We start from the raw sequence: 115,343 nt of genomic DNA on the forward strand, positions 1-115,343 counted from the left end.
AACTGGCGGTGATGCTAAAGCCACTGATTGATGCCAATAAAGGGCGTTGCTTCTTTTTGTGTACCTCACACCAGATGATGCGTGGTTTAGCCGAAGAGTTCCGCGCCAGCATGACGCTACCTGTTTTGGTGCAAGGCGAAACCAGCAAGGGGCAGTTGCTGGCACAGTTTGTAGCAGCAGGCAATGCACTGCTGGTGGCGACCAGCAGTTTCTGGGAAGGGGTGGATGTGCGGGGCGACGCGTTATCTTGTGTCATCATCGACAAATTGCCGTTTACCTCACCGGATGACCCTTTGTTGAAAGCCCGCATCGAAGATTGCCGTCTACGTGGTGGTGACCCGTTCAATGATGTGCAATTGCCTGATGCCGTTATTACCTTGAAACAAGGTGTGGGGCGTTTGATTCGTGACATCGACGATCGCGGCGTGCTGGTTATCTGTGATAATCGCCTGGTGATGCGCCCTTATGGCGCGATGTTCCTTAATAGTCTCCCGCCAGCACCCCGCACCCGTGATTTGGCGAAAGCCATCGCTTTTCTCAAGCAACGCGATTAAGGGAAAAGCGAGGAGGGGTGTGCTATCATGCGCGCCCTGTATTGAATTCATACTCTTTTCCTGCCGAGGTTGGCATGTCCACGCGAATTTTAGCGATCGATACCGCAACAGAAGCATGTTCTGTTGCATTGTGGAATAACGGCGAAGTTCAGGCGTTGTTTGAGCTTTGTCCACGGGAACACACCCAACGAATATTACCGATGGTGCAGCAAGTACTGGCTGAATCAGGTTTATCACTGACGCAACTCGATGCATTGGCCTTTGGCCGTGGCCCTGGTAGCTTTACCGGTGTCCGTATTGGTATCGGTATTGGTCAGGGATTGGCTCTGGGCGCAGACTTACCAATGATAGGTATTTCCACCTTACAGACCATGGCTCAGGGGGCATTCCGTCTGACAGGCGCGTCTCGCGTATTGGCTGCGATTGATGCCCGCATGGGGGAAGTCTATTGGGGTGAGTTTGAGCGTGACGCACAAGGCGATTGGCTTGGTGAACAGACTGAGGCAGTAATGACGCCGGCACAAGTCTTGGCACACGCGCCATCACTGAGCGGCCATTGGGCCACAGTAGGCACTGGCTGGCAGACGTATCCTGATCTGGTTAGCAGCGATAACGTGGTGCTGGCTGACGGGCAGATGCTACTGCCGCAGGCAGAGGATATGTTGCCACTGGCATTATCATCATGGGCGAACGGGCGGATGGTGAGTGTGGAAAATGCCGAGCCAGTGTATCTGAGAAATGAAGTGACCTGGAAAAAACTGCCAGGCCGTTAGAACTGCACTGCGCCACGGAAATGTGAAAAATTAACGATATAGCAACTTGTCATCCTGTTTAGAGTCTAAAATATTCAGATAGCTATAGATATGATAAGGAGCAGCACACTATGGCGATAAATACGTCAACAACTCAATCTATAAAGAATAGAAGCCGTAAATGGACGTGTGGCTGGCTAGGATTGGGCGTTTTGCTTCTGTCCGGCTGTGTTACTGTCCCGCCTGCTATTCAGGGTACCACTGCGACGCCGCAGCAAAATCTTAATTTGGTTCGAACCGATCCGAAGGTCTTTATAGGCCAGGAGGCGCGTTTTGGTGGGACCGTCATCAATGTGGCCAACGAAGCGCATCGCACCCGGCTTGAAATTGCCAGCGTACCCTTAGACTCGGGTGCCAGACCTATTTTGGGGGAGCCGTCACAAGGGCGAGTGATAGCCTATGTTAATGGTTTCCTTGAGCCAGTTGATTTTCGTGGTCACCTGGTGACCGTGGTTGGGCCGATTACCGGTGTTGAAGCCGGTAAAATTGGGATGACGCCGTATGACTTTGTGGTGATAAATGCCACAGGTTACAAACGTTGGAATCTTGCACAACAAGTGATGATGCCACCGGCAATGGGCCCGTGGGGTTACCACAACCCTGGGATGTGGGGGCCGGGATGGGGTGGTTGGTACAACCCGGGACCAGCACAGATTCAAACTATTGTTACGGAGTAGGTAGTCTGACCGGTTTCAATTGCTGCCAGATGTTAGGGGGTAATGGCATGAAGGGCGCTGAATTCAGCGCCTTTTTTACGTCGATAAAATATAAAAGATTATATAATCAAAGAGTTATGGTTTTAAATGCTAAAAATCGCCTGTAATATTTTGATTTTATTGAATTTTAATGGGCGGCATTGGCTGCCTTAGTTATTTTTGAGATCTCGGTGCCAGAAAATAGTGACGTATATCCCAACCTCAAAATTGTTTGAAAGCAAACTGGTAAGCTGAGTTAAAATATTGTTAAAGTTCTGGTGTGAATTTGCGTCTTACTCTGACGATCAATAATAATTTCAGGAGTGCTACCTTGGAAAAAGTATGGCTAAAGCGTTATCCGGCAGATGTCCCCGCAGAGATTGACCCGGATCGCTATTCTTCTTTGGTGGAAATGTTTGAGAACGCCGCACTGCGTTATGCGGACCAACCTGCGTTCATCAATATGGGGGAGGTGATGACCTTCCGTAAGTTGGAAGAACGTAGCCGTGCTTTCGCCGCCTATCTACAGCAAGGTTTAGGGTTACAAAAAGGTGACCGTGTCGCCTTGATGATGCCCAACCTGCTGCAATATCCCATAGCTTTGTTTGGTATTTTGCGTGCGGGTATGGTGGTGGTGAATGTTAACCCGCTGTATACCCCGCGCGAGTTAGAGCATCAACTGAATGACAGCGGAGCTGTGGCAATCGTTATTGTCTCCAACTTCGCTCACACGCTGGAAAAGATCGTTTTTAAAACCCAAGTCAAACATGTCATCTTAACTCGCATGGGTGATCAGTTGTCGACGGCCAAAGGGACGCTGGTTAATTTCGTGGTGAAATACATCAAGCGACTGGTACCGAAATATTATCTACCCGATGCTATTTCGTTTCGCACTGCGCTGCAAAAAGGTCGCCGTCTGCAATATGTTAAACCGGATATTATCAATACTGACCTGGCATTTTTGCAATATACCGGAGGTACGACGGGGGTGGCGAAAGGCGCAATGCTGACACACCGCAATATGCAGTCGAACCTGGAGCAGGCGAAAGCGGCTTATGCACCTTTGCTGCAACCCGGCCACGAGCTGGTGGTCACGGCACTCCCCCTCTATCACATATTTGCTTTAACCATGAACTGCCTGCTGTTTATTGAGTTAGGTGGGCGCAGTTTATTGATAACCAATCCGCGTGATATTTCGGGAATGGTAAAAGAGCTAAGTCGCTATCCATTCACCGCCATGACGGGTGTAAATACGTTATTTAATGCTTTGTTGAATAATGAAGAGTTCACCAAGTTAGATTTCTCCACACTGCGCCTTTCTGTGGGTGGCGGCATGCCAGTGCAGAAAGCGGTTGCTGAACGATGGGAAAAACTGACTGGGAAACATCTGCTGGAAGGTTATGGTTTGACCGAGTGCTCGCCGTTAGTGACGGGTAATCCTTATGATTTGAAACACTACAGTGGCAGTATTGGTCTGCCTGTCCCTTCTACCGATGTTCGGCTGGTGGATGATGAGGGTAACGAAGTTGGATTGGGCGAACCGGGTGAACTATGGGTGCGTGGTCCGCAAGTTATGTTAGGCTATTGGCAGCGGCCAGAAGCGACGGATGAAGTGCTGAAAGACGGTTGGCTGGCAACTGGCGATATCGCAACCCTTGATGAACAAGGTTTTTTACGTATCGTTGATCGTAAAAAAGATATGATTCTGGTCTCTGGTTTCAACGTCTACCCCAATGAGATTGAAGATGTGGTAGCGTTACATCCGAAAGTGCTGGAATCTGCTGCGGTTGGCGTGCCTAATGAGGTCTCTGGCGAGACGGTAAAACTGTTTGTCGTGAAAAAAGATGCCTCACTGACACCTGAAGAGCTGCTAACCCATTGCCGCCGCTACCTTACAGGGTATAAAGTACCGAAAATAGTAGAGTTCCGCGACGAGTTGCCGAAATCGAATGTCGGCAAAATTTTACGTAGGGAACTGCGTGACGAACAAGTTAAGGCTAAAGGTAGCAACCAAGACGCAGCCTAACTTAACAGCGTCACTCAATCATCATCAACAACGCCGGTCATCGCCGGCGTTGTTGTGTTTGTCATAGACTAACGACCAAGAGAATCACGTTTTGAATTATCAGTTGATCACGACCAATAGTGCGTTGCAGCAGGTCTGCGAACAAGCCCGGACACATGCTCATGTCGCGCTGGATACGGAATTTGTCAGAACGCGCACCTACTATCCTCAGTTGGGCCTGATTCAACTGTATGACGGTGAACAACTTTCACTCATAGACCCCTTGCCCATCACTGAATGGCAACCTTTCAGTGAGCTACTGCAAGATTTGAATGTGGTGAAATATCTGCATGCTGGTAGCGAAGATCTCGAGGTGTTCTTAAATGCCTTTAGCCGGATGCCAACGCCGATGATTGATACTCAGGTATTGGCGGCATTTTCTGGCCGAACCCTGTCTTGCGGTTTTGCCATGCTGGTAAATGAGTTTGAAGGTGTTGAGCTAGATAAAAGTGAATCACGTACCGACTGGATTGCCCGTCCACTCAGTGAAAAACAGTGTGATTATGCCGCCGCTGATGTTTTCTATCTGTTACCTTTGGCAGCTAAATTAGTGGAAGCCACCGAAGCTGCTGGGCGAATGGATGCAGCGATAGATGAATGCCAACTACTGTGTCGCCGTCGCAGTGAAACACTTGACCCTGAGCTGGCCTACCGTGAGATAACCAATGCCTGGCAGTTACGTGGCCATCAGTTGGCATGTTTGCAGAAGCTGGCGGCATGGCGCTTGCGTCAGGCGCGTGAGCGTGATCTGGCGGTTAACTTTGTCGTGCGTGAAGAGAATCTGTGGCAAGTCGCCCGTTATCAGCCAACCTCGCTGGGTGAGTTAGATTCCCTTGGCCTGAGTGGGCAGGAGATTCGCTATCATGGGCGTACCTTGTTGGCGCTGGTGGCTGAGGGGAATGCTGTAACGGAAGAGCAGCTGCCGCAACCGGTAGCTAACCTGATCGACCAACCCGGCTACAAGAAAGTCTTTAAAGATATTAAAGCGTTGATCCAGTCAGTCAGTGAACGTAGTGGACTGAGTAGTGAGTTACTGGCGTCACGTCGTCAAATAAACCAATTACTCAGTTGGCATTGGAAACTAAAATCAACTGACACTCAGCCTGAATTATTAAGTGGCTGGCGGGGCGATTTGTTGTCTACGGAATTGGCTGAGATTTTGAAACAGTATTAATCGATATTCAGAGTGGGGTGGGCTTCACTCTGGGTGTTTCAATTTTAATTCATAAGTACTTTATGACTAATTGAAATAGAGATTAAGATTTTTCTTGTTTCAGTGACAGATATATTGAATAGCACAATGGGCTGGATATATATACAGTTAACTAAATGAAAGTACCCCCTGTAAATAAATACAGGGGGTAGTTATTGCGAAGAAATCATTTAGGCGTTTCTTCCGTTTCCGGTAATGTCACGTTAAGTTCAAGTACCGAAATATCATCCCCTTTCTGCTCGAATTGCACATGCAGCATCTCAGGATCGATCTGTATATATTTACAAATAACCGCCAAAATATCGCGTTTCAAGTCAGGCAAATAATGGGGCTCACTGTCCCCACGACGACGCTCAGCGACGATAATTTGCAGCCGTTCCTTGGCTATATTGGCTGTCGGTTTTTTGCGGGACAGAAAAAAGTCTAACAAAGCCATGGTTTATCCCCCAAAAAGGCGTTTCAGGAAGCCCTTCTTCTCTTCTTCGATGAAGCGGAAGGGGCGCTCTTCTCCTAGCAAACGGTCAACGGTATCGTCATAAGCTTTACCGGCATCTGACTCTTTGTCCAGAATCACTGGCTCGCCTTGGTTCGAGGCGCGCAATACAGATTGATCTTCTGGAATAACGCCAACCAGTGGGATCCTCAGAATATCGAGGACATCTTCCATGCTAAGCATATCGCCGCGATTAACACGCCCAGGATTGTAGCGGGTCAACAGCAGATGTTCTTTAATTGGATCCTGGCCATTCTCTGCGCGGCGCGACTTGGAGGACAGTATCCCGAGGATGCGGTCAGAGTCACGAACCGAGGAGACTTCAGGGTTAGTGGTAATAACGGCTTCGTCAGCAAAATAGAGCGCCATCAAAGCGCCGCTTTCGATACCCGCAGGGGAGTCGCATACCACAAACTCGAAATTCATATCGCCAAGATCGTTTAAAATCTTTTCAACACCCTCTTTGGTCAGGGCGTCTTTATCGCGCGTCTGAGAAGCCGGTAAAATGTACAGATTATCTGTACGCTTATCTTTTATTAATGCTTGGTTCAAAGTGGCATCACCTTGAATCACATTAACAAAATCATAAACTACCCGGCGTTCACATCCCATGATCAAGTCTAGATTCCGTAGGCCGATATCGAAATCGATAACGACGGTTTTTTTACCTTTTTGGGCCAAGCCGGTTGCGATAGCCGCGCTTGATGTGGTCTTGCCAACGCCCCCTTTACCCGATGTAACAACAATAATGCGTGCCATGAAATGGATTCCTTGTCAAAAGGGCTTAATTTAAAGGTTGTATAGTTAATGCGTTATCCAGCAGATGCAGACGTGCGGCCTGACCAAAATACTCACGCGGGATCTGGTCACTTAACCAGTACTGCCCCGCGATAGAGACGAGCTCAGCGCCTAAATGTGTGCAAAAAATCTGGCATTGGGCATCCCCGGATGCACCTGCTAGCGCACGGCCTCGCATCATTCCATAGATATGAATATTGCCATCGGCAATTAATTCAGCACCGGCACTGACACTGCTGATAACAATCAAATCGCAATTACGGGCATAAATCTGTTGGCCGGAACGGACAGGTGTGTTGATGATACGTGTCTTGGTCGGCGCGTTTTCCGGCGGGCTGATAACGGGCTCGGGTGCCATTTTCTGGCCTTTACCCTCACTCAATAACGGCAAACCTGCACGTGCTATCGCCCGTTTTTGACGCTCATCCTGACAACCACTGATGCCAACAATACGCAGACCTGCTGAAGTGACAGCCTGTTGGAGATCTTTCCAGTTAGCACCGTTTGGTAACGTTGCAACGTTAATCACAACAGGGGCGTTTTTCAGGAAAGCGGGGGCTTGATCCACCTTTTCCTGCAATGCCTGACGGATTACCTCCGGTCGTGAATCGTGTAAATGAACGACCGATAGGGTAAAACTACTGCCTTTTAACTCAATTGGCGATTGTGACATCTATCCTGACTCAGTTTCAGCTACGTTTAATCCCCAAAATACCACTCGGGGTACAATATTCTGATGTTCCCAAGCATGTTATAGGTAATATAAAGATAAATCTATCCGTATCAATATATTGAAATCTTAAGGTCATAATGACTTCAATCTGACAAGAAATTACAGCATAACTTCCGCTTATTCGCTAGCCCTGACCTGCCTATATTTGGCGGTTATCACTCCCACCGTTAAATTGTGTATTTTTTCAACAAGCAAACATGCTGATGGCGGGTTTGACGTCGCCCATAAAAGTGACCATTTTTAATCAGAGATGGGTCATTTTTTTATCAGATGAAGTTGTTTTTTATAAAATAGAGTAATGACTCACCATTATTATCACTTTCAAGATGATGAAATAGAGATATTGAGTGTGGTTATTATCGACTTAGTGAAATACCTCACACTATTATTTCAGAGAAATCTCACCCAGTAATCTGTGTATCACCACATTGCCGCTGGCATGGGTAATTAAAGCTGAGTGATAAATGGCACTGATCAGTGCTATTTTTAATGATTCTATATTGAGAATGATAATCATTTTGTGATATTTTGCGGTTTCTGCATCAATCTATCTGAGGAACATCAACGATGAAAAGGAATTTCATCCCACTATCATTTATCTGTGTTATGGCTTTACCTGTTGCATTTACTGCATGGGCTGACTTTGGCTACCACGCCGAAATCCCAAAAGACAGTAAGGTTCCCACCGATTATCTTGAAAAACGTAAGGCGCTTGGATCGGTGGCGCCAAGTGCTGAGTCATGGCAAAAGCAATTGGATGAGGAGAAAGCGCGGATAGATGCCGAAGCGGCAAAACGGGAAAACGAAAAGCAGGCTAAATGCCAACAGCAAGAACATTACCCAGCTCGGCGCGCCGAAAATGATAAACGTCAATATGCTGTATCTGATCCCTGTGCTAGCAGTATAGGCATCAATATCTATTGATATCCCAAGCATCTGAGCCAGGCTAGCGTGTTATAATACTATGCTAACTATACCCGTAATACTTCAAGCTGCATGTGCGTTGGCCGCCTTCTTGTAACTCGAATGATTTAGGGTATATACAGTCTCATTATTGAATTCATCAAATAGAGTCCAAACATGCTGTGTGCTATCTATAGAAGCCCGAAACGGGATCAAACCTACCTATATATTGAAAAGAAAGATGATTTTTCCAGGGTGCCGGCTGAATTACTTACCAGTTTTGGCAAGCCGCAATTTGCGATGCTGCTTTCATTAAATGAACGCAAAACGTTGGCGACAGCGGATGTCGAGAAGGTAAAAAGTGCACTCATTGAGCAGGGTTTTTATCTGCAAGTCCCACCGCCACTCGAAAGTTTGTTGAAAATGCACTTGGGCGATACTACCGTATAACGTTGATTTTCATCAAAATTACCTACCGTGATGGCATCCATCACAACCCTAAGGTGGATGTCCATGTATCAGCCCCGGTTGATTTTATATTTCCAGCTTCCTCTCTGGTTGTTGTTTTACACAGGAATGCGTCGATGAAATTGTCAATGATTGCAGTTGCTCTGGTGACGCTCATCTCAGTGGGATGTGCCAATAAAAATGCTGCGGCCCCGATTGCGGCACCAACACCAGCAACCGCGCCACCAACCATGCTGGATTCACCACCGGCTGCGGCCAAGAACAGTACTAAAATGACATTATCCCAGCAAGGGCGCGATCCGGCGCAGTTTCCTGCTTATGTCGAACAATTAAAGGCCCAAGCTCGTGCAAAGGGGATCAGCGAGGCTACGCTTGATAAAGCGTTTGCCAATATTCATTTTGTTGACCGAGTCATTCAGTCAGACCGCAATCAGTTAGAAAAGAAAGTCACACTGGATGATTACCTGACCAGAGTTCTGACAGAGGCGAAAGTCGCGCAAGGTAAAGAGATTTATCAGCGCTATCAGCCTCAGTTATCACAAGTTACTGCGCGCTATGGTGTGCCTGAGCGTTACATCGTGGCGCTGTGGGGCATGGAAAGTGGGTTTGGCAAGTTTCAAGGTAAAGAGGATGTCATCTCTGCCTTATCCACCATGGCATTTGAAGGGCGGCGTGAGGCATTCTTCACTAAAGAGCTGATAGCTGCATTGCAAATCATTCAGCAAGGCAAAGTTGATGACCCCGAGTTGAAAGGATCATGGGCTGGTGCGATGGGGCAGAGTCAATTTATGCCTAGCTCTTTCCTGACCTATGGCGCTGACGGGGATGGCGATGGGAAAATTGATATTTGGAATAATATCGATGATGTCTTTGCTTCGACAGCTAACTATCTGTCTACTGAAGGTTGGAAACCGGGTGTTGATTGGGGCCAGGAAGCGACGCTGCCCGAAGGATTTGATATTAAGCTGGCGGGCTTAAAAGACAGCCAAGCCAAAAGCGTCGCCCAATGGCAGCAACTCGGGGTAATGGCGATACCCGGCGGTAACTTTGCCAACTCAGATCTCCGGGCTTGGGTCATCGTACCTGATGATGTGCAAGGGCGGGCGTTTCTGGTTTATGATAATTTTCGTACCATTATGCACTGGAACCGTTCTTACTATTTCGCTATCAGTATTGGTATGATGGCAGATAGCGTAAGTCAATAATGTCTGCGAACACCTAATCGTGGTATGACTTGGTTGTGTCGCTGCGGCAAGAGCCAATCAAGATGTAAATTCAGACAGGATGTTAATTCAGGAGAGGCAGTATGTATCAACATAGAGACTGGCAAGGGGCTTTGCTGGATTTTCCAGTGAGTAAAGTGGTTTGCGTTGGCAGTAACTATGCCGAACATATTAAAGAGATGGGGAGTACTGTGTCAGTTGAACCGGTGCTGTTTATTAAACCTGAAACAGCGCTATGTGATATTCGCCAGCCGGTATCGATCCCGAAAGAGTTCGGTGAGGTTCATCATGAAGTAGAATTAGCCGTTTTGATCGGTACTCCGTTAAAACAAGCCAGTGAAGACCGAGTGGCACGCGCAATCGCCGGTTACGGTGTCGCATTGGATTTGACACTGCGTGAGCTGCAATCTGGCTTGAAAAAGGCTGGTCAGCCGTGGGAGAAATCGAAAGCATTTGACGGTTCTTGTCCGATTTCCGGTTTTATACCGGTGGCGGAGTTTGGTGATGCGCAACAGGCTGACTTATCGCTTATCATTAACGATGAGGTCCGTCAGCAAGGCAACACGCGTGATATGATCACCCCCATCATTCCGCTAATCAGTTACATCAGCCGTTTCTTTACTTTGCGTGCTGGCGATATCATTCTGACGGGCACTCCACAGGGCGTCGGGCCGATGAAATCAGGCGATATGCTGAAAGTTATGCTAAATGGTAAAACGTTGAGTACCCGCATAATCTAAGAGCATCGCTGCCGCTTATGCCATCAGGCTGGGCGGCAACACTTGCATCTGACCGCCAAAGCGTCTATAACGACCCGCTCATTTATTCACACCGGATACCGATATGTCACAACTTCCTTTTTGGCAACAAAAAACACTCGCTGAAATGTCAGATAGTGAATGGGAATCACTGTGCGACGGATGCGGCCAATGTTGCTTGAATAAACTGATTGATGAGGACACGGATGAAATCTATTTCACCAATGTGGCCTGTGATCAGCTCAATCTCAAAACCTGCCAGTGCCGTAATTATGAGCGCCGCTTTGAATTAGAAGAAGACTGCATCAAGTTAACCCGAGAGAATTTGGTAACGTTTGAGTGGTTGCCACCCACCTGTGCTTATCGGATGGTGGGCGAGGGGCGTGGCCTGGCGAGTTGGCATCCACTGTTAGCCGGTTCAAAATCTGCGATGCACGGTGAGCGGATCTCGGTACGCCATATTGCCGTACGTGAGAGCGAGGTTATCGACTGGCAAGACCACATTTTGAATAAACCGCAGTGGGCCAGATAACCATTGATATATATGTAATTTATATTGAAGCCTCTCAGACAACAGATGCCTATTCAGACGCCAGATATGGCATACTAACGCCGAAATTTAACCAAGAAACTTAATAAAATGAAATATTCAACGTTGGCCGCTGTTATCATCGGCATATCTGCTACTTTAGGTAGCATTTCGCACCAGGTTCAGGCCGCTGGGGCCTCATTGATAAATCTTGATTGTAAATTGAAAGAGGGAGGCAGCCTGACCGCAGTGTTAGACGGCCCGAATCAGCAATTGACCATAGATAAATCAGTGTTCCAGTTTGTAAAAGTTAATCCAGAAGGTCAGGGCGAGGCGTTAATATTCCAAAATGCCAACAGCCAGGAGCAAGTTATTGCTTCTCTCAATATTTCCGCGCTGCCAATCCGTTTGGCGGTGGTTGATGGTGAGCAGGCTAATCAGTACATTTGTACCCATACCACAGCTTAACTAGTTTATAATCGAATTAAAATGAGGCTGCCTTATGGTGGCCTTTTTTCGTTGTATGACCATTTATGGCTGTAAATTTGATTAAACCACTGGATGGATTAGTCCTTAGTCGACGCTGAAGTTACCCACAAAGTAGTAATGTGAGTCCTCCATCTGGAGAGTTAAATAGCTTGATTGATAACACCGCGATAGTTTCTGCTTCTGCAATTATTGAGAAGGGTGCGGTGATTGGTGCGAATGTACAGATTGGTCACTTTTGTTACATTGGTTCTCAAGTCACTATTGGTTCCGGCACGGTGCTTAAATCGCATATTGTAATTAATGGTATTACCGAGCTTGGATGTGACAATAATATTGGACAATTCTCCTCTATTGGAGAGGTTAATCAGGATCTTAAGTACCAGGGGGAGCCTACCCAGGTTATCATTGGCGACCGCAATTTGATTCAGCAAAATGTCACGATACACCGTGGCACGGTTCAAGGACACGGTATAACACGTATCGGTAATGACAATAGTCTGATGAATCATGTGCATATTGGCCATGACTGCATTATCGGTAACCACTGCTTATTGGCGTCGAATGTAGGATTAGCCGGACATGTAGAGGTCGATAATTTCGCCATTATCTGCGCGGCCAGTGCTGTGCACCAGTTTTGTGTTATTGGCACCCATGCCTTGGTCAATGAAAGCGCCTGCGTGGTGCAGGATATCCCCCCTTATGTGATTGCGGGGGGTAATCGTGCCGTGCCGGTGGGTATCCGAGCAGCAGGAATGGGGGACGACTGGTTGAACAGTGATGATTGCCAAGCGGTTCAAAACGCCTATCAGCTTATTTACCATACCGGTAAGTTGGTGGCGGATGTCAGTCAGGACATTGAGGTTTTGGCCAGAGAATGGCAAATACTTCAGTCTTATAAATCTTTTTTCTCTCGCTCAGCGCGCGGGATCATCCGTTAATGCACTGTCATCCAAAAGAAATGGCACCCTGAGGTGCCATTGTCAGATAAAGATATGTTTGAAATTATCGACTAAACAGGTCACGTCTTTTCGGTTTAACGAATTGGCTGATCAGCACCAATACGCCAATCAATAAGTATGCAGCAAAGATACCGACCAACCATTGCGGCATTTCTAATGACATAAATGCCCATTGTTTTACCGAGCAATCACCACTGGCAACAAAAATAGCGGGCAGCCATTTGTCTAGTGGCAGCCATGACGGGAAGCTGACAAAGAAATCACAGGTCGTGAACGGTGAAGGATGGAGTTGCAGCATAGTGTGTACCCAGGCTAGCTGAACACCGCGCCATGCGCTGTAGATCCAGATAAAGATTGCCAGGTAGCGCAAGGGCGATTTAGGTGCAATGGCACCCAACAACGATGCACCGAGAATACCGAATAACGCAGCACGTTCGTAAATACACATTACACAAGGCTGTAACAACATCACGTGTTGAAAATAGAGTGCGACCAATTCTAGTGCAAGTGCAGTCAGGGCCATTAAAAGCCAAGCACCGCGCCCTTTAGAGCAGCGGTTAAGGAATTGCAACATATCTTTATTTTCCATGCAGTAAGCAATTGTACTGGCAGTGTAAACCAATTCATCTTTGCTGCCAGCCACCCAAAGGTAAAATTAGGCAAAAATCAGCTCTTTCTCGCGCGTGACAAGTTATCACAAGCCTGAATTTTACTTTGGGTGAGATATTTGGTTTGTTTTGCCAGCCCATAATCCCTCGAAGCTAATAACAGCCCCCGCGGCGACCAAAAGTGTAGGGCTGGCAGATACTATAATGCAAGCGATCAATGTGTGATGCTAGCTCCGGCTGCCAGATGAGGCAAACTTATCCAGCCACTTTGCATCATCCATTCGGTTATTGGCACTAATAAGTACTCCACGCCTAACAGACCGACGAGGGTCATCACAATAGTATAGGGGAGTGCCATATACACCATGCGCCCATAAGAAAGACGAATTAAAGGGGCCAGCGCGGAGGTTAGCAGGAACAGAAAAGCGGCTTGGCCGTTCGGTGTGGCAACTGAGGGGAGGTTGGTCCCGGTATTGATGGCAACAGCCAATAACTCAAATTGCTGAAGCGAAATAATACCGTGCTCAAATGCAGTGCGCGCCTCATTGATATAAACCGTACCGACAAATACATTGTCGGATACCGAAGAGAGTAAGCCATTAAACAGATAAAACAGTGATAACTGTGCTGATGGTGAAGATTGTAAAACAAACTGAATAATCGGTGAGAAGAGGCTCTGCTCAATAATGACGGCAACCACGGCAAAAAACACCGTGAGTAGGGCAGTAAAAGGCAATGCCTCCTGAAATGCCTTACCCAGTGCATGTTCATTGGTAATTCCGCAGAGGGAGGTGGCGAGTATAATCACCGATAATCCGACCAAGCCTACCTCGGCTAAATGCAGGGCCAATGCGAGCACCAACCAAACACCGATCAAGGCCTGAATCAGAAGCTTCACTTTCTCTTGCTTGCTCCGTTTCGCACTGGCTTGTTGATCATAGTCAGTCAAAACCTGACGAACGCGCTCGGGAAGCTGTGCACCATAACCAAACAGTTTAAAACGTTCTACCAGCAGACAAACCAATAATCCGCAACACAGGACGGGTAACGTCACGGGCAGCATGCGAATAAAGAAGTCGGTAAAGTTCCAACCGGCACTCTTAGCGATAATCAGGTTCTGCGGCTCGCCAACCATGGTCATTACGCCACCCAGCGCAGTACCCACACCCGCATGCATCATCAGGCTACGCAAGAAAGCGCGGAATTGCTCCAACGTTTTACGGTTTTCCTGATTATCGATCCAACTGTCGTCGGTGATATCTTTATCGGTATGGTTTGATGCAACATGATGATAGATAGTATAAAAACCAACAGAAACACTGATAACCACGGCGATTACAGTTAAGGCATCAAGGAATGCCGAAAGGAAGGCAGAGGCGACACAGAAGGCTAATGAAAGAACGATTTTTGAGCGAATGTTCAGCAGCAGTTTGGTAAATACAAACAGTAATAACTGCTTCATGAAATAGATACCTGCCACCATAAACACCAACAACAGCAGCACTTCCAGATTATTAGCAATTTCTTCTGCCACCTGATGTGGGCTGGTCATACCGATGGCAACGGCTTGAATGGCCAATAAACCCCCCGGTTGCAGTGGGTAACATTTTAGCGCCATAGCCAGTGTAAAGATAAATTCGACCACCAACATCCAGCCAGCAATAAATGGGCTGACAAAAAAGAATACCAGTGGGTTAATAATGAGAAACCCGATAATTGCCAGCTTGTACCAATCAGGTGAATTCCCCAGAAAATTCTTGAGTACAGCTTGTCTAATGGTCATATCCATTGTGAGTTACAGTCTCCTTATTAAAATTATTATGGTGCAATTACTGCCTAAAGTTACATTTTACCTTACGTCATTGCTCTAAAAGCAATACGTATAATCTGTACATCATTCCATCTGCGCAATTTTTGCAACTTTATGACTACTTTCACCATTTGTTCGGTCCTGATGCTATGTCACGATAGCGTCGTCTGGTATGATGAGCGCACTAAATTGCTGATATGTATCGCTACGGAACGTCAAAAATATGGTTATAAAGGCGCAAAGTCCTGCCGGTTTCGCGGAAGAGTATATTATTGAAAGTATTTGGAATAATCGCTTCCCTCCAGGCACTATTTTGCCCGCGGAGCGTGAACTTTCAGAGCTGATTGGAGTGACTCGCACTACATTGCGTGAAGTGTTACAACGCTTAGCCCGCGATGGCTGGCTCACTATTCAGCATGGTAAACCGACGAAAGTAAACAATTTTTGGGAAACGTCTGGTCTTAATATTCTGGAAACACTGGCGCGGCTTGACCACGACAGCGTGCCACAATTGATAGACAACTTACTGGCAGTCAGAACAAATATCGCTACCATCTTCGTTCGCACGGCAATCCGTAATCATCCAGAGAAAGCACAGGAAATCCTGGCACAAGCTCAAACAGTTGATGATCACGCCGAGGCTTTCACCGCACTGGATTACGGTATTTTCCGTGGTTTGGCTTTTGCTTCGGGTAACCCTATTTATGGGTTGATCCTAAATGGCATGAAAGGGCTTTATACCCGGGTTGGGCGTTACTATTTCTCGAATCCTGAAGCCCGTAAGCTGGCACTGACTTTCTACAGCAAACTGTCAACGCTGTGTGATGAAAAAGCCCATGATCAGGTGTCAGAGTGCCTGAGAGCATACGGTAAAGAGAGTGGTGCTATTTGGCACAGCATGCAGGGCACGATGCCAAGTGATTTGGCCGAAGCACGCCGTTAGGCGAATATCGCGTAAAATTGCAACGCAAAAGGGGCATTAAATGCCCCTTTTTCATGGCAAGATGTAGCGCAATAGCTCGCGCGGTTATCCACCTCGTCTGCCCTGTGCTAGAGCTTATTGGCTCTTGGCGGCACGCTGTCGAGTAGCTCAATCGAGCCATCGTCATTCAGTTGTTCCATATGAATATCAAACCCCCATAGCCGGTGAATATGTTTCATCACTTGCTGACGGCTCTTATCCAGTGGTGCCCGATCATGAGGAATATAGCGCAGGGTCAGGGAGCGGTCTCCGCGCAGATCAACGTTCCATACCTGAATGTTTGGTTCGTGATTACTCAAGTTATATTGAGCAGACAATTCATTACGTATAGCCCGATAACCTTCTTCATTATGAATGGCTGAAATCTCCAGATAGTTATGCTTATCATCATCCAGCACGGTGAATAGCCGGAAGTCACGCATTACTTTCGGTGATAAGAACTGGCTGATGAAGCTTTCATCCTTAAAGTCGCGCATGGCAAAATGCAACGTATCCAACCAATCTTTACCGGCGATATCCGGGAACCAATAATAGTCCTCCTCCGTCGGTGATTGGCAAATACGCTTGATATCTTGGAACATGGCAAAGCCAAGGGCATACGGGTTAATACCGTTGTAATAAGGGCTGTTATACGGCGGTTGATACACAACGTTGGTGTGGCTGTGCAAGAACTCCATCATAAAGCGGTCAGTGACCTTACCCTCATCGTACAGATGGTTAAGAATGGTGTAATGCCAGAAGGTGGCCCAACCTTCATTCATCACTTGTGTCTGTTTTTGTGGATAAAAATATTGGCTGACTTTGCGGACTATTCGCAGCACTTCGCGTTGCCATGACTCCAACAGCGGAGCATTTTTCTCCATGAAATAGAGCAGGTTCTCCTGCGGTTCACTGGGATAGCGTTGAGCCTGGGCTTGGACTTCCCCTCGATCCTTGCGCGGTAGGGTTTTCCACAACGAGTTGACCTGACTTTGCAGATACTCCTCGCGGCTTTTCTGCCGGGCGGTTTCCTCCACTAAAGAGATCTTTTGCGGACGTTTATAGCGGTCCACCCCATAATTCATCAGGGCATGACAGGAGTCGAGTAGCCGCTCTACTTCTTCCACCCCATAACGTTCCTCGCATTCACTGATGTAATGACGAGCAAACAACAAATAATCCACTATCGAACTGGCATCGGTCCAGGCTCGAAATAAGTAATTATTCTTAAAGAAAGAGTTATGTCCATAGCAGGCGTGAGCCATGACTAAGGCTTGCATGGTAATAGTATTTTCTTCCATTAAATAAGCGATGCAAGGATTGGAGTTAATCACAATCTCGTACGCTAATCCTTGCTGACCGTGCTTATATTTTTGCTCTGTTTCGATAAATTTCTTACCAAAAGACCAATGGGTATAGTTGATAGGCATACCGATACTTGAATAGGCATCCATCATCTGTTCGGAGGTAATAACCTCTATCTGGTGGGGGTAAGTATCTAGCCGGTAATGTTTTGCCACCCGGTCTATTTGGTCCAGATAGACCTGCAACAATTCAAATGTCCAGTCTGGGCCGTCAGTCAGGCGCTTATCTTGCGCGGTTTGTTTCGGTGTTGAAGTTGTCATAGCGCATCCTCACGGTTTTATAACCCTGCAAAATACTGGTCACTTCAATAATCCTAGCTCAAGATTAACAAGTTGAGGCATGGCAAGACCTTATGTCAATGAATATCCGCCATCTTTCAAACAACAGGTAGGTTGACTGCCGGTTCGTACCAGAATCATTGCTGTCGTATCAGTCTGTACGATTAATTGTATTTTATAGATTATTATTCTGATTTATTGGTCTAATTGTGGAATATAAAACTAGTAAAAGAGTCTTGCGCAACATGCCAATTATTCATGCTGCTAATTGTGGGTATTATGGCGCTTTCTCTCCTTTTAGACGTTTAATTGGGCAAAAATAGCATCTTATCGCTATTTTCCTAACGCTATTGAACTGAAAAGTAATTGCATTGTAAATTAATTGTGAATTAAGTCACGACCTGGCATTAATATGTTGGCTAGATTTTTCTGCTGAGTTAATATTCTGTCAACAGAATATTATGCTTTAGGTGTTGTTTGGGGGGAGGAAGGTATGCGCATTGTCATTTTAGGAAGCGGTGTGGTGGGGGTAGCCAGTGCCTGGTACTTAGCCAAAGACGGGCATGATGTTACGGTGATTGACCGTCAGCAGGGGCCCGCGCAGGAAACCAGTGCCGGTAACGCAGGTCAGATATCTCCGGGATATGCGGCACCTTGGGCTGCGCCTGGGGTTCCTCTGAAAGCCATTAAATGGATGTTCCAACGCCATGCGCCGTTGGCAATTCACCTTGACGGCAGCAGCTTCCAGCTACGCTGGATGTGGCAGATGCTGAGAAACTGCGACACTTCCCACTACATGCTCAACAAAAGCCGTATGGTGCGTCTGGCAGAATACAGTCGCGACTGTTTAAAAGAGCTGCGTGAAGACACCGGTATTCAGTATGAAGGCCGTCAGGGGGGAACACTGCAACTGTTCCGTACCGAACAGCAATTTGATAACGCCGCCAAGGATATTGCGGTGTTAGATGATGCGGGGGTGCCATATTCACTGCTAACGGCTGATCAACTGGCAACAGTGGAACCGGCATTGGCGAAAGTAGCACATAAACTGACCGGTGGTTTACGTTTACCTAATGATGAAACTGGCGACTGCAAACTGTTTACTGAACGCTTAGCCCAAATGGCCGAGCGGGCTGGGGTTAAGTTTGTGTTCAATCGCTCGGTGGATAAATTGCTGGTGGACGGTGACCAAATCGCCGGTGTGCTGTGTGGCGACGATATTATTAACGCTGATGCCTATGTAGTGGCCTTCGGCGCTTACTCTACGGAGCTGTTAGCCGGGTTGGTCTCGATTCCTGTTTATCCACTAAAAGGTTATTCACTCACTATTCCTATTACAGATCCGGCCTCGGCACCTTTCTCCACCGTGCTGGATGAGACCTACAAGATTGCCATTACGCGCTTTGATGACAGGATTCGGGTTGGGGGGATGGCGGAAATCGTTGGATTTAATACTCAATTGGCACCAGCACGTCGTGAGACGCTGGAAATGGTGGTGGGTGATTTGTACCCTCATGGGGGCAATATCAGTCAGGCCACGTTCTGGACCGGGCTGCGCCCGATGACACCTGATGGTACGCCCATTGTCGGGCGAACCTCGCTTAAGAATCTCTATCTGAATACCGGCCATGGCACCTTGGGCTGGACCATGGCCTGTGGGTCGGGTCAATTATTGGCTGATATTATGTATGGGCGTCGCCCAGCGATTCTGGCGGATGATTTATCTGTCGCGCGTTATAGCGCGGGCTTTCGGCCACTGAATATCACGCCTTTACACGACATTCACCCTGTGCGCTAAAAGGCGCCGATTGATCATTACAGCCCACTGGCGGGCTGTAAATAATTGAATACCGCCCAAGAAGGAAAAAGCATGCCTCGCCCGATATCCGCTACGCTTCATTTATCTGCCTTACGCCATAACCTCAGTATTGTTCGCCGTCTTGCCGGGGCCGCTAAAATTTGGTCAGTGGTAAAAGCCAATGCCTACGGCCATGGTCTGGCCCGCATTTGGCAAGGGCTGGATGCAACCGATGGTTTTGCGTTATTGGATTTAAATGAAGCGATAATGTTGCGTGAACAGGGCTGGCAAGGGCCAATTTTGCTGCTTGAGGGGTTCTTTCGTGCGCAAGATATAGTCCTGATCGACCACTACCGGTTAACCACCGTGGTACACAGTGACTGGCAGCTTGACGCCATCAAAGCGGCGCGGCTGAGCACACCACTCGATATTTATTTAAAACTTAATAGCGGCATGAATCGCTTAGGTTTTCCCATCGGGCAGGCAGAGGCCATCTGGCAATGGGCTAACAGTATAAATAACATCGGCAAGGTGACGCTAATGAGCCACTTTGCCAATGCAGATAACCATATTGGTGCCAGCGAGCAATTCACGCAGATTCAGCAGGCCAGTGGGCATCTGGTGGCTGCGCGCAGCTTTGCCAACTCGGCGGCAATATTGCGCAATCCTGAAACCCACTTTGACTGGGTGCGGCCAGGTATTATCCTCTATGGCGCGTCACCCAGTGGCGATGTAAGCGATATCGCTGGCATTGGATTGCGCCCGGTAATGGAGCTGCACAGCGAAATTATCGCCATACAGACGCTCTCAGCAGGGCACAGTGTTGGCTATGGCAGCCGCTACAGTGCCACAGGCACACAGCGCATCGGTGTCGTCGCCTGCGGTTATGCTGATGGTTATCCACGGCTGGCTCCCAGCGGCACGCCCATCAGGGTGGATGGCATACTGACTCATACGGTGGGGTCGATTTCAATGGATATGCTAACCGTAGATTTGACACCCTGTCCGCAGGCGCAAATGGGGAGTAAAGTTGAGATCTGGGGGGATAATCTGCCTATCGATGATGTGGCGGCGGCGGCAGGCACCGTGGGGTATGAGTTGATGTGTGCACTGGCGAGTCGCGTTAGCGTCATCACCGAGCGCACTTAGGTTGTTTTTAGTTTATTTTCTGCAAGTTACCACGGACATGCTTACTGGCACGGCGTGCCTGCCAAGCCAGTAGACACCCTGCCAGCATTACGATGGCGAGTGATAATTTAGGCTCAATTGGTAAGGACATTGCCAGCAAGCCTAATCCAGCTCCCCCGGCCATTTGCACAAAACCCACCAGCGCGGAGGCGACACCGGCTTCATTGGCATAGGGCTCCAATGCATAACTGGTGGCTGGCCCCATCATAAAGGCTAAACCGGCACAGGCACTGGCAACGGGTAACATATACACCAGCCAGTGTTGCTGTATTTCTGCCGACAGTTGCGTCAGACCAAATAATAACCCCAGACACCCCAGCGCCATCAACAGGCTGCCGGTCATCAGGCAGGTAGGGCGGCCGATTTTTTGGATAATACGGTTAGCAATAAAACTGACCGCCATGATCCAAAAGCCATTGGCACCGAACACCAGTGAGAACTGTAATGGACTGAGTCCTGCGCCCACCATCAATACGTTGGGTGCCAGCGAGACATAAGTTAAGGCCATGCCCATAGCGCCCGCGTTCACCAGTGCGAAAATCAGAAAACGGTCATCACGTAAGATGCGCAGATAGTTCTTTATCGGCAAGCCCTTAACGGCTTGGGTACCCGCTGGCCGTGTTTCTGGCAGGAAGATAATTATCAGAATTAATACCAGCAAGCCATATAACGCCAGGAACCAGAATGGGGCGCGCCAGCCAAAGGCTTCCGCCAATAAACCACCGAGCAAGGGGGCCAATGCGGGTACGATATTTAACGTCCCATTAAGGAAACCAAAAGCGCGCGCGGCCTCATTACCGTTGAGGCGGTCACGCACCCCACTGAATGCCACCACCGCAGTACAGCAAACAGCGACACCTTGTAACAGGCGAGAACTGACAAACATCAGCGGGCTGACTGCCAGTGCAGCCATCGCGGCCCCCAGCATGTAGAGAATAATACCGATGATGGCTATGGGTTTACGCCCATACTTATCGACTAATGGCCCAGCAATCAGCTGACCAATACCCAGTACCAGAATAAACAAGGCAATAGTGGATTGAATCAGCGACTCGCTACTGTTTAGCCCCTTGGCTATCGCGGGAATCGTGGGTAAGTAGAGGTCGATGCCCAATGGGCCGAGCAGAATCAGGCTTAACAGCAGAAAAAGAAATTTTTGCATAACAAAAAAACAACATCCAGATTGCAAAGGCGACAAGAATAAAGAATTTATCGACGAATGAAAAGGTTAGCCATAGCCAACCAAACGATAGTGACAATGTCACCTATTGGTGTTCTAAATCGACTAATAGGGTACTACAACTAATAATTAATCTCTTGTTATTGATTAGCTACTGCTACTAGTCGTGCGATGCTCTAACCACTGTTCTAGTTTCACGGCAGGTAATGCCTCGGAAAAAAGAAAACCTTGGCCTATTTGATAACCTTGGCGGCTCAATAATGTACGTTGCGCCTCGTTTTCTACCCCTTCGACAATCACTGATAGTTGCAAACTTTCACCAATACGGATCACCGCCTCACTTAACGTTCGGCTGGTTTCGTCATGCTCAAGATCATGGACAAAACTTTTATCCAGTTTGATTTCATCAAGATCCAAATGGCGCAGATAACTCAGACTGGAATAGCCGGTACCAAAGTCATCCATTGATAAACGCACGCCCAGTCGATGAATTTTTTCTATAGTGGCAAAAATCGCCGGATTATTTGCAATTAATATGTCTTCGGTGATTTCCAGCGTGAGATCCTGCGGCGGCAAGTGGTAATGCTGCAAGATATGTAAAATCATGTCCGGCAAGCCTGGATTATGGAAATTGGTCGGCGATAAGTTCACTGAAACCGAGGGCACATCAATACTCCGTAAACGCCAGTCCGCCAACTGTTGACAAGCCGTCTCAATCGCCCACAGAGCCAGTTCGTTGATCAGCCCGCACTCTTCAGCAATAGGAATAAAACGCTGTGGAGGAATGTTCCCCAGTATGGGGTGAACCCAGCGACTAAGGGCTTCCACACCATATAGGTGCCCATCTTTTAACATCACTTGTGGTTGATAAAATAACTCAAGAGACCCGATATGAAATGCATGACGCAGAGCATCTTCCATATCCTGGCGCTGTTGATTGAGATTATTCATCTCTGCACTGAAGAAATTGAAATGACCATGTCCCATATTCTTGGCTTTATGCATGGCAATGTCGGCGTGATTCATCAGCGCATCCATTTCTAAACCATTCTCAGGATACAAACTGATCCCGACACTGGCCGAAGGAATAATATTGACGTTGGCTATCTGACAGGGCTGAGACAGCAGACTGAGCATTTTCTCAACTTTCACGGTAGCCTGCTGCATGGTGCAGGGGGCTAAAATGATAATAAACTCGTCGCCCGATAAGCGGCCGATAATGTCACTTTTTGGCATGTCGTTGCGCAACCGTTGGGCAATCAAGGCAAGTAATTCATCACCGGCGGCCAGGCCGAGTGAATCATTAACTTGTTTAAAACGGTCCAGATTAATGATTAATACTGCCAGCGTGTAATCCATTTCAGCGGCAAGGGCGATAGCTTGTTTGGCATAAACCAGAAACTGAGTGCGGTTAGGCAAACCAGTTAGGGAATCATAAAAAGCCAAATGCTGAATTTGCTGACGTGATTGCTCCCGTTCCATCGCCAATGAGCACAAATTTGCGATTAATTTGACCAACTGATGGTGGAACTCGCTGGGGCCTTGCGCTTCTTTGTAGTAAAAGGCAAATGTGCCCAGAACATCCCCCTGGCTTGACAGAATAGGCGTCGACCAACAAGCTAACAAACCATGGGGTAGAATTAGGTGCCGATAGTTCTCCCATAATGGGTCAGTGGCAATATCATGGACTTCAACCGGTTCTTTACGAAATGCGGCGGTGCCACATGAGCCAGATACCGGGCCAATAGGCACACAGGCCAGCGCCGCAGTATAAATCAGGGGTAGGTTGGGTGCTGCGAGATGGCTGAGGTAGTTGTGCCCGCTGGCTTGCAAAATACTGGCGGTCACCTCGGGGGCAATCCGCTCAACTTCGCGGCACAGCAAAGACATCACTTCTTCCAGTGGCAGCTCTTTAACCAGTGCTTCCAGCACCTTATATTGCAACACTTCATACATTTTGGTCAGCGTGATATCAGTCAACACACCAATGCTATAACTCGGTTTACCCTGCTCATCAACTAGCGAGTTGATAATGGCGGAACACCAATGCGGCTGTTTGTCTTTGCTGTAGAACAACTCTTTGGGTAGTAATTGCTGATGTGAATTTGGCGAAGTGGAATCAATTAACCCCAGTTGTTCAGGATGTGCACTCTGGAGTAAATCGACCATGCTCTGGCCCAGAGCCTGTTCGGGTGTATAACCGAATAACTTAGTAAAACCTTGATTAATATAAACTGCTTGTTGCCCGTGATCACTATTAGCGGCAATAAACATTGCGCTGTCGCTGCGATCAGTTAATTGGGTTAAAAGTTCTACCCACTCTTGAGTGGCTTTTTGTTGCTCAATTAAAAAAGTAATGTCCTTAGCAATTTTCACCATCCGGGTAACGCTACCCCCTGGGCCTGGTACCGGTTGATAGATGGCGGCCAGCCAGACCGTGGATCCGTCTTTGTGCAATCGTTCAAAACGGCCCTCAACGGACTTCCCCGCCAGTAAAGATTTCTTCAGTGTCTGATACTCGTCGCTACTGGCATATTGTGGATGGCAAAACATAAGATGATGTTGACCAATGACTTCATCACGTTGATAGCCAAAATAATCAAGGTAGTTTTGATTAACCGCAATTATGCGACTGTTGAGATCAAACTCAATGATGGCTAATGAGCGGTCCAATGCACTTAATAACGCACTACTTTCGTCGTATTCAGACTGCGTGGCATCCTGCGATGCTGCTGTTTTTTTGGGCTTCATGATGAATTCCTATGTAAAAGAAGCGCTTGGCAGTCGTATTACGTAAATGAATTACCACTGTAACCATTGGATAGCACTATTTTTAAATAAATAAAATAGGATAAATGACAAATATTCCAATACGAATTAATAGCATCAAGATTAAAAAAATACGGCCGTCTTATTTAAGCTGGTGGTATTTCAATACATCGCTCTGTGTCCACACCATGAACATCATTGTGTTAATCAGCCAGTGATAAATAGAGGAATAAGTAATATTAAGTTTAGTCGATATCCAGATAGCTAAATGTGGGATTGATTGCTGGCACGTGACAGCAATCAATCTATTTCCGACTAAGGTCTATTTTTAAACGGGGGGATGCTTTGCTGGAAGGTAACCGGCCATTACCTGACAAAAACCTCGTCAGGCAATGGCGGATAGATAAAGGGTTATGAGTGGGTATCCATTGAGCCAAAACGACCACCGTTAAAATCAGCGATGGCCTCGATTATCTGCTGCTGAGTGTTCATCACAAATGGCCCGTGACCGATAATAGGTTCATCAATCGGCTCACCACTCAGTAGCAACAGCACTGCATCATTATTGGCCTCAATAGTTACATTGCTGCCAGCCGCATCCAGTAATACCATTTCGGCATCGCGGGCAACGGCATCGCCATTGACCAATACGGTACCACGCAACACAATTAATGCCGTGTTCCAGCCAATAGGCAGTGAAAATTCCGTACTTTTACCCTGATTCAGCCGTATATCCCAGACGTTTAGTGGTGAGAATGTCTGAGCAGGGCCATTTTTACCTGCATACTCACCGGCTATCACCCGCAGGCTGCCAGCATCTTCAGCTAGCACTACCTGAGGAATAGTTTCACTGCGAATGGCCTGATAACCAGGATCTGCCATTTTGTTTTTTGCGGGCAGATTGACCCACAATTGCACCATTTCAAAGGCACCGCCACGTTGTGCGAACATATCTGAATGAAACTCTTCATGCAGAATCCCGCCACCTGCCGTCATCCACTGCACGTCACCAGGGCCAATAACGCCGCCTTTGCCGGTGGAGTCACGATGTTCAACTTCGCCGTGATAAACGATGGTGACAGTTTCAAAACCACGATGCGGGTGTTGCCCGACACCCCGGCGATGTTTGGTCGGGGTAAAATCCATCGGCCCGGCATAGTCCAGCAGCAGGAACGGGCTGAGCTGTTTACCATGGCTTTGATATGAAAACAGTGAGCGAACCGGAAAACCATCTCCCACCCAATGCTGGCGAGGTGCGCGATAAATACCTTGAACTTTTTTCATCGTAAACTCCTTACAAACATCATCAATGAGGTATTGCAGCCCGGCACAACCTCTGGCCGGGCTTCATGTTGGATAAAGTATATAATTAGGATAATTTAAGCAGTAGATAGCAAAATTAGTTATCACTGTTCTATTATCAGAACAATGATGACGTTATCTCTGGCAAGTAATACAGAGGCAGGTTATGCAAGATCTTAATGATCTCTACTATTACGCAGAAGTGGTGGAACACGGTGGATTCAGTGCTGCCGCGCGGGTATTGGGTTTGCCAAAATCAAAACTGAGCCGACGGCTGGCATTGCTGGAAGAGCGATTGGGCGTGCGTTTAATTCAGCGTTCAACCCGCCGTTTTGCGGTTACCGAGGTGGGGCGTACCTACTACGAACACTGTAAAGCGATGCTGGAAGAGGCCAACGCCGCTCAGGAATCAATTGACTTAACACGGGCAGAACCCCGTGGTGTGGTGCGCATCACCTGCCCAGTGGCGCTATTACAGGCCACAGTTAGCACCATGCTGGCGGATTTCATGGTCAGTTGTCCTTTGGTGACGATTTATCTTGAATCGACCAATCGACAAGTGGACCCGATTGCTGAAGCCATTGATATTGCCATTCGGGTTCGGCCACCGCCGTTGCAAGACAGTGATTTGGTGTTGAAGGTGTTGGGTAACCGTTGTCAGTGTCTGGTGGCCAGCCCGGATTTGGTGGCACGACAAGGTATCGTCAATGTTCCGGCAGATCTGACTAGCTGGCCAAGTCTTGGCTTGGGCCGCGCGCCCCAAGAATTTATCTGGCATTTAGCCGGGCCAGAGGGCGCGCATGCCGCGATTTATCACCAACCCAGATTGGTGACGGCCGACATGACAACGCTTCGTAGCGCAGCACTGAGTGGTGTAGGGGCAGTACAGCTCCCGGTTATGATGGTGGCAGATCAACTGATGGCCGGAACGCTGATTCGCTTATTACCGGATTGGGTATTACGCCATGAGATTATTCATGCGGTATATCCATCACGGCGGGGATTACTGCCGTCTGTTCGCAGTGTGCTTGATCATCTGGCGTTGCGGTTTAGCCAACTCGAAGACCAATAGCCAAGCCTTTGCATAGCTGAGCCGCGGGTAACGCGGCAAGTTATACCGACTCAATGCTTGTGGCGGTGATGTGAATCCGGGTAATGCGGGTGAGAGTGTGCCAGTGGCTGATGTTGATGGCGATGCTTATGCGCCACACCGACTGTCACAGGGAAATCATGTGCATGTTGATGATGTGCGTCATGGTGATGTTCATGTTCATGCAGCAATTCATCATGGATATGCTGATGGGCATGCTGTTCAGTGAGATGCAATGCGATCCCTACAGCCATCAGGAGACCCGCCACGACGAGTGGTATAGTGACAGTGTCACCCATAATAACGGCCAATACAGCCCCTAAAAATGGGGCAATAGAGAAATAAGCACCAGTACGAGCAGTGCCAAGATGGCGCAGGCCGATAACAAAGAGTGCCAAACTCACGCCATAGGCAAAAAATCCTACCAGAAGGGCACCGGCCAGATTTGTCAGTGGTGGCAATGTTGCGCCGAGGACAAAAGCCAGCCCGAGATTGACGATACCGGCAACCAGTCCTTTGACTGACGCAATCCAGGTGGCATCCGTCAATGAAACCTTACGGGTCAGATTGTTATCAATCCCCCAGGCAAAGCAAGCACCCAGAATTGCCAGTGTTGGCCACCATCCGGCAAAACGCGCTTCACCCGGCCAACTTAAAATAGCTGCACCGGCCACAATCACTATCATGCCAAGGGCGATGCGACGGTCAAAATTCTCTTTAAACGCGAACCAGGCCAGTAGGGCGGTAAATACCCCTTCGGCATTAAGCAATAATGATGCGCCAGATGCAGGCATACCCGTTAGCCCTATCATCAGCAGAACCGGGGCAACAATCCCTCCAGCCGTAATGGCACCAATAAACCACCGCCGTTCGTTGCGAGGTAGGCTCACGGCTGTTGCTTGGGTGAGCAGACGATAGAGCGCCAGACCGGCACCTGAGCCAAAATAGAGCAGGCCCGCCAGTAGCCATGGACTGACCGTATTGAGTAACTGTTTTGCCAGCGGGGTTCCAGCACCAAACAGCACCGCAGCACTTAATGCGGCTAATACACCGGGCTGTCGTAATCCATCATGCCATTTCATCGATTCAACTCTGAAAATAAGGTCGTAGTGGCAATTTTAGCCCATGAAAAAGCCGGGAAACCATTCCTGTCATGGAAAAAGTTGACCGGCTAATTTTAGTATTAATTATCAACGGTTTGTTTGTGGAACAACTCACGGAATACCGGGTAGATATCTTCAGGTTCTCGGATGTGTTGCATGGCAAAGTTGTCAAATTTTGCCTGTAAGTCTTCATATTCCCGCCACAGAGTCTGGTGTGCGCGCCGGGTTATCTCGATGTAGCTATAGTAACGCACCATTGGCAGGAGCTTTTGGGCCAGTAACTCATGACACAGTGGTGAATCATCGGCCCAGTTATCACCGTCTGAGGCTTGGGCTGCATAGATATTCCACTGCGTTGGGTCGTAACGTTCCTGAACCACTTCTTCCATCAATTTCAGGGCACTGGAGACAATTGTTCCGCCGGTTTCCTGCGAATAGAAGAATTCTTGCTCATCAACTTCTTTCGCTTGAGTATGGTGACGGATATACACGACATCAACGTTTTTATAGGTACGGCTCAGGAACAGATAAAGCAGGATGTAGAAGCGCTTTGCCATGTCCTTGGTGGCCTGATCCATCGAACCTGACACATCCATCAGGCAGAACATCACCGCCTGGCTGGATGGCTCAGGACGCCGTTCATAGTTCTTATAACGTAAATCGAAGGTATCGATAAACGGAACCCGCGCGATTTTTTGCTTTAATTCAGCAATGGCTTTACGTACACGTTCTTCTTCCAGCAATTGTGCTGGTTCCGTGTTTTCCAGTACGTTCAGCGTTTCTTCCAATTCGCGTAACTCACGGCGCTTACTGGCTGTCATGGCGGTACGACGCGCCAGTGAGTTTTGCAGTGAGCGCACCACGCTGATATTGGCGGGCACGCCATTCGAGGTATAACCCGCACGATGGGTTTTGAATTCGGTCAACTGCTTATACTGATTTTTCTTCAGATTGGGCAGCGCAAGGTCTTCAAACAGTAAGTCGAGGTATTCATCTTTGGAAATCTGAAAGACAAACTCATCCTCGCCTTCACCGTCCTGACCGGCATTACCCTGACCACTGCCGCCGCCTCCACCGCCACCTTGAGGGCGCTCCACTCGGTCATTGGTGACAAAATGGTCATTGCCAGGATGTACCCGGTGGCGTAACCCACCACGGCCCTGATGGAACATCGGCTCATTGATATCATCAATAGGTATCGAAACTGACTCGCCGCTCTCAATATCAGTAACTGATCTTTTATTGATGGCATCGGCAATCGACTGTTTAATTTGCGACTTATAGCGGCGCAAAAAGCGCTGGCGATTGACCATGCTCTTATTCTTGCCGTTAAGTCGTCTGTCAATAAAGTAGCCCATATATCCCCCAAACGACTTTGTCACTGTCCCTGCATCTTTCACGCGGTAGCTGTGTTGGCTGCCATCACTCACCCCAGTCACTTAGTAGACTAAGCTCCTGGGGCTTCGTTCAGTTGCCGCCTTGCTACAACGTGAAATCTATTGGGTCTATACCTACGATTCCGTAGTGAATCGGTAAATGGGTTATGACGATTTTCTCACCCGCAGATACCATTCACACAGCAAACGAACTTGCTTACGGGTATAGCCTTTCTCCATCATCCGATCGACAAAATCATCATGTTTTTTCTGCTCATCCGTTGAGGTCTTGGCATTAAAGGAGATAACCGGCAGTAACTCTTCGGTGTTAGAGAACATTTTCTTCTCGATAACCGTGCGCAGCTTCTCGTAACTGGTCCAGTTTGGATTACGGCCATTGTTATTGGCTCTGGCACGCAACACAAAATTGACGATTTCATTACGGAAATCTTTCGGGTTGCTGATACCCGCTGGCTTTTCAATTTTCTCCAGTTCAGCATTCAGTGATTCACGGTCAAACAGTTGCCCGGTGTCAGGATCACGGTACTCTTGATCCTGAATCCAGAAATCGGCGTAGATAACATAACGGTCAAAAATATTCTGACCATACTCAGAGTAAGACTCCAGATAGGCGGTTTGAATCTCTTTACCAATAAATTCAGCATATTTCGGGATTAAATAGCCTTTCAGGTGTTCGAGATATTTCTCCGCAACATCTTGTTGGAATTGTTCGCGTTCGATCTGCTGTTCCAGTACGTAGAATAGGTGCACCGGGTTAGCAGCCACCTCAGCGTGGTCGAAGTTAAATACTCTGGAGAGGATTTTAAAGGCAAAACGAGTAGAAAGGCCGTTCATACCTTCATCAACCCCAGCGTAGTCGCGATATTCCTGATAAGACTTGGCTTTAGGATCGGTATCTTTCAGGCTCTCACCGTCATACACCCGCATCTTAGAGTAAATACTGGAGTTTTCTGGCTCTTTCATCCTTGAGAGAATCGAGAAGCGTGCCAGCGTTTCCAGCGTGCCAGGTGCACAAGGCGCATGGGTCAACTCACTGTGATTTAACAGTTTGTCGTAAATCTTGATCTCTTCTGATACCCGCAGGCAATAAGGCACTTTGACAATATAAACACGGTCAAGGAATGCCTCATTATTCTTGTTATTACGGAATGTTACCCACTCGGATTCGTTAGAGTGCGCGAGAATTATACCGCTGAATGGCAGGGCGGATATCCCCTCGGTTCCGTTATAGTTCCCTTCTTGTGTCGCGGTCAGTAGTGGGTGCAGCACCTTAATTGGGGCTTTGAACATCTCGACGAATTCCATGATCCCCTGGTTAGCACGGCATAAAGCACCGGAATAACCATAAGCATCGGGATCGTTTTGGGCGTGATTTTCAAGTTTACGGATATCAACTTTACCGACCAGTGCCGAGATATCCTGGTTGTTTTCATCACCGGGTTCGGTTTTCGCTATCGCAATTTGTTCAAGGATAGAAGGCCAGACCTTGATAACTTTGAACTTGGTAATATCACCGCCAAAATCGTGCAGGCGTTTTGCCGCCCATGGCGACATAATCGTACCGAGATAGCGGCTTGGGATACTGTATTCTTTGGCCAGAATCGCCGCATCTTCCTGCGGATTGAACAGACATAACGGGTGGTCATTGACCGGGCTACGTTCACCGTTAGCACTTAAAATATAGATAGGCACCCGTTGCATCAGGGCTTTCAGTCGTTCAGCCAATGATGACTTACCACCACCCACGGGACCCAGCAAATACAGGATCTGTTTCTTCTCTTCCAGCCCTTGGGCGGCGTGTTTGAGATAGGAAACGATCTGCTCTATGGCTTCCTCCATGCCATAAAACTCTTCAAAAGCAGGGTAGCGAGCGATAACCCGATTAGAGAACAGTCGAGACATGCGGGACTCAAGCGCGGTATCGACCATGACTGGCTCACCAATAGCCATCAGCAGACGCTCAGCCGCATTAGCATACGCGCTGCGATCTTGCTGGCAGATTGTGAGGAACTCCTGGAGTGTGAACTCTTCGTCCTTGGCCGCCTCATAGCGCTGGCGATAGTGATCAAATATGTTCATAGCGATGCCCGTCCTGTTTGAATGGTTGGGAACATAAAATAGTAGTAGCGCTTTATTGGGTTAAAATTTTGAAACTACTACCTTATTGTTATGGCCGTGTCTCCTCCAAAGGTCAAGTTAAGCCAGACCACAGATTTGCCACCCCTCAAACAATAAATAACCATTATTTGGTAATTAAATCTATTTATTATTAGATTGGTAGTGTTTTGTATATGATTGCTTGAACTTATCTATTTGAATATCTCGATATTTTATTGTAATCAAATCTACGTAAATTTTTAGGTTGTCAGCCTCTTGGTTATCGGCGATAAGTTATACAAGCAATATCGATATCTGGCTGACATGTGTAAAGATTTCGCCACGGGCAACCAATTGATTTACACTAAGTTAACTAATTATTTTGTTACCAATGGGATTTAATCCGTGAAAAAACATTCTTTAAAAGCCAAGCAAATAAAAACACTGGCTGCTTTAGCAGTCGCTACGGCCGTTTGCATGCCGACGGCAATGGCAGGGACCTGGTCTTTGGGGGCTTCTGCGTTAGTCAGCCCAGACCCTTATCGGGGTAAGAATGACCGTGTCTATCCGGTACCTATCATTTCTTATGAAAGCGATAATTTCTACTTCCGTACCTTAGCTGCGGGTTATTACCTGTGGAAAGATGACAATAATCGCTTATCAATCGATGCTTATTACTTACCGCTGCACTTTACGCCAGGTGACAGTGATGATCAGCAGATGAAGCAGTTGGATAAACGCCGCAGTACCATGATGGCGGGGATGTCATATTCTCATATTGAGGATTGGGGGACGTTGCGCGCTATGTTCTCTGGCGATGTGCTGGATAATAGTGGTGGTTTTATCGGCGATTTGGCTTACCTTTACCGCTTTAACGTCGATAGCTGGACGCTGACGCCGGGGGTAGGTTTTAACTGGAACAGTGGTGATCAAAACAGTTATTACTATGGCGTGAGCGGTGCTGAATCTGCCCGTAGTGGCTTGGCGCAATACAACCCAAGTGATAGCTGGTCGCCATATCTTGAGTTGTCGGTGAACTACAACATCAATCCGAATTGGAATGCGTTCTTTACCGGCCGCTATGTGCGCCTGGCCAGTGAAGTGAAAAATAGCCCAATGGTTGATGCATCTTACAGCGGCGTGTTGTGGACTGGCGTGACCTATACTTTCCGCTAATTAATGACGCGGTAATGTTGAGCCATAAAAAATGGGGCATAGCGCCCCATTTTTGTGCCTAACGACATCTGGAACGTTAGCTATTTTTACGGCTACGGATGGTCATGGCAAGACGCGCCGGGGCGTCAAGTGTTGCCACCAACGGCTTATTCACTCGCGCTGTTTCCACGCAAACCATGGTTTTAAAACCCTCGTTTGGCATATCAACCATGCTACTAGACAACTCTGCACCTGGATTCCATGCCACTACATCACTTTGGTGATGATGATGTACTTCAATGGTGCGTTTGAGCGCCGCATCTTTGATCAAGCTATAGGCTTCGGGTTGTGTGTAGATACGGTCAGTCTGGCCGTTAAACACTAAATCGCCTTGTTGTGTGGCATCGGCAATTTTTAGCACTTTATCGAAGTATTTCTCACCCAGGCCACTGACTTTAATCTGGTCGATGTCGCCAATCTGGAAGTAAGTATGTAGCGCGGCTACTGCCTGATAATCACCGTGTGATTCCAGCTCCATTTCGCACTCATCACCCAGCTTGAAGCGGGCAATCAATGTGAAGGCATGCGGCCAGTATTTACGGGATTCATCACTGTCTTCCAGTGTGAAGGTCAGGATAACTCCATTCTCGTTTTCATCATGGGCACTGAGAGTCCATGGCAGTAGACGGGCAAAACCATGAGAAGGTTGTGCTGATGGACCAAACCAAGGCCAACAGATTGGCACGCCACCACGAATAGCGACGCCATCTTTAAACGGCGTGTTATTGCTCAGCCAAATGATAGGTTGCTCACCGCTAGGTTGATAGGCCAGCAAATGAGCGCCTTGTAGGCTTACTGCGGCACGCACCTTCGGATGAGAAACCACCACTACCGGCAATTCATCCAGTTGGCGTTGGCTGATGTAAGGCGAAATTTGTTCAACAACAGGTAGGGTGAATACTTTCTCGTTCATTCGTTTGGCCTTATGGGAAAGGGAGCAGGGATCCTTTGAATTTCAGATTCTCGATAATATCACAGGCTGTAAATCTTGTAGCAAATGGACGACACCGTAGTGGTGAATAATTGATATTGCGCAATTTATTATAGCTACAAATAAAAAAGCCACCCGAAGGTGGCTTTTGGCAGAAATCTACATCAATCCATTATTACTTGGAGATGTGAGAGATCAGGTCCAGAACTTTGTTTGAGTAGCCAGTTTCGTTATCGTACCAAGAAACCAGTTTCACAAAGTTGTCGTTCAGCGCGATACCGGCTTTAGCATCGAATACTGAAGTCAGTTTTTCGCCGTTGAAATCGGTAGAAACAACGTCGTCTTCGGTGTAGCCCAGAACGCCTTTCAGCTCGCCTTCTGAAGCCGCTTTGATAGCAGCACAGATTTCTTTGTAAGAAGCTGGTTTTTCCAGACGTGCAGTCAGGTCAACAACTGAAACGTTAGGAGTAGGAACGCGGAACGCCATACCTGTCAGTTTGCCGTTCAGTGCTGGGATAACTTTACCAACTGCTTTAGCGGCACCAGTAGAAGAAGGGATGATGTTCTGGGATGCGCCACGACCGCCGCGCCAGTCTTTATGAGACGGGCCATCAACAGTTTTCTGCGTTGCAGTAGTTGCATGCACAGTGGTCATCAACGCTTCAACGATACCGAACTTGTCGTTGATAACTTTAGCCAGTGGAGCCAGGCAGTTAGTGGTGCAAGAAGCGTTAGAAACGATTTCCTGACCCGCGTATTCTTTGTGGTTGACGCCCATAACAAACATAGGGGTGTCATCTTTAGAAGGACCAGTCAGAACCACTTTCTTAGCACCGGCAGCGATGTGCTTACGTGCTGTTTCGTCGGTCAGGAACAGGCCAGTTGCTTCAGCAACAACGTCAACGTTAACTTCGTTCCACTTCAGGTTAGCCGGATCTCTCTCTGCGGTAACACGGATGGTTTTACCGTTAACAACCAAGTGGCCGTCTTTTACTTCTACAGTACCGTCGAAACGACCGTGGGTAGAGTCGTATTTCAGCATGTACGCCATGTATTCAGCGTCCAACAGGTCGTTGATTGCAACGATTTCGATGTCAGAACGTTCCTGAGCAGCACGGAAAACAATGCGACCGATACGGCCAAAACCGTTGATACCTACTTTGATAGTCATATATTCCACCAGCTATTTGTTAGTGAATAAAAGGTTGGTTGTAAAATTACAAAAACCTTGCCGAGCGTCAAGCGGAATCGTGTCAATTATTGCTACAAATCAAACCAACGACGTTAGATCGAACATTAATCACGCGTTTCCAGATACGATTAGCCTCATTTTTATATTGGGGCGAATTATTCAGTTTAAAGTGAGAATCGGTAATATTTGCGATTTTTATCGCATTTATACCCAAAATGATTGGCGTTGCAGGTAGGCAGCTAGCGAACGAATCCCGATGAGCTTACATTAGTAAGTGATTCGGGTGAATGAGCGTAGCTAACAACCCTGCCGCGTCAAGTATAAAGGGTATATGCGGTTGTCACTTTGATGGCATACAGTTTAGGACAATTTTAACTGCTTTGTTGTTAATTTTTTGTTATTATTAAACGTTGTTTTCGTTGACTTTATTCCCTGCCAGAGAACCGCACAAATGGCTAAAGAACTGAACTCTACACCCGATATTGAGAAACTGTCCGATATTCAGCGTCATGTCACCCAGCAGCGCGGGACAGAAGCCCCGTTTAGTGGCAAATTGCTGCATAACAAACGCGATGGCATCTATGAGTGTCTGTGTTGTCATCAACCTTTGTTTATCTCAGAGTCGAAATTTGACTCTGGCTGTGGTTGGCCGAGTTTTTACCAACCTATCAAAGATGACTCTATCCGCTATATTGATGATAATTCACACAATATGATTCGAGTTGAAATTCGTTGTGGTAATTGTGATGCTCACTTAGGCCATGTTTTCCCCGATGGGCCGCAGCCTACGGGCGAGCGCTATTGCGTGAACTCGGCGTCATTGAATTTTGTTGATGACCAGAATGGCGAGCAGATTGCCGGTTGATACTCAACGATTATGCATGTTGAAAAATCGATTCAGCTTATTATTCGTTTTGCTAAGGATACTTTGATGGAGCTTGAAGACCTGATTTCAGTGATGACACCTGAAATTTATCAACGTTTGATGCAAGCGGTTGAGTTGGGTAAATGGCCGGATGGTGTGGCACTGACACCTGAGCAGAAAGAGAATAGTCTGCAAATGGTAATGCTATGGCAAGCCCGTCACAATGAGGATGCTCAGCATATGAGTATTGGCACTGATGGCCAAATTGTGATGAAAACCAAGCAAGAATTGAAACAGCAATTCAGCCAGCCAACATTGGTAAAACTGAAGCCAGAATAGGGCTGTTACCCACAAGATTTATCAAAATCAACGGAGCCGGGTGAGGCTCCGTTGGTGCTATTTTTATTGCCAGTTATTTGCTTGCTGAATCTATTTCAGCCAGCCACTGTGCCAGTGTTTGTAAGCTTGCCCCTGCTTTATGCATCGTATTTAGGGCGTGTTGACTGTCATGCGGTTGTAGGTTGACCCCGCGACAACCGTCACTGATGACCGTTGTTTGATAACCCAGAGCTAATGCATCCAAGACGCTATATTTCACACAATAATCAGTTGCCAGCCCCATAATGAACAAACGATCTATCCCTTGCTGCCGTAACCACTCATCCAAAGGGGTTTTTGCTCGCCGACCATTGTCAAAAAAAGCGCTGTAGCTATCAATATCAGGATCTTGGCCTTTGCGGAACGTGGCATCAATTGCGTGTTGTTTCAATTGCAGATGTAAGGCGGCCCCTGGCTCATTTTGCACACAATGCACTGGCCACCAAACTTGTGGTAACCCATCCAGCTCACCTACGGTACCCGATTCCGCATTTGAATTGACGGCAAAGCTGCGGTGCCCGGCAGGGTGCCAATCCTGGCTGGCAATAATAGGTATCTTTTTGCTAAGGCAGGCATCAATAGCTTGATTGGCAATGGCAATAACCTGATCACCCTCAGTAACAGCCAGCGCCCCTCCCGGACAAAAGTCATTTTGTAAATCAATTAAAAGCAGTGCCGCATTCATTGATATTCCACCGGATCAGTTAGTGTCAGTGAGTTCACCACGCAGGTTTTGTTGCATTAACCGGCGAATGTCTTCAGGGGTTAAAGATTGACTCAATAAATAATGTAGTTTTGTCAGTGCGGCCTCGACCGTCATATCAAAGCCACTGATAACACCGGCGTGGGCCAATGCATTACCGGTTGCATAGCCTTCCATATTGACTCTACCGGAAATACATTGTGTCAAATTGACTACCACAATACCTCGCTCGCTGGCATTTTTTAACTCATCCAGTAACTCGGCTTTTTGTGGTGCGTTTCCCACACCATAAGAACGTAAAATCAGGGCTTTAACGGGCTGCAACAGGAAGTTGCGCACCACCGCGCCGGATATCCCAGGATAAATAGTCACCACACCGATCGGTTGAGGGGTGATGTTATGGACAATCAATGGCCCATTATTGGCTGGTGACTCGACCGACACCATACGCCGAATATGAATACCAGCCTCAAGCAGTACTGACAGATTCGGGGAGGCAAAAGCATCAAAACCATCAGCATGGGCTTTAGTGGTGCGATTGCCACGGAATAATTTGTTGTTAAAGAACAGACTGACTTCATTCACTGGGTGGTTCGCGGCCAGATAGAGGGCGTTAAGCAAGTTGGTTTGCCCATCAGAGCGTAACTCTGCCAACGGGATCTGAGAGCCGGTAACAATCACTGGCTTGGCCAGATTTTCTAACATGAATGACAGGGCCGAGGCTGTAAATGCCATGGTGTCTGTGCCATGTAAAATAACAAAGCCGTCGTATAAGTCGTAGTTTTGCTCAATATCGTTGGCAATATGCTGCCAGTCCTCGGGTGTCATATCTGAGGAGTCAATTAATGGCGCATATTCATGGATAGTGAAATCAGGCATTTCGGGACGATGGAACTCAGGCATCAGCGCAAGTTGGCGTTGCAGATGGCCGGATACGGGGATGTATCCATGTTCCGAGCGCTGCATACCGATGGTACCGCCAGTATAGGCAACATAAATAGATTTCTTCTGCATAAGCATGAGGGCCTGAAAAGTAGTACTGAATAAGATGAGTGAATTATAGGGAGACTGGCGAGGAAAAAAAGCCCGGCGGGTGCCGGGCGGAGTATTTTGATTAATTTTCTAGCGGACATCACCACAGGTTAGGCATAACGCATAGCGATTCTGCGGGTCATTCAATGTACTGAGTAAACTTGGCTGCTCTTTCACGGCTTGCGCCATAGCAGATAGCGGGGCAGGTATCCAAGCCTGAATGGCGGCGGGTAACATGGCCTGTACCGATGCGCTCATTTGGCCGAAAATCAAGTCACTAAGACTCGGCTCATCAACAAACCAATTCAACTGCCAGGTTTTCAGTTGTGCCAGCTCCGCGACCTTCTTCACCGCGTCATCAAAGTCACCTAACTGATCCACCAGACCGTTACTTTTAGCATCAATCCCAAGCCACACATGGCCCTGTGCGATTTGATCCACTTGTTCAGGGGTTTTATGACGTGAAGTTGCGACCAGGTCAATAAAGGTCTTGTAGCCATTTTCGATATTAATTTGCATCATCTGCGAAAACTCAGGCGGCAAGTTTTTAGTAATCGAAATATCGGCTAATGGCGACGTGGCTACGCCGTCAGTATGAACACCAATACTTTCCAGTGAATTTTGGAAGGTATTAATCACGCCGAAAATACCAATCGAGCCGGTAAGGGTGCTCGGGCTGGCAACGATATAGTTAGCGGGTGTGGAGATCCAATACCCACCCGATGCCGCCATTCCCCCCATCGATACCACCAAGGGTTTATTGGCTGCGCGTAACGCCGCTAATTCTGAACGAATCAACTCAGAGGCGCTGACACTGCCCCCAGGGCTATTTACTCGCAGAATTACGGCTTTAATTTTTGGATCTAAACGCGCCTGGCGAATCTGTGCTGCCAGCGAGTCGCCACCCACGTTGCCCGGAGTTTGCGGACCATCAATGATGGCGCCGTTAGCAAAAATAACCGCTATCTGCTCGCCCTGCTGTGGTGTAGGTACCGGTTGATAGTCATAAATACTGACGTAATTAAAGTCGTTATTCTTTTTATCCCAACCAAAGGTTTTAACCAACTCGGTTTCTACCTCAGGGCGTGACGCTAATGTATCCACCAGTTTATTGTCCAGCGCATATTTTGCCGGAGAACCGCCAGCGGCTTGCAACCCACTGATAACACCCGCGGCACCTGGGAACAGTTGCTCTGGCGTTAACTGCCGGTTGGCAGCAACAGCAGTAAGATAATTTTGCCATAACCCACCAATCCAGCGGCTGTCTGCTTCACGTGCAGCCGGTGACATATCATCACGAATCATCGGTTCAACCGCGGACTTGTAGGTGCCAACCCGGAAGATATTAGTGGTGACTTTAAGTTTTTCCAGCAACGATTTGTAATAGAGGTTATTACTGGCGAAACCATGCAGATCGACCGCCCCTTGTGGCGATAGATAGATTTTATTAGCAAAGCTGGCTAAATAGTATTGGGTTTGATTATAGCTATCGCCAATTGCATAGATTGGCTTACCGCTGTCACGGAATTCCCGCAGCGCTTTACCTATATATTGCAATGAAGGTTGGTCGGCACCGGTAAAATCACTCAGTGACAGCACCAAACCGGTAATATTTTTATCGGTTTTTGCCAGACGAATAGTTTCGACAATATCAAACAGCGAGTTTTCCTGTAGGCGATTACTGGATGCCCCTAAGAACTCACGCCCCAATTGACGTAATTTATTGTTTACCGCGGGCTGATCAACCACCACGCCACTTAAATTTACCAGCAGCGCGCCTTTAACCGGTTCTGCTGGTTTACTTTGGAACTGAAGGTAAATACCCACACCGACTAAAATTAACAGTATTAAGAACAGATTAAGAATAAATTCCCTGACGAAATTAAGCAGACGCCAGGTCCACTTGAAAAAGCCAGCAATAATTCGCCACAAAGTGCGCATGTTATCTCCAACAAAACCGGGCAAGTACGGTTATCCTAATGACCTGACGAACAAATGTCAGCTTTAAATCACTGTTAAGCCTAGCCGAAAGGTCAACACTGGCAACAAAACGACAACTTATGCTACCGTGCTGAAAATGAAAATCGTTATCAGGAGAGAATGATGGATGCGTTAGAACTGTTACTTAACCGCCGTTCGGCGTCCCGTTTGACCACCCCAGCCCCAACGGGTGAGGCATTGGATCATATTATCCATGCGGGCATGCGGGCACCTGACCATGGCACATTGCAGCCATGGCGCTTTATTTTGATTGAAAATGAGGGGCTAGAACGTTTTAGTCAATTGTTACAACAAGCAGTGCAACATGATGGTGCTGATGACGCCGTATTGGAAAAAGCAAAACAAGCGCCGTTTCGTGCGCCGCTGATTATTACCGTTATTGCTCATGTCACTGAAAACCCCAAAGTGCCCAATTGGGAACAAGTGGTTTCCGCCGGTTGTGCGGTACAAGCGATGCAAATGGCCGCACTGGCTCAAGGCTTTAATGGTATCTGGCGTACCGGCTCCTGGACCCATCATCACGTGGTTCGTCAGGGGTTTGCCTGCCGTGAACAAGATGAAATAGTCGGCTTCCTTTATCTCGGCACACCACAACTGAAATCAGCGACGAAAGTGACCCCACTGGATTACACCACTTTTGTGAGCTATTTCTGATAGTTATATGGTCTATAATCAATAGGTTTCAAGGCGCCAGCGAAGCAGCAAATCGCTTGGGGCCGTCTTGAACATCACAGCTTATGCACTTTTATAGGAACTAAGCTGTGTTTTCGTCTGCTTTGTGACCAACCTATCTGCCCGACAGCGGCCTCTACTTACCAAGCCACGCCATAGGCGCTACCATAGGCAGTCTGGATACTAGGCCTACGAGCATAATTCCTCAATAAACTGCTTATTACTGACCATCACACGGGAGAGTGTTATGACACCGCCAGCGATACGTCTTACCCAATACAGCCACGGAGCGGGGTGCGGTTGCAAAATTTCGCCCAAAGTTTTGGATAAGATATTGCATACCGATCAGCAGAAGCTTCTTGACCCCCGGCTGTTGGTGGGGAATGAAACGCGTGATGATGCAGCAGTTTATGATATTGGCGGCGGTGTTGGCATCATCAGCACTACCGACTTTTTTATGCCGATCGTTGACGATCCCTTTGATTTTGGCCGAATTGCAGCCACCAATGCTATCAGTGATATCTATGCGATGGGGGGTAAACCCATTATGGCGATTGCCATCCTGGGCTGGCCGATAGATAAACTGGCACTTGAAGTTGCCCAACAGGTTATCGAGGGCGGGCGCTATGTTTGCCAGCAGGCCGGTATTTCTCTGGCAGGGGGGCATTCCATTGATGCGCCTGAGCCGATTTTCGGTCTGGCGGTCACCGGAATCGTCAGCACTGAGCAGGTTAAGAAAAACAGTGCCGCACAGGCTGGTTGTAAGCTATTTCTGACCAAACCGCTGGGTATTGGTATTCTGACGACGGCAGAAAAGAAAAGTAAGTTGCGACCTGAACATCAAGGGGTAGCAACAGAAACCATGTGTCAGTTGAATAAATCAGGGGCGGACTTTGCCAGTATTGCCGGTGTCACTGCCATGACCGATGTTACCGGGTTCGGCCTGTTAGGGCATTTAAGCGAGATTTGTCAAGGGTCTGGTGTTCAGGCCAAATTACATTTCTCGGCTATACCGCGATTACCTGCGGTTGAAGAGTATATTGCTGCGGGTTGTGTGCCGGGGGGAACTGGGCGTAATTTTGACAGTTATGGCCATCTGATCGGCGAGATGACCGAGTTACAGAAAACGTTATTGTGTGACCCACAGACTTCCGGTGGTTTGTTGTTAGCCGTATTGCCTGAAGCGGAGGCTCAGGTGCAGGCTATTGCGGCTCAGCACGGTATGACGCTCAGTTCTATTGGCGAGTTGAGCTCTGTGGATAACCGCCGGGCGTTGATTGAGATTACAGAATGACCTTTTCTTTGATGCATTTTTGCGGTGAATGATGCGACTTTTTATTGCTGAAAAACCCAGTTTGGCGCGGGCGATTGCCGATATTTTGCCAAAGCCGCATCGTCGAGGCGATGGATTTATTGCCTGTGGCAGTGATCAAATGGTGACTTGGTGTGTGGGTCACTTGCTGGAACAGGCCCAACCTGATGCTTATGACAGCCGCTATGCACGTTGGTCGTTAGCTGATTTACCTATTATTCCTGAAAAATGGCAACTACAGCCTCGGCCCTCGGTCAGTAAGCAATTGAATGTTATCAAACAACTTTTGCAACAGGCCGACGAAGTGGTGCATGCCGGTGACCCGGACCGCGAAGGGCAACTGTTGGTTGATGAAGTATTGGATTACCTCGATTTGGTGGCAGAGAAGCGGCAAAATGTCCGCCGTTGCCTGATTAACGATCTCAACCCGCAGGCAGTGGAGCGTGCGGTGGAGCGTTTGCGTTATAACCGCGAGTTTATCCCGTTATGTGTTTCGGCATTGGCCCGCGCCAGAGCCGATTGGCTATATGGCATCAATATGACCCGTGCCTATACTATTCTTGGGCGTAATGCAGGTTATGATGGTGTTTTGTCAGTAGGGCGGGTACAAACGCCGGTATTAGGCTTGGTTGTCCGCCGTGACGAAGAAATTGAAGATTTTATTCCCAAAGACTTTTTCGAAGTTAAAGCCCATATTGTCACGCCTGCGGATGAGCGTTTTATTGCCCTATGGCAGCCGAGTGATTCTTGCGAGTCATATCAGGATGAAGAAGGGCGCTTGTTGCATCGGCCACTGGCTGAACATGTGGTTAATCGCATCACGGGTCAGCCTGCATTTGTAACTTCCTATAATGATAAACGGGAATCAGAAACCGCACCGTTACCCTTTTCCCTTTCGACATTGCAGATTGAAGCTGCTAAACGCTTCGGTTTGAGCGCTCAGCAAGTTCTGGATATTTGTCAGCGTTTATATGAAACGCACAAATTGATTACGTATCCGCGTTCAGATTGCCGATACCTACCAGAAGAGCATTTCGCTGGGCGTCATTCGGTATTGAATGCCATCAGCATTCATCAGGCTGACTTATTGCCGTTGGAGGTAATGGACAGTGATCGGCGTAATCGCTGCTGGGATGACAAAAAAGTCGATGCCCACCACGCCATTATCCCAACAGCACGGGCCAGTAAGGTGAATCTAACCACTGATGAAGGCAAAGTTTACCGATTGGTAGCACAGCAGTATCTGATGCAATTTTGTCCAGATGCACAATTTCGTAAATGTGTCATTGAGCTCGATATTGCTGGCGGCAAGTTTGTCGCTAAGGCCCGTTTTCTGGCGGAGGCGGGGTGGCGTACCTTGCTTGGTAGCAAAGAGCGCGATGAAGAAAATGAAGGCTCGCCGTTGCCGGTGGTGGAGAAAGGTGCTGAATTATTGTGTGAGCGGGGTGAGGTTGTTGAACGGCAAACTCAGCCGCCACGACCATTTACCGATGCCAGTTTATTATCAGCGATGACCGGAATCGCGCGGTTTGTGCAGGATAAAGAGCTGAAAAAAGTGTTACGTGCAACAGATGGGTTGGGGACTGAGGCAACACGAGCTGGGATTATTGAGCTACTTTTCAAACGTACTTTTTTATTCAAAAAAGGGCGTTATATTCATGCAAGCCCTGCGGGAAGAGCATTGATTCACGCGCTGCCTGATATTGCTGCACGGCCCGATATGACGGCCCATTGGGAATCGACACTGACACAAATCAGTGAGAAAAATTGTCGTTATCAGGATTTCATGCAGCCACTGGTGGCAACATTGCAAGATTTAATCAGTCAGGCAAAACAAAATCGTTCACCTCAGGTTTTTCGCGGGTTGCCAGCAGCACCGTCTGGGGCGATAAAGAAACGTAAAAAAGCACCGTCCAAAACCAAGGATAATAAGTCATGAGAATATTGTTATTGCTAGGTTGTATTGGTTTTGCCTCGCTTATTTCTGCTGCGGCGATGGCCAATCGTAACAATGTCGATGTTGTTGTTCCTTTGCCACCTGAAATATGGAATAACTCATCAAATCGCAACACGAATAATAATCCGTGCACTCGCTGTTGTGTCTATCAAAATCAGAATTATTCTGAAGGTGCTGTATTGCGAGTTGAAGGTGAAGTGTTGCAGTGTGTGCGTGATAGCAGTGTGATCGGTACCAATCCATTGATTTGGAAGCGGTTGACCAGGTAACAGGCTAACGTTTCTGGGCAATAAACGCATCTAAAAGCGGAACATCGGCGGGTGCCAGAGGGTAACGGTAAGCCTCCTCTGGTGCCAACCAGACCACTGCGGAGTGACAATGCAATGCTAGCTTGCCGCTGAAACTCTCAACGAGCCAGGCATGCAATCTGATGGTCTGTTTATCTGAATCCCATTGGTTGGTGGCGATATATCGGGTCACTGATGCCTCAATATTTAACTCTTCGGCCAGTTCACGTATCAGAGCTTGAGGTTGGTTCTCTCCCGCCTCAACTTTCCCTCCAGGAAACTCCCACAAACCGGCCTGATCACGGTATGAGTCCCGCTGAGCCAGCAGAATCTTACCATTTTGTTCAATAATGGCGGCGACAACATCAATCATTTTTTGTTTACCCAGCTTTGGTCGCGTATTGGTAAGTGGTAGGCCCATTTTGATAGGGCCTCCACTTATGTCATCAGAGCGCGAATTCAGACCATACTGGCGCGTGGTCTGAGGGTTTTTCCATGCCGCGAATTGCATAATCAATTCCTGTCGCAACGCAGCGGGTAGCCAGTGGCTGACTTGCCAACAATAAATCTATACGCAGGCCTCTATTCTCATCAAAACCACGGGAGCGATAATCAAACCACGAAAATTGATTGTTACACTCAGGATTAGCTGCACGGAATGTATCAACCAGCCCCCAGTTTTGTAAACGTTCCAGCCAGGCACGCTCTTCAGGCAGAAATGAACACTTACCTGTGCGCAGCCAACGTTTACGGCTCTCTTCGCCAATACCAATATCCAGGTCAGTTGGACTAATATTTAAATCCCCCATAATCAGTACCTGAGCATCTGCTGAAAGTTGTTGTTCCAGATATTGTTGTAAGTCAGCATAAAAACGCTCTTTTGCTGGGAATTTTATGGGGTGATCACGGCTTTCTCCTTGGGGGAAATAGCCATTAATAACAGTGAGAGGACCATTTGGCGTTGCAATATCAGCCATTATAATACGACGTTGAGCATCTTCTTCATCAGTAGGGAAGCCACGACGAACAGCCAATGGTTCATTTTTGGTTAACAGCGCCACACCATAATGACCTTTTTGCCCATGATAAAAAACGTGGTAACCATGCTGACTGACATCCTCAAGGGGAAACATATCATCATGTACTTTCGTTTCCTGAAGGCCGATAACCTCTGGTTGATGTTGCTCGATTATCGCCGCTAGTTGATGTGGTCGAGCACGTAGGCCATTGATATTAAAAGAGACAAACTTCATGGTTAGCACCGTTTATTCGATAAAAATGATTTCAGATATTAGCAGATACTGAATAAAAATGTAACGCACAGGTAAAGAATAAAGAAATTGGATAATACCGATTGATAACGAAAGTGAAATAAAATAATACCAATGAATTTAGTTGGTAATTCTATTTGCCATTTATAGCTATTAAAATTTAAGTCGCCATTCAGATATCTATTTATGCTTTAAATTAATTATCTGGAAGTGACCACTATTAAAATAAAACGTGAACGGTGGTTTTGTATTTGTAAATATCAATTGTAAGTTCAAATTATATATTTTTTTGTGAATGTAGTGCAGGGTTATTAGCGGTGTAACCACCTTGAAAGTTAAAGGGTGAAAATATCGTTTTTTTATTCTTTGCAATGGAGTTATTCATTTTAACTACCAGAGCTATCCGATTCCAGCTACGTATGTTAACTGATTTTGTAACGGGGTGGATAAAAAATAGTTATTAAATATCATAGAACTACGAATGGTTGTCTGTTAGAAATATGTGTAATGTTGAGGTGCTAATAGACAGAGTCTTACAGTTTTTTCGTAAAAAACGACATCAAAGTATTAATTTCTACGCGGTAATAAATTTTTATAATTTACCTTTCAATTATTTTAAATGCAATTTATATAATAAACTTATTTAATGTTGAATGTTATCTACAGCTAGCCTTGTGCATGTTGACATGCCTGTCATTTTTTCTGATAAATTTTTACGCAAAGGATTAGTGAATTATGTTTCTATCTCGAAAGCTAGAGGCTTTTATGGCCGTAGTCGAAAATGGCTCGCTGAGTAAGGCCGCAAGGGTGATGAACAGGACTACACCTCCGGTAGCAAAGTCGATCAAAGACTTTGAAAATATAATAGGGAAAAAACTTTTTAAAAGAGAGAAATTTGGTATGAGTTTAACAAGGGATGGTGAGATTTTATATAATGATCTAAAAGATTTATATCAGCAAGAAAAAGAAATCACAAAAAAACACCTTACTGGGCACGTATCGAATGTCATCAATATTTACTACGATTGGGGTAAAAGTGAGAACTTGACAAAACTCTATCGGGAGGCAGAAAAGAATAACATTCAAGCTAATATAATTAAATTTTACTATGAAAATATTGATGAAATTGGAGACTATGATGGAAATTCACTTATCCTGTCATCAGAAAAAATCTCTAGCGAAAGATTTACGTTGTTAAACGAAGTGCCAGACAGTGGTTTCGGTATCTATGGACGCAAAGATATAATAAATGAAAGTCAAGATATTATAAATATTCTCCACAAGAATGTTTGGTTGTGCAACCCGACACTATATAGAAGTGACTTTGTTAGGAATCTTGAAGAATCAGTTAAAAAACAACATGATAAAGTTAGTGTTAGGCAGGTGGATAACCTGGCCTGCTGCCTAAACTTTATTTACTCTGGTCGCTATATATGTATTACAGATTCAATAATGGATGATTTTAATGGTGATTCTAAACTGGATTTTATAAATTTAGCCAGTTTTGAAAGTGAGAATAAGTTATATTTTTATAAATCACGCTCACATTCAAGTGTATTAAATAGACTTATTGAGTACATTCATACGATGGTATAAAACTATCTAGACTATTAGCCGGTTGTATCGCTACCCTCGGCGACCTTCCCTGATGGCAATATCTTTGATTTTTATTGTTTTTATTGGATTAGAATAACTCTAGGAGATGGTGGTGGGGGAAGGATTATTCGTCACTGCGTTCCTCACCCTTCGGGCCGCCGCTGCGCGTCGTTGTCTCGCTACGCTCGGCGCGAACCTTGTCGAAGGTTCTTACCTTCCCTGATGGTAATATCTTTGATTTTTATTGTTTTTATTGGGTTGGAATAACTCTAGGAGATGGTGGTGGGGGAAGGATTCGAACCTTCGAAGTCGATGACGGCAGATTTACAGTCTGCTCCCTTTGGCCGCTCGGGAACCCCACCACTGAATTTGTGGTTTTTATTACTAAGATACTTGGCCGTATCTGTGATGCTACCTTGTCGAAGGTTCTTACCTTCCCCTTAAATGCTCATCTCGATTTATTAATTTGCGGATAAGTTTAAAGTTCAAGGTAAAAATGGTGGTGGGGGAAGGATTCGAACCTTCGAAGTCGATGACGGCAGATTTACAGTCTGCTCCCTTTGGCCGCTCGGGAACCCCACCACTGGCCTAACTGCTTATCAATACTGTCTTGGTAAGCGGGGCGCATCATATCAAATGAAGCGCCCCTGTAAAGACTTGAAATGAAAAAAATAAGTTGTTCGGTGCTTTTTTGTTCTTGAAGATGTTTATCTGGGCAAAAAACATCTGTTTATTGCGCGCTTACAGGATAACGGTGCGGTTACCGTAAACAAAAACACGTTGTGCTAAAACACGATACAGAGCACGACTCAGAACGTTTTTTTCCACATCTCGCCCGGCTCGCATCATATCTTCAGCCGTGTACGAATGATCGACGTGAATAACATCTTGCATGATGATTGGGCCTTCATCCAGGCTATCGTTTACATAGTGAGCCGTGGCACCAATAATTTTCACCCCCCGCTCATAAGCCTGGTGATAAGGGCGAGCACCGATAAATGCAGGCAAGAATGAGTGGTGGATATTAATAATCTGGTAAGGGAAGCGTTGAACAAAGGCTGGTGTTAGCACCCGCATATATTTGGCCAGAACCACGTAGTCTGGTTGGTATTGTTCAATTTGCTCAATCAGACGTTGGTCATGTTGATCACGAGTCAAACCTTCGTGGCTGATGAGATGGAAAGGGATATCAAAGCGCTCCACTAAATTCTGTAGTGCATCATGATTGCCAATCACCGCCGCAATTTCAACATCCAGACCACCATAGGCACTCTTCATTAATAAGTCGCCGAGGCAATGTGCTTCTTTGGTGACCATAATGACAATACGGCGACGCCCTGCGGTATGTAATTCGCGGTTGGTGCCTTCGGGTAAAGCATCATCTAAGTCTGCCAGCAGGGTAGTATCGTTAAAAATACCTTCAAGCTCTGTACGCATGAAAAAGCGGCCAGTCAGATGATCAACAAATTCATTATTCTGCACGATATTCAACTGGTGCTTGTAACAAATATTGGTAATTTTTGCGATTAAGCCTTTAGCGTCAGGGCATATAGTGCGTAACACTTTCTTTTGTACATTCTGGTGTGGCATAAGGTGGTAAATCCTGTCTTAACAGTACTTGATGTTATGTAAATGTTTGATGCTACGGTCCGTAATGAAACGATTTTACTGTTAATGCCCGCAGCATTTCTTATATTTTTTCCCTGAACCGCAAGGACAGATATCATTTCTACCCACCGACGGCCGGACTCCGTCGATATAGTACCAGTGTTCTTTTATTCGAAGGAAGCGGGAACGTTCATGCATTGTGCTTATCTGCATATTATTTGGATCAGTAAAGCGGGCAATGAACTCAACAAAGGCTTCGTCATCATGACTGCCAGTAGTTTCTGCAATAACTGTTAATCCGTGCCATACAGTATTGGTGAAGCTTTGAATTATTCCATCTCGCCATTCTTGTGCCTTGCAGTCTGGATGCCAGGTTTTAATCAGATAGTCCGCATCCTTTTTTACATAGGCGCTATAGCGTGAGCGCATCAGTATTACAGGTTTGGCCGCAACTTGCGTGTTAAGGATATAAGGCGCACAGCATCGTTGATATTCAAAGCTGCTGCCACATGGGCACTGTTCTGACAAAATTTCTCCGAAAAACCAATAATGCCATCTTATCTGCGAATGAATGGTCAGCAACAGAAGAAGGCGGGCAATCAAATAGGGGCAAATAGGGCCTTATCTTACCTAATCACGGGATGAGGTTCAAAGTTGATAATTTTGCGCGGGATATGGGGTGAACTTAAGTTTTGTGATGTTGCTCACAAAAATAGTTGACCGGCGTTTCATTATGGAGTAACTTAATAACTGTGATGTGTATCACATAAAAATAATGATATTTACAGGAGCAACCCATGAAACTGATCAATAAAGTTATCGCTATGTTCGAAAAAATGAGTGTCTCATTTGGTACTATTAACGGTTAATTATTTCCTAAATAATCCGTAAGAATTCATAATATTCTGAGAAAGGTCGAGTTATAGTTAATAACACTATAGCCCACGAGAGCTAACGGTGAAATGACAGCATGTAACGCGATTATCTATTTATTGAATCTTATATTACTAGATAATATTAAATATTTTAATTTGTCTTAACTCCGAATATTTACTCTGAATAGCCACTACTATAGTGGCTATTTTGCTGTGTTATGTCGAGTGTCAAAGCAATAAAGTCAAAAATAGCAACGGTTACTGAATGAACTGAGTGCTACCTCTCTGTTTTATCTTTTACTTAGTGACAACTAGCCACTGTTTTTACCATATAGAAACTAAGTGGGTCGTATTGATAACAACCAAATTCAGACGTAAATTCAAAGCCTAATCGCTGGTACAGTTTTACCGCTTCAGGTTGATGAATCCCTGTCTCCAAATAAACATATTTTAAATTCAAAGAGATAGATTTTTCGAGCAGTGCTGTAACTAGCATTGACGCAATGCCATTACCTCGGCAGTCAGGGATGACAAAAACGCGCTTAATCTCAGGATATGTACTTTCGGGTTGGAAAAGAATGGCGCATCCCACAGCGCGACCTTGTCGTGTTGCAATATAAACGAATGTTTTTTTCTGAGCCATACTCTCAATCGACTCTGTATGATTACTTTCAGCCGGATAGAGTGCTTCTTGATACGCATCTAATTGAGCAATTAATGCAATAAGATCTGGATTAAATAGATCGGTTTGGCATATTTCAATATTCACAGTATATCCTTCCACTTACAGCCTATATCTTAGTAATGAAATGTAAACTATTTGTATCAATTTACCAGAAGGATAAATGTTAACTATAGTTCAATCAGTAGGGTTATAGCACTGGCGAGTAAATATGGATTTTTCCTCTGAGTGAGCGCTAAGTTGTTGCGTGCTAGCGTTAAGAGCCAAGCGGCAGTGTCGATAACAAAATCAGAGTCTGATTTATTTAGTTGAGCGGTAAAGTGCCAAATTGATCGAAAATGGACGAAATAAAAATGAGAAAAATTAAGATTGGACTGGCACTTGGCGCGGGTGCCGCGAAGGGATGGGCACATATCGGGGTCATTAACGCGCTAGGAAGAATGGGCGTCAAAGTTGATGTTGTTGCCGGTTGTTCGGTTGGTGCCTTGGTTGGTGCAGCGTATGCCAGTGATCACCTGAATGTGATGGAACGCTGGGTTCGTTCGTTTAAATATTGGGATGTTATTCGATTGATGGATTTCTCCTGGCGTCGTGGCGGATTACTGCGGGGTGAGCGGGTTTTTAATGCTGTAAACCAAATAATTGAAGTGCAGGACATTACTGAATGTAAATTGCCCTTTGGGTCTGTTGTAACCAACTTAACGACGGGCCGTGAGTTATGGCTTACTGAGGGGGATATTAAACAGGCAATTAGGGCTTCATGCAGCATGCCTGGATTGCTTTCTCCTGTCCGCTTCGGTAGCTATTGGTTGGTTGATGGTGCAGTAGTCAATCCTGTTCCTATTTCTTTGGCAAGAGCAATGGGCGCTGACATTGTGATTGCCGTTGATTTGCAACATGATGCACATCTGATTCGGCAAGATCTGTTTTCCTCACAATCATCTCCTGAAGGTAAACCCCCGGAGATGCCAGCAAGTTGGCATTTGCGCTTAAAAGCACGAATAACCAATATGTCAGGTAATCCAACGATGGCCGTTCCCAGCGCCATGGAGATAATGTCTACCTCAATACAGGTATTGGAGAACAGATTAAAACGTAACCGTATGGCAGGAGATCCTCCCGATGTGTTGATCCAGCCCTACTGCCCACAAATATCAATGCTGGATTTCCATCGGGCGGATGAAGCCATTGCCGCTGGACAATTGGCTGTGGAGAAAAATATAGAGCAGTTACGTCCTTTGGTAAGGGGCTGATGAGTAACAAATGTGTGTGAGTAAAGCAGTACGTAACAATTTCAGACAAGCACAAACAGCCATTTTGGGCCACTATTACGTTTAAGGTTAGCAAGAGAAGCAGTACATGGAAAAACCATTAGCAGGTAAAAATATTTTAGTCGTCGAGGACGAAACGGTCTTCCGTACTGTAATCACTGAGTTTCTAAGGGCACTCGGTGCGGCAGTCCAGCAGGCAGAAAATGGCCTGGAGGCGTTAGAGCAGATTAAGGTCCAATCACCTGACCTGATACTCTGCGATCTCGCTATGCCTAAGATGGGAGGGATCGAGTTTGTTGAGCGTTTACTCATGCAAGGAGTAAAGATCCCTATTTTAGTTATATCGGCTACTGATAAGATGACTGACATTGCTAAAGTCATGCGTATGGGCGTGAAAGACGTACTGTTGAAACCGATCGTGGATTTAAATCGGTTACGTGAAGCGGTGCTGGCATGCCTTTATCCCATACTGTTTACCTCTCATGCAATTGAAGAGACAGAACTTATCCAGGATTGGGATGCATTACGTAAGAATCCTCATGATGCAGCGCAGTTACTTAAGCAATTGCAACCACCGGCACAGCAAACCATTGCACACTGTCGGGTAAATTACCGGCAGTTAACGATGGTCGAGAAACCGGGATTAGTCCTTGATATCGCTGCATTATCAGATAAGGACCTGGCATTTTATTGTCTGGATGTCACCCGCGCCGGGGATAACGGAATTTTAGCCGCACTATTATTACGCGTGTTATTTAACGGGATTCTTCAAGAGCATTTGGCACATCAACAACAGCGTTTACCGCAGATGTCAACGTTACTTAAACAAGTTAACCAGTTACTAAGACGTACTCATTTGGATGGGCAGTTTCCTTTGCTCGTTGGTTATTATCATGTGGAATATAAAAATTTAATTCTGGTTTCGGCTGGTCTTCACGCGAATGTTAGTGCGGGTAAAAATCAGATTCAACTTAGTAATGGTGTGCCTTTAGGTACGTTAAAAACAGCACATTTAAATCAAATTAGTCAGCGTTGTGAAGCATGGCAATGCCAGGTATGGGGAGGAGGGAGTCGATTGAGGTTGATGCTTTCAGCCGATGAGTAGTTTATATTTTGAAAGTATTACTCAATAAATAGTTCACGTAATTTATGTATCTTGCTCACTTATTCACTGCTATGACCCTCCAAGTCTCAATGGTTCTATAACGAATCTACGAAATAAACCTCATTTGTTTCAATCAATGAGTATGCCCGAGATGTAAGAAATATCGGTTGATATACTTTCCTCCTTACTTGTGGCTGAAAATTTTCAGTTAACTTTTATTATTCGCTGGCAATAAGGTTGGCTACCTCAGGCTAAATTAAGGTTAGGTCTTGATAATGGTCGGCGGTGTGTCTCTTATCGAATTCCAACTTGAGGATTGATTGCATGAAAGTGACGGTTTTTGGTATCGGTTATGTAGGACTGGTTCAGGCAGCAGTACTTGCCGAAGTTGGTCATGATGTCCTGTGTATCGATATCGATGCAAACAAAGTTTCCGACCTACAAAAAGGCCGTGTCGCTATTTTTGAACCAGGATTAGCGCCATTGGTAAAAGAAAACTACGACGAGGGCCGGCTTCGATTTTCAACAGATGCCGAAGCCGGTGTTGCTCATAGCACGATTCAGTTTATTGCGGTTGGTACTCCTCCTGATGAGGATGGTGCGGCTGACCTTAAATATGTGTTAGACGTTGCCAGCACTATTGCGAAATATATGGATGCGCCTAAAGTTATTATCGATAAATCAACTGTGCCAGTGGGTACCGCGGATCAAGTGCAGCAAAGGATTAAAGCGATTTTACAGCAACGTGGACAAGATATAGCTTTCAATGTGGTATCGAACCCTGAATTCTTAAAAGAAGGCGCTGCTGTTGCTGACTGTAAGCGGCCTGAGCGTATCGTTATCGGAATTGATACTGATGATAATGGTGTGATTGATTTAATTAGCGAACTATACGAGCCATTCAACAGAAATCATGACCGCATGTTAATTATGGATGTCCGCAGTGCAGAACTGACCAAATATGCAGCAAACGGTATGTTGGCGACAAAAATCAGTTTCATGAATGAGATCGCTAATATCGCAGAGCGGCTCGGTGCTGATATCGAAAAAGTACGCCAAGGTATTGGCTCAGATTCTCGCATTGGCTACCATTTTATTTATTCTGGTTGTGGCTATGGCGGTTCCTGTTTTCCAAAAGATATCCAAGCATTAATTCGTACCGCAGAAAATTGTGGCTATCAGCCGCAACTGTTGCGTGCAGTGGAGAGAATCAATAACGAACAAAAGTGTAAGTTAACTGAATTTATTCAATACCATTTTGATTCGCAGCTTGCAGGGAAAACATTTGCACTCTGGGGATTAGCATTCAAACCCAATACAGATGATATGCGAGAGGCCCCCAGTCGGATTTTGATGGAGGCTTTATGGCGTGCTGGCGCTATTATTCAAGCTTATGATCCAGAGGCAATGGATGAAGCTCAGCGTATTTATGGTGCAAGGGATGACCTAAAGTTAATGGGGACAAAAGAATCAGCGCTACAAGGGGCGGATGCTCTGATTATTTGTACTGAGTGGCAGAATTTTAGAGCACCTGATTTTGATATGATCAAGCTCCGATTAAAACAGCCGGTTATCTTTGATGGGCGTAATTTGTACGATCCAGAACGGTTAAATAGCCGAGGTTTTACCTATTATGGGATTGGTCGGGGTACATCGATTAATCGAGCGTAATAAGTTCTAAAGATGATTTTATGTGTTGGGTACAAAACTTAATTAGTTTCTGTTTTGTGCTCAATCTTCATGCCGTAGGGCGGGGGTGACACAACTCTTTCACTCCAAGATTCTCATATATCACAATATTATGGGAAATTTAGTCAGTTATATCGATTATTGTATTGTTATAAATTAGCAGAGCATTCTTATAGATTTACAAGCACAGTGATAACTAAGGGGTATTTATCGAATGCGATATGTTTAGGTTAGGTGCTCCTTGGCAATTGTATGTTAATTCAACAGCCGTATTGATAAGGATTTCAACTATGATTGCAGGGCAAGAGGGAGGTAAAAAAATACCCCCCGTATAATAGGAGGGTACTTTTATCATAATAGTAAATTAACTAATACTATTACAGCAGGAAATCATCCAGTGATTTACCTTCGTCTTCAATGGCTTTCTTAATCACTGCTGGAGTACGGCCTTGGCCTGTCCAGGTTTTAGTTTCGCCATTCTCGTCTACATACTTATATTTAGCTGGGCGTGCAGCACGCTTAGCTTTAGTTGTAGCTTTAGTTGCACTCATAGTTTGCAGCAGTTCATTTGGATCAATACCGTCTGCAATAAGCATTTCACGGTATTGGCTCAATTTACGTGTGCGTTCTTCAATTTCAGCTTGTACTTGAGAATCTTCTTCGCGGCGTTCGTTAACGACCACTTCAAGCTTCTCCAGCATTTCTTCTAAAGTTTCAAGAGTGCATTCACGCGCTTGTGCACGCAGAGTACGGATGTTGTTAAGAATCTTTAACGCTTCGCTCATTGTCCTGGTCTCAAATTATAATTGGTGGGGGGGCGTCTGGATAATAATAGAGTGCTATTTTAATTTCTGCAATAGACAATTTGATTAGCATCCTCGAATTTACGTATTTTATTAGCGAAAAGTTGCTGCTTGCTACTAATAAGCGATGGCGGTTTGTTATTCTCCGTAGTGTTTTTAACGTAAAAGTTCATTTTGCTCGCTAATGACCCTACGCGAAAACATGATTTTCTCACTAAGTTATAAGTTTGCTTTATATCAATAAAGCAAAAATAGACGACTTATCGTGCTAGCGTGTGCAATAACTGATCATGCAAAAAGTGCGATATTGATATAGCTATGATGAAAGATTGAGTAAGGGAAAAAGCATGCTGTATTGGTTTTGTCAGGTTCTGACAATATTTGTTATCACTATTTTACCAATTAACCATGGTAATACATTACTTGTATCATTAATGAACCAATCGCGGTACATCCTATCCGACCCTATTGCTATCCCACTCACCTAATCTGGTTAATGTTCAAGCAGCATACGTTCGCTGTATCAATATTGTGAGATTGGTCATGTAATGTACCTAATAATAGCAAGGTGCTTCAAATGAAAGTGTCGGCAGCTACATTAACGCTACCATTACTTAATATAGAAAACAGTAATATAGAGAAGTAGTCTGCTCCTCGTTAAGTCTGAATTTATGATAAACTTGATACTCGTTGTCATTGTGACCATTTATTATACCACTGGAGTTACGGGCCCATGGCTCAACTTTATTTTTATTACTCTGCGATGAATGCAGGGAAATCCACCGCGCTGTTGCAGTCTTCTTATAACTACCAAGAGCGGGGCATGCGTACCTTGGTGTTTACAGCAGAGATAGATAATCGCTTTGGTGTCGGGACTGTCAGTTCGCGTATTGGCCTGTCCTCACAGGCGCTGCTTTATAATAGTGGAACTTCACTATTATCCATTATTGCCACTGAGCATCAGGAAAAGCCTGTTCATTGTATCTTGCTAGATGAATGCCAATTTTTGACCAAAGAGCAAGTTCAGCAATTGTGTCAGGTGGTGGATGAACTGCATATCCCGGTATTGTGTTACGGTTTGCGTACCGATTTTCTCGGCGAACTATTTCCCGGTAGCAAATATTTGTTGTCGTGGGCTGACAAATTGGTTGAACTGAAAACAATTTGTCATTGTGGCCGCAAAGCAAACATGGTGCTGCGGTTAGACGAACAAGGCAGAGCTGTGCATGACGGCGAACAAGTCGTTATTGGTGGTAACGAAAGCTACGTTTCTGTTTGTCGCCGCCATTATAAAGAGGCGATTAAAGCGGCTTCTCTCCAAAATCCTTCCTAGATACTCATTGTCCACCAAGGATGCCTCACGGGATTTCTTATTGAAGCTGTGGGGTAACCAACCTTTTGCTGAGTTTACGCCATATGAAGCCATACAGCTTTATCCCTCGTATTTATGCGGGGTGAAAAGCCTTGGTTTAACGTTATATCCTGGACTGGGTCATTATTTTGGCTTTATCGCCACATTTTCTACAATCTTACAAAATTAATAAAAGACACGGTGTTGATCCTAATGTCTCCTTAATCAATAGCCGATTCGGGGGATGACGTTATAACGCATTAGCTTGGGTATAGCAGGGGTTGGTGGCGATGTGGCAAGCCGTATTGAGATTAGCCCGGGGATTAGATGCGTGGTCCGTAGGAACGGACTATGGCGATTTGAGCGGTTATATACCAAATGTTTTTAAGTGTGCTTATAAAAAGAAACCCCCAACAGCAATGGCAATTGGGGGCTATATCTTCTGTTGTGTAACCCCCAGCTATAAATGGGGGTTACACATTAAGATTACTATTATTTCTTGGCTTTCTTTTCAGCTTTTGGTGCAGGAGCTGCTGTAACAGCAACTTCTTCACGGTCAAGTTCTTCGCTAAATTCGCGGCCGTAATAAGTATCCATCAAAATCTGTTTCAACTCAGAGATCAGCGGGTAACGTGGGTTAGCACCGGTACACTGGTCATCAAATGCATCTTCAGACAGTTTGTCTACTTTAGCTAAGAAATCAGCTTCTTGAACGCCAGCTTCACGAATTGATGCTGGGATACCCAACTCTGCTTTGATTTCATCTAACCAAGTCAGCAGTTTCTGAATTTTCTGTGCAGTACGGTCGCCCGGAGCACTCAGACCCAGATGATCTGCAACTTCAGCATAACGACGGCGCGCTTGTGGGCGGTCATATTGGCTGAAAGCAGTCTGCTTAGTTGGGTTGTCATTCGCGTTATAGCGAATAACGTTAGAAATCAACATGGCGTTGGCTAAGCCATGCGGGATATGGAACTCAGAACCCAGTTTATGGGCCATTGAGTGGCAGACACCCAAGAAGGCGTTAGCAAAAGCGATACCCGCGATGGTTGCGGCATTATGTACACGCTCACGAGCCACTGGGTTTTTAGCACCTTCATTGTAGCTGGCTGGCAGGAATTCTTTCAGCAGTTTCAGCGCTTGCAGAGCCTGGCCGTCAGAATATTCATTCGCCAATACAGAAACATAAGCTTCCAGAGCATGAGTTACTGCGTCCAGACCACCGAAGGCACATAAAGACTTAGGCATATTCATGACTAGGTTGGCATCAACGATTGCCATGTCTGGAGTCAATGCGTAGTCAGCTAATGGGTATTTCTGGCCTGTTGCATCGTCGGTAACTACCGCAAATGGTGTCACTTCTGAACCGGTACCTGATGTGGTGGTTACCGCGATCATTTTCGCTTTCACACCCATTTTCGGGAACTTGTAAATACGTTTACGGATATCCATAAAGCGTAATGCCAATTCTTCGAAGTGGGTTTCAGGGTGTTCGTACATGACCCACATGATTTTGGCTGCATCCATCGGTGAACCACCACCCAGCGCAATGATCACGTCTGGTTTGAAGGAGTTCATCTGCTCGGCACCTTTGCGCACGATGCTCAGGGTAGGGTCCGCTTCTACTTCGAAGAAGACTTCAGTCTCGATACCGTGAGATTTCAACACGCTGGTGATTTGATCGGCATAACCGTTGTTGAACAGATAGCGGTCAGTCACGATGAAGGCACGTTTTGCACCGTCAGTTGCCACTTCTTCCAACGCGATAGGCAGAGAGCCACGACGGAAGTAAATAGATTTCGGTAGTTTATGCCACAACATGTTTTCTGCTCGCTTAGCCACAGTTTTCTTGTTGATCAAGTGTTTCGGCCCAACGTTTTCAGAGATGGAGTTACCACCCCATGAACCACAACCTAGCGTCAGAGATGGCGCCACTTTGAAGTTGTACAGGTCACCGATACCACCATGAGAGGCAGGGGTGTTGATTAGAATTCGGGCGGTTTTCATTTTATCGCCGAAATACTTAACGCGTGCAGGTTGGTTATCCTGGTCGGTATACAGGCAAGATGTATGGCCGATACCCCCCATTTCTACCAGTTTTTCCGCTTTATCAACTGCGTCTTCAAAACTCTTCGCACGATACATCGCTAAAGTAGGCGACAGTTTTTCGTGAGCAAATGGTTCTGACTCGTCAACAACCTTAACTTCACCGATAAGAATTTTGGTGTTGCTAGGAACTTTAATGCCAGCCATTTCAGCAATTTTAGTTGCTGGCTGACCAACGATAGCGGCGTTTAAACCACCATTTTTCAGAATGATATCCTGAACTGCTTTCAGCTCTTTACCTTGTAACAGGTAGCCACCATGGGAAGAGAAGCGCTCGCGAACTGCGTCGTAAGCTGAATCAACCACGATGATAGATTGTTCAGAGGCACAAATCACACCATTATCAAAGGTTTTTGACATCAAGATAGATGCAACAACACGTTTAATATCAGCGGTTTCGTCAACCACAACAGGAGTGTTACCTGCACCAACACCGATAGCCGGTTTACCTGAGCTATAAGCTGCTTTAACCATGCCTGGGCCACCGGTTGCCAGAATCAGGTTAATGTCAGGGTGGTGCATCAGTTGGTTAGACAACTCAACTGTTGGCGCATCAATCCAACCAATAATATCTGCTGGCGCACCTGCGGCAATAGCGGCTTGAAGCACGATATCTGCAGCTTTATTGGTTGCGTCTTTAGCACGTGGATGTGGAGAGAATACGATACCGTTACGCGTTTTAAGGCTAATTAATGCCTTGAAGATAGCGGTAGAAGTCGGGTTAGTTGTTGGCACGATACCGCAGATTAAACCAATAGGTTCAGCGATAGTAATTGTACCGAAGGTTTTATCTTCTTCTAAAATGCCACAAGTTTTTTCATCTTTGTAGGCATTGTAGATGTATTCAGAAGCAAAGTGATTCTTGATCACTTTATCTTCAACAATACCCATACCTGATTCCTCTACCGCCAGCTTGGCCAGGGGAATACGGGCATCCGCTGCAGCCAGAGCTGCGGCACGGAAGATTTTATCAACCTGCTCTTGAGTAAAGTTGGCATACTCGCGCTGGGCTTTCTTGACGCGTGCTACTAGCTCGTTAAGTTCAGCGACATTCGTTACAGCCATAATGCTCTCCTGATAATGTTAAACTCTTTTAGTAAATGAGCTGTTGAAGCAACTAGTATAGTCAGGCTCTAGTATGCCGTAAGGTCAAATAGAGCTAGTTTTATAGCTTACTTTCCCATTTTTTACCGCTGATTTACTGAAAGAGCTTTTGTTCCACTAAGAATAAGATGAGGGGGAAAATATCATTTTCAACCTTTATACTCTGTTTCTCAGTGAACTTACTCTCTACCACTGCTCAGAGCTTAACTATTCTTAGGTATGTTTTTCGTGATTTAAATCACAAAATCGTCAAGCTGACACCATTCAGCAATTATTTGTTGAGAGTAATTATCATTAACATGAATAAATTGATAATTCATGACGTTAAAGCTTCATTAACACCACAGGACATTAACAAGAGTTATCATTTTAAACGGTAAAAATTTACCTTGTATAAATGCTGTTTTATTACATAGATTCCTATGACTAATTCCATTACATTAGCGCGCACATCTGTAGAAGAGCGCCCTAAGGGTGATTTTTAGTGAAAAGAACTGTGGTCAGAGGCTTGAATAATGCAGGTGCCATTCTGCATGGTAGCGACATTATTTTTGTCGCGAATTTTCCAGGCACGGGCCATAAGGTGTGTTGTCTTGGGGCATTAAATTATAATGGCCTGTTATCTGTGACGTTTTTATCAGCTATTGCGCGGAGTGATGTGTGAGTCAATCATTGTTGGACCTTTCAGGTTACATCAAGTTTTTTGTTGGCTTATTTGCACTGGTAAACCCGGTAGGTATATTGCCGGTATTTATCAGTATGACCAGCTATCAGGCAGCGGCTGGGCGGGATAAAACTAACCTGACAGCTAACCTGTCAGTGGCGATTATCTTGTGGATATCCTTGTTCTTGGGGGATGCCATTCTGAAAATTTTTGGTATTTCCATCGACTCATTCCGTATTGCCGGTGGGATTCTGGTCGTCAGCATTGCGATGTCGATGATCAGCGGCAAACTCGGTGAGGATAAGCAGAACAAGCAGGAAAAAACCGAAACGGCGGTCCGTGAAAGTATCGGTGTTGTGCCACTCGCATTGCCCCTGATGGCAGGGCCAGGTGCCATCAGTTCAACAATTGTTTGGAGTTCCCGCTATCACAGCTGGCAGAATTTGTTAGGCTTGACGGTGGCTGTGGCCTTGTTTGCGTTCTGTTGCTGGTTGCTATTCCGGGCGGCTCCGCTGCTGGTTCGGCTGTTAGGGCAAACCGGTATTAACGTTATAACGCGTATTATGGGGTTGTTGCTGATGGCATTAGGCATCGAGTTTATTGTCACCGGTATCAAAGCGATTTTCCCCGGATTACTTTAATCTATCCCCATATCCCACGGTATGTAGGTCACCGGTATTATTACGGGTGACCTTTGCTGTTTTTCAGCCTGGTATTTAAATATCTAAGCATTATTTTAGTGCAGAATATGTATGTAATTTAATCTATTGCACTTAAATGCTGCAATAATGCTATCTCTATAAAGATAATTTGGCTTAAGGCTTATTTACTCATCTTTAATAAATCATTCAGTGACCCTCAGAGTAAACTAAATACGCTATTTGTTGTTAAAATGCTCACATCATTCTGTAGGGCTTGTGCGGAATTTATCTAGGTGTTATTAGTGATTACTCTGTAATCAGTAGGTGTTTATTCTGGTATTAGTGCTAATGTTAACTTTATGTTTCTAGAACGGCTTTTTTGACATTTTTTTTGCTGTGAATTTAAATTTTAAATGATTTTTTTTGAGCTAAATCATATAGATGATTATTTCTTAGGCGACTAATTAAGATAGGTAATATCGTTAGTTACTCTGTAGAAAAGAGAATTGCTTAACATTTCTGTAAAATTTATTGGCGTCAGATTTCGGGTTCTGTTAGTTTTCGGACAACTTCCCGACAAGAGATTTCTTGTTTTTTAATGAAACTAAACCGAATTTTGATTTTTGGAATAGTTATTGCTAGTCGTTGTGGGCAGCAGATTGACGTAAACCTTGAGAAAAACATCACGAAATCTCGTAAAAGGGCGGTTTGAAATGCAAATAAAGTTTAAGCAACCACCACTGGCAATAATTGGCGCTATTCTGGGTTTGTCATTTTCGGCTGTATCAATGGCGGCGGCAGTTCCGGCCAGTGTGGCATTAGTGATAGATCAGAGTATTACCATTAATAATGGTTCCGAGGTTGCCTCATTAGACCCGCATAAGGTTGAAGGCATTCCTGAAACCAATATTATTCTGAATTTATTAGAAGGTCTGGTGAGCAATGATGCTAATGGGCATATAATTCCGGCAGTTGCCATACGCTGGGATAATGACGGTTATAAAGTCTGGACCTTCCATTTGCGAGATAACGCCGTGTGGAGTGATGGAACTCCGGTCACTGCTCAGGATTTTGTCTATAGTTGGCAGCGTTTGGCTAGCCCTAAAGTGGGTTCACCTTATGCCAGTTATTTGCAGTATGCCCAAATTGAGAATGTTGACGAGGTATTGAAAGGGACCAAAAAACCGGATGAATTAGGTGTTAAGGCATTAGATAGCAAAACCTTGCAAGTGACGCTAACGGAACCGGTTCCTTATTTTATCAGCATGTTATCTCACACCTCGATGAAGCCGGTTAAGCGTGAGGCTGTTGAAAAGTATGGTGATAAATGGACTCTACCACAAAATTTTATCGGTAATGGCGCTTTTCAGTTAAAAGAATGGGTGGTTAATGAGCGGATTGTGCTGGAGCGTAGCCCGACTTACTGGAATAACAACGAAACGGTCATCAATAAGGCGACTTTTTTACCGATAACGTCAGAAGTCAGTGATATTAATCGCTATCGCAGCGGCGAAATTGATATGACTAACAGTGCCATTCCCCCGAATTTATTTGCCAAAATGAAAAAGGATCTGCCATCGCAGGTTCATATCAGCCCATACCTCTGTACTTTCTATTACGAAATTAATAATAAAAAAGCACCATTCACTGACGTCAGAGTGAGAACGGCAATTAAATTAACGCTGGATCGCGACATTATTGCGACTAAAATTATGGGGCAAGGGCAGATCCCTGCCTATGGCTTTACCCCGACATTTACCGCAGGGGGTAATTTCGCATTGCCAGAATGGGCCAACTGGACTCAAGAACAACGCAATGCAGAGGCGAAAAGAGTGCTTGCCGAGGCCGGTTTCAATGCCCAAAATCCATTAAAGTTTACGTTGCTTTATAACACCTCAGATCAAAATAAGCAGCAGGCGATTGCCGCTGCCTCTATGTGGCAGAAAAACTTGGGTGCTACCGTTACCTTGCAGAATCAAGAATGGAAAACCTCTCTAGAAAGCCGCCATCAAGGGCAATTTGATGTTGCCAGAGCAACATGGTGTGGTGACTACAATGAGCCGACCGCTTTTCTGAATATGCTGCTATCGGATAGCAGCAATAATACTTTCTTCTATAAAAATCCAGCATTCGATGCGCTGTTAGCTAAAACGCTGACGACTTCGAGTGTCGAGGCGCGCGCTGCTTTATATCAACAGGCAGAGAACTTATTGGATAAAGATTCTGCAATGGTGCCGGTCTATTATCGAGTCAGTGTTCGACTTATTCGGCCAACTGTCGGCGGATTTACCGGTAAAGACCCACAAGATTTAGTGGATTTAAAAAATCTTTATATGCGTAAGTTGCAGTAAATATTAAGTTATAAAAGTTTATCGCAGCAAAACAGACTTATATGTCAATTGTTCACAAGCGAAAATCGCGGTGGCATGACAGCAAATAAGAGACAGACAAGGTAATAGGGATGTATAGCACAGTACCGATTTTAGTCTGATGCTAATACATATAGGGCATTACATGGCCGGGTTCGTTCCCCGCGCAATGTGATTTAAAGATACCTTTTAAAGGTGAGGCTTGCTCAGTCTCTGAGCGACGCAATAATAAAATCTGGAGTAGATATCAGCATGACCAACATCACAAAGAAAACTTTCCTGGCCGCAGGTATCGCTGCTGCTATGGGTATGATGGCTGTGGGAACTGCCTTTGCCGCCAATGTGCCGGCAGGTGTACAACTGGCCGAGAAACAGGTTTTAGTTCGCAATAATGGTTCCGAACCTCAGTCACTGGATCCGCATAAAATTGAAGGTGTGCCTGAATCCAATATTTCGCGCGATTTATTGGAAGGGTTGGTTATTAACGATCCAAACGGCAAGATTCTGCCTGGTGTCGCTGAAAGTTGGGATAACAAAGACTTTAAAGTTTGGACTTTCCATCTGCGTAAAGATGCTAAATGGTCAAATGGTGACCCTGTAACAGCACATGATTTCGTTTATAGCTGGCAACGTCTGGCGGACCCTAAAACAGTTTCTCCGTATGCGAGTTATGTACAATATGCCCATATCGCGAATATCGACGATATTATTACCGGCAAAAAATCACCTGATACCTTGGGTGTAAAAGCGTTAGATGACCATACTTTGGAAGTCACGTTGACCGAACCTGTTCCTTATTTAGATAAACTGTTAGCTCATCCATCCATGTCTCCAGTTAATAAAACTGTGGTTGAGAAGTTTGGTGAGAAGTGGACTCAGCCACAGAATTTTGTCGGTAATGGTGCCTATAAGTTAAAAGATTGGACCGTTAACGAACGTATTGTGTTAGAACGCAGCCCAACCTATTGGGATAATGCGAAAACAGTTATCAATCAGGTTACTTACCTGCCAATCTCTTCTGAAGTGACTGATGTTAACCGCTACCGCAGCGGCGAGATCGACATGACCTATAACAACATGCCGATTGAATTATTCCAGAAACTTAAAAAAGAGATCCCACAAGAAGTTCATGTTGACCCGTATCTGTGCACCTATTATTACGAAATCAATAACCAAAAAGCGCCATTCACCGATGCACGCGTTCGTGAAGCACTGAAACTGGGTATGGATCGCGATATCATCGTGAACAAAGTGAAAAACCAAGGTGATTTACCTGCCTATGGCTTTACGCCTCCGTACACCAGCGGTGCAGAATTGACCCCACCAGAATGGTTTGGCTGGACCCAGGAAAAACGTAATGAAGTGGCTAAGAAGTTGCTGGCTGAAGCTGGCTACACACAAGATAAACCACTGAAATTTAACCTGTTGTATAACACATCTGATCTACACAAAAAATTGGCTATTGCGGCAGCATCTATTTGGAAGAAAAATCTGGGTGTTGACGTTAAGCTGGAAAATCAGGAATGGAAAACCTTCCTTGATACCCGCCATCAAGGCACTTTCGATGTAGCGCGTGCTGGCTGGTGTGCTGACTATAACGAACCGTCGTCATTCCTGAACATGATGCTATCTGACAGCAGCAATAACACGGTGCATTATAAGAGCCCAGCCTTTGATAAGTTGATCCAAGATACGCTGAAAGTAAAATCTGAAAAAGAGCGTGCCGGTTTGTATCAACAAGCTGAGGTATTGCTGGATAAAGATTCTGCTATTGTGCCGTTGTTCTACTATGTGAATGCCCGCTTAGTGAAACCTTATGTCGGTGGATATACCGGTAAAGACCCACTGGATAATATGCACGTAAAAGATCTTTATATTATCAAGCACTAATATATTAAGGGCAGCAGCTGAATTAGCGTGCTGCCCTTATTGCGTTGATAATATAAAGTCGCAGTAAGAGGCTAAAGGTACAGGCAATGTTAAAATTTATTCTACGCCGCTGTCTGGAAGCGATTCCGACACTTTTTATTTTGATAACCATTTCATTTTTTATGATGCGTCTCGCCCCAGGAAGTCCGTTTACTGGCGAGCGTAATCTTCCTCCTGAAGTTATGGCCAATATTGAGGCAAAATATCACCTCAACGACCCGGTTTATAAACAGTATTTCAACTACTTGGGTCAACTTGCGCATGGCGATCTTGGGCCTTCGTTTAAATATAAAGATTACACTGTGAACGATCTGGTGTCTGCATCGTTTCCCGTCTCTGCGAAGCTTGGTTTTGCAGCATTTTTACTCGCAGTAGTATTAGGAGTTAGTGCTGGGGTCATTGCGGCACTGAATCAAAATACCAAATGGGATTATACGGTAATGGGCTTTGCCATGACTGGGGTGGTCATCCCGAGTTTTGTGGTCGCCCCCTTATTAGTGTTGGTTTTTGCCATTATATTGAAATGGTTACCGGGTGGTGGTTGGAATGGCGGAGCGCCGAAGTTTATCATTTTGCCGATGGTCGCGCTGTCGTTGGCTTATATCGCCAGCATTGCACGTATTACCCGTGGCTCAATGATTGAGGTTCTTCACTCTAACTTTATCCGTACGGCGCGAGCGAAGGGATTACCACTGCGGACCATCGTATTACGCCATGCATTAAAACCGGCGTTGTTGCCTGTTTTATCCTATATGGGACCTGCGTTTGTAGGGATTATCACCGGTTCGATGGTTATTGAGACCATCTTTGGTTTGCCGGGCATTGGTCAGTTGTTTGTCAACGGAGCGTTAAACCGCGATTACTCTTTGGTGCTGAGTTTGACCATTTTAGTCGGCGCTTTGACTATTTTATTCAATGCGATTGTTGACGTGCTGTATGCCGTTATCGATCCTAAAATCCGTTACTAGCACTGGAGCACGCCAATTATGTTGAGCAATAAAAATAGCGAAGCTCTGGAAGTTTTCAGTGAAAAACTGGAAGTTGAAGGGCGCAGCCTTTGGCAGGATGCCCGCCGTCGTTTTGTTCATAACCGCGCGGCGATCACCAGTTTGGTGATCCTAATGTTAATTACCCTATTTGTTATTTTGGCGCCGATGTTAGCGCAGTTTACTTATTCAGACACGGACTGGGGCATGATGTCAGCCGCCCCGAATATTGAGTCTGGGCACTACTTCGGTACTGACTCTTCTGGTCGGGATCTGTTGGTTCGTGTTGCTATTGGTGGTCGGATCTCATTGATGGTGGGGGTGGCTGCGGCGTTGGTTGCTGTGGTTGTCGGTACCTTGTATGGCTCTTTATCGGGCTATCTCGGCGGGAAAGTCGATTCACTGATGATGCGCCTGTTGGAGATTCTTAACTCATTCCCCTTCATGTTCTTCGTTATTCTGTTAGTGACCTTCTTTGGCCAGAATATTCTATTGATATTTGTGGCGATCGGTATGGTGTCCTGGCTGGATATGGCGCGTATTGTTCGTGGACAAACATTAAGTTTGAAACGGAAAGAGTTTATTGAGGCCGCATTGGTGGGCGGTGTTTCCACACGTAATATCGTATTGCGTCATATCGTTCCGAACGTGTTGGGTGTGGTGGTGGTGTACGCTTCTTTACTGGTTCCCAGTATGATTTTGTTTGAATCTTTCCTGAGTTTCCTCGGCTTAGGCACCCAAGAACCCTTGAGTAGTTGGGGCGCATTGCTAAGTGATGGCGCCAACTCCATGGAAGTGTCGCCATGGTTGCTGATGTTCCCTGCCGGTTTTCTGGTAGTGACCTTGTTCTGTTTCAACTTTATCGGCGATGGCTTGCGTGATGCCCTCGATCCGAAAGATCGCTGAGGAGTAGCACTATGACGACTATTGATAATCGGTCTGCTGTTCAGCAATCGGCATTGTTGGAACAAAATAGACAGTTGGAACAAAATATCCTGCTGGATGTAAAAGATTTAACCGTGACTTTTGGTACGCCAGATGGTGATGTAACGGCAGTTAACGCCCTTAATTTTGATCTGCGTGCGGGTGAAACATTAGGCATTGTAGGTGAGTCTGGCTCAGGGAAATCGCAAACAGCTTTTGCTTTGATGGGGTTGCTGGCCAGTAATGGCCGGATAGGGGGGTCTGCAAAGTTTAATGGCCGCGAAATCTTAAATCTGCCGGAAAAACAGTTAAACCGTTTGCGGGCTGAGGAAATCTCGATGATATTCCAAGACCCAATGACCTCGTTGAATCCTTATATGCGTGTTGGTGAGCAGCTAATGGAAGTGCTGCAACTGCATAAAAAGATGAGTAAAAGCGAAGCATTTGAAGAGTCAATTCGTATGCTTGATGCGGTAAAAATGCCAGAAGCACGTAAGCGCATGCGCATGTATCCCCATGAGTTCTCTGGTGGTATGCGTCAGCGGGTAATGATTGCAATGGCGCTGTTGTGCCGCCCTAAATTATTGATTGCCGATGAGCCAACAACGGCACTTGATGTCACCGTTCAAGCACAAATCATGACGTTGCTGAATGAGCTAAAGCATGAATTCAATACCGCGATTATCATGATCACCCATGACCTTGGCGTCGTTGCCGGAATCTGCAATAAAGTTCTGGTGATGTATGCAGGGCGAACGATGGAGTATGGTCAGGCCCGCGATGTGTTTTATCACCCAAGTCACCCTTATTCTATTGGTCTACTGAATGCGGTTCCTCGTCTTGATGCTGAAGGCGAATCTCTCATGACGATACCGGGTAATCCGCCGAATTTATTGCGCTTGCCGAAAGGTTGCCCATTCCAACCGCGTTGCCAATATGCCATGGATCGCTGTGGCGTGGCCCCGCCATTGGAGCATTTTGGTGATGGCCGTTTACGTGCCTGTTATAAGCCAGTAGGGGAACTAGTATGAATGCCATGACTGAGAAGAAAGTATTGCTAGAAGTGGCTGATCTAAAAGTCCATTTTGATATTCAGGATGGCAAACAATGGTTCTGGCAGCCATCAAAAACACTAAAAGCTGTTGATGGTGTAACATTGCGCTTGTATGAAGGCGAAACCTTAGGTGTGGTTGGCGAATCTGGCTGTGGCAAATCAACATTCGCCCGTGCCATTATTGGTTTGGTGAAAGCGACCAGTGGCAGTGTTTCATGGTTAGGTAAAGATTTGCTTAGCCTGAGTGATGCACAATGGCGCGCGACCCGTAGTGATATTCAGATGATATTCCAGGATCCACTGGCTTCACTAAACCCGCGTATGACCATCGGTGAAATCATCGCTGAGCCGCTGCGAACTTATCATCCCAAAATGTCGCGTCAAGAAATTAAAGATAAAGTTAAAGCAATGATGCTTAAGGTCGGCTTGTTGCCTAACTTGATCAACCGATATCCCCATGAATTTTCGGGGGGGCAGTGTCAACGTATTGGTATTGCTCGTGCATTGATTCTTGAACCGAAGCTGGTTATCTGTGATGAACCGGTCTCCGCGCTTGATGTGTCAATTCAGGCGCAAGTGGTGAACCTGTTACAGCAATTACAGCGCGAAATGGGCTTGTCACTAATATTCATCGCCCATGATTTAGCGGTGGTGAAGCATATTTCTGATCGGGTTCTGGTGATGTATTTAGGCCACGCAGTGGAGCTGGGGACCTACGATGAGGTTTATCATAATCCACAGCATCCCTATACCAAGGCGCTCATGTCGGCGGTACCTATCCCTGATCCTGACAAAGAAAGGGCGAAAGTGATTCAGCTACTGGAGGGGGAACTGCCTTCACCGATTAATCCGCCATCAGGCTGTGTATTTCGCACTCGTTGTCCGATTGCCGGGCCGGAGTGTGCGAAAACCCGCCCACTGTTAGAGGGTAGCTTCCGCCACGCGGTATCTTGTCTGAAAGTCGATCCGCTATAACATTCTGATAGTGATTGTCCAAAAGCAAAACCCTCGTCAGAGAAATGACGGGGGTTGTTATGATTACGGTATTAGCAGCCATGGGGGAAGGGACGTGTAACGATCACTCTTTCCACAAAATATGGCAAAGTTTATGGTCTTTTTCGCGGCACAGAAGAACTCGCGCAAATACATCATTAATCTCTTCACCATCACTATCAGCAAGGCCGATAACAACTTCGGCGAAAAAATCAGGGTTTAAATCAAAATCGACATGTTCTTGCCAATCTTCGGCTGGATCAAATAACTCCGCACCGCCACGCTCTTCAAACTGAAGGTTAAACAATAAAATATCTGCCGGATCGAGATTGTCCCCCGCCAGCTCCAGAAAGATATCGTAAGCCTGTTCCAGTGTTTCATCTTCAGTCAGGCGGTTATTGAGATCCATTAAGCTTGGCTCTTGTCTATTCTGGTCCATTTGCCGATTCCCATTTGTTATTTGCAGATTGCGCTCATTAAAACATTCTCTATGCCGCTTTTACAATTATTATGCTATCTGAAGTCAATAACTCAGAGAATCTACAATAGGCATACCACCAGCCGCCTCAGTTATTACAGTAACGGGCTGAAAAAGTAGAATAATCGTTCAGTAACGCGATGCCAGAGAGGGCGTTTATTCCACAATTCACCATCTAACAGTACCGAGCGGGCAATGTAGTCGTCCTGAACTTGCGCCAAATCTGCACCAAAACCATCATCATCAATGACCAGCGTGATTTCAAAGTTCAACCATAAGCTGCGCATATCCAGATTGACCGTACCAACCAAACTTAGTTGACCGTCGACCAGCACACTTTTGCTGTGCAATAGGCCACCTTCAAACTGATAAACTTTAACGCCCGCTTCCAACAATTCTGAGAAGAATGCCCGGCTAGCCCAACGGACCATCATCGAGTCGTTGTCTCGAGGAACAATAATGCTGACATCAACACCACGTTGTGCTGCGGTACAGATGGCATGCAGCAGGTCATCGCTAGGCACGAAATATGGCGTCGTCATGATTAACTGCTCACGGGCTGCATACACCGCCATTAATAATGCCTGATGAATCATTTCCTCAGGGAATCCAGGGCCAGAGGCAATAACCTGAATGGTATGACCGCTCTCTTCTTCAAACGGCATGATATTAGTATCAGGCGGCGGGGGTAGAATACGTTTGCCGGTTTCAATCTCCCAGTCGCAGGCATATACGATACCTATGGTGGTGGCTACCGGGCCTTCCATCCGTGCCATCATATCGATCCATTGACCTACGCCGGCATCTTGCTTGAAAAACCGAGGATCAACCATATTCATGCTACCGGTGTAAGCAACATAATTATCAATCAACACAATTTTACGGTGTTGACGCAAATCCATTCGGCGCAGAAAGACCCGGAACACATTGACTTTGAGTGCTTCGACCACCTCAATCCCAGCATTGCGCATCATCGCCGGATAGGGGGTGCGAAAGAATTGTTGGCTACCGGCGGAGTCCAGCATCAATCGGCAATGAACACCTCGGCGCGCTGCCGCCATTAACGATTCGGCAACTTGATCAACCAAGCCACCAGGCTGCCAGATATAGAACACCATCTCGATATTATGACGGGCCAGTTCAATGTCACGTACCAGTGCTTTTAATGTGTCATCGGTGGTGGTCAATAACTGTAATTGATTACCTTTAACGCCGCTGATGCCTTGGCGGCGTTCACATAATTGGAATAATGGGGTAGCGACTTCGCTATTTGAAGTGGCAAAAATGTGTTGGCAGTCTTTCAGTTCACTTAACCAGCGAGCAGTGGATGGCCACATCGCTTTTGCTCGCTCAGCACGGCGCTTGCCGAGATGAAGTTCACCAAATGAGAGATACGCAATTATCCCAACTAACGGCAGAATATAAATAACCAGCAGCCATGCCATAGCCGAAGGAACGGCTCTGCGTTTCATCAGAATACGCAATGTTACCCCGGCAATAAGCAACCAATAGCCAAAAACCGAGAGCCAACTGATTACGGTATAAAATGTTGTCATAAGGGCGGAAGTCCTGTTCACAAACGGTCACTAAAGAGTGTACGCACAGTATTGCAAAGGCGAAACCTTTAATCAGATATATTACTGGATAAAATCTTTTAAGCTAAAGGACTTGCAACGGGGAATTAAATATTTAACGGGATTTTTTTAATCTTCCCACGCTGAGCTAAATAAGCTATTTGGACTAAACCCACGATTTCGCCGTGCAGCGGCTTGGCTCACAAGATGAAAGGTTTATAATAGCCCAGTTCTCAGCTTTGGAAGAATTGTTTCATGAGACGGAGTAAGAATGAGGTGGGCCGTTGGCGTATGCTGCGGCAAAATCAGCGCCGAAGAAATCGCTGGCTTGAAGGTCAATCACGGCGCTATCGCCATATCTATTGTGTCAGGCAGCTCCACGAGCATCAGCATCGTCGGGCGCTATTGTTCACTGTAGCTTATGAATGGTAGTCCGCTGTGGTAGTAATAAAAACAGTCTCTTTATGAGGCTGTTTTTGTTTTAATCATAGTAAACACTGAGCTTTTATTAACTTCCCACCACAAAATATCTCATATTATACTTGCCGGAACTGAGCTGTTGCAGATGAACTTGTCAATAATTTGTTGCTGGCGTTAAATTCTGGAATGATATTTTCTACTTTAAATAGTGTTTTTCTTCGCAGAAAAATCACTCCTATCCTAAATTATCAAAATGCGATAATTCTGATGTTACTACTAATAATAAAAGGTGCAGAATAGTCATTTATAAGTTTATTTCACATCAGAATGACATCGCGCTACCATATATATTAGGTCGCTTCGTTCTAATCATTCAGTTTCAGGGGTGTTACTGTTTGGTTGTTCGAAGCGACCATTCTCCTATGAAATAAATGATTATGAAATAATAACATTGATAATCATCATGATTAAATAATACTTTCTTATCTATCAATGGGTTGATCAGAGTGGTTGCTACTTTTGGGAATCTCTTATATCGTTTTTAGTGATCAATAATAAAAAATTGATCAATTTTATCAATTGATCAATACTGCTGTTCTAATCAAATAAAAGGGTTTTACTGTGGATAGCAGGCTAAACATTGCAGTTGATTGCACTTTTATCTGTGAACCAGTTTACTGGCAGAATGGTAAGTTATTTGCTGTGGAGTTATTGAGTCGGTTCACAACGGCCTCTTTTAAATCGCCTATTTATACTGAGCGCTTCCTTCATCAACTTAATGCTCAAATGAAGGCTAAGCTGCTGTTTGACCAATTATGTGCGGTAAAATCACAGCAGAAATGGTTTATTGACCAACAAATAATACTCTCAATTAATATAGATTTTGATATGGCTCAGACGGTGCTGTATGACGAAGATGTCATATCATTGTTAGCTATGATGCCCTTTATCCGGCTAGAAATAATGGAGAGTTTTCCCAATCTCAGCGATGGGCCGAAGAACACACTATTAAGTAAGCTGGCTGAACGATATTCATTATGGTTGGACGATTTTGGTAGCGGTAATGCTCACCTGGCGGCCGTTGCCAGTGGGTTCTTTGAATGTGTCAAAATTGATAAGCACTTTTACTGGCAATGGGGGGGAAGTGCCACGTTCGATAACCTGCTGACACGACTTCGTGAGCACTGCCAGTGCGTGATAGTTGAGGGGGTAGAAACTCATCAACAGCTTACTCAGTTATCTGATCTCGGGGTGGATGCCATGCAAGGTTATCTATTTAGTTCATTTCCGTTGATTGAGGTGGAGAAGTTGTCGCTCGAATAAAGCTAAATTTTTCCGATAGGACATCAACTTAGGGTACTTTTTGTAGTGGATATCACAGTTATATCTGGCTGATGAGTGGATGATAGAGTCCCTATTTCGGTAAAGGCTATAGTTCATGTCTCAATATAAATTAGCTAAAACAGTATTCTTCGGGGATTTAAAAGTTAGCACCGCACTTTATAAGTACGAGATTTATTGTGAAGAATCTGAGCTGGTATACCATGCTGCTATTTATTCTGAGCAAGTCATTGCTGCTGGCAAACACACTTATCCGGTTTGGGTAAGAAAAGACCATATGATTTTAAAAGCACCGGCGCATATGCTGGATAAAGCAGTTGAGGCATGCGAAGAGCATTGGCTGAAGCACTACAAAGCTTAAGGCGGCGTTAACGTCTTTGTTCTGGCTGGTAGTATAAAATCAAATACGCCTGTATTCAGGCGTATGATCAAGTTGACTATTGTTTACCACCACAGCGCAAAACAATCTGTGTGGTTAATCAAATAACTCTGAGAGGAAACTTTTATTTTTGTAGTGTTTAGGCTTTGCATATCCGTGATTATCGCGTTCACGTTCTCTGGTGTCAGAGTATGGCGCTGATGTTGATGTCGGTGTACTTTCAGCCGATTTTTCAATGATTTTATCCAGTTCTCCGCGATCCAGCCATACACCACGGCAATTAGGGCAGTAATCGATCTCAATGCTCTTACGTTCAGACATCACCAGTTGGGTATCTTTGCATACTGGACACTGCATAGTCTTCATCTCCGCATTTAACAAAATGACTCAACGTCACGATAGAAAAATCGATATCTGATTAGACAATGATTCTCAGTAATTATAAGTAAAGATAATTAAATACATGTAATCGCCTGACGAGATGGCTACATGCAACCGACTTTGTCTATGGCTGGATAGATGTTAGACATCTGTAGTGATTCAGAATACCCGTTTATAGGGTTTTACAATAACCGACTGATACACACCAGCCGCGCTATAAGGGTCTTGTTCCGCCCAGTATTCAGCCTCTTGTTGCGAGGCAAATTCGGCGATAACAGTCGATCCAGTAAATCCGGCAGCACCGGGGTCTGCGCTATCAATGGCTGGGTTCGGGCCTGCTGTCAGTAGGCGACCTTGATCCTGCAATACTTGCAGGCGGGCCAGATGTGCAGGGCGAACGGATAAGCGCTTATCAAGTGAATCAGGGACATCCGTTGCAAAGATTATATAAAGCATGTTTCACCTTTAAAATTATCATACCCGTCATACTGCAAGCTGCATTGGCTGCCTTCCTGCAACTCGAATTATTTAGGGTATATACCTCAATATGATGATTTGTATTCGTTGCGCCATAACACCATGTTCTATCCATAAATTCAATAAGGTGCAGAAAGGGCGGCATCTAAAATTCTCAGATGAATACACCGGTAGTTAATAATGAAATAAAATGATAACTAAGCGTAACGAGAAAGTATTATTTGGTTGATATTGCCGTTTAAAGCATCATTTAAGGCTGTTGAGGAAGATTGTTTGCGGTTGCTTATTGAATATGATTGCTATTTGCATTTACACTTAGCTGCATTAGAGGACATTGAATTATTATGCAGCTAAATAAATTTTTCCTGGGTCGACGGCTTACATGGCCAATCGTATTTTCAGTTGGTTTACATGGCAGCGTAGTTGCGGCATTACTGTACGTTTCTGTCGAGCAAATGAAGGTACAACCTGAAATAGAGGATGCACCGCTGGCCGTTACGATGGTCAATATAGCGACCTTTGCCGCACCACAACCAGCGGCGGCGGAGCCACAGGCCGAACCGGAACCCGTTGAAGAAACACCGCCAGAGCCTGAGGTGTTGCCAGAACCTGTTCCTGTACCGATTCCTGAACCGGTGAAGCCGAAACCAAAGCCCAAGCCTAAACCGGTGAAAAAAGAAGTTAAAAAGCCGGTAGTGAAAAAGACCGAAGCACCACCGGATGACAAGCCGTTTAAATCTGATGAGCCAGCACTGGTTGCCAATAATGCGCCGGTAAAAGCCGCGCCGAAAGCGTCAGTCCCGGGGGCATCAACCACGGCTGGGCCAAGAGCCTTGAGTAAGGCGAAGCCAACTTATCCGGCAAGGGCACTGGCTTTGGGGGTCGAAGGGCAGGTTAAGGTCCAATACGATATTGACGAAAATGGTCGTGTCACTAATGTGCGCGTTTTGGAAGCGACGCCGCGTAATACCTTTGAGCGTGAGGTGAAGCAAGTGATGCGTAAATGGCGATTTGAAGCGGTTGCGGCTAAAGATTATGTCACCACCATTGTGTTCAAGATCGGCGGCAATATGGAAATGAACTAAGGTTATTATGATATTACTCAGTCTGCTATTGAGTAATCAGCAAATATCATAATAAGAAAAGGGTCGCTGTTATACAGGGCGACCCTTTTTTTGCGTCAGGACAAACTCGGCCAACGGTTATTGCGTTGCGCCAACCTCGAAATTCCCTCTGCCGTTAGGTAGCGCACGGGCTTTACCGGCATCATCCACCGCTACATAGGTAAATACCGCTTCAGTGGCACGATAGCGCTGCCCGATTGGCTCAGAAGAGACCTTTTTCACCCAGACTTCAATATTGATGGTAATTGAGCTACGGCCGGTTTTAATACAGCGGGCATAGCAACAAACCACATCGCCCACAGCGACTGGCTTGAGGAAGGTCATCCCATCCACCCGAACAGTGACAACTCGCCCTTGAGCTATCTCTTTGGCCTGAATGGCTCCGCCAATATCCATTTGTGACATTAACCAACCGCCAAATATATCACCATTAGCATTAGTGTCTGCGGGCATTGCAAGGGTACGAAGTACCAATTCACCATTAGGTAATGATTGCTCACCGCGAGGTGATAATTGTTCCTGAGTCATCTCTGCCTACTTCTAAAAGTAAATCTATTCACCTGGAATGGCTCACTGAAATTTCAATAAGCGCAAATATACCAACGTCATTGAGGCCGCAGGGCGATGCCTGTCTGCAGTCTCAATGACGTTGGGAGCTATTATTTAAGATTATGACTTTTTCTGTTCTTCCGGCATATGCCGGTAAATATAAACGCCACTGATCAATGTGAATATCAGGGTGAGTGCGGTTAAACCAAAGACTTTAAAGTTTACCCAAATATCTTGCGGTAACCAGAACGCGACATAAATGTTCAGCAGGCCACAAGCTAAGAAGAACAGCGCCCATGACATATTCAGTGTTGACCATACCGCATCTGGTAGCGTTAGCTCTTTACCCAGCATGCGCTGAATCAATGGTTTTTTCATAACCCATTGGCTTATTAACAAAGCAACAGCAAACAGTGCATATAACACCGTCACTTTCCATTTAATGAATAAGTCGCTGTGGAATGTGAGCGTCAAGGTCCCGAATACCAGCACCATAACAGCGGTAACTAATGTCATCTTTTCTACTTTACGGTACTTAACCCAAGTAAAAGCTAACGCGAGTAGTGTCGCGACAATCAGTGCCCCTGAGGCGACAAAAATGTCATACATCTTGTAGAAAACGAAAAATACGACCAGCGGGAGAAAATCTAAAAGTTGCTTCATGAATCAATCCATCATTTGTACACAGCCCGACTATACCGGATTCAGTGGTGTGAGGGTACCAGCGGTAAAATACTATTATCCTTAATTATCCGTCGGAATGCGCGCTCTGCCAGTGGAATTTGCAGAAACTTACGATAAACAAGTAACAGATTTTGTCAGCATATTGCCAGTAGTGCGTTAACCCAGCATGATGAGTAATAATTATTGGGTTAGGTGTTGTGGAGTAAATATGCAGAGAAGATCACTTCGGTACTGGATGCCGGGTTTGACCCAATTGATGGCGTATGAACGTGAATGGCTCAAACCCGATGTCAGGGCGGGTCTATCCGTGGCCGCAGTCGCATTACCTATTGCTATTGCTTATGCTGAATTGACGGGGGTTAGTGCCGCTGTTGGTTTGTACTCCTGTATTTTGCCGATGATTGCCTACGCTTTCTTTGGTTCATCGCGACAATTAATCGTCGGACCTGATGCGGCAACTTGTGCGGTGATTGCCGCTGTGGTCGCGCCACTGGCTGCGGGGAGCAGTGAGGTGCATTGGCAGCTCACCATCATGATGACATTGATGATGGGCACATGGTGTCTGGTGGCCAGTCGTTTCAAACTGGGGGCTTTGGCTGATCTATTATCCCGGCCAATATTGACCGGGTTACTTAATGGGGTGGCAATTACCATTATTGTCGATCAGCTCGGTAAGGTTTTTGGTTTTATGACCCGCCCCCCACAACTGATTGAGCGGGTACTGGCATTACCCCATAATTTAATTAATAGCCATTTGCCCACCGTCGCCATTTCACTACTGACTTTTGTGGTGCTGTATGGTGTTAAGTGGTTACGACCAAACTGGCCTGCACCGCTGTTGGCGATCGTCATGGCGACCTTTGTTTCCTGGGCTGCCAATATGCAGCAATTTGGTGTGGCGGTGGTCGGCGGGTTCGATGGTGGCTTGCCAATGGTGCATTGGCCTGATTTCCAACCCGGCCTGCTGCGCGATATGGTTATCCCGGCACTTAACCTGGCCGTGGTCAGTTTTGTTAGCATGATGCTGACCGCGCGTAGTTTTGCCGCCAAAAATGGTTATGAGGTGGATGCCGATGTAGAACTGCGCGCCTTGGGTATTACCAACATTGTTTCAGCGCTATCACAAGGTTTTGCTATCAGTGGGGCCAGTACCCGTACAGCCGTAAATGACGCCAATAATGGCAAAAGCCAGTTGGTTTCTATTATTGCTGCGTTGATGATTGCGATGGTGTTGCTGTTTTTAACCCGACCGTTGCAATTTATCCCGATCGCAGCGCTGGGCGTGGTGCTGATTTATGCTGCCTGGTCACTGCTGGGATTCAGGAGTTTATGGCAATTACGTAAACGTAATACTCAGGCTTTCTATTTAGCGATATTTACTTTTGTCAGCGTAGTATTGGTCGGCGTGATTAGTGGTATTGGATTGGCGGTACTATTGGGGCTATTGCAGTTCCTGCGCACGGTATTCCGCCCAACAGAACAGTTATTAGGGGTTAATGCTGATGGTATGATCCATTCAATGCGTAGCGGCAATGGGATCAAACCTGTACCCGGCGTGATGATTTATCGTTTTAATTCACCTCTGACCTATTTTAACGTGGCGTACTTTAAGCGGCGGATTTTGAATTTGGTTGACAGCACCCCCCATCAGGCAGATTGGGTGGTTATTGATGCGGTTGCCAGTTTTACCTATGCCGATATCAGTGTTCTATCGGCGATTGATGAGCTTAAACGTGACCTGAAGCAACGCAATATTAAGTTGATACTGGCGGGAAGACGTACCGAACTAACACGCTGGTTTAGAGTTAATAAATTGAAAAGTCAGGATAATGACCTAATTCTGGTACCGGATCTCTATCTGGCACTAAAACTGATTCAAAGTAAGCAGCGGGTGGCAGAGAAACAAGAACCAGAGATAGGTGCCGAGCCTGAAGTTAGTGCATAGGTATCAATCATTGATGAACAAAAAGGGCCGTAATGGCCCTTTTTGCTTTTACTTGGCGGGGTACTTACTCCGCTGGAGTGGCAGGGCGCAACAACATATATAAACGGAACAAATACACCAGCAATAATGCAGAAACCAGATTGCTAAGCGCACTTAAAATAATAGTCGCAATCGGTGTTGGCAAAATAGTCAGGTGGCTTACCAGATACAACAGAATCAATTTGGCCGCTATCCACAGCATCATCGCAGGGATGATTAACCGCACATTGGCAAATGCCAATTTAATACTGACTCTTATGGCCGAGAAAACACCTACTTTCTCTGTGGTCACGATGATCGGTGAGAGTGATAACGCGACAGCAATGACCACACCAGGCACGATAAATATTGTTAATCCTAACTGAATCAACAAAGTACCGATAAACATCAGCAGCAGTAAGCGAGGCAAGATCGGTACTGAAATACCAATAGCTTGCAATGCACTGACCCGACGGCCCATCGATACCATAGAAATCAGGGTTAGCATTCCACCGACTAATAACACGTTACCGACTAAGGCAGAAAAGGTCGCCGCCGCAGAGACTTTAAGCAGCACCATCTGCTGCTCCGGTGTCATCTGCGATACTATCTCACTGATACTGACACTTGCTGATGACGCAATATCACTGTCCGCAGCACTTAAAATACCCAGTTGTTCAGCATCAGGGATAAATGCCTGATTCAGCATGACGGTAATGAACGCAGTCAGTAAAGCCAGCAGCAGGATTGCCGGCAGTTGATTACGTAAAAAGTTAAAACTGTCACGGTATAAACTGTTAGCCGTGATAGGCATGAAAGCTCCTTGGGATCGAAAAAATAGCGCTAGCCGATGATTATACCTTGTTATGAGGCGCTGTGGGATCCTGTCATTAATCTAGTAGTGATTTCTTCTAATCTGATTACCTCGACGTTATCAATAGCTAACGGTGGTAACTCATAGTGCGCACGGGCGCGGTCACAGTGCGGATTATGAATTCCGGCATCCCCTGAGCGTTCAAATTCATAACAGGGTGGTGGGCGGTCGCCATAAATTGTACAGGAAACAGTGTGACCGACTTCACCTTGAAGTGCACTGCAACGGGGGGATTTACAGTTAGTACCGGACATACAGCTTATAAAGGGTGTGACTTGTTCGGTCATGGCGTTGGGCACTGTACCGCCTCCCTCTTTGGCTTCAGCCCAATAGAACGACACTCTAAAATAGGCGCAACACGCACCACAGTTCTGACACGGATTAATTTCAGCGTTCATCTTGAATCTACTGCTCCTTACAAAGTAAACAGCCAACCGATCGCGATTTCACACATACAACATCCAAGCATAGCAGCATGACAACAGTTCCATTTTTCATCAATGACTGTCAGCACAATTTGCGGCTAAATGGTTTTTATGATCCAGATCAATTTCAATATTATTAAGGAATTAAATAACCTTACATAAAATAGGATTTATTTAATTTGTTACCAAAGATGTGATCTCGATTGGATCATGAATACTCATTTATGGGTATATTTTGCTCGCGAATATACCTACAAATGGAATGGATAATGAAAAAAGTCACTTTGGCATTGTTAGCTGTAGCAGCTCTGGCTCCCATTGCGGCAAGCGCGCATCAAGCAGGCGATTATATTTTCCGGGCAGGGACAGCAACAGTCAGACCAAATGCCGGGTCTGATGATGTATTAGGTTACGGTTCCTTCAAAGCGGATAACAATACTCAGTTAGGGCTGACCTTCAGCTATCTGATTACTGATAACATCGGTGTAGAATTGCTGGCTGCTACGCCGTTCCGCCATAAAATTGGTCTGGAGGCAACCGGTACCATTGCTGAAGTTAAGCAATTGCCGCCAACCTTAATGGCGCAATACTATTTCCGCGATAAACAAGACAAACTGCGCCCGTATCTGGGCATCGGCCTGAACTACACCACCTTCTTTGATGAGAAATTTAATAACACAGGGCAAGGTGCCGGTTTGACGGATTTAAGTGTTAAAGATTCGTGGGGTATTGCTGGGCAAGCGGGTATGGACTACATGGTCAGTGAAAACTGGATGCTGAATATGTCGGTCTGGTGGATGAATATCGAAACTGACGTGAAATTCAAAGCCGGGGGTGAAGAGCAAAGTATTCATACCCGTCTTGATCCATGGGTGTTTATGTTTGGCGCGGGCTATCGTTTCTAATTACCCTTCGCTCTTGCCGCTGCAGGGGGGTTAGCTGCACTCACTTACCCGAATCACTGATGTGATTGCGGGGGGCCTACAAAGGAGGCGCGAAGAGCGCCTCCGAACAGGGGATTATTTGATTTGCATTCTATCACTAACAGATTTCACCCCAGGTACGGTACGGGTGATCTGTACTGCACGGTTTGCATCCTGACGCGAACTAACAAAGCCGCTTAACTGGACCCGTCCTTTAAAGGTCTCAACACTGATTTCAGTAGATTTAAGATTCTTCTCACCCAGTAACGCCGATTTTACCTTGGTGGTCACCACAGTATCATCCAGATATCCACCTGTGCCTTCAGATTTAGGTGTTGGTGCACAGGCTGCTACTGCCATTGCCATGATTACTACAATACATAAGGCTGAAAGGGTCTTAAAAAGCTTCATAAATTACTCTCCATGTTTGCCAATAATTTAACAGGACATTACGAAAAAAATAACTTGTTGAAAGCGTTATTAACACATATTGACGTCATGCTACTGATCACTCATCGCATCCAAAATGTAAAGAAATGCTTAGGGCGTTACATAATTATTGGTTATGAATAGTGTTAATTCAAATTTGCAGCAGATATATAGAATGGCAGGCGAGAAGTTCGAGCGAATATAGCGCCTGATCGGAACCGACAATCAGGCGCTGGTGGTGAGATTAACCGCGAGTTGCCGCTTTCATTTCAGTCACAAAACGCGACAACTGGGCTAACATCTCAGCGGGCTGTGAGACATTATTTTCAATGATTTTTACAATCGCGGAGCCTGAAATCGCACCGGCCGCACCGGCTGCCAGACTGGTCTTCACTTGTGCTGGCTCTGAAATACCAAAACCTTGTAGTGCTGGGGCGGCATTATATTCACGCAGTTTATCAATCAGATGATTCAGCGCAAGCTGACCGTGATTCTCAGCACCGGTGACACCCGCACGTGACAATAGATAGGTGTAACCACGGCCATGAGAAGCTATCTCGCGCAGTAAATCATCGTCCGCATTGGGTGGGCAGATAAAGATAGGCGCAATCCCATGGCGCAGTGCCGCTGCGCGGAACGGGGCTGACTCTTCAAAAGGGACGTCAGCAATGAGCACTGAATCGACACCGACAGCAGCACAACGCTGGTAGAAACTATCAATTCCATTGTGGAATACCAGATTTGCATACATCAGTAGGCCAATGGGAATAGCGGGGTGTTTTTTACGGATTTCCGCCAGCATTTCAAAGCAGATACCGGGTGTCACGCCAGCGGCAAAAGCCCGCAATGCTGCATTTTGAATGGTTGGGCCATCTGCAAGTGGATCAGAGAATGGTATACCCAGCTCCAACGCATCGGCACCTGCGGCAATTAATGTATCAATAATCTCTAAAGATAGAGCCGGTGTTGGATCCCCTAGCTGTACGAAAGGAACAAATGCCCCTTCTTTTTTGGCTGCCAACTGATTGAAAAGTTGCTGATAACGCTCCATTAAATCTCTCCCCGTGCTTTCAGAATATCGTGAACGGTGAAAATGTCTTTATCACCACGCCCGGACAGATTCACTACCAATATCTGTTCTTTTTCCGGCGACGCTTTAATCATTTTTAAGGCATGGGCCAAGGCATGGGAGGATTCCAGTGCTGGAATAATTCCCTCTTTGCATGACAGCGCTTTAAAGGCATCGAGTGCTTCGTCATCGGTAACGGAAACATAATCAGCACGACCAATGCTATTTAAATAAGCATGCTGTGGCCCTACGGATGGGAAGTCTAACCCCGCAGAAATTGAGTAAGATTCTTCGATTTGGCCGTCACTGGTCTGCATCATCGGCGATTTCATACCGAAATAGATGCCTACTTTACCGTGTTTGAGTGGTGCACCGTGCTGGCCGGTTTCAATACCCAGCCCTGCCGGCTCAACACCAATCAGAGCAACACCTGGCTCATCGATAAAATCAGCAAACATACCAATCGCATTCGAGCCGCCACCGACGCATGCCAGCACCACATCCGGCAGACGGCCTTCCCGGGCTAACATCTGCGCTTTGGTTTCTTCGCCAATCATCCGTTGGAATTCACGCACGATAGTCGGGTAAGGGTGTGGGCCTGCTGCGGTTCCCAACATATAGTGGGCGGTTTCGTAGCTGCCAGACCAATCGCGCAGTGCTTCATTACAGGCATCTTTCAAGGTGGAAGAACCGCTGTGCACTGGGATCACTTCAGCCCCCATCAGGCGCATACGGAACACGTTGGGTGACTGGCGCTCAATATCTTTGGCACCCATGTAAATACGGCATTTCAGGCCGAGCAGGGCGCAAGCCAGTGCTGACGCTACCCCATGTTGACCTGCGCCGGTTTCCGCAATGATTTCGGTTTTACCCATGCGTTTGGCCAATAAGGCCTGACCCAAAACCTGATTGGTTTTGTGCGCGCCGCCGTGCAGCAGGTCTTCACGTTTCAGGTATAACTTGGTTTTTGTCCCAGCGGTCAAATTCTGACACAGGGTTAGCGCGGTCGGGCGACCAGCATAGTTCTTTAACAGATCCTGAAATGCTGCCTGGAACTCAGGGTCCAGTTGAGCACTGACAAAAGCCTCTTCCAGTTGCTTCAATGCTGGCATCAAAATCTGCGGCACATACATGCCACCGAACTCGCCAAAATAAGGATTAAGTGTGGTCATTTTTCTGTCCTATGGGGTTACTAAAGTGTGTCCATGAATCATGAATAAAGTTAGCCAGCAAAATTATCCATCAGTAAGCGCGTAACGTCTGGAATACAGCGGCGATCAGTTGTGGATCTTTGATGCCGGGGGCACTTTCTACACCGGAATTGAAATCAAGACCGGCACAACCCAGTTGGGCTGCTGCACAACAGTTGTCAGCGCTTAGCCCACCCGCCAGCAGCACATTATCCAGCGGTTGACCGGCCAGTAATGACCAGTCAAAGCGTTGACCGGTGCCACCGTTGCCGTGGTCCAGAACATAACGCTCGACATGCTGTGAGTTGCGTTGCGGTACACTATCGTCAACACGCAACGCCTGCCAAATTTGGCAACTGGCAGGCAGTATCGCCCGCAGTTGATTGATATAGCTCTGATCTTCTTGCCCGTGCAACTGCACTGCCACCAGCGACAGGCGCTCGGCTGTTTGCTGCACAGTTTCAATTTTGGCATCACGGAATACGCCAACATACTTCAATGGTGCGCCGCTAATCACAGTCCGTGCTTTGGCGATATCCACATAACGCGGTGAACTGCCAACAAAGATTAAACCACCATAGACGGCACCTGCTTGATAAGCTGCGGCGGCATCTTGAGCGCGGGTCAGGCCGCAGACTTTATTTTCACCGAGTAACACACGGCGCACCGCAGCATTGAGATCGGGTTCAGACATCAACGCGCTGCCAATCAGGAACCCGTTGGCAAAGTGACTCAGTTCGCGCACCTGTTGGTAATTATTAATACCTGACTCGCTAATAACCGTGACACCTTTTGGCAGCCGTGGGGCCAGTTCGCGGGTGCGATCAAGGCTTATCGACAAGTCACGCAGATCCCGGTTATTAATACCGACCACTTTGGCACCCAATGCTATTGCCCGATCCAGTTCTTCAGCATTACTGGCCTCGGTCAACACCCCCATATTTAGGCTGTGTGCTACGGCGGCCAGTTGGCGATAGCTGTCATCATCGAGCACCGATAGCATCAGTAAAATGGCGTCAGCCTGATAAAAACGCGCCAATTGAATCTGATAGGCGTCGATAATAAAGTCTTTACACAGCACCGGCTGAGTGACGGCAGCACTGACGAGTGGTAAGAAATCAAAGTTGCCCTGGAAGTACTTTTCATCGGTTAATACCGAGATGGCCGATGCATAATTTTTATAAACTGCTGCAATGTCTGCCGGATTAAAGTTCTCGCGGATAACCCCCTTAGACGGGGATGCCTTCTTACATTCCAGAATAAAAACGGTCTTACTGCCTTGCAGCGCGTGATAAAAGTCGCGCTGGCTCAGGGTAATATCGTTTTGAAAGCTAGCCAGAGGCTGTTGCAATTTCCGAGCGGCAACCCAGATTTCCTTATCGTGCACAATGTGGTGGAGCACGGTTTTATTAAGCCCAGTTTCCTGCATGATTTATCCTCTCGCCGCCAGAGCGGTAACACGATCAAAAGCCTGACCGCTGTGAATCATTTCCAATGCCTGCTGTGCGTTATGGCGCAGGTTTTCCTGACCGTGCAACTTCAGCAATAACGCCACGTTAGCCGCAACGGCTGCGGCGTGTGCCGGTTCACCTTTACCTTGTAACAACCGTGCTAAAATGTCACGGTTTTCTTCCGGTGCGCCGCCTTGTAACGCGCCCAGTGAATAACGGTTCAGACCAAAATCTTCCGGTGCTAATTCATAGCTTTCGATGCTGCCGTTATTCAGCTCAGCAACCTGAGTCGGTGCATGAATCGCCACTTCATCCATTCCCCCACCATGTACCACCGCAGCACGCTGGTAACCCAACACTTGTAGGGTTTGCGCGATGGGTAATACCAACTCAGGGCTGTAAACACCAATCAGCGCCAACGGCGGGCGAGCCGGATTGATTAATGGCCCCAACACATTAAACAGGGTGCGGGTCTTCAACTGCTGGCGAACCGGCATCGCGTGGCGAAAGCCAGTGTGATACTGCGGCGCAAACAGGAAACAAACCCCTAACTCATCCAAGGCTAATCTGGATTGTTCCGCGCTCATGTCCAGGCGAATACCAAATGCGGCCAGCAAGTCTGATGAACCGGAACGGCTGGAAACACTGCGATTGCCATGTTTGGCCACTTTTACGCCACAACTGGCGGCAACAAAGGCGCTGGCGGTAGATATATTGATACTGTTAGTGCCGTCACCCCCGGTACCAACGATATCGGCGAACAGGTAATCCGGGCGCGGGAAGGGCTGTGCATCCGCCAATAAGGCTTGCGCGGCACCCGCTATTTCGGCAGGTGTTTCACCGCGTACTTTCATACTGATTAACGCCGCCGCCAATTGGCTCGCTTCCAGTTCACCTCGCACGATAGAGCTAAACAGGATTTGGCTTTCCGCTTGGGTCAGGGATTTAGCCTGAAACAGTTTTTCCAATAATAATTCTTTTGATAATAATAAGTTTTGCATCTTATAGTCCTTAATTACACCCTACCCAAAGAACATGGTGTTACAGGTGACAGCATGCGAGTAACGAATGTAGCTAACACCGCTACAGCTTCATGTGTGGAGGGCATAATGCCCAGTCCAGCGTCTGCTCAAGCAAACGGGCACCATGGGTGGTTAAAATAGATTCCGGGTGGAATTGGTAGCCACACACCCGATGTGCGTCATGGCGCACCGCCATGACCATCTCACCAAAACGGGCGTTAACGGTTAATTCTGTTGGGATATTGCTGCCCACTAATGAGTGGTAGCGGGCTACTGGCAGCGGATTCGGCATGCCTGCAAACATAGCTTGTCCATCGTGTTCAATGGCCGAGGCTTTGCCGTGCAGTATCTCTCCGGCCTGTCCTACATGGCCGCCATAAGCTTCGACAATGGCCTGGTGGCCAAGGCAAATACCGATAATCGGTAACTGGCCGCGTAGACGTTGCAATAATTCGGGCATACACCCCGCCTGTGCCGGTGTGCCAGGGCCGGGTGAGAGCATCAGCACCGGTTGTTCGAGTTGTTGCAAGCGGGCGATAATGGTATCGGCGGCGATTTGGTTACGGTAAATCACCACCCGATGGCCACTGGAGCGTAATTGGTCCACCAGGTTGTAAGTAAAGGAGTCAATATTATCGAGCAGCAAGATATCAGCCATTAGAAGATCTCCCTGGCATGGTGTGCGCTAGCAATTGCCCGTAGAACCGCACGTGCTTTATTGCGAGTTTCATCGGCTTCGGCCTGTGGAATGGAGTCAATCACCACACCGGCCCCCGCTTGAACCGTGGCGACACCGTCTTCGACATAAGCTGAGCGGATAACAATGCAGGTATCCAAATCGCCGTGTGCGGTAAAGTAACCCACCGCGCCACCGTAACTGCCCCGACGTGCGCCCTCACTGCCAGCAATCAATTGCATAGCGCGGACTTTCGGTGCGCCGCTCAGGGTGCCCATATTCATACAGGCTTGATAAGCATGCAGTACATCCAGATCCTGACGCAGCGTGCCCACTACGCGCGAGACCAAATGCATCACAAAGGAATAGCGGTCAACTTTAGTTAAATCGGCCACATAGCGGCTACCCGGCTCGCAGATGCGGGCTAAATCATTACGGGCTAAATCCACCAGCATCAGATGTTCAGCCAATTCTTTATGGTCAGTGCGCATCTCCAGCTCAATACGGCTGTCTAAATCACGATCCAATTCACCATTGGCACGGCGGCCACGCGGGCGCGTACCGGCAATCGGGTAAATCTCAATCTGGCGGTTGGTGGCGTCATATTTCAGCGCACTTTCCGGTGAAGCACCAAACAGGGAGAATTCGTTATCCTGCATAAAGAACATATACGGGCTGGGATTATGGTCTTTCAATGTTTGGTATGCCGCCAGTGGTGAGGGGCAAGGCAGTGAGAAACGGCGCGAAGGAACAACCTGGAAAATTTCGCCTTCTCGGATTGCTATCTGCAATTGGGCCACCACTGCACCGTACTCTGCGTCTGATTGGTTACACTGTAACGCCATCTCAGGCACTGACTGGGCAGGGATCGGTTGTGGTGCTTGCTGTAGCTGGTGGCTAACTTGTTCTAACCGCTGGGTCAGACGCAAATGTTCGCTAGCGTCGGCGGTAAACAAACTGGCTTGCAACTGCGTCGAGCGATGCTGATGATCCAATATCAACAAGGTTTCGGCTAAATAGAAGCAGAAATCTGGGCAACGTTGGTCCTGGCGCAGCGGGGGTAAATTTTCAAAACCCGCCACCAAATCGTAAGCGAATAGACCACCAATGAATACGGCCTCCCGCTCAGCTTCGGGTGCATCGACCAGTTTTAGTAGCAAACGTAGCGCATCAAAAACCGACAATGACTGTAAACGAGAGTCTTCATCTTGCACTTCGTTAATGATAGGGAAGGTTAATTCACGGCCATTCGGGCGGACTTGAATCTCTACTTGTGGCGGTAACGCAGCATCTAACAGCGGTAATAACGACGCGCCATTGCGACTGAGTGCTTCAATCGTGACTTTCTGCTCAAGGGCGGTAATACGTAAAGCGCTATCAATAATCAGCAGGCTTTTTAAGTTCTGTTTACTGGTCACCTCTGCGGATTCAAGCAGCAGAGTGGCTGGTCGTGCGCCGCAGAGCTGGTGAAACAGCGCGGTTGGGTCATCGCGGTAACACGCCGGGGTGCTCAGTAACTGTAATGTGGGGCGCGAAGTTTGCATCATTTATCTTTCCTGAAAAGTGATTACGCCGAAATCTAACCATAAAAAAGCCCGCTATTAGCGGGCTGAAGCAATCTGCATTGTCTGGTGACTGATATGCGTGATTACATCGCCCGAGAGAGGGAGATGTGCCACCAACGCAGTAAGGAAATCAGGGAAGTTTTCATTATCAGTCACTACTCTCTATGATTGCATTCAGTTTATTCCCCTTGCCCTTGACGCCGTAGGGGGTTAGCTACGTTCACTTGCTGTTTACTCAGACGTTTAAGTGCCCTGTGAACTTGTGTACTAGTTAACTGGTTCATGAGGTAAATGTCAACCCTTGATTGATTGTTTTCTAACAAAGTCTGTGCGGTTATCTATTTCACTTTAATTTCGATACGGTGGCAGAGCACGACTAAGTTTGATTAACGTTAGTGTGTTATTAACAGGTATGATAGCCCGCCACGCTTTTTCGGATTTTTGTTTTGGTTAATAAGACCATTTTGATAAATAAACCTGTTTTGACTGATAACACCACCTTATCTGATAGGGCTGATGCCACCATATCAACGGCCTTTACACTTTATGATTTGCATAGCCATACCACTGCGTCGGACGGCTTGTTAACCCCTTCGGCACTGGTAATAAGAGCAGCGCAGATGCGGGTAGGTGTTTTGGCTATTACCGATCACGATACCACCGCAGGGTTGGCTGAAGCCGCCGCCACCATTGCCCAGCAACAATTGGCACTACGGCTTATCCCTGGGGTGGAAATTTCTACATTATGGGAAAACCACGAGATCCATATTGTGGGATTAGGTATTGATACCCAGCATGCCAGTATTGGCAAATTATTGAGTGAGCAGTCCAACTATCGCTATATTCGGGCGCAGGAAATAAGCGCGCGACTGGAAAAAGCGCGTATTCCCGGTGCCTGGGACGGAGCTAACCGCTTGGCGGGGGGCGGACAGGTAACCCGTGGGCATTTTGCCCGCTATCTGGTGGAGTTGGGGTTGGCGAGTAACGTTGGGCAGGTTTTTAAAAAGTATTTAGCCAAAGGCAAGACCGGTTATGTCCCCGCACAATGGTGTACAATAGAACAAGCTATTGAAGCAATTAAGCAATCTGGTGGGCAAGCGGTACTGGCGCATCCGGGTCGTTACGATTTAACCGCCAAATGGTTGAAACGTTTATTAGCCCATTTTGCCGAGCATGGCGGTGATGCCATGGAAGTTGCCCAGTGCCAACAAGCCCCCCATGAACGAGCGCAGCTTGCACAGTATGCGCGCGACTATAATTTACTGGCATCCCAGGGATCTGATTTCCATCAGCCTTGCGCCTGGATTGAATTGGGCCGCAAATTGTGGCTGCCCGCAGGGGTGGAACCAGTATGGCGTGATTGGCCTGTAGAGCCAGCTAACGCGAACGTTGAATGATGAGGTAGTGTCATGAGTCAATTTTTTTATATACACCCGGAAAACCCTCAGCCGCGACTGATCAACCAAAGTGTTGATGTGTTACGCAAGGGCGGGGTGGTGGTTTATCCGACAGATTCTGGTTATGCCCTTGGCTGCCGTTTAGAAGATAAAGCGGCAATGGAACGTATTTGCCGTATCCGTCAATTAGATGGTAATCATAACTTCACACTGGTGTGCCGTGATTTGTCGGAGTTATCGACTTATGCATATGTTGATAATTCAGCGTTTCGACTTATCAAAAATAATACCCCGGGTAATTACACCTTTATATTGAAGGCGACGAAAGAAGTTCCTCGGCGTTTGATGAATGACAAACGTAAAACTATTGGTTTACGTGTGCCTTCTAACCCTATTGCGCTGGCGTTGCTGGATGTATTAGGCGAGCCTTTGATGTCGACGACATTGATGCTACCGGGTAATGACTTTGCTGAATCCGACCCGGAAGAGATCAAAGACCATCTCGGTAAGCAAGTGGATTTAATCATCCATGGCGGTTCATTAGGGCAGCAACCCACTACAGTTATTGATCTGACTGATTCCTCTCCTGAAGTTATTCGTGAAGGAGCGGGGGACGCCACGCCGTTCCGCTAAATATCTTTAATATCTGGGGTGTTGGATACGGCATAACCGAAAGGTACCGGTATCCAACCCAGATGACATGCTCAATCACGGGTGTTAGAAGGCATATTTCACACTAAGCCCGCCAGCTACACCTTCGCGTTTTCCGCTGTAACCTGACAGTTTCAGGTCCATAGACAGATTCTTTTCTTTAGTCGGTGTGATACGAATGCCCACTTCACCAATGCCCGTGCTCCCTTTAATGCCCGCAGAATCGATATTATCCCCATCGATAGTCCCCTTGGCTTTACCATCAAACTCATATTCATAGGCAACCCCGCCGATAACATCCAGTTTAGGTGTGGCATGATAGGTAACAGTAACGCCGGTATTCACACGCTGTGAGTTCAACGCCGAAAACGTCAGCTTCTCACCCTGGGAATTGGTGACACTGTCACTGCCCACTCGAGTCGACAGGATACTGGCATGGGTGTCTAGTTTCACCGCCGGCGTCATGGCATAGCGATAGCCGGTTTTCAGCTGCCCGCTGACATAAGGTGACGCGCTGTCATAATGGCTCGCAACCCCGCCATTCACACCGAAATCAGCAGAAGAAAAGTCGCTAGATACCCGCCCTGCACGCAGAGAACTGTTGAGGTAAATAGCGTCAGTGAATGCATAGTTGGCAATAATACCTGCACCTTTATAGTCGACATTTCCGTTACTTTTTACACTGGCCAATCCGCTAAAATCATTATAGGCGTCATAGCTACCCCAGCCGGCTTCAAACAGTCCACCGAGGGTGAGTTGCCCCAGATTCTTGGTGATACCGGTGGTCAAAGCGAAGCTATCCATATCAATGTGGGAACCGGTGTTGTAACGGCTCTTGCTGCCGGAGGTAAGACCAAACAGTGCCACCCCATTATCATCACGGTAAAGTTGTGCTATATCCAACCCGGCAAGCAGGTCGCTGCCTTGATTGATTAAAAACATGCCTGGCAGACGGCCTTCCAAATAGGCTTTAGTCTGTGGGTTTGCGTCAAAACCGGTGGTCGGGCCGTTTTCCCGGCTTAATTGGGTTACGCTATCTAACGACGCTTTTACTGCATCATTTTCCCGATACACTCTGATATCCGCCAGTTTTGCCGTACCAATTGTGACTTTTTGCGTGTTATTTAACGTCGGCTCACCCCCGGTGACATTTGAGATAAGCGTAATAGCATCACCCTTGACCAGGTTGCTGTCCTTACTTATACCGGTCACTGCAATAGCCGCATTGTCGATATTAGCCGCGTTAGTCAGTGCAATCAAAACATCATTATTTTTAATATTGTTGTTCAGATAGAAATTATAAAAGGCAAAATTACCGATCTTATTCAGAGTGATAGGGTTGGCGGAAAAATTAAAAGTATTGCCGGTGAAAGCATCACCATATGAGGTTGCGATACCGTCGAACATATCCGCATATCCCCCCCATATTTCACTACTATTAGCGTTAAATATCGGAGCGCCTGACAGCGTAATGGTGTTATTGATTGCAGTGGCATTCTCGGGGGTTGGTGCGCCACCAAAGCTTGAGGCATAACCGCCATAAATAAGGCCACTGAATACACCGCCATTCAGCGTAAGAGTGTTGGCATTACTTTTCACACTGATACTGCTACTTTCTCCTGGGGTTATTTGGTCAATCATGGTGATAGCTTCTGCGTAGCCACCATAAATAGAACCAATAAAGGAACCATCATTAATAACAATTGTATTGCCACTGCTTGAGGCGCTGGCGTTCGCCTGAGTTTTATCTACGCTGTTAGCGCCATAGGCAAAAGCAAACACATTGGTATAGGCATATCCACCATGCACAGGGCCACTAAACGAACCGCCATTAATCGTAATGTTATTGGTATCACTGGTGGCGCGCGCATCAGCCAAACTTCTGGCGATGCTGCCAGTACCGTAGGCGTTTGCCAAAGCATTGCCATTGCTAACAGAATAACCGCCGTAAATATCACCCTTGAACACACCATTGTTAATAATGATCGTATTCATATTACTGCTGGCGTTTGCATAGGCATCACTTTCGGCAATGTGACTTATCGCCATAGCGCTTACCATGGCATCGCTATTGGCATCGGCACTGGCATAACCGCCATAAATATCGCCGTTAAATAAACCATTATTAACGACAACCGTATTATTATTACTTGCCCCATTAGCATCAGCACGGCTCATAACCGCATCAGTATTACTTACGTTAGACGTTGATGCGACAGCATCAGCAGACCCGCCAAGAATAGATTGCAATGTGGCGGATGCGGGCGTATCGACAGTAACAGTATACCCGGAGGCATCGGTGCTCTCTGAACCCTGCGCCAATACGCCAATAATATCAGTACTTGAGGCTGTAGTGACCGTGCAGGCACTATCAGCCGATGTTCTGGCGGGGTCGTTACACTCAATAGCATAAGCACTGGAGGCCGCACCAGTCATTAACGTTGCCATCAGGCAGCGGGTAATAATATTTAATTTTTGGATTGTAATAGGTTTCATATAGATGAATACATCCTGGTAATAATAATGATTACAAGAAAGATAAAATCGGAATAAGAAAACGAAATAGAAATAAGAAGTGAGAAATTGAGAAAAGAAAGGCTTGGTTTTTAATCGGGTTTAAACTCGCCTTATCGAGTTGGAATTAGCACTGCAGATGGCAGTTGATGGAGTACATCTTAAATTGATTTAGATCACAAAATAATCAGACAGGCATCCAATCGGTGTAGGATTATTCTTGTATTGCACGATTTTTATCCATTTTGGCCATGGCACTGTGGATCTCTGGGTAAGTGAAAAGGGTGGTCAGACACTTTTTGAATCCTTGAGTGTGAAATTAGTGTAATATGTCGGGTCACGAACCAGTGTGTGAGGCCGCCTGCACCCTTTTTAGTGCGCCATGCTGTGTTCTAAAATGTATTACATTCAGTGAGTTTCGCTTGATTGCGAGCTTAACTTGTTGATTACAATATATAATTCGACGCCTGTGAAGGCGACATTAGAGGTTGCTCAATGAGCGAGAAGTCAGAAAACCAAAAATTACCAAACTCAAAGCCACAAAGCCCTAAACCGCAGGGCGATAAAATTGTGGGTGAAAAATTACAGAAAGTCTTGGCACGTGCCGGTCATGGTTCGCGTCGGGAAATCGAAACTATTATCCAACAAGGCCGTGTCAGCGTTGATGGTAAAATATCAACGCTGGGTGATCGTGTTGAAGTCACTCAGGCCACCAAAATTCGCCTCGATGGTCATCTTCTTTCTATTAAAGAATCTGAAGAGGCTGTTTGCCGTGTTCTGGCGTATTACAAGCCGGAAGGTGAACTCTGTACCCGTAATGATCCCGAAGGTCGCCCAACAGTATTCGATCGTTTACCTAAACTGCGCGGTTCGCGCTGGGTGGCGGTAGGCCGTCTGGATGTTAATACGTCAGGGTTATTATTGTTCACCACTGACGGTGAACTTGCCAACCGTCTGATGCATCCAAGCCGTGAAGTTGAACGCGAATATGCCGTGCGGGTGTTTGGTCAAATCGATGACGAAAAAATCAAACAACTTAGCCGTGGCGTGCAGTTGGAAGATGGTCCAGCGGCTTTCCGCACCATTAGCTTCCAAGGCGGAGAGGGGATTAACCAGTGGTATAACGTTACGTTGACCGAAGGGCGCAACCGTGAAGTTCGCCGCTTGTGGGAAGCTGTTGGCGTGCAGGTTAGCCGCCTGATTCGTGTGCGTTATGGCGATATTAATTTGCCGAAGGGCCTGCCACGGGGTGGCTGGACCGAATTGGATCTGAAGGCAACTAACTACTTGCGTGAGTTGGTCGAATTGGATTCTGAAACTGTCAGTAAACTGCCTGTTGAGAAAGACCGACGCCGGGTTAAAGCCAATCAAATCCGTCGTGCGGTTAAACGCCACACTGAAGTCGCTGGCCGTCAGGTCGCGGGTCGTCAAGGTTCTGCTCGTAAAAGTTCTACTCGTCAAAATACGGGTAATGCAGCGCCAGCAGCAACGACTGCTCGACGCGGATCTAACAAGCGCGGGTAATTTGTCTAATGGGGAGGGAGCATTTTCTCCCCATCATTGATTTTAAGCATTCACATCCCTCCGTCAGCTATTGTGTTTCTTCCTGAAGTATAAAAAACCACCATCCATCTATTGGATAGTATAATATTTCTATAATAAATGTTTTTACCACATATACACACCGTCAACCACGATAAGATACCGCTAGTCTCTAAATATTCGGCGTGACTATATTGCTCTTGGGGAATACCCCTCGGATTTAAAATCTCAGGAGCATTAATATGAAAAAGTCTCTGTTAACGACCAGCGCGGCTATTTTATTTGTCGTCGGCACCGGATTCTCATCTGTAACTTATGCTTGTGCTGGGCCTCACTCTTACTCTCACTATGGTGACAATTGCCAAAACACGTGTGGTTCGCTCCCTAAACCATTGAAAACAATCTGCTATTTTGACAGCACACAACACCAAGCGCAGTCGTCAAGCCAAGTGGTCCCTGGGATGGCAACACTAACTCCCGCCATTGGGACATTGACCCCGTCAAAAATACCCATGATCCCTCTAGAGAAGTAATTTGGAAAACTGAGTTTGCCAAAAGGGGCCGTAAGTTTAGATCTCATTATATATAGCGAAAAATGCCGCAGATATTGCCTCTGCGGCATTTCATTGGTTTGCATGAATACTGCGAATTACCAGTCAATACCTTGTTGTGCTTTAATTCCGGCATCAAAAGCATGTTTGACCGGGCGTAATTCACTGACGGTATCGGCCATTTCCAACAAATCGCGGTGGCAGCCACGGCCAGTAATAATCACGGTTTGATGGGCAGGGCGCTGTTTGAGGGCGGTGATGACCTCATCAAGTGGCAGATAGTCATAGGCGACCATATAAGTCAGCTCATCGAGCACCACTAAATCCAGGCTTGGGTCTGCCAACATGCGCAAACCGTGCTGCCAAACACCTTGGCAGGCGGCAGTGTCAGTTTCTCTATTCTGAGTATTCCAGGTAAAACCGGTCGCCATAACCTGAAATTCGACCCCATGCTGTTGCAGCAGGTTTTTCTCACCGTTAGGCCATTCACCTTTAATAAACTGAATCACCCCCGCTTTCAGACCATGCCCGACTGCCCGGGTCACAGTGCCAAATGCTGCAGTGGTCTTACCTTTACCGTTACCGGTAAAAATAATCATGATACCGCGTGTTTCTTGTGCTGCCGCAACCCGTGATTCAACCTTTTCTTTTATTTTTTGTTGGCGCTGCTGGTGGCGTTCTTCAGACATAACATGTTCCTTTATTCTGCGGGGCCGGCTTTACGGCCGGGTTGTGCATCGAAACTGATGCCGGTTTTTCTACGGCTATCATCGCTCATGAGATAAAGATATAGCGGCATAATATCAGCAGGTGTTTTTAATTTAGTTGTATCTTCGTCAGGGAAGGCGGATGCCCGCATCTGAGTTCGGGTGCCGCCCGGGTTAATACAATTCACCCGCAAATTGCTGTGTTTATATTCTTCTGCAAGCACTTGCATCATGCCTTCAGTGGCGAATTTGGATACGGCATAAGCGCCCCAGCCGGAACGACCCTGGCGACCCACGCTAGAACTGGTGAATACCAGCGAGGCGCTGTGAGATTTCAATAGTAGCGGTAAAAGTGCTTGGGTAAGCATAAATGTCGCATTTACATTCACTTGCATCACGTCCTGCCAGACGGCTATATTTTGCTGCGCCATCGGAACTATATCACCTAATAAACCGGCATTATGCAACACACCATCCAGATGTGAAACATGCTGACTTAGGGTGTCTGCCAGCTGCTGGCAATCTTGTTCCGATGCATGTAATAGGTCAAGTGGCAGTGTTACAGCGGGCAACCCTTGAGCCTCAGCTATCTGTTGTTGTACCGCCATTAATTTACTTTCAGTCCGGCCAACTAACACCAGACGAGCACCAAAACGGGCATAGGTCAGTGCCGCTTCGCGACCAATACCATCGCCTGCTCCCGTCACCAGTATAGTGCGGTTATTGAGCAGATCGTCTTTAGGTTGATAATGCATAGTTATTCCTCTTACTGGCGGCGGATATTTTATTCAGGCATGCCGCGATATCTCTTACATTCTTATATTTAAGCGAAACCAATGCAATTTTTCATTTGCGCAAGACGGCAGCTTACGGGTTCGCTAGAATGCAGATATCTCTCTCATAGCAGATGAATAAAGGCGGTATTTGTGGAGTTAATTTCTCTGTACGGACTGTTTCTAGCCAAAGTAGTGACGATTGTGGTCGCCATTGGTGCGGTAGTGTTACTGGTTGTCAGCCAAGGGATGAGAAAACAAGGGCAACGGGGTGAATTGAATCTGGTTGATTTGGGTGAGCAATATAAGGAAATTCAGCGGGAAATGCGGCTGGCGCGCATGAGCCATGCAGAACAAAAAAACTGGAGCAAAGAGTTTAAGAAGCAGCAAAAAGCGGATCAAAAGCTGAAGAAACAGCGCGCCAAAGCCGGTGCGGTGGCAGCGGTAAAACCCTGCCTATATGTAATTGATTTTAAAGGTAGCATTGATGCACATGAAGTGACGTCATTGCGAGAAGAGATTTCTGCGGTTCTGGCGGTTGCTAGCGCGCAAGATGAAGTGCTGCTGCGACTCGAAAGCCCTGGTGGCGTAGTGCATGGTTATGGTTTAGCCGCCTCGCAATTGGAGCGCTTGCGCCATAAAGGGATTCGCCTGACGGTGGCGGTCGATAAAGTAGCTGCCAGTGGGGGATATATGATGGCCTGTGTGGCTGATCGTATTATTAGTGCGCCATTCGCCATTATTGGTTCTATCGGTGTTGTGGCCCAAATCCCGAACTTCCACCGCTTGCTGAAAAAGAACGATATTGATGTAGAACTGCATACTGCTGGTGAGTTTAAACGCACACTGACATTATTTGGTGAGAATACTGAACAAGGGCGCGATAAATTCCGTGAAGATCTGAATGAAACGCACCTGTTATTCAAACAGTTCGTACAGCAACAGCGGCCCTCTCTGGACATCGATGCGGTTGCGACCGGTGAACACTGGTTTGGCACCCAAGCGAAAGAAAAAGGGTTGGTTGATGCCATTGGTACCAGTGATGATTTATTGATTGCTGAAATGGATAATCATGAAGTTATCGGTGTGCGTTATTCGCGACGCAAACGTCTGATGGATCGTTTTACCGGCAGCGCGGCAGAAAGCGCTGACCGTCTATTATTACGCTGGTGGCAGCGCGGCGAAAAACCCCTTTTATAATCTGAGAGCATAGGGTTTTTAGTGAAGGAAGGCAGGGGGCTTAGCCCCCTGTTATTTGTGGCTCAATGGCGAAATTAGCCATGTAATAATGGGAGGAGTCACCGGCAATTAATCGATTAAATGGTATTTAGCTGACAAAACATGAGCCAAATGTTTAAACATATTAAATACTGCGGTTGTTTTCGCTGTCGGTAAACCGTCTGCATCCAAGAAAAACTCGCCGCGAAATACCAATACTGGCCCTTTTTGCTCAACCTCAGTTGCCTGCATCCCATGCATATAATCTTCGTGCTGGCGAATAATCTCATTAGCCTCTGCTAATAATTTATTACGCTCAATCGGTGCTGTGTTTCCGTGCATTATATCTCCTTACTACAATGTAATTTCTCTCACTATTGTACTGCGGGTTAGCATTTGTTCGCAAACCGGCTAAGGTTTATTCGAGCCTCTGGCTGTTTTGTAGCCGTGATTGGATAAATTCATATTCCTCGCTAATTAGGTTGCGTAGCGCTTTTTATCAGGTACAGTGTGGGATTTTATACTATTAGGTGGAAGGTTTGTTGACGCCATGAGGCAGAATTCGCTGCTGTAGTGCTGGGTGTAGGCAAAAATTTTTAGGGATCGAGGGGTCGTCAGGTAAGACTCGGCAGGCGCATTTATGGCTCCGATCAAAAAAACAGGTTGATCTCCTGAGAAAGTACCGCAATATAAAAAAGAGATTCAGAATGCCGCGGTACGGCAAGATAAAAACCTTCTTTTAGAAGAAATAATTTAGGTAAAGGTCATTATGGGTAAAGCCCTCGTAATAGTTGAGTCCCCGGCAAAAGCCAAAACTATTAATAAATACTTAGGGAATAACTACGTGGTTAAGTCCAGTGTCGGTCACATTCGTGATTTGCCGACCAGTGGATCAGCCAGTAAGAAGAGCGCTAACTCAACTGAAGATAAAGCCAAGAAAACCGACAAGCCCAAGACTAAAGTAAAGAAAGACGAAAAGGTTGCGTTAGTGAACCGTATGGGCGTCGATCCTTATCATGGCTGGAAAGCGCAGTACGAAATTTTGCCCGGCAAAGAAAAAGTGGTTGCCGAGCTGAAAGCATTAGCCGAAAACGCTGACCACATCTATCTCGCAACCGACCTTGACCGCGAAGGAGAGGCAATTGCCTGGCATTTGCGGGAAGTGATTGGTGGTGATGATAAGCGCTTTAGCCGTGTGGTTTTCAACGAAATCACCAAAAATGCCATCCAGCAGGCGTTTAATCAACCGGGTGAATTGAATATCAACCGGGTTAATGCCCAGCAAGCTCGTCGCTTTATGGATCGGGTTGTGGGTTATATGGTCTCCCCGCTGCTCTGGAAAAAAATTGCCCGTGGCCTGTCTGCCGGTCGAGTGCAATCAGTGGCAGTGCGCTTAGTTGTTGAGCGTGAACGGGATATCAAAGCATTCGTTCCCGAAGAGTACTGGGAGCTGCATGCTGACTTGCTGGCGAAAGGTGAAGTTCCGATTCAAATGGAAGTCACCCATGCCCATGACAAGCCGTTTAAACCGGTAAATCGCGAACAGACGCATGCTGCACTGAAATTACTGGAAAATGCGCGCTATAAGGTGCTGGATCGTGAAGATAAACCGACCAGTAGCAAGCCCGGCGCGCCGTTTATTACCTCCACCTTGCAGCAGGCTGCCAGTACCCGTCTGAGTTTTGGTGTGAAAAAAACCATGATGATGGCGCAGCGCTTGTATGAAGCAGGTCATATCACCTATATGCGTACTGACTCCACCAATTTAAGTCAGGATGCGCTGACCATGGTGCGTGATTATATTGGCGACAATTTCGGTGATAAGTATCTGCCATCTGCGCCTAATCAGTACAGCAGCAAAGAAAATTCGCAAGAAGCGCATGAAGCTATTCGCCCTTCAGATGTGAGTGTGATTGCTGAGCAGTTAAAAGATATGGAAGCCGACGCCCAGAAGCTGTACCAACTGATTTGGCGTCAGTTTGTGGCTTGCCAGATGACACCAGCTAAGTATGACTCCACCACGTTGACCGTTCAGGCTGGCGATTTCCAACTGCGGGCGAAAGGGCGTACTCTGCGCTTTGATGGTTGGACTAAGGTGATGCCTGCGCTACGTAAAGGCGATGAAGACCGCACTTTACCGGTAATTGAAGTGGGCAGTGATCTGGATTTGCAAAAACTTATCCCAAGCCAACACTTCACCAAGCCGCCAGCACGTTACAGCGAAGCATCACTGGTAAAAGAGTTGGAAAAACGGGGTATTGGCCGTCCATCCACATATGCATCAATCATTTCGACCATTCAAGATCGTGGTTATGTGCGGGTAGAAAACCGCCGTTTCTATGCCGAGAAAATGGGTGAAATCGTTACTGACCGGTTAGAAGAAAACTTCCGCGAATTGATGAATTACGATTTTACCGCGCGCATGGAAAGTGGCCTGGATCAGGTTGCCAACGATCAGGCCGAGTGGAAAGCTGTACTGGATGGTTTCTTTGCCGAATTCAGCGAACAGCTTGAAAAAGCAGAGAAAGACCCTGAAGAGGGCGGTATGCGCCCGAATCAGATGGTGATGACCAGCATCGACTGCCCAACCTGTGGCCGTCAGATGGGGATTCGTACCGCCAGTACCGGTGTGTTCCTTGGGTGTTCTGGTTATGCATTGCCACCTAAAGAGCGCTGCAAAACCACGATCAATCTGGTACCCGAAGCTGAGATTCTCAATATCCTTGAGGGTGATGATGCGGAAACTAACGCATTACGCGCCCGCCGCCGTTGCCAGAAATGTGGTACGGCAATGGATAGCTATCTCATCGATAACCAACGTAAATTGCATGTTTGCGGTAATAACCCTGCGTGTGATGGTTATGAGATAGAAGAGGGCGAGTTCCGTATCAAAGGGTATGAAGGCCCGATTGTTGAGTGCGAAAAATGTGGTTCTGAAATGCATCTGAAAATGGGGCGTTTTGGCAAGTACATGGGCTGCACCAATGACGAGTGTAAGAATACCCGTAAAATCTTGCGCAGTGGTGAAGTCGCGCCACCTAAAGAAGATCCGGTACCGTTGCCAGAACTGCCTTGTGAGAAGTCAGATGCCTATTTCGTGTTGCGAGACGGTGCTGCAGGCGTGTTCCTGGCTGCGAACACCTTCCCTAAGTCGCGCGAAACCCGTGCGCCGTTAGTCGAAGAGTTAGTTCGCTTCAAAGATCGTTTACCTGAAAAATTACGTTATCTGGCTGATGCGCCTGTGGCGGATAAAGAAGGTAATAAAACCATGGTACGTTTTAGCCGTAAAACCAAACAGCAGTATGTTTCATCCGAGAAAGATGGCAAAGCCACGGGTTGGTCTGCTTTCTATATCGATGGAAAATGGGTTGAAGCGAAAAAATAAGTGGTTAAACCGATCGGAGTACACTTAAGCCTATAGTGCGGTACTCCGGTACCACAACAAAAAACCAGCCTCAATGGCTGGTTTTTTTATTGGGCTAATCTACTCAAGTGCTTTATAGTCTTAGTTAATCCGCTAAAGTTATTACACTTTGGCTACTGTCTGCATTTATCAAAAAATACTATTATTTTTAGGCTGATGTACTGTAATACCAAGTAAGAAGGGTATATACAGTTAGCGATGAAATGATATAGTAGTTATATAAAATATTTTCTTATCACCTAATGTTATTATAAGGTCAATACTGACCAGCTTCGCACCATGCAGTTTACGGGTTTTAGTTAATAACTTCTCGGCATACCGGGTGATACCGATATACCAAACTGTGGCGTTCCCACAGTGTTCAACCTAGGATGGTATCGATATGAAATTGCAGCAGCTCCGTTATATTGTTGAGGTGGTCAATCACAACCTTAACGTATCGTCCACCGCAGAAGGACTGTATACCTCGCAGCCGGGGATCAGTAAGCAGGTCCGAATGCTGGAAGATGAGCTGGGTATCCAAATTTTTGCCCGCAGTGGCAAACATCTCACGCAGGTGACCCCCGCAGGGCTGGAAATCATCCGTATTGCCCGTGAAGTCTTGTCCAAAGTAGATGCTATCAAAGCCGTTGCCGGTGAACATACCTATCCTGATAAAGGTTCGCTGTATGTAGCCACTACCCATACTCAGGCGCGTTATGCATTGCCGAATGTGATTAAAGGTTTTATCGAGCGCTACCCGCGTGTGTCGCTCCATATGCATCAAGGCTCGCCGACCCAAATAGCCGAAGCGGTTTCTAAAGGGAGCGCTGATTTTGCTATCGCCACTGAGGCGCTGCATTTATATGACGACCTGATTATGTTGCCGTGCTATCACTGGAACCGTGCTGTGGTAGTCAAGCCTGATCATCCTTTAGCAGGTAAAACCCACGTCAGCATTGAAGAGCTGGCAGCATACCCGATTGTGACTTATACCTTTGGTTTTACTGGCCGTTCTGAGCTGGATACTGCGTTTAATCGTGCTGGTCTGACACCGCGCATTGTGTTTACCGCGACAGATGCCGATGTGATTAAAACCTATGTGCGATTAGGGTTGGGTGTGGGGGTTATCGCCAGTATGGCAGTTGATCCGATCCAAGATCCTGATCTGGTGATAGTTGATGCCCGTGATATCTTTACCTACAGCACCACGAAAATTGGTTTCCGCCGCAGCACTTTCCTGCGCAGTTATATGTATGACTTTATTCTGCGTTTCGCCCCACATCTGACCCGTGATGTGGTGGATAAAGCGGTTGCCTTGCGTTCTAATGATGATATCGAGGCGATGTTTAAAGATATAAAACTGCCGACTAAGTAATAACTAAATCAACAGCTTACATCTGCCTCTAAAAATCGTGGTCGCTCACTATGTGTGAATTGCGTGTAAGTTATGTGTAACTTTCCGCCGTGAGCTTAGACTCAACAGAGGAGGGGATCAACCCCCTCTGTTTCACATTTCATTAGAACGCAGGTTTAATCCACCACATTGGGGAAACAATGGAGCTTTTAGAAGAGTGCAAATTGTGTGGTAAAAGTGCTGTATTGCAAAACTCGCATATAATCCCACGTAGTTACTATAAGCGTCTTAAAAGAGAATCAAACCAATTACTCATTATTGTTGATAGTGATGAGATAGAACCTCGACTCAGTAATTCAGACCCAAAAGAAAAACTACTTTGCACAGAGTGCGAACAGTTTCTTAGTGTCAAATATGAATCTTATGGTACTAAAATATTTAGAACTTCGAAAAATGTAATTAAGCAGGACGATCGGATTACAATAAATGGTTTTGATTACAAGAGATTTTATCTGTATTTCATAAGTATATTATGGAGAGCATCACTGACTAGTCATGATAATTTTAAAAGTATCGCTTTAGGTGGCGAGTTTGAAGATCTTTTAAAGTTTTGCATTATAAATAACAGAATGAAACTTGGGCGAGGCAATAGCTTAAAAATCGATCATTTTGTGAGGCTATCTGTTGTTAGAGTGATCGATAGTTCTAATAATATCTCTGACGACCTGATCAAATGCGTCATGATGAACTTTAGAATGGATAGAAGTAATATAGAAAAAGTTGCTATATATTACCTTATGCTTGAGGGTTTTTTAATCGTTTACTCCCTTAGTCCAGGAAAAGATATACATGATGTTAGAGCCAGAAGACTACCATCTCAAGTTGTAAGCGGTAGTAGTGCAAACATTATGAAGGTTGAGATTGGTGAATTCAAAGAAATTAGAGAAATGTTTAATTTAGCTATTAATAAAAGTAAAAAACATCATCGATAACTCCCTCCATTCTGGCCTCTTTTAAAAGGGGCTATTTCCTGTTTTTAAGATAAGAAAAATATCGTCTTGATGTCCTCGGTGCTAAGCACTTCACCACAGACGCGAATCATTCGCATTAGTAATATCAAAATATTCACAATGATATGTGTGTGCTGTTTACAGCGTGTAGGAGGCTCTATGAGCAACGATGGAGTGAGGCTGTAGGTGTGTATGACTAAGCCCCTCAAGCGGGGCTAATGAAGGGTAAAGCAAGGTGCTAGCATGGGTGATTAGATGATGAAGGAAGTGTAGGTATTATCAACTGTTTGTTGGTCTAAACCGATATAACGCATAGTGGTAGCTGGACTGGTGTGGTTAAGCACCTTGGCGATGGTTTCTATATTTATCCCTGAGTTGTACATTACCCATCCTCTCGTTTTCCTCATGCTGTGAGTGCCTAAAGCAATACCTATAATCTCACCTATCTCTTTGAATTTTCTAGATACGTTCTCCCTACTTATAGGCTTCCCTTTGGCTCTATTAGTAGAGACTTCAAATAGATATACATGAGTAGGGTTATCAGCTTTGCGGCGCTCTACGATGGCTTTAGCCTTGGTGTTTAGCACGATGTGACGAGGCTTGCTGGTCTTCCCTTCAATGATAACCAACCTGTCCCCTTGTACGTCTGCATAAGTCAGAGATAGCAGGTCAGAGATACGTAAGGCTACCTGTAGGCCAAAGTTCCAGATGTCAGCATAGGTTTGATTGCCATGCTTTAGGAGTAGTTCTCCTATCTGTTCAGATTGTTTGCTGGTTTTTACTGCATCAACGAGGTTCATCTAGCCACTTCCTTTTGTTTACTGGGTTTTCTAAGTCACAGAATGTTTAGTATGAAGTCAGTTTAATCTAAATGATGGGATAGTCAATGATTACACATGTTTTCTATATCACAGAATACCAATGTGTGACTTAGACATAACATCTAAACACCTCTTTGTCATGTGTTAAATATGAGAATGCATATCAACAACAAACAATAATGATAATCAAATAAAAAAATGTTGTCGCAGTGAGTTTTTGTATGGTTTTTGAGGGCTAAGGGGTAATCCCGTTTAGTACCTTTATTCCTGCGTAATACTGTAGGTCAGATAGGGCGGGGCTAGTAGAGGATTTCGTCATGAAATCTTGTCTAGATAATTGTGATTTGCATCCGTTTATTTAGTACCAATTATATGGGGATATAAGCTATATTTAATACCTAATATTTATAGGGAATTAAGTATATGGGCAAAGATAGACTCAAAATTATGTTCCTGAGCGGAATATGCTATATCATTTTATCTTCAACTGCTTTTGCAGGTCTAAAATTTAAAATAGATACTTCTAAATTATTACTTGTGCCGGATGTATCTACGAGTTGTGAGCCTGATATAACTAGCCCTGATCTTTATATGCTACTTACAATATTTGAGAATATGCTGGGGAATGTGGCAGGTAGTAAGCAATGTGAGCATACAAATGAAGACGATATATCAATGAAACTTGCTCAAAAGTTAGATGATATTTCGCCTCGTTTTAGTGTTGAGGATATGCAAAGTGGGTATGATAAAAATGAGTACTCTATGCAAAAGAAACTTAATAAATTATCAGCATCTATTCAAGGTAAAGTTGAAACCATATCCATATCGGCATTTGGAAAACCTGTTATTGAACTAAAAAACTCAAAAGGTAAATTTAAGCAAGCGCGTCTCTATATTGCAGAGAAGACTAAGAATAAATTCATGCAGAGATACATAGATCAACAAGATAGCATTATTGATGGTTTATCATCCGGTGATGAAGTGTTAGTTCACTGTGCTACTTATTCTTTCGTTATGAAATCTGTGTTGGGGCAGGAGTGTATAATTCTTTGAATAACATTAAAGATACTAAGTAAGACTAGATAATATAGGATCACCCTCCATAGGGAGAGGTCGGTTCTCCCCTCATGGGGGTTAGGTAGTCATCCCTACGGGGGGAGAGGTGGTTCCCCTGAAGTGGTCAACAAAAACTGGCCACCGCGTTAGAGTTTTTCCAGTATCGATTTTCTGATTCGTTTGGTGGCAACCCACCGTTATATTCGTGCGGCCTGAGTGCGCTGTAATATCCAACGATATAGTCCGTTATGGCGTGAGTCGCATCGCTGAAGCTTACGTAACCTGTCACTGGCACCCATTCGTTTTTCAGACTCCGGAAGAAGCGTTCCATTGGGCTATTATCCCAACAGTTTCCACGCCGGCTCATACTCTGTCTGATCCGGTAGCGCCACAGTAACTGCCGGAACTGCCTGCTCGTATAATGACTGCCCTGATCGCTGTGGAACATCACTCCTGCGGGCTTACCCCGAGTTTCCCATGCCATTTCCAGTGCTTTCATGGTGAGTCTACTGTCCGGCGAGAACGACATTGCCCAGCCCACTGGCTTTCTTGCAAACAGATCGAGAACAACAGCGAGGTATGCCCAACGTTTGCCTGTCCAGATATAGGTCACATCACCGCACCACACCAGGTTTGGCTCTGTTACGGCGAACTGTCGCTCAAGGTGATTCGGGATAGCAACGTGTTCATGACCGCCACGCTTATACCGGTGAGTCGCCTGCTGGCAACTGACCAGCCCCAGTTCTTTCATGAGCCTGCCAGCAAGCCAGCGCCCCATCTGGTAGCCTCTCTGCGTTGCCATTGTGGCGATGCTTCTTGCTCCGGCCGAACCGTGGCTGATGCCATGTAGCTCAAGTACCTGACTTCGTAACACAGCCCGTCTGCCGTCTGGTTTTTCAGGACGGTTTTTCCAGTATTTATAGCTGCTGCGATGAACCCCAAACACATGGCAGAGAGTGGCCACAGGATAACGCGCTCTGAGTTTCCCGATTATCGAGAACTGTTCAGGGAGTCTGACATCAAGAGCGCGGTAGCCTTTTTTAATATTTCGTTTTCCATTTCAATACGTTGTAGCTTTTTCTTCAGCTCACGTATTTCGATTTGTTCCGGTGTTATCGGAGAGGATTTTGGTGTTTTGCCCTGACGCTCTTCACGCAGTTGCTTGGCCCATTTTGTCATCGTGGAAAGACCGACATCCATAGCCTTAGCGGCATCAGAGACGGTGTAGTTTTGATCGACAACCAACTGAGCGGATTCGCGTTTGAATTCAGGACTAAAATTTCTTCTTTTCATTGGAGCACCTGTGTTGTTCTGAGGTGAGCATATCACCTCTGTTCAGGTGGCCAAATTCAGTAAACCACTTCACCCCCCCATATCACCACTACTAGATTATAACTACATTAATACTAAATCATTTAACTAAATCAGTTAAAGACTGACTAAGGAATGAATGTTAATGAATGTATAGTTAGTCTCTTAGTATAATATTATGACCTTATAGACTAAAGTTAACACTTCGTCCATAGGTCTGTGCCTATTGTTGTTATCTCGCTACCGCTCACCGATAACAAGACTGACAGGTAATAATCTGAACAGTTAAAGTTATGATAAGACTATAACTTATTAACTATCATCTTATAACCTTCATTACCAATCTTACACTATGCAATGATGTAACCATTACACTGTGCAAGCTATTAGCTACCGTAGGTGCACAATATATGTATATATTAAGATCTTGCATGGTTTACTGGTGTTGATCTTGTTATTTAGTTCTTTTAGCTCTTATAGGCTTAAGATTATTATTTCCTTTCTTATTATTAAAAACGTTCTTCTAAAAGCCTATTACATACTTTCCAGTTAGATTGGGTGTGTGTATCTGGTACAGCGTTACTGGAACACATTATCTATTATGGCTGTGAACACTCTAACCGAGTGAGTATCACTCTTTCAGCCATTATCTCTTATAGTAGTGGCTTTTATTAAATGACAGAGAGACAGGTTACAACCTTATAGATAACCTTATCTGATATGCAAGGATAGAGGCAAGACTGCTTGTAAAACGATTCTATTTCTGTTATTGTAATACTGGATACATATAACAAAAATAACATGACTTATATATTGACATTATTCCAAATCTGATGTATTATAATAGTAGGAGCAAGAGAGTTTGTTTCTAAGCTAGAAAGATAGTCAAATTAAAATAAATTAATTGTCTGAGGTCACCCAATAGAGGTGGCCTTTTTGCATTGAACAAAAGGAAAAAAGAATGAAGAAAACTAAACAAACAGTTCGCAATACCGCAGAAGAAACATTAGCGGATATCCTTTCAGGGAAACTCGCATACTCAGCACTTCGAACTTACATTCAACCTAGATCTGGTCTTAGTGCTTCGCGCAGGAATATGTACTCACAGGCCATCGTACTTTATAAAATGCACGTGTTAGAACAAAAGTTAAAAGAATTGCAAGAAGATGCTAAACAAGAATTAATCTCATTAGGAGCATGAATATGCAAGTTGAACTGCCTCGAGAGCTGGTGCAGTGGTTAGATGATAACTACCCGAATAAATCTAGACCAGCGGCAATAAAACATTTGATTAAACAGGCAATGAATAAAACAAAAAACGATAACTCCAACGATAGGGGAAACAATGACAGAGAACAACAACAATAATGTAAGAACCTTTTCTAAAAACTATACTGATGTTAGCTCTATTCAACATATTATTATAAACGGAGAAAGGAAGTTATTCGGCTGGTCACTTAAATTTCTTTATGGCTACTTATTAACATTTCAAGAGAATACTGGTGGTGCTGTTTATCCAAGTGAAAAGCGAATAGCAGAGGATTTAGGTGCTGGGATTAAAACAATCAGTAAACATTTAAAAGGACTTGAGGAACTCGGTCTTGTTAAGAAAGAATCTCGGAAAGGCCTTTCAAACATTTACTATGTTTTAGATATCAATGAAGTTGTAGGATTCAAAACAGACCTGACAGGCCAGTTAAAAGGCACACGTTATGAACGTGCAGAACAGCCATTAGTGCAGGGTAAGCAGTTAACCAATGCAAAGGTACCGCCTAAGCCTGTAAGTGCCTTTATAGAAGCAAAATCACAGGCTAACAAAGTCTCTGATAATGGAGTAGTTAACGAAAGCTTAAAAGTAGAAGAAATAGCCATTAAAGAAATAGAACAGATAAAAGAAAAACCGATAGAGATTTATTCACCAAAGCACAATGAAGATGAAGACGATCTCCCAGATTTTGCAAGGTCAGATTATAAGTATGTTGCAGTTGTTAAGAAGCCTGAGCCTAAACAATACTATTATCCAGATATAGGTCATCAATCTGGTAATTGTGATCATATACCTGAACCATTCTAAATAGGGGGTGTTATTCGTACATGCAATATTGAACGTGTTAAGAGCTATAACGATTGTGTAAATAACCAAATAAAACAGCCTAATGATTTGTACTATGCACTGACCAGTTTATAGATAAAGCACATAAAGAATAAACGGAAGAGAACTTTAAAAATCACTCAAGACTCTGTGGACCATATTGAGGGTGGCTACTATCAACGGGACTATGCAAACATTCCTCATTTAGGCTGGTTATATTTCAATAAGCGCGACCAGTACGAGTTAAACGAGCATCAGGCTGGTATGTGGGTTCCAGTTCACGAATAGAGGATCATAAAAATGAAGAAGAAATTAATTATAGAATTGGAAAGTTACCAGTATCAACTACTACTAAAACAGTGCAATGCTCGTGGGTGGTCAATTGCAGGTTATTTGGTGTGGGTAGCCCAACAGGAATCAAAAAGAATTGAACAACAGCAGGAGGTGAATTGATTAATAAATATCTAATTTCACTATTCACCCTGTTTCTCTGCTTTACGATTTCTCTCTATTTATTCCCAGTAATTACCTTTGTACCTATTGTACAAACACAGTTTCAACTAATGGCTTTGATGATAGTTATGTTAGCCCCTTGCTACAGACGCAATACTGCAAGCTGTGAGAAGACTTCTCTATAAAGACACCCATACCTACAGGGTATACCCTAACTCGATTAAAACACTGCATTCTGACGTAGCGAACACGGTGTTAACAATAACAATAATAAAAAACAAGGAAACCAAACTAATGATGTTCTTCCTGAAGAGACAAAAACAAAAGAAAGCAGTAAAAAAGACCAATAAAATTTTGAATGAACTTGAGAGTATCTATCTAGACCTCACTTATTTTGATAAGGACGATATCAATCTATTCTCGTTAATCGAATACACAAATGAGAAACTCGATCAATTAGCTGATGTCATTTTAAGTAATGAACAATATCTCACTGAACATCATCAGGACTTAATAAAACGAGCTAACATTGTCCAGCACATCGCATTGACGTGTGGTGAACAGGCTGTAAAAGAATTTGAAAAAGAGTTATTAGAATGTGGGGGTATTCTTGCATAAGAAGAATATTAAAATAAATAAGAAATAGTCAAGGAAAATCACCACAATATATTGCAGCCCACTACCGAATTATGGTATAATAGATTATAGAGGGATGATTTAAAACTAAAGTTCACACCACGTACAATAGCCGAGAATTATCTCCTTGAATTATTAAAAAATTAATTAAAAGTAGAAATTAAGCCATCACTTTAATTACAAAATAATGCCTCATCTTCTGGATAAATCCTTGTGGCTTCAGCACCCGCATTGCCAGTAGGTGACATTTCTTAAGGTCTTTACTTTTAGAGATTTTAATAAATGTACGCTCTTCCGTTCATTTCCTCTGATAGTCTGATTTCATTGTTTACTTCCTCCTTGTTATTGTTTGTTTGTGTTGTAAGAAACCCTGCTTATCTGGAGTGGGGTTTTTTATTAACTTCTAACTACAATAAACCGTGGTTCAATTAATTCAGATACTTATCTTCTAATAGTAACAATCAAACACTTTAAAAGTCATTTATTATTGATTGGATTAATTCTTGTTTATTTATTTATTCTCTAAAATTTAAAATATTCGATTCAATCAGTTTCAAATGACTTTCAAAGTGAACTAAACAAAGTTCCTATAAACAATAACATTAAACAAATTGAGGTTAGATGAAACCCAAAACACTATTAAAAGATGTAACCTTTGATTTTGATAAAGATGAAAAAGCTCCATTAGGCCCACATCTAGCATACACACTGTCTATTCAAGGTGGTAGTGCGTCTGGTTATAATAAACCTTTAGTATTTAAAGCTCGTGGAACTGACGTTACAGAGGAACTACTCAAAGCTCTGGAAATTGCAGGTATTAGCCTTAGCCTTGAAGAAGTAGAAATCAAAGAAGAAGACGAAAGCAATAATGATATTCTAAAATCTTTCGAAGACTCTTTATCTAAGAAATACAACAATAAATAATAACAAATAACAATAAGGAAAATAAATTATGTCACTACAACAATACGGCCAGACTGGGACAAGTCCACTGGGACAGAATGATATTTTGGCTTATGCGGCAGACCACATTTTCTGTCAAAAGCTTGTCACCATGACGCTCCCTGCTATTACCTATGCAGGAACTTGCATTGATGCCACATCAGGCGCAGCAGCTACCTCTGCCTCAACAAAAATATACGTTGTTCTTGAGGATTATGCAGCAGGCGCAGCACAGACAATCCGTGTCGCAAATGCCTTTGGGGTTGTGTTGCGCGAGGCCGTATTACAGGCAGCAGATGCAGCAGGTTTGACGAAAGCTAAGACATTACTTATTGCTGATGGTTTCCGTCTTCAGTAACAGACAGTCACAATAGATTAAAAATATAACAATAAAATATAAAAATAAAATAACAATGCTCACTAACGTGAGTGCTAACAGTTAACAGAACTTTTAGCATTTGCAGAGCAAACAATAACAATAATAAGGAAGATAAATAATATGGCTTTTAATCGCGCTCCATCTAATCCAAGTGATCAAATCGTTTCCCTTGGCGACCTATATAAGAAAGTAAAAGTACCGAACCGTCTGTTTAATGCATTGGATTTATTTAGTGTAGAAACTCATGATACATTGAATGTTAGCCTAGACCGCTTATTAGACCGTGCAGAACAGGTATTTAATGAGAATGTGCCATATGCCAGCGATTTTAACACGATCCAACGTAGTCAATTCTCAAACTATTTATACCAGCTCCCCTATTATGCTTCTATCGATGAATTAACTTCACGAGACCTTGAGCGCTTCCGTCGTGCTGGTACTGATAATGACCAATCGTTACAGCAAGCTAAACTGGAATTGGTAGAAAAACAAGTCATTGAGTATTTCAACACCAAAGACAAAATTCTGAGCGATTCCGTATTAAGGGGTGTGTCTAAATCTAAATATGCCGGACAAGGTGACCTGAATTACTTCACAGAATTTGAGGGGGGTTCTCAAACAAATGTTGAATTTGATTTTGCTGTAGGTAAATCTGTCCCTCAACAATTGGATTCTTTAATTCAACAATCTCAAGTCCAGTGCCAAGGCAAGAATGGTAATGTTGAGCAGCGGTTTATTATCTGTTCAGGTGAACTGAGTAACCAACTCCGCTACCACCCGACAATTATGGAGACAATGATTTACAACTTGTCTTCACTCAGTCCAGACAACTTCTTATCGCAATATACTGAGTTGCTTCCTGCATATCAGATGTGGGTATACAAGGGGATTGTCTTTATTGATATCACCGGACAAAACGCCCAATACGGTGTGCCAGATAATGGTGGCTATATGATTACGAAATTCAATCGTAATAGCAAAGTCCACGTTCACCATGCAGGGCCAGCAATCAAATCAGCCTTTATGGTAGGTGAGCAAGGCGAGTTCTTGCAGTATATGCTCCCCCCAAACGAGTGGGGCTTTGGGACTGTTGTGAGTGAATTCAGCATGTTAGCTGTAAATAACCTACCACAATCCACATTCAGTTTGTCTATTAAAGCTTAAAGTTAGGTGTGAGGGTATTTATATTTATACTTACCCTCTTTACATGCCTGCTTATTCTTATCTGGAGCGGGGTTTATGTAAGCCCCGTTCTTATTTATCTACTATTTGAATTATATAGAGGAATAAAACATGGTATTAACTTTAGAGGGTAGCTCACACAGGGTCATTCGACGCATATCTGGCAATGATGTATTAAACGTCTTAAATATTCGCCAGTTGAGTAAGTTATTTGGTATGTCAGAAAGCACCGTTCACTGGCGCATGAAAGAACAGAAAATGACATTGGAGGACGCACTCACATTGCCGGTTCAATCTAAGTAATAAAGCCAGCCTTAAACCGCTGGCTATTTTTTTTATCTGATTTTATCTGAGAAAAATAATAACAAGGAGATAAATATATGAGTGTTAATATAACCGCAGCCAAGTTAACAAACATTGTGTTCTGGAAGAATGATAACGCCTCACTTAAAAAGATTAAAGACGAGATGAAGAAATTAAAGGCTTCTTCTTCAGGTATTTTAGATAATGCCGTCTCTCCAAAGGCAGCTGCTAATAGTGTCAAGATGGCGAAGCAATCAGCGCAGGCCCAAGTCAGCGCCATGAAGCGCGTATATGGCAGTGCTGGAGTACAGGGTGGCCTTAGTACAGGCATGCTGGGCAAACCCCATAAAGACTGGCTCCAAACGTCTCTAGCGCAGACTAAAGCAATGGAACAGACAGGCAAAGCACAACAAGCACAAACTAAAGCAACAGCAGAACAAGCATTAGCTGAGAAGCGGCGTTTACAGTTGAAGAAACAATCAGAGTTAGCCCTCAAGCGAGAAATCAATGGGACAATGCGCCTCAGAGACGCAACATTTTCAATCTCTCGCATGGAACAACTGGGGGTAGGTCAACGTTATAAGGCTATTGCACAGGCCAAACAGCTTGCTAATGAGTACAAGAAAGGAAATCTTGATTTATCTGAAATGAATCAGCAGATGAAATTTCTCATCGCTAACACCCGCAGAGCAGAGGCACAGGCTCGTAGACTTAAACGAGAAACAGCCAAAACAAGAGCAGCAGAAGGCCGTAAAGGTGGTGGTGCATTGTTAGGTGTGGGCTTGGGTGGGTATGCTGCCGCTGGCGCTGTAGGTGGTGCTTATGCAGCGTACAGCAGTGCTTCTAGCAGTGTGGATAGAGCTAAAGAGATTAACAAACTCACTAAAGCTGGTGCTGACTCATACGAAGCACAGGCGCTTCAGAGACTCGTTCAGACCAAAGGGATTGATGCCAATTTAGAAAATGTCTTCCAAGACCTTCAAGAAAAACTAGGCGAGTTGGTGAGTCAAGGAATCATAGACCGCCGCTCTGGGAAAATAAAAGGCGGTGGCGAGCTATCTGACGTAGCGTCAGACCTCTTTCTACCGTTAGGTTATACCCTAAAAGATATCGCTAAAATGAGTAGCTCCGAGTTCATTGTGCAGATGCAGCTTAATGGGAAACAACTCAAGAAGAGTGCACAGGAAATGCGCTATTACGAAGAAACCGTTAATGATCTCAGCCGTATATCAGGACTCTTTGCCAATAACGGTGATGAAGTAATCTCAACCATCATCGATATGAAGAAAAATGGCCAGATGCTCTCTGACGAACAGTTAGCGAGTCTTACCCGTTTGAGAGAGTGGGGGTTGGCTGTTAGTAATGCCTCACAGACTTTGGGTGATAAGTTTACCCTTGCATTAGAAAGTAGCATTGGAGGCAGTCAAGGGGTGGCGAAAGCATTCCGTGATGTTGAACCGCTTATTCAGGGATTTGGCACAGCTTTAGGCAAACTAACTTTGCTCATTAGTTGGATTGTCAGCAAGATTCCATTCTTGCGCTCACAGGAAGAGATTAGAGCGGATAGCATAAAAAATCATCAAGAAAATCTAACTAAAGGTGGAATTAGACAATGGATTGCAGAAGTTGGGCGTGATGGGATGAAAGCATACCAACCATATGCTAATTCACTGTCTCCACAAGCTATGATTCCTACAGCAAGCAGTCTACAGCCAACACCGTACCAAGCTAGTAGCCAGTACCAAGCACCAGTTAATCATATAACTGTTAAACCTGCGGACGTGCATATTAGTACAGACGTAGGGCGTTTAGAGGGGGTTTTTTCTGTACTAGCAGATAACAAGATTGCTAGCTATGACGAACGGCAAATGAACGACTTAATGACCTCGTACCCAGCACGTTAATTTTTTAATTATCAGATCCATTAACCATTTAAAGATAAAGGTCTTTGACGTAGTGATGTCCTAAGAGTATAGCTGGATATGGGAATTTTCCCGTACCTCTGGACTCGAATAAATGGCTGATAACTTAAACATTAGGCAACCCCAAGATAAGAATTTTATTAGTCTTAGTGAAGATTGGGAAGTCAAATATTGGACTAAAGCTCTGGGTGTAACAGAACAACAGCTACGTGCTGCCGTTAAAGCTGTCGGAAGTGGTACTAAAAAAGTTAAAGATCACTTAGGTAAGTAATATACAGCTGCAAATAAAGTAGGCGGGTCAATCCCGCCTTTTTTACGTTAAATCTACAGCGGACTTTAATAGCTGAATTGCATCATCTGATTTATAAATCCTATCGGTAGTTGTCTTGTGTGCATGTCCTAATATTTCAAATCTGACATAATCAGGAATGTTTAACTTTCTAAGTCTGTCACTCATACCGTATCGGTAACTGTGGGCTGTAACGCCTACTCCCGTATAGATTGAAGAAACAAGCTGAGAAGCCCTATCAGGGGTATAAGTGAATGTTGGTTTATCAGTGAAAACACCGAGTTTTAGCAAGTCTTCATGAATAGGTATGGTTCGCCTAGAGGCATCATTCTTAAGTGTTTTATTCCCTTCATCGTTTATAGAAATACACTCAACTCCATCAATTACACGGTAGTCGGCTGGCTGTAGCTGCGTTATCTCGCTTATCCTGCATCCAGTGAACCAAAGCAATTGGAGTAACCACCAATTCTGTGAATGCTCAGGAAAGCCCTTAAGTGCTTGCTCATGCTCTAGGTGGAGTATCCCTCTCTTATCAGTAGCATTTGATACTTTTTTAAAGCGCATTCCTTCAAATGGGTTTCTTGTGATGTAATCTCGTTGCTTATAGGCAAACGTAAATAGCCCAGACGCTTTGAT

Annotated in this window: 106 protein-coding genes, 2 tRNA genes, 1 other RNA gene and 1 other annotated feature (2 of these 110 running past the window's edge); of the genes, 59 read left to right on the forward strand and 50 right to left on the reverse strand. The window is 45.6% G+C overall.

Annotated elements, in window-relative coordinates:
- From Q2T72_RS10420 to rnd, 5 genes are all read left to right on the forward strand, one after another.
- On the forward strand, window positions 1-554 hold the 3' portion of the coding sequence (locus tag Q2T72_RS10420) for an ATP-dependent DNA helicase (RefSeq protein WP_102970416.1). The gene continues 1,351 nt to the left of window position 1, outside the view; only the last 554 of its 1,905 coding nucleotides appear in the window; its start codon lies beyond the left edge, outside the window; the stop codon is at window positions 552-554.
- 74 nt (window positions 555-628) lie between these two features.
- Complete coding sequence (gene tsaB, locus Q2T72_RS10425; RefSeq protein WP_083163669.1) at window positions 629-1,327, forward strand: tRNA (adenosine(37)-N6)-threonylcarbamoyltransferase complex dimerization subunit type 1 TsaB; 699 nt, start codon at window positions 629-631, stop codon at window positions 1,325-1,327.
- Between the two features lie 110 nt (window positions 1,328-1,437).
- Window positions 1,438-2,043, forward strand: coding sequence for a Slp family lipoprotein (locus Q2T72_RS10430; protein WP_372569132.1), 606 nt, complete (start codon window positions 1,438-1,440; stop codon window positions 2,041-2,043).
- 349 nt (window positions 2,044-2,392) lie between these two features.
- Entirely contained in the window at window positions 2,393-4,087 is a 1,695-nt protein-coding gene (gene fadD, locus Q2T72_RS10435; RefSeq protein ID WP_083158988.1) for a long-chain-fatty-acid--CoA ligase FadD, read from the forward strand.
- Between the two features lie 91 nt (window positions 4,088-4,178).
- On the forward strand, window positions 4,179-5,300 hold the full coding sequence (rnd, locus tag Q2T72_RS10440) for a ribonuclease D (RefSeq protein ID WP_083158987.1): 1,122 nt from the start codon (window positions 4,179-4,181) through the stop codon (window positions 5,298-5,300).
- Window positions 5,301-5,505: 205 nt separating this feature from the next.
- On the opposite strand, the gene minE is transcribed toward rnd, so the two are convergent.
- The 3 genes from minE to minC are packed head-to-tail and all read right to left on the reverse strand — an operon-like array spanning window position 5,506 to window position 7,303.
- Window positions 5,506-5,775, reverse strand: a complete 270-nt coding sequence (gene minE / locus Q2T72_RS10445) for a cell division topological specificity factor MinE (RefSeq protein WP_002211180.1) — start codon at window positions 5,773-5,775, stop codon at window positions 5,506-5,508.
- A 3-nt stretch (window positions 5,776-5,778) separates the two neighbouring features.
- Window positions 5,779-6,591, reverse strand: coding sequence for a septum site-determining protein MinD (gene minD / locus Q2T72_RS10450; protein ID WP_005190923.1), 813 nt, complete (start codon window positions 6,589-6,591; stop codon window positions 5,779-5,781).
- 25 nt (window positions 6,592-6,616) lie between these two features.
- The gene (minC, locus tag Q2T72_RS10455; RefSeq protein ID WP_083158986.1) at window positions 6,617-7,303 is read right to left on the reverse strand and encodes a septum site-determining protein MinC; all 687 of its coding nucleotides are present in this window, start codon (window positions 7,301-7,303) and stop codon (window positions 6,617-6,619) included.
- Window positions 7,304-7,930: 627 nt separating this feature from the next.
- Here minC and Q2T72_RS10460 point away from each other — a divergent pair.
- The 7 genes from Q2T72_RS10460 to lpxA all read left to right on the forward strand — a co-directional run bounded on the left by Q2T72_RS10460 (window position 7,931) and on the right by lpxA (window position 12,671).
- Window positions 7,931-8,287 carry a hypothetical protein gene (locus Q2T72_RS10460; RefSeq protein WP_372569133.1) on the forward strand — a complete coding sequence of 119 codons (357 nt, stop codon included), beginning with the start codon at window positions 7,931-7,933 and terminating at the stop codon, window positions 8,285-8,287.
- Between the two features lie 156 nt (window positions 8,288-8,443).
- Window positions 8,444-8,716, forward strand: a complete 273-nt coding sequence (locus Q2T72_RS10465; protein ID WP_083158984.1) for a YcgL domain-containing protein — start codon at window positions 8,444-8,446, stop codon at window positions 8,714-8,716.
- A 134-nt stretch (window positions 8,717-8,850) separates the two neighbouring features.
- Window positions 8,851-9,939: a lytic murein transglycosylase gene (locus tag Q2T72_RS10470; protein ID WP_193784667.1), complete on the forward strand. Its 1,089-nt coding sequence runs from the start codon at window positions 8,851-8,853 to the stop codon at window positions 9,937-9,939.
- A gap of 101 nt (window positions 9,940-10,040) precedes the next feature.
- Window positions 10,041-10,697: a fumarylacetoacetate hydrolase family protein gene (locus Q2T72_RS10475; protein ID WP_083158983.1), complete on the forward strand. Its 657-nt coding sequence runs from the start codon at window positions 10,041-10,043 to the stop codon at window positions 10,695-10,697.
- 103 nt (window positions 10,698-10,800) lie between these two features.
- Window positions 10,801-11,247: a YcgN family cysteine cluster protein gene (locus tag Q2T72_RS10480; RefSeq protein ID WP_005190942.1), complete on the forward strand. Its 447-nt coding sequence runs from the start codon at window positions 10,801-10,803 to the stop codon at window positions 11,245-11,247.
- 108 nt (window positions 11,248-11,355) lie between these two features.
- The gene (locus tag Q2T72_RS10485; protein ID WP_083158982.1) at window positions 11,356-11,712 is read left to right on the forward strand and encodes a hypothetical protein; all 357 of its coding nucleotides are present in this window, start codon (window positions 11,356-11,358) and stop codon (window positions 11,710-11,712) included.
- A 170-nt stretch (window positions 11,713-11,882) separates the two neighbouring features.
- Complete coding sequence (gene lpxA / locus Q2T72_RS10490; protein ID WP_372569880.1) at window positions 11,883-12,671, forward strand: acyl-ACP--UDP-N-acetylglucosamine O-acyltransferase; 789 nt, start codon at window positions 11,883-11,885, stop codon at window positions 12,669-12,671.
- Window positions 12,672-12,735: 64 nt separating this feature from the next.
- Here the strand turns inward: lpxA and dsbB are convergent, their stop codons facing one another.
- Both dsbB and nhaB read right to left on the reverse strand, forming a co-directional pair.
- On the reverse strand, window positions 12,736-13,266 hold the full coding sequence (dsbB, locus tag Q2T72_RS10495) for a disulfide bond formation protein DsbB (protein WP_032907594.1): 531 nt from the start codon (window positions 13,264-13,266) through the stop codon (window positions 12,736-12,738).
- Between the two features lie 248 nt (window positions 13,267-13,514).
- Complete coding sequence (gene nhaB / locus Q2T72_RS10500; protein ID WP_083158980.1) at window positions 13,515-15,089, reverse strand: sodium/proton antiporter NhaB; 1,575 nt, start codon at window positions 15,087-15,089, stop codon at window positions 13,515-13,517.
- A gap of 244 nt (window positions 15,090-15,333) precedes the next feature.
- Between nhaB and fadR the strand changes: the two genes are divergently transcribed.
- A complete protein-coding gene (gene fadR, locus Q2T72_RS10505) occupies window positions 15,334-16,053 on the forward strand; it encodes a fatty acid metabolism transcriptional regulator FadR (RefSeq protein WP_083158979.1) in 720 nt (239 codons plus the stop codon).
- A 107-nt stretch (window positions 16,054-16,160) separates the two neighbouring features.
- On the opposite strand, the gene Q2T72_RS10510 is transcribed toward fadR, so the two are convergent.
- A complete protein-coding gene (locus tag Q2T72_RS10510) occupies window positions 16,161-17,696 on the reverse strand; it encodes a SpoVR family protein (RefSeq protein ID WP_083158978.1) in 1,536 nt (511 codons plus the stop codon).
- A 511-nt stretch (window positions 17,697-18,207) separates the two neighbouring features.
- Here Q2T72_RS10510 and Q2T72_RS10515 point away from each other — a divergent pair.
- Window positions 18,208-19,512, forward strand: coding sequence for a D-amino acid dehydrogenase (locus Q2T72_RS10515; RefSeq protein WP_083158977.1), 1,305 nt, complete (start codon window positions 18,208-18,210; stop codon window positions 19,510-19,512).
- Window positions 19,513-19,584: 72 nt separating this feature from the next.
- Window positions 19,585-20,661, forward strand: a complete 1,077-nt coding sequence (dadX, locus tag Q2T72_RS10520; RefSeq protein ID WP_372569135.1) for a catabolic alanine racemase DadX — start codon at window positions 19,585-19,587, stop codon at window positions 20,659-20,661.
- A gap of 7 nt (window positions 20,662-20,668) precedes the next feature.
- On the opposite strand, the gene Q2T72_RS10525 is transcribed toward dadX, so the two are convergent.
- From Q2T72_RS10525 to Q2T72_RS10535, 3 genes are all read right to left on the reverse strand, one after another.
- On the reverse strand, window positions 20,669-21,862 hold the full coding sequence (locus tag Q2T72_RS10525) for a Bcr/CflA family efflux MFS transporter (protein ID WP_083158975.1): 1,194 nt from the start codon (window positions 21,860-21,862) through the stop codon (window positions 20,669-20,671).
- A 165-nt stretch (window positions 21,863-22,027) separates the two neighbouring features.
- Entirely contained in the window at window positions 22,028-24,631 is a 2,604-nt protein-coding gene (locus Q2T72_RS10530; protein ID WP_372569136.1) for an EAL domain-containing protein, read from the reverse strand.
- Window positions 24,632-25,060: 429 nt separating this feature from the next.
- Entirely contained in the window at window positions 25,061-25,933 is an 873-nt protein-coding gene (locus Q2T72_RS10535; protein ID WP_083158973.1) for a pirin family protein, read from the reverse strand.
- A 184-nt stretch (window positions 25,934-26,117) separates the two neighbouring features.
- Between Q2T72_RS10535 and Q2T72_RS10540 the strand changes: the two genes are divergently transcribed.
- Window positions 26,118-27,023 carry a LysR family transcriptional regulator gene (locus Q2T72_RS10540; protein WP_372569137.1) on the forward strand — a complete coding sequence of 302 codons (906 nt, stop codon included), beginning with the start codon at window positions 26,118-26,120 and terminating at the stop codon, window positions 27,021-27,023.
- 50 nt (window positions 27,024-27,073) lie between these two features.
- Here the strand turns inward: Q2T72_RS10540 and Q2T72_RS10545 are convergent, their stop codons facing one another.
- The 3 genes from Q2T72_RS10545 to yeaG all read right to left on the reverse strand — a co-directional run bounded on the left by Q2T72_RS10545 (window position 27,074) and on the right by yeaG (window position 31,620).
- Window positions 27,074-28,123 (reverse strand): DMT family transporter, encoded by a 1,050-nt coding sequence (locus Q2T72_RS10545; protein ID WP_083158971.1) that lies wholly within the window; start codon window positions 28,121-28,123, stop codon window positions 27,074-27,076.
- Window positions 28,124-28,224: 101 nt separating this feature from the next.
- Window positions 28,225-29,502 carry a YeaH/YhbH family protein gene (locus Q2T72_RS10550; RefSeq protein WP_083163664.1) on the reverse strand — a complete coding sequence of 426 codons (1,278 nt, stop codon included), beginning with the start codon at window positions 29,500-29,502 and terminating at the stop codon, window positions 28,225-28,227.
- A gap of 183 nt (window positions 29,503-29,685) precedes the next feature.
- Window positions 29,686-31,620 (reverse strand): protein kinase YeaG, encoded by a 1,935-nt coding sequence (gene yeaG, locus Q2T72_RS10555; RefSeq protein ID WP_083158970.1) that lies wholly within the window; start codon window positions 31,618-31,620, stop codon window positions 29,686-29,688.
- A gap of 423 nt (window positions 31,621-32,043) precedes the next feature.
- Here yeaG and Q2T72_RS10560 point away from each other — a divergent pair, with 423 nt between their 5' ends.
- On the forward strand, window positions 32,044-32,814 hold the full coding sequence (locus Q2T72_RS10560; protein ID WP_372558945.1) for a MipA/OmpV family protein: 771 nt from the start codon (window positions 32,044-32,046) through the stop codon (window positions 32,812-32,814).
- A 76-nt stretch (window positions 32,815-32,890) separates the two neighbouring features.
- Here Q2T72_RS10560 and Q2T72_RS10565 read toward each other — a convergent pair whose 3' ends face one another.
- Complete coding sequence (locus Q2T72_RS10565; protein ID WP_083158968.1) at window positions 32,891-33,766, reverse strand: D-hexose-6-phosphate mutarotase; 876 nt, start codon at window positions 33,764-33,766, stop codon at window positions 32,891-32,893.
- A gap of 193 nt (window positions 33,767-33,959) precedes the next feature.
- Window positions 33,960-34,955, reverse strand: a complete 996-nt coding sequence (gene gapA / locus Q2T72_RS10570) for a glyceraldehyde-3-phosphate dehydrogenase (protein ID WP_032819960.1) — start codon at window positions 34,953-34,955, stop codon at window positions 33,960-33,962.
- A 472-nt stretch (window positions 34,956-35,427) separates the two neighbouring features.
- Between gapA and msrB the strand changes: the two genes are divergently transcribed.
- Window positions 35,428-35,841 (forward strand): peptide-methionine (R)-S-oxide reductase MsrB, encoded by a 414-nt coding sequence (gene msrB / locus Q2T72_RS10575; RefSeq protein ID WP_083158967.1) that lies wholly within the window; start codon window positions 35,428-35,430, stop codon window positions 35,839-35,841.
- A 66-nt stretch (window positions 35,842-35,907) separates the two neighbouring features.
- Window positions 35,908-36,180 (forward strand): YeaC family protein, encoded by a 273-nt coding sequence (locus tag Q2T72_RS10580; RefSeq protein WP_083163662.1) that lies wholly within the window; start codon window positions 35,908-35,910, stop codon window positions 36,178-36,180.
- A gap of 73 nt (window positions 36,181-36,253) precedes the next feature.
- Here Q2T72_RS10580 and pncA read toward each other — a convergent pair whose 3' ends face one another.
- From pncA to sppA, 3 genes are all read right to left on the reverse strand, one after another.
- Window positions 36,254-36,904 (reverse strand): bifunctional nicotinamidase/pyrazinamidase, encoded by a 651-nt coding sequence (gene pncA, locus Q2T72_RS10585; RefSeq protein ID WP_083158966.1) that lies wholly within the window; start codon window positions 36,902-36,904, stop codon window positions 36,254-36,256.
- A gap of 15 nt (window positions 36,905-36,919) precedes the next feature.
- A complete protein-coding gene (gene ansA / locus Q2T72_RS10590) occupies window positions 36,920-37,936 on the reverse strand; it encodes an asparaginase (protein ID WP_083158965.1) in 1,017 nt (338 codons plus the stop codon).
- A 108-nt stretch (window positions 37,937-38,044) separates the two neighbouring features.
- Window positions 38,045-39,895 carry a signal peptide peptidase SppA gene (gene sppA / locus Q2T72_RS10595; protein ID WP_083158964.1) on the reverse strand — a complete coding sequence of 617 codons (1,851 nt, stop codon included), beginning with the start codon at window positions 39,893-39,895 and terminating at the stop codon, window positions 38,045-38,047.
- Window positions 39,896-40,057: 162 nt separating this feature from the next.
- On the opposite strand from sppA, the gene Q2T72_RS10600 reads away from it, so the two are divergent.
- The 4 genes from Q2T72_RS10600 to Q2T72_RS10615 all read left to right on the forward strand — a co-directional run bounded on the left by Q2T72_RS10600 (window position 40,058) and on the right by Q2T72_RS10615 (window position 44,165).
- Complete coding sequence (locus Q2T72_RS10600; protein WP_083158963.1) at window positions 40,058-40,609, forward strand: NAD(P)H nitroreductase; 552 nt, start codon at window positions 40,058-40,060, stop codon at window positions 40,607-40,609.
- A gap of 265 nt (window positions 40,610-40,874) precedes the next feature.
- The gene (gene selD, locus Q2T72_RS10605; RefSeq protein WP_372569138.1) at window positions 40,875-41,921 is read left to right on the forward strand and encodes a selenide, water dikinase SelD; all 1,047 of its coding nucleotides are present in this window, start codon (window positions 40,875-40,877) and stop codon (window positions 41,919-41,921) included.
- A 31-nt stretch (window positions 41,922-41,952) separates the two neighbouring features.
- Window positions 41,953-43,878, forward strand: a complete 1,926-nt coding sequence (locus Q2T72_RS10610; RefSeq protein WP_193784666.1) for a DNA topoisomerase III — start codon at window positions 41,953-41,955, stop codon at window positions 43,876-43,878.
- Window positions 43,875-44,165, forward strand: a complete 291-nt coding sequence (locus Q2T72_RS10615; RefSeq protein WP_083158960.1) for a DUF1496 domain-containing protein — start codon at window positions 43,875-43,877, stop codon at window positions 44,163-44,165. Before Q2T72_RS10610 ends, Q2T72_RS10615 begins: the two co-directional genes overlap by 4 nt.
- Window positions 44,166-44,169: 4 nt before the next feature.
- Here Q2T72_RS10615 and Q2T72_RS10620 read toward each other — a convergent pair whose 3' ends face one another.
- Both Q2T72_RS10620 and xthA read right to left on the reverse strand, forming a co-directional pair.
- The gene (locus Q2T72_RS10620; RefSeq protein WP_372569881.1) at window positions 44,170-44,556 is read right to left on the reverse strand and encodes a pyrimidine (deoxy)nucleoside triphosphate diphosphatase; all 387 of its coding nucleotides are present in this window, start codon (window positions 44,554-44,556) and stop codon (window positions 44,170-44,172) included.
- Window positions 44,557-44,629: 73 nt separating this feature from the next.
- The gene (gene xthA, locus Q2T72_RS10625) at window positions 44,630-45,436 is read right to left on the reverse strand and encodes an exodeoxyribonuclease III (RefSeq protein ID WP_083158959.1); all 807 of its coding nucleotides are present in this window, start codon (window positions 45,434-45,436) and stop codon (window positions 44,630-44,632) included.
- A 753-nt stretch (window positions 45,437-46,189) separates the two neighbouring features.
- Here xthA and Q2T72_RS10630 point away from each other — a divergent pair.
- Entirely contained in the window at window positions 46,190-47,050 is an 861-nt protein-coding gene (locus Q2T72_RS10630; protein WP_372569139.1) for a LysR family transcriptional regulator, read from the forward strand.
- Between the two features lie 107 nt (window positions 47,051-47,157).
- On the opposite strand, the gene Q2T72_RS10635 is transcribed toward Q2T72_RS10630, so the two are convergent.
- From Q2T72_RS10635 to Q2T72_RS10660, 6 genes are all read right to left on the reverse strand, one after another.
- A non-coding RNA gene (locus Q2T72_RS10635) (RtT sRNA) lies at window positions 47,158-47,284 on the reverse strand.
- A gap of 43 nt (window positions 47,285-47,327) precedes the next feature.
- A tRNA-Tyr gene (locus Q2T72_RS10640) sits at window positions 47,328-47,412 on the reverse strand.
- Between the two features lie 135 nt (window positions 47,413-47,547).
- Window positions 47,548-47,632 (reverse strand) — tRNA-Tyr (locus Q2T72_RS10645).
- Window positions 47,633-47,791: 159 nt separating this feature from the next.
- Entirely contained in the window at window positions 47,792-48,640 is an 849-nt protein-coding gene (gene purU, locus Q2T72_RS10650) for a formyltetrahydrofolate deformylase (RefSeq protein WP_025378136.1), read from the reverse strand.
- A gap of 81 nt (window positions 48,641-48,721) precedes the next feature.
- Window positions 48,722-49,186: a YchJ family protein gene (locus tag Q2T72_RS10655; protein WP_083158956.1), complete on the reverse strand. Its 465-nt coding sequence runs from the start codon at window positions 49,184-49,186 to the stop codon at window positions 48,722-48,724.
- Window positions 49,187-49,834: 648 nt separating this feature from the next.
- Window positions 49,835-50,302, reverse strand: a complete 468-nt coding sequence (locus Q2T72_RS10660; protein WP_083158955.1) for a GNAT family N-acetyltransferase — start codon at window positions 50,300-50,302, stop codon at window positions 49,835-49,837.
- A 266-nt stretch (window positions 50,303-50,568) separates the two neighbouring features.
- Between Q2T72_RS10660 and rssA the strand changes: the two genes are divergently transcribed.
- From rssA to Q2T72_RS10675, 3 genes are all read left to right on the forward strand, one after another.
- Window positions 50,569-51,468 carry a patatin-like phospholipase RssA gene (gene rssA / locus Q2T72_RS10665; protein ID WP_083158954.1) on the forward strand — a complete coding sequence of 300 codons (900 nt, stop codon included), beginning with the start codon at window positions 50,569-50,571 and terminating at the stop codon, window positions 51,466-51,468.
- A gap of 106 nt (window positions 51,469-51,574) precedes the next feature.
- On the forward strand, window positions 51,575-52,591 hold the full coding sequence (rssB, locus tag Q2T72_RS10670) for a two-component system response regulator RssB (protein WP_083158953.1): 1,017 nt from the start codon (window positions 51,575-51,577) through the stop codon (window positions 52,589-52,591).
- Between the two features lie 324 nt (window positions 52,592-52,915).
- The gene (locus Q2T72_RS10675; RefSeq protein WP_083158952.1) at window positions 52,916-54,262 is read left to right on the forward strand and encodes a UDP-glucose/GDP-mannose dehydrogenase family protein; all 1,347 of its coding nucleotides are present in this window, start codon (window positions 52,916-52,918) and stop codon (window positions 54,260-54,262) included.
- A gap of 395 nt (window positions 54,263-54,657) precedes the next feature.
- On the opposite strand, the gene hns is transcribed toward Q2T72_RS10675, so the two are convergent.
- Window positions 54,658-55,065: a histone-like nucleoid-structuring protein H-NS gene (hns, locus tag Q2T72_RS10680; protein WP_083158951.1), complete on the reverse strand. Its 408-nt coding sequence runs from the start codon at window positions 55,063-55,065 to the stop codon at window positions 54,658-54,660.
- 751 nt (window positions 55,066-55,816) lie between these two features.
- On the opposite strand from hns, the gene Q2T72_RS10685 reads away from it, so the two are divergent.
- The gene (locus Q2T72_RS10685) at window positions 55,817-56,416 is read left to right on the forward strand and encodes a thymidine kinase (protein ID WP_372558957.1); all 600 of its coding nucleotides are present in this window, start codon (window positions 55,817-55,819) and stop codon (window positions 56,414-56,416) included.
- A gap of 510 nt (window positions 56,417-56,926) precedes the next feature.
- Here the strand turns inward: Q2T72_RS10685 and adhE are convergent.
- Window positions 56,927-59,605, reverse strand: a complete 2,679-nt coding sequence (gene adhE, locus Q2T72_RS10690; protein ID WP_372558958.1) for a bifunctional acetaldehyde-CoA/alcohol dehydrogenase — start codon at window positions 59,603-59,605, stop codon at window positions 56,927-56,929.
- Window positions 59,606-60,304: 699 nt separating this feature from the next.
- Here adhE and Q2T72_RS10695 point away from each other — a divergent pair.
- The 7 genes from Q2T72_RS10695 (at window position 60,305) to oppF (ending at window position 69,186) form a co-directional block, all read left to right on the forward strand.
- The gene (locus tag Q2T72_RS10695) at window positions 60,305-60,949 is read left to right on the forward strand and encodes a YchE family NAAT transporter (protein ID WP_050101351.1); all 645 of its coding nucleotides are present in this window, start codon (window positions 60,305-60,307) and stop codon (window positions 60,947-60,949) included.
- Between the two features lie 713 nt (window positions 60,950-61,662).
- On the forward strand, window positions 61,663-63,300 hold the full coding sequence (locus Q2T72_RS10700; protein ID WP_372569140.1) for an ABC transporter substrate-binding protein: 1,638 nt from the start codon (window positions 61,663-61,665) through the stop codon (window positions 63,298-63,300).
- A 270-nt stretch (window positions 63,301-63,570) separates the two neighbouring features.
- Entirely contained in the window at window positions 63,571-65,208 is a 1,638-nt protein-coding gene (gene oppA, locus Q2T72_RS10705) for an oligopeptide ABC transporter substrate-binding protein OppA (RefSeq protein WP_372558960.1), read from the forward strand.
- Between the two features lie 86 nt (window positions 65,209-65,294).
- Complete coding sequence (oppB, locus tag Q2T72_RS10710) at window positions 65,295-66,215, forward strand: oligopeptide ABC transporter permease OppB (protein WP_083158944.1); 921 nt, start codon at window positions 65,295-65,297, stop codon at window positions 66,213-66,215.
- Between the two features lie 15 nt (window positions 66,216-66,230).
- A complete protein-coding gene (gene oppC, locus Q2T72_RS10715) occupies window positions 66,231-67,139 on the forward strand; it encodes an oligopeptide ABC transporter permease OppC (protein WP_083158943.1) in 909 nt (302 codons plus the stop codon).
- A gap of 11 nt (window positions 67,140-67,150) precedes the next feature.
- Entirely contained in the window at window positions 67,151-68,188 is a 1,038-nt protein-coding gene (locus Q2T72_RS10720; RefSeq protein WP_083158942.1) for an ABC transporter ATP-binding protein, read from the forward strand.
- Window positions 68,185-69,186 (forward strand): murein tripeptide/oligopeptide ABC transporter ATP binding protein OppF, encoded by a 1,002-nt coding sequence (gene oppF / locus Q2T72_RS10725; protein WP_372558962.1) that lies wholly within the window; start codon window positions 68,185-68,187, stop codon window positions 69,184-69,186. The genes Q2T72_RS10720 and oppF overlap by 4 nt, the downstream gene beginning before the upstream one ends.
- Window positions 69,187-69,289: 103 nt before the next feature.
- On the opposite strand, the gene Q2T72_RS10730 is transcribed toward oppF, so the two are convergent.
- Window positions 69,290-69,613 carry an HI1450 family dsDNA-mimic protein gene (locus tag Q2T72_RS10730; protein ID WP_032819973.1) on the reverse strand — a complete coding sequence of 108 codons (324 nt, stop codon included), beginning with the start codon at window positions 69,611-69,613 and terminating at the stop codon, window positions 69,290-69,292.
- A gap of 164 nt (window positions 69,614-69,777) precedes the next feature.
- Window positions 69,778-71,238, reverse strand: a complete 1,461-nt coding sequence (gene cls, locus Q2T72_RS10735; RefSeq protein ID WP_083158940.1) for a cardiolipin synthase — start codon at window positions 71,236-71,238, stop codon at window positions 69,778-69,780.
- 273 nt (window positions 71,239-71,511) lie between these two features.
- Here cls and Q2T72_RS10740 point away from each other — a divergent pair, with 273 nt between their 5' ends.
- From Q2T72_RS10740 to Q2T72_RS10750, 3 genes are all read left to right on the forward strand, one after another.
- Entirely contained in the window at window positions 71,512-71,688 is a 177-nt protein-coding gene (locus Q2T72_RS10740; RefSeq protein WP_071843552.1) for a YciY family protein, read from the forward strand.
- A gap of 609 nt (window positions 71,689-72,297) precedes the next feature.
- Window positions 72,298-72,999, forward strand: coding sequence for an EAL domain-containing protein (locus tag Q2T72_RS10745; protein WP_083158939.1), 702 nt, complete (start codon window positions 72,298-72,300; stop codon window positions 72,997-72,999).
- 115 nt (window positions 73,000-73,114) lie between these two features.
- Entirely contained in the window at window positions 73,115-73,378 is a 264-nt protein-coding gene (locus tag Q2T72_RS10750; RefSeq protein ID WP_083158938.1) for a hypothetical protein, read from the forward strand.
- Between the two features lie 114 nt (window positions 73,379-73,492).
- Here the strand turns inward: Q2T72_RS10750 and Q2T72_RS10755 are convergent, their stop codons facing one another.
- Together Q2T72_RS10755 and Q2T72_RS10760 are read right to left on the reverse strand one after the other, a co-directional pair.
- Window positions 73,493-73,753: a zf-TFIIB domain-containing protein gene (locus tag Q2T72_RS10755; protein WP_372569141.1), complete on the reverse strand. Its 261-nt coding sequence runs from the start codon at window positions 73,751-73,753 to the stop codon at window positions 73,493-73,495.
- Window positions 73,754-73,936: 183 nt separating this feature from the next.
- Entirely contained in the window at window positions 73,937-74,233 is a 297-nt protein-coding gene (locus tag Q2T72_RS10760; protein WP_372569142.1) for a YciI family protein, read from the reverse strand.
- A 365-nt stretch (window positions 74,234-74,598) separates the two neighbouring features.
- Between Q2T72_RS10760 and tonB the strand changes: the two genes are divergently transcribed.
- The gene (tonB, locus tag Q2T72_RS10765) at window positions 74,599-75,339 is read left to right on the forward strand and encodes a TonB system transport protein TonB (RefSeq protein ID WP_372569143.1); all 741 of its coding nucleotides are present in this window, start codon (window positions 74,599-74,601) and stop codon (window positions 75,337-75,339) included.
- A 117-nt stretch (window positions 75,340-75,456) separates the two neighbouring features.
- Here the strand turns inward: tonB and yciA are convergent, their stop codons facing one another.
- Together yciA and Q2T72_RS10775 are read right to left on the reverse strand one after the other, a co-directional pair.
- A complete protein-coding gene (gene yciA, locus Q2T72_RS10770; protein WP_050110472.1) occupies window positions 75,457-75,906 on the reverse strand; it encodes an acyl-CoA thioester hydrolase YciA in 450 nt (149 codons plus the stop codon).
- A gap of 141 nt (window positions 75,907-76,047) precedes the next feature.
- Window positions 76,048-76,590 carry a septation protein A gene (locus Q2T72_RS10775; protein WP_083158934.1) on the reverse strand — a complete coding sequence of 181 codons (543 nt, stop codon included), beginning with the start codon at window positions 76,588-76,590 and terminating at the stop codon, window positions 76,048-76,050.
- A gap of 229 nt (window positions 76,591-76,819) precedes the next feature.
- Here Q2T72_RS10775 and Q2T72_RS10780 point away from each other — a divergent pair, with 229 nt between their 5' ends.
- Window positions 76,820-78,556 (forward strand): SulP family inorganic anion transporter, encoded by a 1,737-nt coding sequence (locus Q2T72_RS10780; protein ID WP_083158933.1) that lies wholly within the window; start codon window positions 76,820-76,822, stop codon window positions 78,554-78,556.
- Between the two features lie 64 nt (window positions 78,557-78,620).
- Here Q2T72_RS10780 and Q2T72_RS10785 read toward each other — a convergent pair whose 3' ends face one another.
- On the reverse strand, window positions 78,621-79,388 hold the full coding sequence (locus Q2T72_RS10785) for a YciC family protein (protein WP_083158932.1): 768 nt from the start codon (window positions 79,386-79,388) through the stop codon (window positions 78,621-78,623).
- A 50-nt stretch (window positions 79,389-79,438) separates the two neighbouring features.
- Window positions 79,439-79,846: a YkgJ family cysteine cluster protein gene (locus tag Q2T72_RS10790; protein WP_372569144.1), complete on the reverse strand. Its 408-nt coding sequence runs from the start codon at window positions 79,844-79,846 to the stop codon at window positions 79,439-79,441.
- A 296-nt stretch (window positions 79,847-80,142) separates the two neighbouring features.
- Between Q2T72_RS10790 and ompW the strand changes: the two genes are divergently transcribed.
- Window positions 80,143-80,778 carry an outer membrane protein OmpW gene (ompW, locus tag Q2T72_RS10795; protein ID WP_083158930.1) on the forward strand — a complete coding sequence of 212 codons (636 nt, stop codon included), beginning with the start codon at window positions 80,143-80,145 and terminating at the stop codon, window positions 80,776-80,778.
- A 114-nt stretch (window positions 80,779-80,892) separates the two neighbouring features.
- Here the strand turns inward: ompW and Q2T72_RS10800 are convergent, their stop codons facing one another.
- From Q2T72_RS10800 to trpL, 8 genes are all read right to left on the reverse strand, one after another.
- Window positions 80,893-81,207 (reverse strand): BON domain-containing protein, encoded by a 315-nt coding sequence (locus tag Q2T72_RS10800; protein ID WP_083158929.1) that lies wholly within the window; start codon window positions 81,205-81,207, stop codon window positions 80,893-80,895.
- A gap of 262 nt (window positions 81,208-81,469) precedes the next feature.
- The gene (trpA, locus tag Q2T72_RS10805; protein WP_083158928.1) at window positions 81,470-82,276 is read right to left on the reverse strand and encodes a tryptophan synthase subunit alpha; all 807 of its coding nucleotides are present in this window, start codon (window positions 82,274-82,276) and stop codon (window positions 81,470-81,472) included.
- Window positions 82,276-83,466 (reverse strand): tryptophan synthase subunit beta, encoded by a 1,191-nt coding sequence (trpB, locus tag Q2T72_RS10810; protein ID WP_083158927.1) that lies wholly within the window; start codon window positions 83,464-83,466, stop codon window positions 82,276-82,278. Before trpB ends, trpA begins: the two co-directional genes overlap by 1 nt.
- A 70-nt stretch (window positions 83,467-83,536) precedes the next feature.
- The gene (gene trpCF, locus Q2T72_RS10815; RefSeq protein ID WP_083158926.1) at window positions 83,537-84,913 is read right to left on the reverse strand and encodes a bifunctional indole-3-glycerol-phosphate synthase TrpC/phosphoribosylanthranilate isomerase TrpF; all 1,377 of its coding nucleotides are present in this window, start codon (window positions 84,911-84,913) and stop codon (window positions 83,537-83,539) included.
- 3 nt (window positions 84,914-84,916) lie between these two features.
- Window positions 84,917-85,936, reverse strand: a complete 1,020-nt coding sequence (trpD, locus tag Q2T72_RS10820; RefSeq protein WP_050073272.1) for an anthranilate phosphoribosyltransferase — start codon at window positions 85,934-85,936, stop codon at window positions 84,917-84,919.
- Between the two features lie 82 nt (window positions 85,937-86,018).
- On the reverse strand, window positions 86,019-86,615 hold the full coding sequence (locus Q2T72_RS10825) for a gamma-glutamyl-gamma-aminobutyrate hydrolase family protein (RefSeq protein WP_083158925.1): 597 nt from the start codon (window positions 86,613-86,615) through the stop codon (window positions 86,019-86,021).
- A complete protein-coding gene (locus tag Q2T72_RS10830) occupies window positions 86,615-88,177 on the reverse strand; it encodes an anthranilate synthase component 1 (protein WP_083158924.1) in 1,563 nt (520 codons plus the stop codon). The genes Q2T72_RS10825 and Q2T72_RS10830 overlap by 1 nt, the downstream gene beginning before the upstream one ends.
- A 41-nt stretch (window positions 88,178-88,218) precedes the next feature.
- Window positions 88,219-88,320, reverse strand: a sequence feature (Trp leader region).
- The gene (gene trpL / locus Q2T72_RS10835) at window positions 88,282-88,344 is read right to left on the reverse strand and encodes a trp operon leader peptide (protein ID WP_002227930.1); all 63 of its coding nucleotides are present in this window, start codon (window positions 88,342-88,344) and stop codon (window positions 88,282-88,284) included. (Overlaps the previous feature by 39 nt.)
- A gap of 336 nt (window positions 88,345-88,680) precedes the next feature.
- On the opposite strand from trpL, the gene Q2T72_RS10840 reads away from it, so the two are divergent.
- Both Q2T72_RS10840 and Q2T72_RS10845 read left to right on the forward strand, forming a co-directional pair.
- Window positions 88,681-89,595 carry a PHP domain-containing protein gene (locus Q2T72_RS10840; RefSeq protein ID WP_102970556.1) on the forward strand — a complete coding sequence of 305 codons (915 nt, stop codon included), beginning with the start codon at window positions 88,681-88,683 and terminating at the stop codon, window positions 89,593-89,595.
- Window positions 89,596-89,607: 12 nt separating this feature from the next.
- Window positions 89,608-90,228 carry an L-threonylcarbamoyladenylate synthase gene (locus Q2T72_RS10845; protein ID WP_005191561.1) on the forward strand — a complete coding sequence of 207 codons (621 nt, stop codon included), beginning with the start codon at window positions 89,608-89,610 and terminating at the stop codon, window positions 90,226-90,228.
- 84 nt (window positions 90,229-90,312) lie between these two features.
- Here the strand turns inward: Q2T72_RS10845 and Q2T72_RS10850 are convergent, their stop codons facing one another.
- On the reverse strand, window positions 90,313-92,742 hold the full coding sequence (locus Q2T72_RS10850) for an autotransporter domain-containing protein (RefSeq protein WP_372569145.1): 2,430 nt from the start codon (window positions 92,740-92,742) through the stop codon (window positions 90,313-90,315).
- 513 nt (window positions 92,743-93,255) lie between these two features.
- Here Q2T72_RS10850 and rluB point away from each other — a divergent pair.
- Entirely contained in the window at window positions 93,256-94,284 is a 1,029-nt protein-coding gene (gene rluB, locus Q2T72_RS10855; RefSeq protein WP_102970413.1) for a 23S rRNA pseudouridine(2605) synthase RluB, read from the forward strand.
- A gap of 667 nt (window positions 94,285-94,951) precedes the next feature.
- Here rluB and cobO read toward each other — a convergent pair.
- Complete coding sequence (gene cobO, locus Q2T72_RS10860; protein ID WP_083158920.1) at window positions 94,952-95,542, reverse strand: cob(I)yrinic acid a,c-diamide adenosyltransferase; 591 nt, start codon at window positions 95,540-95,542, stop codon at window positions 94,952-94,954.
- An 11-nt stretch (window positions 95,543-95,553) separates the two neighbouring features.
- Window positions 95,554-96,315 carry a YciK family oxidoreductase gene (locus tag Q2T72_RS10865; RefSeq protein WP_083158919.1) on the reverse strand — a complete coding sequence of 254 codons (762 nt, stop codon included), beginning with the start codon at window positions 96,313-96,315 and terminating at the stop codon, window positions 95,554-95,556.
- Between the two features lie 171 nt (window positions 96,316-96,486).
- Between Q2T72_RS10865 and sohB the strand changes: the two genes are divergently transcribed.
- Entirely contained in the window at window positions 96,487-97,533 is a 1,047-nt protein-coding gene (gene sohB, locus Q2T72_RS10870; protein WP_372569146.1) for a protease SohB, read from the forward strand.
- Between the two features lie 108 nt (window positions 97,534-97,641).
- On the opposite strand, the gene Q2T72_RS10875 is transcribed toward sohB, so the two are convergent.
- A complete protein-coding gene (locus Q2T72_RS10875; protein WP_083158917.1) occupies window positions 97,642-97,893 on the reverse strand; it encodes a YciN family protein in 252 nt (83 codons plus the stop codon).
- A gap of 427 nt (window positions 97,894-98,320) precedes the next feature.
- On the opposite strand from Q2T72_RS10875, the gene topA reads away from it, so the two are divergent.
- From topA to Q2T72_RS10890, 3 genes are all read left to right on the forward strand, one after another.
- The gene (topA, locus tag Q2T72_RS10880; protein WP_083158916.1) at window positions 98,321-100,936 is read left to right on the forward strand and encodes a type I DNA topoisomerase; all 2,616 of its coding nucleotides are present in this window, start codon (window positions 98,321-98,323) and stop codon (window positions 100,934-100,936) included.
- A 421-nt stretch (window positions 100,937-101,357) separates the two neighbouring features.
- Window positions 101,358-102,332, forward strand: a complete 975-nt coding sequence (gene cysB / locus Q2T72_RS10885) for an HTH-type transcriptional regulator CysB (protein ID WP_005191584.1) — start codon at window positions 101,358-101,360, stop codon at window positions 102,330-102,332.
- A 179-nt stretch (window positions 102,333-102,511) separates the two neighbouring features.
- On the forward strand, window positions 102,512-103,303 hold the full coding sequence (locus Q2T72_RS10890) for a hypothetical protein (RefSeq protein WP_372569147.1): 792 nt from the start codon (window positions 102,512-102,514) through the stop codon (window positions 103,301-103,303).
- A 269-nt stretch (window positions 103,304-103,572) separates the two neighbouring features.
- Here Q2T72_RS10890 and Q2T72_RS10895 read toward each other — a convergent pair whose 3' ends face one another.
- On the reverse strand, window positions 103,573-104,121 hold the full coding sequence (locus tag Q2T72_RS10895) for a tyrosine-type recombinase/integrase (RefSeq protein ID WP_372569148.1): 549 nt from the start codon (window positions 104,119-104,121) through the stop codon (window positions 103,573-103,575).
- 444 nt (window positions 104,122-104,565) lie between these two features.
- Between Q2T72_RS10895 and Q2T72_RS10900 the strand changes: the two genes are divergently transcribed.
- On the forward strand, window positions 104,566-105,195 hold the full coding sequence (locus tag Q2T72_RS10900; protein WP_050120131.1) for a hypothetical protein: 630 nt from the start codon (window positions 104,566-104,568) through the stop codon (window positions 105,193-105,195).
- A gap of 127 nt (window positions 105,196-105,322) precedes the next feature.
- On the opposite strand, the gene Q2T72_RS10905 is transcribed toward Q2T72_RS10900, so the two are convergent.
- Window positions 105,323-106,491, reverse strand: a protein-coding gene (locus Q2T72_RS10905) for an IS3 family transposase (protein ID WP_372568609.1) whose coding sequence is annotated in 2 segments (ribosomal slippage) — window positions 105,323-106,242 and window positions 106,242-106,491 — 1,170 coding nt in all. Because the reading frame shifts where the segments join, the coding sequence is not laid out codon by codon here.
- A gap of 979 nt (window positions 106,492-107,470) precedes the next feature.
- Between Q2T72_RS10905 and Q2T72_RS10910 the strand changes: the two genes are divergently transcribed.
- The 10 genes from Q2T72_RS10910 (at window position 107,471) to Q2T72_RS10955 (ending at window position 114,689) form a co-directional block, all read left to right on the forward strand.
- On the forward strand, window positions 107,471-107,710 hold the full coding sequence (locus Q2T72_RS10910; protein ID WP_099461774.1) for a hypothetical protein: 240 nt from the start codon (window positions 107,471-107,473) through the stop codon (window positions 107,708-107,710).
- A 2-nt stretch (window positions 107,711-107,712) separates the two neighbouring features.
- The gene (locus tag Q2T72_RS10915; protein WP_372569149.1) at window positions 107,713-107,877 is read left to right on the forward strand and encodes a hypothetical protein; all 165 of its coding nucleotides are present in this window, start codon (window positions 107,713-107,715) and stop codon (window positions 107,875-107,877) included.
- Complete coding sequence (locus Q2T72_RS10920) at window positions 107,855-108,583, forward strand: helix-turn-helix domain-containing protein (RefSeq protein ID WP_372569151.1); 729 nt, start codon at window positions 107,855-107,857, stop codon at window positions 108,581-108,583. The genes Q2T72_RS10915 and Q2T72_RS10920 overlap by 23 nt, the downstream gene beginning before the upstream one ends.
- Window positions 108,584-108,901: 318 nt before the next feature.
- On the forward strand, window positions 108,902-109,054 hold the full coding sequence (locus tag Q2T72_RS10925; RefSeq protein ID WP_372569152.1) for a hypothetical protein: 153 nt from the start codon (window positions 108,902-108,904) through the stop codon (window positions 109,052-109,054).
- A gap of 294 nt (window positions 109,055-109,348) precedes the next feature.
- Window positions 109,349-109,672 (forward strand): hypothetical protein, encoded by a 324-nt coding sequence (locus Q2T72_RS10930; protein ID WP_372569153.1) that lies wholly within the window; start codon window positions 109,349-109,351, stop codon window positions 109,670-109,672.
- 639 nt (window positions 109,673-110,311) lie between these two features.
- Window positions 110,312-110,614, forward strand: a complete 303-nt coding sequence (locus tag Q2T72_RS10935) for a hypothetical protein (protein ID WP_372569154.1) — start codon at window positions 110,312-110,314, stop codon at window positions 110,612-110,614.
- Window positions 110,615-110,642: 28 nt separating this feature from the next.
- Window positions 110,643-110,990 (forward strand): hypothetical protein, encoded by a 348-nt coding sequence (locus Q2T72_RS10940; RefSeq protein ID WP_372569155.1) that lies wholly within the window; start codon window positions 110,643-110,645, stop codon window positions 110,988-110,990.
- A gap of 141 nt (window positions 110,991-111,131) precedes the next feature.
- On the forward strand, window positions 111,132-112,175 hold the full coding sequence (locus Q2T72_RS10945) for a major capsid protein (RefSeq protein WP_372569156.1): 1,044 nt from the start codon (window positions 111,132-111,134) through the stop codon (window positions 112,173-112,175).
- A 398-nt stretch (window positions 112,176-112,573) separates the two neighbouring features.
- Window positions 112,574-114,400 carry a hypothetical protein gene (locus Q2T72_RS10950; RefSeq protein WP_372569157.1) on the forward strand — a complete coding sequence of 609 codons (1,827 nt, stop codon included), beginning with the start codon at window positions 112,574-112,576 and terminating at the stop codon, window positions 114,398-114,400.
- A gap of 112 nt (window positions 114,401-114,512) precedes the next feature.
- Window positions 114,513-114,689 carry a DUF3606 domain-containing protein gene (locus Q2T72_RS10955; RefSeq protein WP_071843375.1) on the forward strand — a complete coding sequence of 59 codons (177 nt, stop codon included), beginning with the start codon at window positions 114,513-114,515 and terminating at the stop codon, window positions 114,687-114,689.
- Between the two features lie 42 nt (window positions 114,690-114,731).
- Here the strand turns inward: Q2T72_RS10955 and Q2T72_RS10960 are convergent, their stop codons facing one another.
- Window positions 114,732-115,343, reverse strand: partial view of a phage integrase SAM-like domain-containing protein gene (locus tag Q2T72_RS10960; RefSeq protein WP_372569158.1) — the 3' portion only. It continues 423 nt past the right edge of the window; 612 of the gene's 1,035 nt are visible here — the last part of the coding sequence; its start codon lies beyond the right edge, outside the window — the gene reads right to left on this strand; it ends in the stop codon at window positions 114,732-114,734.

The sequence above is a fragment of the Yersinia sp. 2466 StPb PI genome (genome assembly GCF_041538325.1).
GTDB classification, from domain to species: Bacteria; Pseudomonadota; Gammaproteobacteria; order Enterobacterales; family Enterobacteriaceae; genus Yersinia; species Yersinia enterocolitica_E.

Excerpts from the sequence above, each read along its gene's own strand:
- Q2T72_RS10580 (WP_083163662.1), top strand. The coding sequence starts at position 35,908 with ATGGAGCTTGAAGACCTGATTTCAGTGATGACACCTGAAATTTATCAA.
- rluB (WP_102970413.1), top strand. The coding sequence starts at position 93,256 with ATGAGCGAGAAGTCAGAAAACCAAAAATTACCAAACTCAAAGCCACAA.
- cobO (WP_083158920.1), bottom strand. The coding sequence starts at position 95,542 with ATGTCTGAAGAACGCCACCAGCAGCGCCAACAAAAAATAAAAGAAAAG.
- tonB (WP_372569143.1), top strand. The coding sequence starts at position 74,599 with ATGCAGCTAAATAAATTTTTCCTGGGTCGACGGCTTACATGGCCAATC.
- ansA (WP_083158965.1), bottom strand. The coding sequence starts at position 37,936 with ATGCAGAAGAAATCTATTTATGTTGCCTATACTGGCGGTACCATCGGT.
- Q2T72_RS10760 (WP_372569142.1), bottom strand. The coding sequence starts at position 74,233 with ATGCTTTATATAATCTTTGCAACGGATGTCCCTGATTCACTTGATAAG.
- hns (WP_083158951.1), bottom strand. The coding sequence starts at position 55,065 with ATGAGCGAAGCGTTAAAGATTCTTAACAACATCCGTACTCTGCGTGCA.
- Q2T72_RS10850 (WP_372569145.1), bottom strand. The coding sequence starts at position 92,742 with ATGAAACCTATTACAATCCAAAAATTAAATATTATTACCCGCTGCCTG.
- Q2T72_RS10755 (WP_372569141.1), bottom strand. The coding sequence starts at position 73,753 with ATGCAGTGTCCAGTATGCAAAGATACCCAACTGGTGATGTCTGAACGT.
- Q2T72_RS10720 (WP_083158942.1), top strand. The coding sequence starts at position 67,151 with ATGACGACTATTGATAATCGGTCTGCTGTTCAGCAATCGGCATTGTTG.
- Q2T72_RS10895 (WP_372569148.1), bottom strand. The coding sequence starts at position 104,121 with ATGAACCTCGTTGATGCAGTAAAAACCAGCAAACAATCTGAACAGATA.
- Q2T72_RS10700 (WP_372569140.1), top strand. The coding sequence starts at position 61,663 with ATGCAAATAAAGTTTAAGCAACCACCACTGGCAATAATTGGCGCTATT.
- Q2T72_RS10465 (WP_083158984.1), top strand. The coding sequence starts at position 8,444 with ATGCTGTGTGCTATCTATAGAAGCCCGAAACGGGATCAAACCTACCTA.
- Q2T72_RS10610 (WP_193784666.1), top strand. The coding sequence starts at position 41,953 with ATGCGACTTTTTATTGCTGAAAAACCCAGTTTGGCGCGGGCGATTGCC.
- gapA (WP_032819960.1), bottom strand. The coding sequence starts at position 34,955 with ATGACTATCAAAGTAGGTATCAACGGTTTTGGCCGTATCGGTCGCATT.
- Q2T72_RS10565 (WP_083158968.1), bottom strand. The coding sequence starts at position 33,766 with ATGAACGAGAAAGTATTCACCCTACCTGTTGTTGAACAAATTTCGCCT.
- Q2T72_RS10890 (WP_372569147.1), top strand. The coding sequence starts at position 102,512 with ATGGAGCTTTTAGAAGAGTGCAAATTGTGTGGTAAAAGTGCTGTATTG.
- minE (WP_002211180.1), bottom strand. The coding sequence starts at position 5,775 with ATGGCTTTGTTAGACTTTTTTCTGTCCCGCAAAAAACCGACAGCCAAT.
- ompW (WP_083158930.1), top strand. The coding sequence starts at position 80,143 with ATGAAAAAAGTCACTTTGGCATTGTTAGCTGTAGCAGCTCTGGCTCCC.
- Q2T72_RS10790 (WP_372569144.1), bottom strand. The coding sequence starts at position 79,846 with ATGAACGCTGAAATTAATCCGTGTCAGAACTGTGGTGCGTGTTGCGCC.
- Q2T72_RS10930 (WP_372569153.1), top strand. The coding sequence starts at position 109,349 with ATGATGTTCTTCCTGAAGAGACAAAAACAAAAGAAAGCAGTAAAAAAG.
- Q2T72_RS10550 (WP_083163664.1), bottom strand. The coding sequence starts at position 29,502 with ATGGGCTACTTTATTGACAGACGACTTAACGGCAAGAATAAGAGCATG.
- nhaB (WP_083158980.1), bottom strand. The coding sequence starts at position 15,089 with ATGGATATGACCATTAGACAAGCTGTACTCAAGAATTTTCTGGGGAAT.
- Q2T72_RS10950 (WP_372569157.1), top strand. The coding sequence starts at position 112,574 with ATGAGTGTTAATATAACCGCAGCCAAGTTAACAAACATTGTGTTCTGG.
- topA (WP_083158916.1), top strand. The coding sequence starts at position 98,321 with ATGGGTAAAGCCCTCGTAATAGTTGAGTCCCCGGCAAAAGCCAAAACT.
- oppA (WP_372558960.1), top strand. The coding sequence starts at position 63,571 with ATGACCAACATCACAAAGAAAACTTTCCTGGCCGCAGGTATCGCTGCT.
- Q2T72_RS10775 (WP_083158934.1), bottom strand. The coding sequence starts at position 76,590 with ATGAAGCAACTTTTAGATTTTCTCCCGCTGGTCGTATTTTTCGTTTTC.
- Q2T72_RS10955 (WP_071843375.1), top strand. The coding sequence starts at position 114,513 with ATGGCTGATAACTTAAACATTAGGCAACCCCAAGATAAGAATTTTATT.
- pncA (WP_083158966.1), bottom strand. The coding sequence starts at position 36,904 with ATGAATGCGGCACTGCTTTTAATTGATTTACAAAATGACTTTTGTCCG.
- Q2T72_RS10675 (WP_083158952.1), top strand. The coding sequence starts at position 52,916 with ATGAAAGTGACGGTTTTTGGTATCGGTTATGTAGGACTGGTTCAGGCA.
- Q2T72_RS10925 (WP_372569152.1), top strand. The coding sequence starts at position 108,902 with ATGAAGAAGAAATTAATTATAGAATTGGAAAGTTACCAGTATCAACTA.
- Q2T72_RS10865 (WP_083158919.1), bottom strand. The coding sequence starts at position 96,315 with ATGCATTATCAACCTAAAGACGATCTGCTCAATAACCGCACTATACTG.
- Q2T72_RS10900 (WP_050120131.1), top strand. The coding sequence starts at position 104,566 with ATGGGCAAAGATAGACTCAAAATTATGTTCCTGAGCGGAATATGCTAT.
- Q2T72_RS10475 (WP_083158983.1), top strand. The coding sequence starts at position 10,041 with ATGTATCAACATAGAGACTGGCAAGGGGCTTTGCTGGATTTTCCAGTG.
- Q2T72_RS10510 (WP_083158978.1), bottom strand. The coding sequence starts at position 17,696 with ATGACAACTTCAACACCGAAACAAACCGCGCAAGATAAGCGCCTGACT.
- Q2T72_RS10875 (WP_083158917.1), bottom strand. The coding sequence starts at position 97,893 with ATGCACGGAAACACAGCACCGATTGAGCGTAATAAATTATTAGCAGAG.
- Q2T72_RS10915 (WP_372569149.1), top strand. The coding sequence starts at position 107,713 with ATGCAAGTTGAACTGCCTCGAGAGCTGGTGCAGTGGTTAGATGATAAC.
- selD (WP_372569138.1), top strand. The coding sequence starts at position 40,875 with ATGACACCGCCAGCGATACGTCTTACCCAATACAGCCACGGAGCGGGG.
- Q2T72_RS10910 (WP_099461774.1), top strand. The coding sequence starts at position 107,471 with ATGAAGAAAACTAAACAAACAGTTCGCAATACCGCAGAAGAAACATTA.
- Q2T72_RS10800 (WP_083158929.1), bottom strand. The coding sequence starts at position 81,207 with ATGAAGCTTTTTAAGACCCTTTCAGCCTTATGTATTGTAGTAATCATG.
- Q2T72_RS10825 (WP_083158925.1), bottom strand. The coding sequence starts at position 86,615 with ATGGCTGATATCTTGCTGCTCGATAATATTGACTCCTTTACTTACAAC.
- Q2T72_RS10940 (WP_372569155.1), top strand. The coding sequence starts at position 110,643 with ATGTCACTACAACAATACGGCCAGACTGGGACAAGTCCACTGGGACAG.
- Q2T72_RS10740 (WP_071843552.1), top strand. The coding sequence starts at position 71,512 with ATGAGACGGAGTAAGAATGAGGTGGGCCGTTGGCGTATGCTGCGGCAA.
- fadR (WP_083158979.1), top strand. The coding sequence starts at position 15,334 with ATGGTTATAAAGGCGCAAAGTCCTGCCGGTTTCGCGGAAGAGTATATT.
- tsaB (WP_083163669.1), top strand. The coding sequence starts at position 629 with ATGTCCACGCGAATTTTAGCGATCGATACCGCAACAGAAGCATGTTCT.
- Q2T72_RS10935 (WP_372569154.1), top strand. The coding sequence starts at position 110,312 with ATGAAACCCAAAACACTATTAAAAGATGTAACCTTTGATTTTGATAAA.
- oppF (WP_372558962.1), top strand. The coding sequence starts at position 68,185 with ATGAATGCCATGACTGAGAAGAAAGTATTGCTAGAAGTGGCTGATCTA.
- Q2T72_RS10530 (WP_372569136.1), bottom strand. The coding sequence starts at position 24,631 with ATGAAGCCCAAAAAAACAGCAGCATCGCAGGATGCCACGCAGTCTGAA.
- Q2T72_RS10430 (WP_372569132.1), top strand. The coding sequence starts at position 1,438 with ATGGCGATAAATACGTCAACAACTCAATCTATAAAGAATAGAAGCCGT.
- Q2T72_RS10630 (WP_372569139.1), top strand. The coding sequence starts at position 46,190 with ATGTTTCTATCTCGAAAGCTAGAGGCTTTTATGGCCGTAGTCGAAAAT.
- Q2T72_RS10600 (WP_083158963.1), top strand. The coding sequence starts at position 40,058 with ATGGATGCGTTAGAACTGTTACTTAACCGCCGTTCGGCGTCCCGTTTG.
- cls (WP_083158940.1), bottom strand. The coding sequence starts at position 71,238 with ATGACAACATTTTATACCGTAATCAGTTGGCTCTCGGTTTTTGGCTAT.
- Q2T72_RS10685 (WP_372558957.1), top strand. The coding sequence starts at position 55,817 with ATGGCTCAACTTTATTTTTATTACTCTGCGATGAATGCAGGGAAATCC.
- minC (WP_083158986.1), bottom strand. The coding sequence starts at position 7,303 with ATGTCACAATCGCCAATTGAGTTAAAAGGCAGTAGTTTTACCCTATCG.
- Q2T72_RS10615 (WP_083158960.1), top strand. The coding sequence starts at position 43,875 with ATGAGAATATTGTTATTGCTAGGTTGTATTGGTTTTGCCTCGCTTATT.
- Q2T72_RS10480 (WP_005190942.1), top strand. The coding sequence starts at position 10,801 with ATGTCACAACTTCCTTTTTGGCAACAAAAAACACTCGCTGAAATGTCA.
- trpD (WP_050073272.1), bottom strand. The coding sequence starts at position 85,936 with ATGCAAAACTTATTATTATCAAAAGAATTATTATTGGAAAAACTGTTT.
- yeaG (WP_083158970.1), bottom strand. The coding sequence starts at position 31,620 with ATGAACATATTTGATCACTATCGCCAGCGCTATGAGGCGGCCAAGGAC.
- Q2T72_RS10845 (WP_005191561.1), top strand. The coding sequence starts at position 89,608 with ATGAGTCAATTTTTTTATATACACCCGGAAAACCCTCAGCCGCGACTG.
- purU (WP_025378136.1), bottom strand. The coding sequence starts at position 48,640 with ATGCCACACCAGAATGTACAAAAGAAAGTGTTACGCACTATATGCCCT.
- minD (WP_005190923.1), bottom strand. The coding sequence starts at position 6,591 with ATGGCACGCATTATTGTTGTTACATCGGGTAAAGGGGGCGTTGGCAAG.
- dsbB (WP_032907594.1), bottom strand. The coding sequence starts at position 13,266 with ATGTTGCAATTCCTTAACCGCTGCTCTAAAGGGCGCGGTGCTTGGCTT.
- yciA (WP_050110472.1), bottom strand. The coding sequence starts at position 75,906 with ATGACTCAGGAACAATTATCACCTCGCGGTGAGCAATCATTACCTAAT.
- trpB (WP_083158927.1), bottom strand. The coding sequence starts at position 83,466 with ATGACCACACTTAATCCTTATTTTGGCGAGTTCGGTGGCATGTATGTG.
- msrB (WP_083158967.1), top strand. The coding sequence starts at position 35,428 with ATGGCTAAAGAACTGAACTCTACACCCGATATTGAGAAACTGTCCGAT.
- dadX (WP_372569135.1), top strand. The coding sequence starts at position 19,585 with ATGCCTCGCCCGATATCCGCTACGCTTCATTTATCTGCCTTACGCCAT.
- Q2T72_RS10750 (WP_083158938.1), top strand. The coding sequence starts at position 73,115 with ATGTCTCAATATAAATTAGCTAAAACAGTATTCTTCGGGGATTTAAAA.
- Q2T72_RS10515 (WP_083158977.1), top strand. The coding sequence starts at position 18,208 with ATGCGCATTGTCATTTTAGGAAGCGGTGTGGTGGGGGTAGCCAGTGCC.
- trpCF (WP_083158926.1), bottom strand. The coding sequence starts at position 84,913 with ATGCAGGAAACTGGGCTTAATAAAACCGTGCTCCACCACATTGTGCAC.
- Q2T72_RS10545 (WP_083158971.1), bottom strand. The coding sequence starts at position 28,123 with ATGAAATGGCATGATGGATTACGACAGCCCGGTGTATTAGCCGCATTA.
- cysB (WP_005191584.1), top strand. The coding sequence starts at position 101,358 with ATGAAATTGCAGCAGCTCCGTTATATTGTTGAGGTGGTCAATCACAAC.
- rssB (WP_083158953.1), top strand. The coding sequence starts at position 51,575 with ATGGAAAAACCATTAGCAGGTAAAAATATTTTAGTCGTCGAGGACGAA.
- rssA (WP_083158954.1), top strand. The coding sequence starts at position 50,569 with ATGAGAAAAATTAAGATTGGACTGGCACTTGGCGCGGGTGCCGCGAAG.
- Q2T72_RS10945 (WP_372569156.1), top strand. The coding sequence starts at position 111,132 with ATGGCTTTTAATCGCGCTCCATCTAATCCAAGTGATCAAATCGTTTCC.
- oppB (WP_083158944.1), top strand. The coding sequence starts at position 65,295 with ATGTTAAAATTTATTCTACGCCGCTGTCTGGAAGCGATTCCGACACTT.
- Q2T72_RS10620 (WP_372569881.1), bottom strand. The coding sequence starts at position 44,556 with ATGATTGATGTTGTCGCCGCCATTATTGAACAAAATGGTAAGATTCTG.
- Q2T72_RS10485 (WP_083158982.1), top strand. The coding sequence starts at position 11,356 with ATGAAATATTCAACGTTGGCCGCTGTTATCATCGGCATATCTGCTACT.
- sppA (WP_083158964.1), bottom strand. The coding sequence starts at position 39,895 with ATGCGCACTTTGTGGCGAATTATTGCTGGCTTTTTCAAGTGGACCTGG.
- Q2T72_RS10535 (WP_083158973.1), bottom strand. The coding sequence starts at position 25,933 with ATGAAAAAAGTTCAAGGTATTTATCGCGCACCTCGCCAGCATTGGGTG.
- Q2T72_RS10540 (WP_372569137.1), top strand. The coding sequence starts at position 26,118 with ATGCAAGATCTTAATGATCTCTACTATTACGCAGAAGTGGTGGAACAC.
- Q2T72_RS10730 (WP_032819973.1), bottom strand. The coding sequence starts at position 69,613 with ATGGATCTCAATAACCGCCTGACTGAAGATGAAACACTGGAACAGGCT.
- Q2T72_RS10780 (WP_083158933.1), top strand. The coding sequence starts at position 76,820 with ATGCAGAGAAGATCACTTCGGTACTGGATGCCGGGTTTGACCCAATTG.
- Q2T72_RS10785 (WP_083158932.1), bottom strand. The coding sequence starts at position 79,388 with ATGCCTATCACGGCTAACAGTTTATACCGTGACAGTTTTAACTTTTTA.
- Q2T72_RS10830 (WP_083158924.1), bottom strand. The coding sequence starts at position 88,177 with ATGCAAACTTCGCGCCCCACATTACAGTTACTGAGCACCCCGGCGTGT.
- trpA (WP_083158928.1), bottom strand. The coding sequence starts at position 82,276 with ATGGAGCGTTATCAGCAACTTTTCAATCAGTTGGCAGCCAAAAAAGAA.
- Q2T72_RS10460 (WP_372569133.1), top strand. The coding sequence starts at position 7,931 with ATGAAAAGGAATTTCATCCCACTATCATTTATCTGTGTTATGGCTTTA.
- xthA (WP_083158959.1), bottom strand. The coding sequence starts at position 45,436 with ATGAAGTTTGTCTCTTTTAATATCAATGGCCTACGTGCTCGACCACAT.
- adhE (WP_372558958.1), bottom strand. The coding sequence starts at position 59,605 with ATGGCTGTAACGAATGTCGCTGAACTTAACGAGCTAGTAGCACGCGTC.
- Q2T72_RS10920 (WP_372569151.1), top strand. The coding sequence starts at position 107,855 with ATGACAGAGAACAACAACAATAATGTAAGAACCTTTTCTAAAAACTAT.
- Q2T72_RS10470 (WP_193784667.1), top strand. The coding sequence starts at position 8,851 with ATGAAATTGTCAATGATTGCAGTTGCTCTGGTGACGCTCATCTCAGTG.
- Q2T72_RS10525 (WP_083158975.1), bottom strand. The coding sequence starts at position 21,862 with ATGCAAAAATTTCTTTTTCTGCTGTTAAGCCTGATTCTGCTCGGCCCA.